This window comes from Rhodopirellula halodulae (assembly GCF_020966775.1).
Taxonomy (GTDB): Bacteria; Planctomycetota; Planctomycetia; order Pirellulales; family Pirellulaceae; genus Rhodopirellula; species Rhodopirellula halodulae.
On sequence record NZ_JAJKFV010000012.1, the window covers coordinates 1 to 115,343 of the forward strand.

Sequence of the window (115,343 nt, forward strand, 5' to 3'; positions counted from 1 at the left end):
ATTCTACGACATACTTCCTTGATGTACCTGGCATCTCTGATCCTCCTGTACGAGATGCCGAGAGCATACAAAAGCATGACAATTAGAGATAGAGCAACTACTACTGGCCTCTCACCCAACCTCGTCGGTCATATCTCACCTGACGATTCGGTATTGGTAGGTCAGGTCTCACCTGACGCCCCCGTCGATGCTTCGACAGAAGCGAGGCGTGGTCCCTCGCACCATCGCGTCGGCCAACCGAATCGACGTTGCTCGACCAGGTCACCAACGTCAGGCGAGGCCTGACCTACTGCTCGCTCACCCAACGCGTTCAACTTCTTCGGTCACGCCTCACCTGATGGGTCGGTATTTGTAGGTCAGGTCTCACCTGACGCACCGGCCGATGCTTCGACAGAAGCGAGGCGTCGCCCCTCGCACCATCGCGTCGACCAACCGAATCGACGTTGCTCGACCAAGTCACCAACGTCAGGCGGGGCCTGACCTACTGGTCGTTGACCAAACCTCGTCGGTCCGGTTTCACCAAATGAATGTTCTTTTAGCCCCAATCCCGCACCTTCGTTTGCGATTGGGGTCATGATAAAACTGGCTGTTGGGACGCAGCTTGCACCACTGACGACGATGGTAAATTTTGACGCGACTGAAGGAGAGACGATTGAGATACTTCGTTCACCGAATGTATAGGCTGGCAAATTTGACCGCTCGATGCCTGCGTGGTCTCGTCGTCGTTTGGGTCATGTTTTCCGTTTGCGTCGGAGCCGATTTGGCTGCCGTTCAGTGGCACGTAACCGAGACCGGTGTCACCGCCAGCCTGCGTGGGCTGTCCGCCGTGGACGATCGAGTCATCTGGGCCAGCGGTTCGGACGCCACCGTCATTCGCTCGACAGACGGGGGACAAACCTGGACGTCTTGCGGTCCAACCAATCACGGCGATCTGGAACTTCGATGCGTACATGCGTTTGATGACCAACATGCTTGCATTGCAAGTGCGGGAACTCCCGCAGTGTTGCTGCGAACCGTCGATGGCGGAATGACCTGGACCGAAACTTATCGGGCGTCTTCACCTGCCGCTTTCCTTGACGCCATGTCCTTTTGGGATTCCAAACACGGCATTGCGTTCAGCGATCCGGTCGAAGGAAAGCTGCTCGTCGTCAAAACCGATGACGGCGGCCGAAGCTGGACCTCCGTGTCCGATCAATTGCCCGAAGCACGCGAAGGCGAAGCCGCGTTTGCCGCCAGCAACTCATCACTCTGTGTTGGCGATTCAGGACGACTTTGGTTTGGCACCGGAGGAGCGAAATCCGACTCGAGCCGGCTGTACTTTCGATCCGAGTGGAACGGCCAATGGTCCACCGCATCGCCCCCCATCCCAAGCTCTTCCACCTCGGGTATTTTTTCGATCACCACGCTGAAGCCTCAGAAAAAGCATCCCCAATCGTCGATCGTCATCTGCGTCGGTGGCGACTACCGCGTCAGCGAGCCCTCACCCGTCACTGGTTGCATCAGTCACGACGGAGGCGTCAGTTGGCGAGTCATGCAAACTCAACCCGGCGGCTTTCGCAGTGCATTGATCGTGACGCCGCCGAACAGTGTCCTTTCCGGGAACCTAATTGCCGTTGGACCAGAAGGCACCGACATTTCGAACGACGGCGATCTCTGGCGTGCAATCGCCTCCACCGGTTTTCATGCACTCGCGATCGGTGACACCGAAGTTTTTGCATGTGGCTCGGAAGGACGCTTTGGCCGATTGACGCTTGCAAATCCTTGATCGAGCAGAGCGTAGACGTTTCCCCGTCAGCCTTTGCAGCTCAGATAGAAATCAGTTCGGCATCTCGCCGATTGCTTGCACCAGCGATGTTCGAATTTGCTCTTGTTGCTCCGAGTCGGTAATCGGAGTCTCGTCCAAATTGGTCACATAGAACACGTCGGCGATCTGGTCCAAGTGCGTGTCAATCTTTGCGAACTGGATCACAACATTCATGTCCGACAACGTCTTGGAAATGCTCGACAGCAACGCTGGACGGTCGTAAGCAAAGATGGACAGAATCGTTTGATGGTCGAATGTGTCGTTGTCAAACACGATCTTCGTCGGCAACAACAGCACGCTGGATGGCTCGCGAGCGCCTTGCGTTTGCCACACTCGACGAGGCGTCGGCATCACCGATTCGGGTTCATCAATCGCCCGCGAAACCACTTGGCACACTTCGTCAATCCGTAAGTTGGCTTCGCGTTGCTTCAACTCAGGATCGTTGACCCAAAACTGGTCCCACAGCAAATCTTGCCCGACCGTTTCCACGTTGGCTCGCATGATCGACAAACCACATGCGCTGAACGCGGCCGTGATTCGAGCAAAGATCCCAATTCTTTGCTCCCCCAAACGCAAGACGATCGTGTAACGCACCGCCGACGCAGCAGGATCGACCGCGCCCGTGCAATAGCAGCCCGGATTCTGCGACAACCATTCTCCGACTTGATGCAATTCGTGAATCAAGTCTTCGGTGGAATGCTGACGCAACAATGACAGCGGCATTTCACGAGCGAACTGGATCAACGACGGATCGGCGTCTTTCTCACCCAAAGCCACGCCAACTTGTTCGATCTTGGAATCCAAGTCCAATTCGTTCTCACCGGGCAGGTTCCCAGTTTCGAAATAGCGTCGTGCCCGTAGGTAGAGGTCTTCGATCAGCCCCATCTTCCAATCGTTCAGCACGTCTGGACCGACCGCCTGCAAATCCGCGACCGTGTGAATCAGCAGCAATTCCAATCGTGCGATGGAGCCGACTTCGACAGCAAATTTGTGGACGACTTCCGGATCGTTTAGGTCGTGACGAAACGCGACCTCATTGATCAACAAATGACGATGGATCAACCACTGCAACGTGTCCTTGTCTTCCGCACTCATGCCAAACGCATCGGCGACTTCCAACGCGATGCGGCGCCCCACTTCGCTGTGATCTTCTTCGTAGCCTTTGCCTAGATCGTGAATCAGCAATGCCAGGTGCAGCAGCGTCTTGTCTTTCAGACGACGATACCGCCGCCCCATCGACGTTTCGGCTTCTTCGAAATCCGTGGCGGCTTCCACCGCGCGGATGCAGTGCGCGTCGACGGTGTATTTGTGATAAGCGTTGAACTGCAACAACCCGCGACAACGTTCCATCGCGGGAATCAGTTGTTCGATGATTCGCAGTTCGTGCAACCGACGCAGCAACGATGCCAATCGTCCAGATTCACCAAGAAGTTCCAAGAACGCTCGCACGCTTTCCGGGTCGGGCGATCCCGTTTCGCGTTCCTGCATCGACTTGCGGATCGCCTGCCATGTGGGGTGCGCGATTCGGCGAGAATAGCGATTGGCAAGCTGGATCAATCGCAACACATCCGGTAACGACTGAGCAAACGCGTCCAATGCCACGGCTTTTACCCAGATGTGAGTCGGCCCCATTCGAATTCGGTCGTCGATGCGTTTGGAGACAACCGATTCGATCGCCCCCTTCGCTCGCGAACGGATCCGCGTGTCGTCGTGGAAATACGCGGCGACGTATCGAACACCTCGTGTGTGTTCGAAATAGTCTTGCATGAAGTCTTCCACCGGCAACACACCCAACCGGCCTTGGTAGCCCCAATCTTCGGCAATGTCCAATTGCGTGGGCCGGTCCAAGACGTCTTGTGCCCGTTTGGCTCGAAAGTGCAATTCATGTCGCAATCGCAGCATGAATGCATGAGCGCGACGAAGTGTGCCGAAGTCTTCTTCCGACAAAGCATTCAACTTGTGAAGCTGCTCCAAACTGGTCGCCCCATAGCTGGAAAAGCCCAACCAGCGAACCAATTGAATGTCACGCAAACCTCCCCGAGAGCGTTTGACATTGGGACGCAGCAAGTAGTTCGTCTCGCCCCATTTGTGCCGTTCCTCGCGCCGAGCCTCGAGGGCTTGATGATTCAAAAAATTCCGACGGCGTCGGGCAGCGGCTCGGAAGCGGTCAAAGTAACGATCGAAGGTCGCTTCGCTCCCAAAGCAATAACGCGATTCCGTCAGCGACGTGTAGATCTTTGGATCCGACCAAGCCAGCGTGCAGCATTCTCGTGGCGTGCGGACCGAAAACCCGCAATCGATGCCCGCATCCGTGATGTCTCGAACCAGAGTGCTGGCAACCTGAGCCGCAGCGGCGGCACTTCGGCGTGGCGTCAGCAACATCAAATCCGCGTCGCTGTACGGAGACAAATCGCGGCGTCCGTAACCCCCGTGTGCGACCAACGTCAATTGAGCAAGCTGAGAAGGCCGGACTTGGGACGCGGCACGCTCCAGCGATGCATCCCAAATCTTTCGAACGACCTCGTCGTAGAGATCTGTCAGCGCGGTCGCCGTCTGGACACTGGGCAAACCGGCTCGAAATCGAGACTCGATGCGACCGCGCCCATCTTTCAGTCGGTCACGGCATTGCCGCGCCAACGAGGGGAGTGAACCAGAGGACGCCATCAGGGAGAATTACAGGGCTTCTTCGCCGCGTTCTCCGGTGCGGATGCGAACCGCTTCTTCCAAGTTGGAAACAAAGATCTTTCCGTCACCGATTTGACCGGTTTGTGCCGTTTGCAGGATCGTGTCGATGACGGTCTGCAGATTGTCACCGGTGCAGATGACTTCGATTTTCACTTTGGGAACGAAGTCAATCGCGTATTCCGTGCCGCGGTAGATCTCCGTGTGTCCTTTTTGGCGGCCGAAGCCTCGGACTTCGCTCACGGTCATCCCGTGAATTCCCTGCTCGGTCAACGCATTCTTGACGTCTTCGAGTTTGAAGTGACGAACAATGGCTTCGACTTTTTTCACAGGAGGCGCTCCGACAAACATGCGAACAGAGAATTTCCGGTCATTGTACACCCGCGACGCCATTGAACCAGACGGGCACTGCCAACGCGAGAGATCTCACGGTTTTTCCCAGATTTGCTCGGGAACAGCCGCAATTTGGTTCACCCAACGCGACGCGACGAACAACCAATCGCTCAATCGATTCAGATAAATGATGACTGAATCACTGATCGGCGTCTCGGATTGCACGGCATCGGCCAGCGAGATCACCCGACGTTCCGCTCGCCGGCAAACCGCACGTGAGTAATGGATCTGGGACGCGACCATCGATCCGCCCGGCAAGATGAATTGCTTCAGTGGTGGCAAGTCTCGTTCGGCAGTATCGATCCACTCTTCCATCCGTTGAATGTGGGGCTGGCCGATCACGCGAAGATCGAACTGGTCTGGGTGGGGCGAGGCGAGTTCCGCACCGATCGAAAACAACTCGTGTTGAACTTGCACGATCTTCGCATCCAACGCCGACAAGCCGCATTGGACGGATTCATCACAAGGTTGTTGCGTTTGCAAATCGATCGCTGCACGAATGATCCCCAGCGACGCATTCAATTCGTCCACGGTGCCGTAGGCTTCGATCCGCGAGTCATCCTTTGCAACGCGAGGCCCACCAAACAACCCAGTGGTCCCCGAGTCTCCGGTGCGGGTGTAAATTTTCATGAACCATCCAAAGTCGACGACAAACGACGTACACATTCACGGTGAAACGACAACAAGAGCATTGCCCAACACCGACCGGCAACATCTTAGCCCTCCACAAACCCCACACCAGCACGTGCCGCAAACCACTGCCCACAAACCCCGTCGTCGAATTCGTCTAGAAAGCCCCGTGTAGCCGAATTCGTCAAGAATTCGGACACCAGAGTCGAACAGTTGTCCCCAACTGTTCCCGTACCAACGCCGCCAACCAAGAAACACTCCACCCGAAACCAATTCCAACAACCGGTGCTAACGCACGTCGGCTATTCGGTCGCTCGAGCACGTCGGGAACACAACCAACGCCACACCATTACAAGACAAAATTCGTCGCCGAATTCGTCAAGAAATCCCCCGTAGCTGAATTCGTCAAGAATTCGGACACCAGACTCAAACACTTGTCCCCAACTGTTCCGGTACCAACTCCGCTCAACCGCGAAACACTCCACCCGAAACCAATTCCGACAACCGGTGCTAACGCACGTCGGCTATTTGGTCGCTCGAGCCGTCGCAAGCCGATGCCCCAAACAACACCACACCTCAGATGACCAATTCAAAACCTCCATCCGTCTGCGCAGGCGGCGTCCTTCTCCTGACCGAAGAAACCACGCCCCACTTTCTCCTGATGCGTCACCCCGATCGCTGGGATTTGCCCAAGGGCCATTGCGACGAAGGCGAAGACTTTTTGACCGCAGCCAAACGGGAACTGGAAGAAGAAACCGGTTTGCGAGCCGACCAATGTCGGTTTGATCCGGATTTTCATTTTGACCTGCACTATCCGGTCACCTATCGCAAGCACCCAGGACAAACGTTCCAAAAACACGTGCGTTACTTTTTGGCCTTCGTTCCGCAAGTCGTTAAAATCAAACCGACGGAGCACGAACTGTCCCGTTGGTGGACTTGGTCTCCACCGCATCAAATCCAAACGCAAACCATCGACCCGCTGCTAGCCGCCGTCGCGACTCACCTTCAGACCTCGTAGCCGAATTTGTCAGGAAAGCCCCCGTAGCCCAATTCGTCGAGAAAGTCCCCCGGTAGCCGAATTCGTCAAGAATTCGGACTCCAGAGTGGCACAGTTGATCCAACTGTTCCGGTACCGACGCTACTCCACCGAGAAACACTCCACCCCAAACCAATCCAACAACCGGTGCTAACGCACATCGGCTATTTAGTCGCTCGAGCCGTCGCAAGCCAAACCATCGCCACACCAACACAAGACAGATCCCGTAGCCGAATTCGTCAAGAATTCGGACTACAGAGTAGAACAGTTGTCCCCAACTGTTCCGGTACCAACGCTACTCCACCGAGAAACACTTCACCCCGAACAAGTCCCAACAACCGACCAATCCTAACAACGGTTGCTAACGCACATCGGCTATTTAGTCGCTCGAGAAATCTTGATTAAACAGCAATCGCCTTACCAGCACGTGGAATAGGGCACTCACCGATCAACCGAACCTTGACTCGTTGGCTCGCGAATCGGGCTAGCACCAGACTCACAACAATCAGACTGACGTCCGGTGGAACCGGACCTACCGTCGGACCACCGCCATCACTTTTCACGGTCTCATGCCAACGCACGCCTCTCCAACCCAATTGCTCTTCCGGCACGTCGGCTCGCTTCGCAACGCGACCACGGGTTTCGCTTGTGCAATGCTGACTCTTTTGGTTGGCTCATCCGTCACCGTCGCCCAAGAACAACGAGCCCGACCGCCGCAATTCGACACCGACGAAGTCTCGCGTGTCTTCTTTGCCAACCCATCCGACGCCTTTCGTGGCGAGCGTCCGTCGTTGTCTTCGTTGCGTTCGGCTGGCGTCGAAAAAGCCATCGCGGAACAACAAACTGCATCGGAAGACAGCGGTGGCAGTGGAACGCAGTGGGCCAAATTGATCTCGGCACCTTCCTTGGAAGATGAAATCAAACGGGTCAAGCTCCGCTACGATTCCGTCATCACCACCCCCGGTGCATTCAACGGCGGCGGTTACCAGGACGCTCGTTTGAACCTCTCCGTCTTGGCCACTTTGTTCGCCGTCATCACGGAACACGCGGAAGACGTGCGATGGAAAACCGATGCACCGGTCGCGCGAGACGTCTTGGCTCGCACCGCCCGCAACAGCGCCGCTGGATCGACCCAGGTCTACAACGAAGCCAAGTTACGCAAGGCCGATCTGCAGGATCTGGTCAGCGGTTCCAGCATCACGTCCGCTCAGCCACCCGAAGAGACCAACGAGTGGTCGATGATTGCCGATCGCTCGCCGTTGATGGAATACGCGGAGCAATTGCTGGACACACTGGGTGATCACACACGGGACGCTGCGACCACGCAAGAGAACTTGGATGCCGTGAAACGTGAATCCGAACTGTTGGCCATGTTAGGCGAAGTGTTGGTGCAAGAAGGGATGGATGACTACGACGACCCGGACTACGCCGAACTCAGTCGCGGAATGACCAGCGCCGCCAGCGGAATCGTACGAGCCATCGAACGCCAAGATTGGGACGGCGTGCGATCATCGGTCGGAGAAGTCTCGCAAAGCTGTGCGAATTGCCACGAGCAATATCGATAGGCAAACCAGGCCCCCCACGCCCTACGGAGTGTCCGCCACTTCGGACGTGCGACGCCACCAATGTCCGCGTGGTTCAACAAACCCCGTCGCCGAATTCTTCAAGAAAACCCCCGTAGCCGAATTCGTCAAGAATTCGGACGCCAAAGTAGAACAGTTGTCCCCAACTGTTCCGGTACCAACGCCGCCCGACCAAGAAACACTCCACCCCAAACCAATCCCAACAACCGGTGCTAACGCACGGCGGCTACTTAGTCTCTCGAGCGGTCGTCATCCACGACCAACGCCACACCGACTCCTGCCGCCAACATCTTCTCGCGAAACCTTCATGACTCCCGCCAAGGGAATCAAACAACTCGTGGAATCGTGCCGAACTTCTCTTTTCGGTCCTGGAAATTCTCACGTCTTGGCCGTTTAATACCGCCTTGTTGACGGACGCGGCGTTTCCTCTCATGCGAAATTGTCCCGCGTGCTCTCCACCACTTCCTCGACGAGACCAACGCACACCAACGCTGCCTTGTGAACACGATCCGCAAGTATCTGGAAGCCTTCGGGCAATCCTCAGGACGGTGGATCGTGCTGGCAACCATTGTCGGAGTGATGGCGGGACTCGGTGCCATCGTCTTCGACCGCTTGGGACGTTTGGTGGTTCGCTACGTGATGGTTCCGCTTAGCGGCTACGCACCGATGGAGGCCGCTGGCGAAGAAGCCGTTACGCTTCCACCCGACAGTGTTTTCTCACCGTGGATGCTGGTCCTGGTGATGACGCTGGGCGGTTTGGTCAGCGGCATGATTGTGCACTTCTTTGCACCCGAAGCCGAAGGATCGGGGGCCGACGCGGTCATCGATGCCTTTCACAACAAACGCGGCAAAATCCGGGCTCGCATCCCCTGGGTCAAAACCATCGCCTCCGCAATCACGTTGGGCACTGGGGGATCCGGTGGTCGCGAAGGCCCGATTTCGCAAGTCAGCGCTGGATTGGGGGCATTGCTGGCCGATCGTTTGAATTTGTCCCCTCGTGATCGCAGGATTTTGATGGCCGCCGGCATGGGCGCTGGCGTCGGAGCGATCTTCAAAGCCCCTTTAGCGGGCGCCGTGTTCGCAGCCGAAATCCTTTACAGCGACGCGGACATGGAAGCCGACGTGATCGTGCCGTCCGCCACCGCATCGATCGTTGCGTACAGTCTGTTCACTCAGTCATTGCCGCCGGAAATTCGGTTCCTCCCGTTATTCGGTGACACGCTTCATCACACGTTGACGTCGCCGCTGGAGCTATTGCCCTACAGCTTGTTGGCGGTGGCCGTGACCCTAGTCGGCCTGGTCTACGTCAAACTGTTTTATCAAACCCGAGACGGGTTTCGGAAATTGCCGTTGTGGCCGCACGTCAAACCCGCCATCGGTGCCGCACTCGCGGGCCTGGTCGGGATCGGGCTGTTTCGATCGCTCGGCAACGACGCCAATGTTTTGGGTGTGCTTGGAACCGGCTATGGAACACTGCAAGTTGCATTGACGGAAGCGTCCCAGTTGGGCATCCCGATGTTGCTGTTGATTGTGTTCGTCAAGATCGCGACGACCGCATTGACCATCGGATCCGGAGGCTCGGGCGGTGTGTTCGGTCCCTCGATGGTCATCGGCGGATGCTTGGGTGCCGCGATCGGTCTCGGTTTTCAAAGCCTGTTTCCGAGTGTCGTCACACAACCCGAAGCCTACGCCGTCGTTGGCACCGCGGGCTTCTTCGCCGGCGTCGCGCGAGCTCCCATTTCGACGATCATCATGGTGCGTGCCTTGACCGGCGACTTCGGTCTGCTGGTACCGACGATGCTCGTGACCACGTTGACCTTTGTGATGTGCAGTCGATGGCGTCTGTATCACTCGCAAGTCCCCACGCGAATGGATTCGAAAGCTCACCGAGGTGACTTCATCATTGACGTTTTGGAAGGCCTCAAAGTCGGTGACGTTTTTGACCCCAAACGCAAAGTCATCCTGATCCCGGAAGCCACCACGCTGGATGAAATTGTGCACTGCTTGGCCGACAACCAACAGCACTACTTCCCCGTCATCGATCATCAAAAACGGATTGTCGGCATTTTCAGCGACGACGACGTTCGGACGTATCTGTTCAACGATTCCATCTGGCGACTCGCCGTCGCTGCCGACGTGATGACCACCAAACTGGTCAGCGTCACACCAGACGACGATCTCAACACCGCGCTCAAACGATTTACCTCGCTCAACCTGGAAGAGCTTCCCGTGATCGACGCGGACGAACCTGGCAAATTCTTAGGCATGCTGCGACGCAAAGAAACGATCTCCGCCTACAACCGCCGTTTGATGGAACACAAACAAACCGCCGCCGAGTCCTAACATCACACGCGTCCCCGCCGCTCCCCGGCGTACCTGCCGACCACTCCCCGTAGGTCAGGTCTCACCTGACGCCCCGACCGATGCTTTGGAACAAAGCGAGGTCTCCACAACCGCACCACCCAAATCGTGCGTTGCTTATCGCTCAACGAACCAACTTCCCGACACTCGTCTCGCCCACCGCACCGTTGCGACGCGCCCCTCACCCCTCGCCGAATGATCTAGCGTACGAACACAACCGTTCACGAAATTCGCGAAACAGACGGCTTTGAAACCGGTACGGGTTCGTGACGCAGATCAACGTTCGAGACGGTCGCGGCTTCGTGAACGAACGGTACACCCGTCGTTTGCTGCGATCCAGCCGACGCGCCATGGCGGGGATCATCGAAATGCCATGTGACAACGACACCAATTCTTGGACCGTGGCCAATTGGTTCGCTCGCTCCACCGCAACCGGCAAGATCGAACGTTGACGACAGAACGAATGAATGTTCTCCGATAAACAGTGTGCTTCGTCGAGCATCACAAACGACTCCTCTTCCACATCCTCCAACCGAATCTGCTTCTTTTCACAAAGAGCATGTTGAGGTGGCAGCAACAGATACAATTCCTCTTCCAACAACGGCTTCACCTCCACGTATTTCTCCGTGATGGGTTCCGCCAGAATCGCCAAGTCAATTTCGCCCTGTTTGATCCGTTTCAGCAGTTCATCGGTCGTGTTCTCGTGCACGATCAAATGAGAGCGGGGAAACTCATCCGAGAATTGTCGCAAGAGATCCGGTAAGAAATACGGAGCGATCGTCGGAATCGCACCCACGCGTATCTTGCCCGTTTCGCCGTCGTCTGAGATTTCCGCTTTGGCGTCTTCGACGATCCGCAAAATTTGTGTCGCGCTGCGTTGGAACAGCAACCCCGCATCGGTGAGCTCGACGCATCGCGGTTTGCGTTCAAAAAACGGTTGCCCAAATTCTTCTTCCAGCCGCTGGATCGATCGACTGAGCGCGGGTTGCGACAAGTTCATCCGCGCCGCTGCTTCCGTGAAGCTTTTCGTTTCCGCGACGCTCTGGAAATACTTCAGTTGATCAATGTCCATCGAAATGTCGCGAAAGAAACGAGAGAAAGTGACGATCGAATGCTCGCAAGATGACGCACGAGCAACCATCCCCGCAACGCCCCGCCCAAGAAACGGATCGAATCAACGTCACCCGTCGCCGAATTTGTCCAGAATTCGGAGTCCAGAGTCGAACAGTTGTCCCCACCGGTTCCGCGACAGACTCCGTTTCGCCGAACAGCACTCCACCGCAAATCCTTCCGGACAACCGGTGCTAACGCACATCGGCTCCTCGGTCGCTCGACCGTTCCTCATCGCTCGACGCACCATCCATTCCTCTTCATAGCCGAACGGCGTTAGCCGCGGTTGGCCGCTGCCTACTCGGCCTTCGCCGATCCATCGCACGACACAGCACTCCCAAGCAACACCCTGCCCCTTGCCGTAGCTCGCTTCGCTCGGTACGGCCTACGAAGGCCAATTAGACCTCGACAGAGAACAGCGCCAACAACCGATGCTAACGCACATCGGCTACGCGGTCGCTCGACCATTCCTCATCACTCGACGCACCGTGCCGATTGGTGGCGCACCTCAGTGCCCACCTACCGCCATCATCGACTACTTAGCAGGCACCACAGACCGACATTGAACGTTCGTCGAATGCGTTCTCCGAGCAAGGCGATTGAGATCCTCTTATATCCAACCTGCAAAACTTCGGTATGATCCGGCTGCGCAGCAGACGCAAATGGTTGCACCTCCCCTTCACGCAGAGTCTCAAACGTTCATGCCCCAATCTCCTCTCCCACCGAATCAGCAATTGGTACGAGGCGACCGGTGGCCGGTGGTCGGCGAACGGAGTCCCGGCGACACGACGACTCCTTGGACGCTGGAGATCACGGGATGTGTGACCCGCCCACTGAAGTTCACACTGGATCAACTCGGTTCAATGCCGCAAAGCACCCGGCAAATCGACGTGCACTGTGTCACACGTTGGTCCAAACCGGCGATGACGTTCACGGGCGTGCGTCTGCTTGATTTGCTGCACGTGTCCGACTGCCCCATTTGGACAAGCGACGCTCAATTCGTTTCGTTCGTTGCCCGAAGTGAACGCAACCATTCCACTTCGCTTCCGTTGGACGAGGTTCTGCAGCTCGATCCGCTGATCGCGTTCGAAGCGGAAGGCAAAGCATTGCCGACGGAAAATGGTGGTCCGATGCGGATGGTGGTGCCCGGCAAGTACTTTTACAAGAGCGTGAAATGGATCCAGCGCTTTGAGTTCTTGGCCGAAGAACGTCTGGGATACTGGGAATCCGAAGCGGGCTATCACAACGGTGCGGATCCCTGGCGTGAACAACGCTACATGGCCCCCACGTTGACCAAACAAGCCGCCGCCAGAGTCCTCGAATCCCGAGACTTTCGCAACCAAAACCTACGGGGCATCCACGCCGCCCACCGAGACCTCACTGGATTGATGGCGACGGAAGCGTTGCTGCGAGATGCCGACTTTGGATCCTGTACATTGCAACGCGCCGACTTCCGGGACGCAAATCTTTCCAACGCCAAGTTGAACGACGCAGATCTTCGCTCGTCGGATTTCAGCAACGCCGACTTGGAAGGTGCGGACTTTTCAGGTGCTGACTTGCGAGAATGTACCCTTCATGGAGCTTCACTTTTTGGGTGCACCTTCTTCCCACCGAGCGATTCCGCTTCCAACGAAGAACACCGCGACAGAACATCGCGGCCTGCCGTGATTGACATGACCACACGGATTGACATCGCTTCCCTCGATGCCTTGGTTGAAGAACAAAAGCAATTTGTCTTACGCTCACTCAAAAGCGAGTGAAATTTCGGCTTCAGTTGATCGGCCCAACGTTCGCTGGCAGTTTGCGGCATTGTGAATTCGCAAACCGATTCCATTCGGCGCGAGCTTTGCACTTGATACACCTGCAAACAGCAAGAAAGGAATGGCAGAAAGCCCCTCACAGAAAGGCCGAATCAATGGTTTCTCAACTCACCGAAGAAGAAGCAACGCTGACTTATCGATGCCCCATGTGCGAGGCCTCGGTACGCGTCGACGAACACCGTGTTGGCGAGACCATTGACTGCCCTTCTTGTGATCGTCCTTTCGAGTTGGTTCCCCCCAAGGCTCATCCGATTCCCGCTGAGCAGGTGGACGCAGAACATGTCATCGATGCTTCCGATGTGGCGGAAACCGAAGCCATCGAACACGTTGTTCACCCCGTGGTTCTTCGCCGCCACTTCTTCGGAACTCTTCTCTGCCTCGTCATTCTTAGCGTGTCCACGATCGCAATTGGATTTGCCTTGCTGGGCGAGGCCGTATTTGGCTTCGCTGCAACAACGGTGCTGATTGCCTGTGGCATTGCTGCGGTGATTGCGATGGGCTTCATCGGGAAATGGTTGATTGAAAGTCGGGCACAGTCTCTCTCTTTGACAAACGAGCGTCTGATCTATCGTTATGGGATTGTCCAACGCGAAACCAGTGAACTGAGGCATGATGACGTTCGCAACGTGAAGTTGGATCAAAACGTCGTGGAACGTCTGCTCAACTTCGGCGACATCGCAATCTCCAGTTCTGGTCAAGACGAAATGGAAATCGTGATCCACGACATCCCATCGCCCAAGAATGTCATTGAATTCATTCGCAAACGTCAGTGACGTCTGCCCTCTCGTGCCAGATCCGAACTTCGAATGATGTGGCACGGGTTCCTGAAAAGGCGTCAACCCTCGTTCATGGGCACCTTGCCAAACGCAGGAACAGGGACGTCCTTCGCCGGTGGCAAGTCGGCTATCATGTGCGCATGTGAATCAGACCTGGCGGACTTCATCACACCCCGCCCGCCGTTCCTCAAGTCATTCTGTCGTGGTTTTGCATGGACAAGCCATTTCGATTCGGACGTTCTGCCAACAGCTTGATCGCTATCTTGCTGGCGTGCGGAAGTATTCTTTGGCATTCCACGCTCGCTCAATCATCCGATTGGTATCGCTTTCGCGGGCCCTCCGGTGACGGGATCGCGGAACCTGGAAGCGACGTTCCAATTGAGTGGTCATCGGAGCACCACGTCGCATTCCGGACTTCCCTTGCCGGGCAAGGTTGGTCGTCCCCCGTGGTTTCGAAAGGACGGATCTATCTTTCCGCCGCCATTCCGATGGATGGCGAAGACAATGAGGAAGCAACGAACTTCCATCTTTCGCTGCTAATCCTGGATGCACAGAGCGGAACGCTGTTGAAGACGGTTGCGTTGATGCAACAAACAGCGGAGAAGAGCCCCAAAATTCACAAGAAAAATTCGCACGCCAGCCCAACACCGATTGTCGCCGGCGACCGTGTGTTTGTGCATTTTGGCTATCAGGGCACCGCTTGCGTCGATTTGGACGGAAAGCTGCTTTGGACCAACCGTGATTTGTATTTCAAACCGGTGCACGGAAATGGCGGCACGCCGGTCTTGGTGAACGACCGGCTGATCTTCACCTGCGATGGTTTAAAAGACCCCAAAGTCGTGGCATTGGACACGACGACGGGCAAGGTTGCTTGGGAGACCGCTCGTCCCGTTGATGCCGATCGGAAATTTTCGTTCTGCACCCCGTTGGTGATCAACGTCAACGGGCGGACCCAGGTCATTGCTCCGGGCAGCGATTGCGTCCTTGCGTTGGATCCGGTCGGTGGCGACGTGATTTGGCAGGTGCGATACACGGGATATTCCGTCATTCCCAAACCCATCTACCACGCTGGACTGGTCATTCTTTCCACCAGCTACGATTCGCCTAGCATGTTGGCAATTGATCCGACCGGCCAGGGTGACGTGACGGAAACGCATCTCAAATGGTCGTTGCGTCGCAACGTTCCCCACACGCCATCCATGTTGGCTCAAGACGGTTTGATCTACTCCATCAGCGATGATGGCATCGCGATGTGCGTGGAAGCGGCCGCGGGCGAGATGATCTACAAAAAGCGAGTTGGTGGTGGTTTTTCGGCGTCTCCGATTTTGGTCGACAACAGAATCTACTACACCGACGAAGCAGGCCTGACCACAGTGATCGCGACGGGCCGTGACTACGAAGTTCTGGCGGAGAACGATTTGGGTGAACGAACGCTCGCGTCGATGGCCGTTGATGGAAACGCGTTGCTGATACGAACCGCCAATGCGATTTACCGGATCGAAGAATGAGTTGTGCCGGTATCACGCGTACGCAGTGAGAACGTCATAGCCAAATTCGTCAAGAATTCGGACACCTACAGTCGAACAGTTGTCCCCAACTATTCCGCGACAGACTCCGTTTAACAACGAACGCACCACTTTCGTCACAAGCTCAACAACCGGTGCTAACGCACGTCGGCTACGTGGTCGCTCGATCCTGCGTCATTGCTTGACGCACCACTCATTCCTCTTCATAGCCGATCGGCGTTAGCCGCGGTTGGCCGCTGCATACTTGCCTTCGCCGATCCATCGAACGACAAAGCACTCCCAAGCAGCCCCCAGTCCCATGCCGTAGCTCGCTTCGCTCGGCACGGCCTACAAAAACCATTTCGATGTCGGCAGAAAACAGCGATAACAACCGGTGCTAACGCACTTCGGCTACGTGGTCGCTCGATCCTGCATCATCGCTCGACGCACCATTCCTCGTCATAGCCGATCGGCGTTAGCCGCGGTTGGCCGCTGCAGACTTGGCCTTCGCCGAACTATCAAACGACACAGCACTCCCAAGCAACACCCAGCCCCTTGCCGTAGCTCGCTTCGCTCGGTACGGCCTACGAAGGCCATTTAGACCTCGACAGAAAACAGCGCCAACAACCGGTGCTAACGCACATCGGCTACTTGGTCGCTCGATCATGCGTCATCGAGCGACGCACCATCCATTTCTCTTCATAGCCGATCGGCGTTAGCCGCGGTTGGCCGCTGCATACTCGGCCCTCGCCGATCAATCGAACGACAAAGCACTCCCAAGCAGCCCCCAGTCCCATGCCGTAGCTCGCTTCGCTCGGTACGGCCTACATAGGCCATTTCGATGTCCGCAGAAAACAACGCTAACAACCGGTGCTAACGCACGTCGGCTACGTGGTCGCTCGATCATGCGTCATCGCTCGACGCACTAATCATTCCTCCTCATAGCCGATCGGCGTTAGCCGCGGTTGGCCGCTACAGACTCGGCCTTCGCCGATCTATCGAACGACAAAGCACTCCCAAGCAGCCCCCAGTCCCATGCCGTAGCTCGCTTCGCTCGGTACGGCCTACAAAAACCATTTCGATGTCCGCAGAAAACAGCGATAACAACCGGTGCTAACGCACTTCGGCTACTTGGTCGATCGATCATGCGTCATCGAGCTACGCACCATCCATTCCTCGTCATAGCCGATCGGCGTTAGCCGCGGTTGGCCGCTGCATACTCGGCCTTCGCCGAACCATCGCACGACACAGCATTCCCAAGCAGCCCCCAAACCCGTGCCGTAGCTCGCTTCGCTCGGTACGGTCTACAAAGGCCATCTCGATGTCCGCAGAAAACAACGCCAACAACCGGTGCTAACGCACTTCGGCTACGTGGTCGCTCGATCATGCGCCATCGCTCGACGCACCATTCCCCGTCATAGCCGATCGGCGTTAGCCGCGGTTGGCCGCTATCTACTCGGCCTTCACCGATCCATCGCACGACAGAGCATTCCCAAGCAGCCCCCAGTCCCATGCCGTAGCTCGCTTCGCTCGGTACGGCCTACAAAGGCCAATTAAGAAGTCGGCAGAGAACAGCATCGATAACCGGTGCTAACGCACATCGGCTACGTGGTCGCTCGATCCATCGTCATCGCTCGACGCACCATTCCTCGTCATAGCCGATCGGCGTTAGCCGCGGTTGGCCGCTGCATACTCGGCCTTCGCCGAACTATCAAACGACACTGCACTCCCAAGCAACACCCAGCCCCTTGCCGTAGCTCGCTTCGCTCGGTACGGCCTACGAAGGCCAATTAGACCTCGACCGAGAACAGCGCCAACAACCGGTGCTAACGCACTTCGGCTACTTGGTCGATCGACCACTGGTTATCACTCGAACTTCCTATCCGGAACGTAGCGTCAGTTCGTAACACGGAAGCTTCCCATTTAGTTGTCTTCCTTCAGCGGACACCGGGGGCTTCGGTGATCGCACTTAATTCACCATGGTCCAACCACACGCTTTCGCAACGATCGCAAGAATCAATTGCCACACGACCAGGGCCAGCGTAAAAGAACGAATCCATCGCGACGCAACAAGTGGGACAGGTCAGACGAGAATGGTGATCACGCGGACCATCCAGCGCCGGGTCAAACTCGCCCACACGATCCGGCCCTGTGTAAGCTTGTCGCCGTTCTTGAACCAACATCGCAAAGACGGGGCGTTTCAACAAAACGCCGTGACACCGTCGGCAACCTTCTACCGCGAAACTCCCCAACGATCCAAACTCCAACATGGAGTTGGCACAGGTCACACATGGCGTCTCACTCGGGTTCCCCGTTAACTCGGGTTCCCCGTCAATACGAGTTGATCGAGGGAAGCTTCCGATGGGTTGATGTCGGAAGAACGTGAACAATACGTGCACTGATATCGCCCCGCACGTCCGAACTGGGTGACAGGGGCGCCGCAAGAGTTGCAATTCATGGATGGTGTCGCCGAGGATTTCTGCCGACAAAGGATCCGTCCGCGAAATTACCTTCCTGGCCAACGCGAAATCGTCAGGAGTCGAACGATGAGGCGTCTTCGAGAAATTTGGGTCACAATCCGGCGATGAGAACGCAAATCTTGAGTCAGCGGTACGGCCGCCGCCGGCTATCGTTCTCGAGGGTAGGATTTTTCCGAATGGAACGAGGATCCAGCTTCACCGGCCCAGCAAGTGTCGCTCGAAGAACGCATAAACGACCCCATTGGAATCCGCGTTCGGTGAGTGATTTGGCCGATTGGTCATCGCAACGCGGTCGTGATATCCAAGCAAGCGGTTCACCGCGATCGTGTGATTGAGTGCTCGCCAACGCCCGATCGGATCCGCCGATCCACCTGAAACGAGGAACGGACGAGGGGCCATCAAAGCATGCAGTTCGTGCAAATCACGCCCCTCCTGAATCAAATCGGGATACAAGCCACGAGCGGGGTTTTGCTCGGTGATTGGGCCTCGATCTCGCCACGGCCGCGGGTGATAACCCAAATACCACGGCTCCCAGTAGTTCACGTCCGAGATTGTCTCGTCAAAAACGATTCCCGGATCCGACCACGCGGCACAGGCAAAACGATCGAACAAACAAGCCGCAAACATCGCCCACTTTCCACCGAACGAATGCCCCACGATGCCGATCCGATCTCGATCGACTTCTGGACGATCCGCCAACACCTGCCAAGCATTCGCTGCGGCGTAGGCCAGCATCGATAGCGGTTGAACCGACGCCTCATCAATCGAGGGATGATACAACGCATACGTTTTGGCTTGGGTCGCTTCCGTCGTGCCGATCGACAAGGTGACGAAACCACGTTTCGCCAATTGCAACGCAAAGTCGCGGTGGGGTTTGCCCAAGCCAATCGCAGTCTCCGGTTCGTAGTAAACCGAAAGCACCGCGGGAAGTGGGACTTCACCGTCTCCGCTGGAATTTGGAATCAACAGATACCCGGTGGTTTTCTCGTTCGGCGTCCATTGGAACTCGATCGTGTGACGCACCAAGCCATCCAGCGTCTCACTTTGCACAATTCTCGGCTTGGGATCTTCGATCCTTTCCGGCCACTTGCCCATCAACGTTTCCCAGTCATCCAGGATTTCTCGCCGTCGTCTCGGCCATTGAGCCGCTCGCGAAACCGCTGAACCGTCTTCAAACATCAACGGGGACCGATGCTCCGCCGAAGGTTCCAGATAGGCTCGCGGTGGTTTGCAATAAGCTGTCGGTTCAATCGGCACACCGAGGTTCGATGTCATCGAAGCCAACTGGTTGGGACGATTCCATCTCAGCTTCGCAACGAAGATCCGATTGTTGCTGCCATGTTTCTCAACACCTTCCGGCTGCATCCACTCCGCCACGGTCACCCACGTTTCGTTGGGTGAAACCCGCGTCACGCCAAAGTTCCCCAGCCTCGCACCATGTTCGGGTACCAAGACACGCTCGGACTTTCGGATCAAACAAAGGCGTTCCGGATCGACACGGGCGATGAACAACGGGGCTCGATGCCGGAAAACGTGATCGTTGTTTTCGGCGCGTCGTGTGTAGACCAAGAACAATCCATCGCTGTGGGTCACCCAGTGTTGCTGGGTGTTGTAATTCCCCAGCTCGCTGCCATCATCGAACGTCCATTTCACGGGCGGGCTGAACTCCAAGCCATCGTCGCTGGTGGCGACATAACCATGTTGGTCATTTCGAAGCGTCAGGAAGTACTTTCCGCCGAAGTGTGTTAGTGACGGTTCGTACAGGCCTCGATCAACGGGAATGGTCAAGGCGTTACCGTGTTCCACATAATGCAAGATTTCTCCGTCAAAGCGACATCGCACCACGATGGAAGAAAATTCTTTGTCTTGCGGCTTCTTGCAGTAAATCGGCAACAGCACATCACCGCCCGGCAGATCCAATCGCTGCGCACTGCCCGCACCCGCATTGTCAAAGATCGGATCGTCGGGCAAATCAACCACTCGCCAGTCCGACCAATTTTCGTGCCGCCGGTCCATCACGCTGTAGGCAATCCCACGCGGACGCACTCGCATCACTCGATTGTCGCGGTACCACACCGTTTGCCCGATTCCGAGCAAACGTTGGCTCGCCGCGTGCCACTGCGGGACAAAGTCACAAACCGTGGTTTCATCCCCCTCTCGCAGCAACTCCGCATTGCGTAACCCACCCCGAGGGATTTTGCCGTCGCGAACCGTTTGACGCGAAAAGGAATCGATGGGCTTCAGATCCGACCACCCCAATTCGGCCGGCCGTTTTCGCGATTGATGAAGACGGTAGAAGACGTCAGAACCCGACAACAGGAGTTTCTGAGTCGTCATCACTGCGGCGGGTTCAGCATCCTCGCTCGGGACAACGCCGACGCGAGCGTGCACCCAACATTGTTTTCCGTCAAATCCTTCGTGAGCCACGTCCAGCGAAATCGTGTAGTCGATTGGTTCCTGTTGCGTGGAAGACTTTGAAACGTCTCCGGCATCGGCGTGTTCGGAATCATAAAACCACTTTAGTGGAACACGAGTGACTTGCAGCGAATTCAATCGTGGGTATTCGCAGTGAGCCAGCAAAACGTGATCGCCCACAAACTCGATGGCGGTGTAGCAATACCAACCGTCCGGATCGGTGCCGACGTTGCGGATGTTTTGCCAAGTCTTGCCGTCGTCCTTGGAGATCGCAGCCGTAAATGGCCGCCTTCCGATCGGCTTTTGCTTTGCCAGTTCATCGTCGCCGTTGTTCCACAGCATCAGCAGATCGCCGGTTTGCGGAATCCGTTTGATCGAGGCGGGCGAGACCGTGGGCTGATTGATCGTTGAACGGGTCAGCTCTGACCAAGTGTCACCTTGATCCTCCGAGAACGAGATCAACTGACAATCTTGGCTTCGGCAAAACATCACCAGCCGTCCGTCAGCGAGTTCGACGACACCGGGTTCCTGAGCGAGCAATTCCGACCGCAAAGCTGTTTTGCTAGATTTCCATGTTGACCCGTGGTCATCCGACAAATAGCAAACCATCTCAGCGGAAGACCGGTACCCTTCCCAACCAACGCGGTAGTGAACTGCCAGCGGAACCACCAAGCGACCGCTGGCCAGTTGAATGACACGATCGTTGTTGAGAACGCTGTAGGACGGCATGTCCTCCGGAACCACGCGAATCGGATCGGCCCAACTTGCGCCCTCGTCGGAACTCGTTCGCATCAGAATCTCATCGAGGAATAGATGCTTTGCTTCCGGAGGTGGAGCGTATTTGCGAATGTAAAACAATGCGATCCGGTCGTCTTGCAAACGCAGTAGCGACACCGACATCAAATTCGAGTCCTCGCTGCCACGCTCGATCACCGAAACATCATTGGCCGACCAAGTGACCCCGCCATCGGATGATATTCGCGAAACCAGAGCCGCCGGCGCATGGTCACCGGTACCAATGAACTTGGTGTAGATCAGCAGCAACCGTCCATCATTGAGCTGAACAAAGTCACCTTCGCTGTTGCGTCCGTTCAGTTCGCGTGGCTGGATTCGCAGGACTTTCTCGATTCCATTGGGAACACCCGCCGGAGGACGCTGTGCCGCGACGTCGTGACCCCAAGAAGCCAGAGTTATCAAACTACAAAACAGCAAAACGCTTCTTTGAAACCGACGCATGGACAGGCTCGGAAAATGAGGAAGTCGCCAACCTCTTCTGGTGTGCAATCACAAATCCACCACGCGAACGCGTTGGCATCAGTGCGGCGGTGAGGTTGTGAGCGGCAAGGCGGGATAATAGGCGGGAATCGCGGATGCGACTGTGGCTCGCATGATAGTGCATTCTGAGCATCGCGAGCGAATTCAAGCGAATGCCTGGTCACAACAGGCCAACCGGCAGCAGAACGCTCGCCCAAACCACCCATGCACAAAACGCATCCGCAAGATGCGATGAATGCATTGGACGTTCGTTCCCGGCGCCCGATAATACCTAGACAGTTTCCAGGACTGTTTTCCCTGCCCGTCTCCGGTCTCGGTCGATTGGCACCAGTTTGCAACTTATTTGAGGAAGCGGACGATGAATCCCCACACACCATTTCCCGGCACACAATCGATGTTTTCTGACGACCAAGTTTGCAATGAAACACACGCATCGCGTGCGGACGTCTGCCGTCGTTTCGCGAAGCGATTTTTTCGTCAACGCGTTACTTTGCGTCCCTTCGCACTGACTCTGGGTTGCTTGGCGGCATCGACCACCGCGAGTTTGTTCGCGCAAGACGCAACCGGTTCTTCTTCCGCATCCCAAGCCGACGCGATCAGCAAGTGTCCGGTGATGGGAAACCCAGTGGGCCCCAACCGGCACACGGTTTCGGGCGCGATGTCCAATGGTGATTGGTGGCCCAACCAATTGAACTTGGACATCCTTCATCAGAATTCGATGAAGAGCAATCCGATGGGCGAAGACTTCGACTACGCCGCGGAGTTCAATTCGTTGGACTTGGCCGCAGTCAAAAACGACATCAAAGAACTGATGACGACGTCACAGGATTGGTGGCCCGCGGATTACGGGCACTACGGTCCGCTGTTCATCCGAATGGCTTGGCACAGTGCCGGGACCTACCGCGTGACGGACGGCCGAGGTGGTGCATCCGATGGCACGCAGCGTTTCGCTCCCTTGAATAGCTGGCCCGACAACGCGAACTTGGACAAAGCTCGACGGTTGCTTTGGCCCATCAAACAGAAATACGGTCGCAAGATTTCTTGGGCGGACTTGATGGTGTTGACCGGCAACTGCGCCTTGGAAGACATGGGTTTCAAGACGCTCGGATTCGCGGGCGGTCGCGAAGACGTTTGGGAACCTCAGAAGGACGTCTACTGGGGACCGGAAACCAAATGGCTGGGCGACAAGCGATACACCGACGACCGTGAGTTGGACAATCCTTTGGCGGCCGTTCAAATGGGTTTGATCTACGTGAACCCGGAAGGCCCCAACGGCAAACCGGACCCAATCGCCGCAGCGAAGGACATTCGCGAAACGTTTGGTCGCATGGCGATGAACGATGAAGAAACCGTGGCGTTGATCGCCGGTGGTCACACGTTCGGAAAGGCTCACGGTGCGGCTACGCCCGAAGGCAACGTGGGACCGGAACCGGAAGGAGAAGCGTTGGAAGCTCAGGGTTTGGGTTGGATCAACTCTCGCGGAACGGGCAACGGATCAGACACGATCACCAGCGGTCTGGAAGGTGCTTGGACCTCGACACCGGCCGAATGGTCGCATGGCTACTTTGAAAACTTGTTCGGCTACGAATGGAAGCTGGTCAAGAGTCCCGCCGGTGCGTACCAGTGGACTCCCGTCGATGAAAATGCAAAGGGCACCGTGCCCGACGCCCACGATGAATCCAAATCGCATGCACCGATGATGTTCACGACGGACTTGGCTCTGCGAATGGATCCAGCCTACGGAAAGATTTCGCGTCGTTTCTACGAAAACCCAGAACAGTTCGAGGAAGCCTTTGCGAAGGCTTGGTACAAGCTGACTCACCGTGACATGGGGCCCGTTTCGCGTTTGTTGGGTTCGGAAGTTCCCGAGCCTCAACTGTGGCAAGACCCCGTGCCGGAGGTGTCGCACGACTTTGTGGGTGCCAATGAGATCGAGCAACTGAAGCAAAAGATCTTGGCCACCGGTTTGGACTCGTCCGATTTGGTCTCGACCGCATGGGCATCCGCCTCGACGTTCCGTGGCAGCGACATGCGTGGGGGAGCCAACGGAGCACGTCTTCGTTTGGCACCTCAAAAAGATTGGGCGGTCAATGAACCGGCTCAGTTGCAACAAGTCCTCAGCAAACTGGAAGCAGTGCGTTCGGAGTTCAACGCATCACGCAAGGACAACGTCCGGATTTCGATGGCGGACATGATTGTGTTGGCTGGAAACGCGGGGGTCGAAGCGGCTGCGATGAAAGCCGGGCATCCGGTCCAAGTTCCGTTCGCACCTGGACGCACCGATGCGACGCAGGAGATGACCGATGTGGAAAGTTTTGAAGTGATGGAGCCCATCGCCGATGGATTCCGAAACTACCAAGCTCACAACGCCGATCGTCCCGCAGAAGAACTGTTGGTCGACAAAGCCAACTTGCTGACGTTGACCGCACCGGAAATGGCGGTGTTGGTTGGTGGGATGCGAGTGCTGGACACCAACGCGGGTGCTGGCCCACTGGCGGACTTGGGGAAATTCACCAAGCGTCCTGGCTCTCTGACCAACGATTTCTTTGTGAACTTGTTGGACATGAACACGATTTGGAAGAAGTCGCCAATGTGCGAACACTTCTTCGAAGGTCGCGACCGTGATTCCGGCAACCTGAAGTGGACCGCCAGCCGCGTCGATTTGGTTTTCGGTTCGAACTCACAATTGCGTTCGATCGCCGAGGTGTACGCCAGCGAAGACGCCAAGGAGAAGTTTGTGGAAGACTTCGTTGCCGCTTGGACCAAAGTCATGAATCTAGACCGTTTCGACCTCGAAACCACCAGCGACACCGGCACCCAAGTCGCCGCGAACTGACCTGCGTCCATAGTAGGTCAGGTTTCACCTGACGCCCCGGCCGATGCTTCGCAGAAGCGAGGCGTCGCGCCGGCAAAGGGCAATAACTCGACGAAATGAATTGGCCAATGACAATCGCCAGACAAGTCCTCGCCAGACAAGCCCTCGCCGACAAGTCTCAGTCTGCCTCACTGCAACGGGCTGTATTGGCGACGGTATTCGGTGGGTGTCACACCGGTCGACATTTTGAATTGCCGCGTCAGGTGACTCTGATCATAGAACCCCGTGTTCGCGGCAATCGCTCCGATGGGTTCCTCGGTGGTCTCCAACAGATACCGCGCCACACCGACTCGCACTTCGCGAATGTACTGGTTTGGCGTGATTTGAAACCGTCGCATGAACTCACGATGAAGCTGACTGGCGGACAGGTTGGCTTGTTCCGCCAAGTCAGCCACTGAGATTGGATCGCCGTAGAAGTTGCTGACAAACTGCACGACCTTCACCAATCGCAAATGCCCACTCTCGGGCGCATCCGCGTCTTGATAGCGTCGTTTGACACCCGCCAATGCCACCACGTCGCCGCGAGCATCCATCAACGGAACTTTGTGGCATGAATAGATCTGCGGCACGCCGCGACTGTCGGGAACCAACCAAATTTGATCTGTCAACGCTTCGCGCGAAGCGATGACCCGGCGGTCTTCTTCGACATATTGAGTGGCGATCGCGGGCGGGAAAAAGTCGAAGTCTGACCGCCCGATGATGCAAGATTCATCCTCCACGCCGATCACGCGACACATGACACGATTGCCGCGCAGATAGCGTCCGTCGGCCGATTTCACGTACATGTAGATTTGCGGCAAAAAATCGAACAAATCGAAACATGCCATCGGATTCACAATGCTTCCGAAGACCTGTTGTCGCCACTCGCTCAAAGCAGCGTCCGCGAGAGGGGTTACAGGAGAATTCATGCGAGGATTTTACAAATCGATGCAATGATTCGGCAAGACGCATGCGGAACCATGAACCATAATTGTTAGCTGGCGACATGGTGGCCCCATTGCCGCGTACGCTTGGTTGAGCCGATGCCCTTCGGATGCACAACCATGCCAACGTCGCCCCCCGCCCTCGGTGAACGTCCGTTCGAGGAACGTCACCCCACTCCCGCCACATTGATTGTATGAGCCGTCGCGAATTCAACGCACGATCCCGTGCCCTTGATCACGCCTTTCCAATTCGACGGCCAGTGATCAGCACGCGTTTAACCGCTTACTCGTTCCAACACATCGGCGAAGCATCGCGTGCGGGCCAATTGTTGATCGCTCTGACCTTGTTCGGCATAGCCTTCTCGATGGCGTGCGTTGGCAATGCGGAGGAGGTCTCGTTTTCTCGCGATGTCTTGCCGGTGCTGTCGGACCGATGCTTTCATTGTCATGGTCCAGACGAAGAAAACCGTGAAGCCGGTTTGCGTTTGGACGTCGAATCGGCGGCCAAGGAAGACTTGGGCGGGTATGCCGCGATCACTCCCAATGATTTGGAAGCCAGCGAGATTTGGAACCGCATCACGTCCGATGACGAATACGAAGTCATGCCGCCTCCGGATTCGCATCGCAAACCGTTGACGGAACGCGAACGCGAGGCAGTCCGCCAATGGATTGAACAGGGAGCTCCCTGGGGAAAGCATTGGTCGTTCGAACCGATTCAACGTCCCAGTCTCCCAGAGCTGAACGTAACGAAATCGAGTTCATCAGAGGCCGTGACTGCGGACGAATCAACTCACCCGATCGACTCGTTTGTCATTGCTCGACTCGCGGACGAAGACCGAACGCTGAGCCCTCCGGCCGATTCAATCACGCAGCTTCGACGATTGGCATTTGATCTGACGGGAATGTCACCCACTCCCGAGCAAATCAAACGCTATCAAACGCGATTGCGGGATGGTGACCCAACCGCTTGGACGCAGGCCATCGAAGAAATGCTGGAATCGCCCCACCACGCCGAACGAATGGCGATGTGGTGGTTGGACGCGGCCCGATACTCCGATTCCGACGGGTTCCAACAAGACGCAACCCGAGAAAACTGGCCATGGCGCGACTGGGTGATCGAACAATTCGCTCAGAATCGACCGTTTGACGAGTTCACGATCGAACAATTTGCCGGCGATTTGCTGCCAGGCGCGACTCCTGAGCAGAAGTTGGCAACCTGCTTTCATCGCAATCACATGACCAACGGCGAAGGCGGTCGCGACCCCGAAGAATCTCGCATCGATTACGTGATTGATCGAGTCAACACGACCGGCACGGTCTGGCTGGGACTGACGCTTGGCTGCGTGCAGTGTCACACGCACAAGTTCGATCCCATCACGCATCACGATTACTACTCGCTGTCCGCCTTCTTCAACAGCATTGATGAGGACGGGCGGGCGGGGATGAATGCCAAACCGTACCTCGAATACGAATCCCCCAAAGCGAAACAACAATCCGAAGCATTCGCGGCTTTTGTTAAAGAATGCGAACAGTTCGAGTCTGCTGAAAAAGAGCGGGCGATCCAGCGCTTCGACGCGTGGTTGAACGACTTTCAAACGAATCTGCCAAACGAACATGTTGTCTGGCACACACCGCAACCAACGGTCAGCGGCGTGGAAGGAACGCAGTTCCAAGTCGAAGACAATCAGATCGTCCAGACCACAGGCCCCAAAACGATGCATGATGATTATCGCATCGTTCTGTCGCTGCCAGACGACCTACCTCGCGTGACGGGCATCCGCCTCGAAGTCTTTCCGCACGAATCGCACGTGGACGGTCGCTTCTCACGGGATGGCAACGGTGAGTTCACACTCACCAATGTTCTGACCATGGGACGCCGTGACGGCAGCCCGTCGGAAACCCAGATCGACTTAGTACGAGCCACCGCGGACGTGGAGGCCGACAAAAAACGTGAAACCAAGTGGGACACACGGTACAGCCACATCAAAGAGACGCTGAATGATGACGCGCGTGACGGATGGACCACCGAAGGAGTCAAAAAGATCGAACCTCACGTCGGCGTGTACGAGCTTGATTCGCCTTGGGAAACCCAACCCGGCGACCAATTCATCGTGCTTCTGCGTCACCGTTCGACTCACGGGCACGCGAACATTGGCCGATTCCGAATTTCACTGACCTCGGAGTACGGCGAAACAGTCCACCGAGTTGACGGCGGATCACCGCTGAAAGAATTAGTCGAATTTCTGCGGCGGCAGAACGTGCAAAGCGAAGCCGACAACTCGGATGCTTCGGACGCGGAACCAAATTCGCTTGTTCAATTGGATGACCAACTACGCAAACGTTTGTTGGACCAGTATTTGGTGTCCGACGAAGCCTATCAACAGGCGAGCCAACGTTTGTCGCGGGCTCGCAAGCAACAGAAAGACCTCCAACGACAATCAAAGCCACGTCGCGTGATGGTCTTGAGCGAGCGTGAAAAAGCTCGTGACACGCACGTCTTGGTTCGCGGCGTTTGGGATGCGAAAGGCGACGTTGTTCAACGAGCTGTCCTGCCGAGCGTGTTGCCACGACCGGCCGAAGAAACCCAGACACGTTTGGATTTGGCCAACTGGATCGTTGATCGTGAAAATCCGCTGACCGCACGGGTCATTGTCAATCATCTTTGGCAATTGATGTTCGGCAACGGGTTGGTGCGAACGCCGGGTGACTTTGGCTTGCAAGGCGAGTTGCCAACCCATCCCAAATTGCTCGATTGGTTGGCCGTTGAGTTGCTGGACAACGACTGGGATTTGAATCACGTGCTTCGATTGATCGCGACCAGTCAAACGTACCGGCAAAGCAGCGTCGCAACGCCGGAGATGCTGCAGTGGGATCCAGAAAATCGAATGCTGGCCCGCGCCCCGCGATTCCGATTGCCGGCCTGGATGATTCGTGACAATGCATTGCGAGTGTCCGGTTTGCTCACGCCCACCATCGGCGGCCCTCCCGTGTTGCCGTACCAACCCGACGGGGTTTGGGCGGAAATCACGATGGGACGGTTCGACTATCAACCCAGTGTCGGACCGCCTCAATACCGCCGCACTTTGTACGCATTCTGGCGTCGCAGCAGTGCTCCCACGTTTTTGTTCGACAGTGCACAGCGTCGGGTTTGCGAAGTCGGGGTGCGGCGCACCAACACTCCGCTGCATGCACTGACACTGATGAACGACACGACCATGTTGGAAGCATCGCGAGCATTGGCCGACGAAGCGGTTGCCGAGGCCAACGAATCCATATCGAATTCGGATGCGAGCAAGACCGCTTGGATGGATCAAGCCAACACGATTGCCATGCGAGTCCTCTCGCGTGAATTATCGCAGGACGAACTGATGTCACTGCAATCGGTTTGGGACCGAGCCTTGGCTTACTACGACAAGCATCCCGAATCGGCAGTGAGCTACTGCACCGTGGGCCAGCGTCCTCCGCCGACGCTCGAGCACGCACCGCCGACCGCGGCTTGGCAAACCACCGCCAGCCTGTTGCTGAACTTGGACGAAGCCATGACCCGCGAATAGTCGGTCCGTCGTTTTGTCTTTCAATCCAATCATCCATTTGAAACCGAATCAATGCTTCCCTCAAAGCTTCCTTCGAACGCAATGCAACTTGGCCGCCGAAGTTTTCTCGGCCAAGCCGGATTGAATTTCGGTGCGTTGGCCGCTGGCGTCATGCTCGGCGACGAATTGGCAGCCAAAAGCCTTGAAAAGGAACTGCCGCACTTCGCTCCGAAAGCCAAGCGAGTCATTTTCCTGACTCAGTCAGGCGGGCCGTCACAGATCGAATTGTTCGATCACAAACCGGAGCTGCCGAAACTTGCCGGGACCGAATTGCCCGATAGCGTCCGACAAGGACAACGACTGACGGGGATGACGAAGAACCAGAAGCAGTTGATCTTGCCGGCGATCACCAAGTTTCACCGCCACGGTGAATGCGGTCGCTTGATCGGTGAATGGCTGCCGCACATCGGTTCAATCTCCGACGAGTTGTGCTTCGTCAAATCCATGGTGACCGACGAGATCAATCACGCACCCGCGATGACGAAGTTTTTGACCGGCCATCAACTGCCCGGACGTCCCAGCTTCGGTGCTTGGGCGAGTTACGGCTTGGGAACCATGAATCGCAACTTGCCCGATTACGTGGTGCTGATCTCCAAAATGAAACGAGGCAGCGATCAACCGCTCTACGATCATTATTGGGGCAGTGGTTTCCTTCCATCCAAACATCAAGGCGTCAAGCTGCGTAGTGCAAAGGATCCGGTCCTCTATTTGAACGATCCGGACGGTTTTCCTCGCGAACTTCGGCGTGAAATGCTGGACGGTTTGGCGAGCCTCAACCGTTCGCATCATGAACAAACACTCGACCCTGAAATTGAAACGCGAATATCGCAGTACGAAATGGCGTTTCGGATGCAAACCAGCATCCCCGAATTGACCGACCTCAGCGACGAATCAGACGAAACGTTTGAATTGTACGGCCCCGATTCCCGACGTCCGGGAAGCTATGCCGCGAACTGCATCTTGGCGCGTCGCTTGGCCGAGCGAGACGTTCGGTTCATTCAGTTGTTTCATCCGGATTGGGATCACCATTCGCGTTTGAGTTCTTGGTGCGTGTCGCGTTGCGTGGACACGGACCAACCCAGTGCCGCGTTGGTGATGGATTTGAAACGCCGGGGGTTGTTGGACGACACGCTGGTGATCTGGGGTGGTGAGTTCGGTCGTGGCGTTGCCGGCCAAGGCAAATGGGATTCGCCGGAAGCCGGTCGCGATCATCATCCGCGATGCTTCACAATTTGGATGGCGGGTGCCGGAATCAAGCCTGGATTCAGCTACGGCGAAACGGACGACTTCAGTTACAACGTGGCCGAAAACCCGGTTCACGTGAGGGATCTGCACGCAACCGCCCTTCATGTTCTTGGAATCGATCACGAACGATTCACCCACCGCTATCAAGGACTGGATTTCAAACTGACCGGCGTAGAACCTTCGCAGGTGGTTCACGATTTGCTGTCTTGAAACCTCACCGACTGCCCAAGTTTTTCGCGAAACAACGATCACGATCGAACGTCGAAACGCACGCCTCCCAACATTGAATTTCCGTAGCGTTTCGATCGGTCATCTCAAACAACTTCGACATCTCTTGATTTCACAATTTTCACTTGAGTTTTCACCCATGCATCATTGGTCTCAACGGATTTGCCTGACGTTTGTCATCGCAACAACGTCGATGATCGCCACGGCCGAGGACGATCAGTCGCAGACCTTGCCGGAGACGATTCGTTTCAACGATCACATCCGACCGATTTTCAACGCGCAGTGCACGGCCTGTCATGGCGGCGTCAAACAAGCCGGCGATGTATCGTTCGTCTATCGCGACAAGGTGCTGCCTCCGGATGGCTGGGTCATTGAACCAGGCGATCCCGAAGCGTCCATCATTATGGAACGCATCACGTCGGAGGACGAATACGAAGTCATGCCTCCGCCGGAGCATGGACCACCGTTGAGCGATTACGAAGTCGCTTTGGTCCGACGATGGATCGAGCAAGGAGCCAAGTGGGGTGAGCACTGGGCCTACGAAAAGCCGAATGCTCCTGAGATGCCGGTGGTCAGCGACGTCGATTGGTGCCGCCAATCCATTGACCGATTCGTCTTGGCCAAGTTGGACGAGAAGGGATATGCCCCGTCGCAGGACGAGATCCCATCGCGTTGGTTGCGGCGGGCCACATTGGACCTGACCGGTTTGCCACCGACGCCGGAAGACGTCAACGATTTCGAGCAAACCATCCAAGACAAAGGCGAAATTGCCTATGAAGAAGCCGTCGACCGACTGCTGCAACGTCCCGAGTTTGGGGAACGCTGGGCAAGTGTTTGGTTGGACCAAATCCGCTACGCCGATTCCAAGGGACTGGGGCTGGACGGTCCACGAACGACGTGGAAGTACCGTGACTATGTCATCGACGCGTTCAACCGTGACATGCCGTATGACGAGTTCACGATTCAGCAGATCGCGGGCGATTTGAAAAAGAACCCGAGCATCGAAGACTACATCGCCACGGCGGCCCATCGTTTGACTCAGTCGAACGAAGAAGGCGGCACCGATGACGAAGAGTTTCGCGTCGAAGCGATCTTGGACCGGGTCAACACGACTTGGCAAGTTTGGCAAGGCGTGACGTTTGGGTGCGTTCAGTGTCACAGCCATCCGTACGACCCGTTTGAACACGATGAGTACTACGAGTTCGCAGCGTTCTTCAACAACACGGCCGACAGTGATCTGAACGAAGATTGGCCGGTGCTGCGAGTCCCAGTCGATCCGGCTCACTATGACCAAGCCGCCGAGTTGGACGCTCAGATCCGTCCATTGGAACGAACCATTTGGGAACAGGAATACGCGACGCTCGCCAATGCGGAATTGTGGAATCCGATCAAAACCTTGTCGGCGTCCACCAACAAAGCCACCCAAGTCGCGGTGGAAGACAAAACGGACCACGCCGAATTTCACACCGTTGGCACCGTCGCCAGAAACACGGACATCACGTTGGAATCGGAATTCCCGGAAGGAATGGATCAACTGACCGCGGTCCGCTTCACGGGCATGCCGCTGGATCCTGAAAAGGCCGTTTCGGACTCCGAATGGGGATTCGTGTTGTCACACGTGGAAGCCAAATTGGTTCTGCCCGGTGAGGAAGAGCCGAAGATCATCGAGTTCGCCGATGTGATCTCGGACGAGCCGACACCGTTCTACGATCCGAGAAAGAGTTTGGATGGAAAATCGAATCAAGGGTTCTCCGCCTACACCCGAATCCACTACCCACGTTCCGCTGCATTTGTGCTGAAGGAGTCCATGCCGATTCCGGACGGTGCGAAGTTGCAGTTCACGATCAAGCACCGCGTCTATTTGTTGGCCGCGTTCTCACTGGTCACGCGGCGTGGTCACTTGGCGGTATCCGACAGCGAAGCGTTCCAAGAGCTTCTTGCCAATGCCGACTTGAAAGAGCAACGTGACCAACTCGCGGACCTGAAATCGCGACGTGGCAAGATCAACACGACGACCGTTCCGGTGTTGGCTGAACGAGAAGCTCACTTGGCTCGCCCGAGCCACGTTTTCATTCGCGGGTTGTTTTTGACCAAAGACAAAGAGGTGACCCCCGGCACGCCCGCTTCGATGCCGGAGCTGGAAACGGAAGGTTCCGCCGACCGCATGGCACTCGCGCGATGGTTGGTCAGTGATGAGAATCCTCTCACAGCTCGCGTCGCGGTGAACCGCGTTTGGTCCCAGATCTTTGGAATTGGATTGGTTGCCACCGAAGAAGATTTCGGCTCCTCCGGTGAGGCTCCTTCGCACCCGCAATTGCTAGATCACTTGGCGGTTCGGTTTCAGAACACTCATCAATGGAAGTTCAAACCGTTGATTCGCGAAATTCTGCTTTCACGGACTTACCGACAATCCAGCGTTGTCACCGAAGAACTGAAGACCGAGGATCCGGCCAACCGTTGGCTAGCCCGTGGTCCTCGCCACCGCTTGGATGCGGAAACCGTTCGCGATCAGGCGTTGGCGATTTCAGGGTTGCTCAGCGACACCATGCACGGTCCGCCGGTGCACCCACCGATTCCCGATGGCGTGTGGACGCCGTTTGCCGGATGGGACAAATGGAACACGCCCAAGACCGACGATGGCAATCGTTATCGCCGTTCGATCTACACCTACACCAAACGCAGCATTCCATTCCCGATGTTTGCCGCGTTCGATGCTCCTTCGCGTGAGTTCTGCACGCCTCGTCGTTTGCGATCCAACACACCCATCCAAGCGTTGATGACGTTGAACGATCAAACGTTCGCGGAATGTGCTGCGGCGTTTGCCGAAAGAATGCGTGACGAGTCCGAGGCTGTTTCCGACCAGATCCGATCGGGTTTTGAACGAGCCACCTGTCGTGAGCCTTCGGCAGAGGAGCTGACAGAACTGGTCCAGCTCCACCAACAAATTGAAGAACTGAAAACCGGCGATCCGCTGGCGATGGTTGCCAACGTGCTTTTGAATCTCGATGAGGTTTTGACCAAATGAATCTGAACTCTATCCAACCAACCGCCGCTCAAGGTCGCCGTCGTTCGCTCGGTCAAGAATTGGCCGCCCAAACGCTGAATCACCATACCCGCCGACACTTCCTTCGTGACTCCACCGTCGGTTTGGGTGCGTTGTGGATGGCCATGCAAAATCAGGCCAACGCGAGAAACGCCGTTGTGCCTGAGCATTCCGCCAACAATCCACTCAGTCCGCTGGCACCGCCGATGCCGGCGAAGGTTAAACGAGTGATCTTCCTGCATATGATCGGTGCACCGAGTCAGCTGGAACTGTTTGACTACAAGCCGACGTTGAAAGAACTGGACGGCAAGGACTGCCCGCAATCGTTCTTGGAAGGCAAACGATTCGCCTTCATTCAAGGCACGCCAAAGATGCTTGGCCCGCAATACCCGTTCCAGCAACACGGTGATTCGGGGGCCTGGGTGTCCGACCGCATGCCGCACTTGGCGAAGCAAGTCGATGACATCTGCTTCATCAAATCCATGCAGACCGATCAGTTCAATCACGGCCCGGCTCAGTTGATGGTGCACACCGGCCAATCGCGAATGGGCTACCCATCGATTGGGTCTTGGGTGACGTGGGGATTGGGTAGCGAGAACGAAGACCTTCCCGGCTACATGGTTTTGTTGTCAGGCGGTCGTCTGCCTCGTGTTGGCAAGGCACTTTGGAGTTCAGGCTTCTTGCCTTCGGTTTACCAAGGCGTCCAGTGCCGATCCAAAGGCGATCCGGTTTTGAACATTTCCGATCCCGAAGGCACAACCCGTCAAGCTCGACGTGCCATGCTGGATTCGCTGAATCGTCTCAACCAAACTTCGCACGAAACGTTTGGTGATCCGGAAACGATCACTCGCATCGCGCAGTACGAAATGGCTTTCCGAATGCAAACGGCGGTTCCGGATGCAATGGACATTAGCAAAGAGCCTCAGCATGTTCTGGACATGTACGGTGCGGAACCTGGCAAGGAATCCTTTGCGAACAACTGTTTGCTGGCTCGTCGATTGGCACAGCAAGGCGTGCGTTTCATCCAGCTTTACGACTGGGGTTGGGACTCGCACGGTGCCGGCAAGAACGAAGCGTTGAATGAAGGCTTCAAAGACAAATGCAAACAAGTCGACCAACCCACATCGGCATTGCTGGCAGATTTGAAAGCCAATGGCATGCTGGATGACACGTTGGTGATCTGGAGTGGCGAGTTTGGACGGACACCGATGCGGGAAAACCGTGGCGGAACGGAGATGACCTATATCGGTCGCGATCACAACCCTTCCGCGTTCACGCTCTGGATGGCGGGTGCGGGAGTCAAAGGCGGTTTCTCCTACGGCGAATCAGACGAAGTCGGCTACAACGCCGCGGTGAATCCCGTTCACCTGCGTGACTTCCATGCCACGCTGCTTCACCTGTTGGGATTCGAACACGAGAGCCTCTACTATCCGTTCCAAGGTTTGAATCAAAAACTCACGGGAGTTAAACCGGCGCGAGTGATTGACGACATCCTTGCCTAGCGAATGACCGTCGGCGAAAAGTCTGCTTTCACCGACAATACCGCGTTTGCACGCAGGCCGTTGGTGACCTGATCGCATTGCGTTTCGGTACCGGCCTGTGGGCGACTGGCAACCGAACAGATAAGCGAATGGCAGCCGGGCAAACGTCAATGCGGACCAGCGGCGAGCTTCGCGTCCAATTGGTCAATGGCTTTTCGAATCGCGGGGTCTTGGCTCGCAATCAAATTGTTGCTCTCCCCCGGATCCGATCGCAGGTCATAGAACTCATCGCGTCCCGCGTTGAGCGTGTCTCGAATGAGCTTGTACTGCGGAGTGCGATAGCCCCGCAAAGTCGCTTGAGCATAGTGAACCATTTTGTATTCACTGTAGAAGCCTTGTTCCCATCCGCTTGGCGTTTGACCTCGCATCACCGAAGTGAGGCTGCGACCGGGAAGCGATGACAACACGTTGGAACCGCCGGCGATGTCGGCAAACGTTGGGAACCAATCCAGATGCGTTGCGGTGTCGATGATCACCGTCTCAGGTTCGATCACGCCGGGCCAGCGAATGATCGTGGGGACGCGAAGTGACAAATCGTACAAGTTGGGACGGTATTTGTCCGAGATGACTCGCGTCCCATGATGGGTCTCGCCCGGCGGCTTCTGCTTCGTCGCCCATATCCCGTTGCCTTTGTGCCAGATCCCGTTGTGGCCCATGTTGAAACCGTGATCGGACGTGAAGACAACGACCGTGTTCTCACGCAATTGCAACTCATCGATCGTCGCGAGCAGTTTTCCTAGATTGCGGTCCACGCCTGTCGTGCTTGCCAGGTATTCCTTAATCTTCTTTCGTATGGACTTCTCATCCAAACCTGGATAGCTCGGAATGGCAACGTCCGTCGATTGATAGGGTTCCAAATCCTCCGGGGCCACCGGCAACCACGGCCCATGCGGGGCTCGCGTCGACAGGCATAAAAAGAACGGCCGGTCCGAGTTTCGCTTCACGAACTCGATGCCTTCGTGGGTCAACAAATCGATCGTCAGGCCGTCCATTCGCTGGACCTTGCCGTCTTTTTCCAATTCAGGATCTTTCGGCGACGTCCCGCCGCCGGTCAGTCCCATGAAGTAGTCAAAGCCATGACTGGTTGGGTGCCGACTCGCGTCGTTGCTGTCCGTCCAATCACCCAGGTGCCACTTGCCGATCAATCCCGTTCGATACCCACGGTGCTGCAACATCTCCGCGATGGTGACGGTTTCGTCGCCGTTCAAGAAAACGTCCTCGCCAGGAACGAACAGCTTGTGTCCCGGTTGCGGAATGAAGTCGGTGATGCCCAATTGGCTGGCGTAACGCCCGGTCATCAAAGCGGCGCGAGCGGGACTGCAAACCGGCGTCGTGCAAAAGAAATTGCGAAAGACGGCACCTTCTTTTGCCAAGCGGTCCATGTTGGGGGTCGATGGAACGGGCACGCCGTCAAACTGCCCCGCGCGGACCGCTTCGCCAAAAGCCCAGGGTGCCTGATCGTCCGTGAGCACCATGACGATGTTCGGTCGTTCCGCGCACGCACGAGGCAACACAGCGCCACAGACGATCGCCGCGAAGCACACGAACCCGAGCACGTGACTCGATGCACCGATGAGCACCGCTTGGTTAACTTTCGTTGCTGTTGCCATCTCGTTCGATCGTGCCTCGTTTGCCGGTGCCGGATAGGAAACGCAGCATGATACCCCGACCGAACCAGGGCTGCTCAAGCCGATGCGATCTTACAAATCGTCTTCTTCGCCGAAGGCACCCAACGACGAAAGCAGTTCGCTCATCTCCGCCGCCGCATGAGCGTCGTTTTGCGATCGCGCCTGGTCGATTCCATCGCGAAGAATCGAACGTGCTTCATCGATCCGTCCCAAGTCCACCAATTGCTGGGCCGCCATGAAGAACGCGGGAACGTACGGCGGATCATCCGTGAACAGCTCTCGCAGTTTCACCAAGCTCGTTTCATGGTCGCCCTCCGAGCGATATTCCATGGCCAGCGAATAACGCAAAAATGTGTCCGTTGGGTCGTCCACCAACATCGCTTCGATCTTTTCTCGTCGTGACATATTTCAAAAGCAAAAGGAATTGCGAGAGTCTGTGAAACTCGACGGGTATCGTTTCGAACCCGGCCATTGCTGGGGGGTGAACGCCGCCTGTCGTCACTGTTTGCACAGACCAAATTTTCGTCCAAACCGTCATCGTCCTCCAATTTGATTCAGCACGGAATACCCGGACAGCCGATACCACGATCGAATCACCCTTTCGTGTCACGAGACGAGTACAAAAATGTCACGCGGTCTTTGTCAACTCATTACCCAATTGGCGTCGCCAAGCCGCCGTTTGTCGGTCTTCTTGGCCGCGACAATGTTGGCGACGTCGGTCTCGGTTGGCCCAGCCACCGATTCGTTGTTTGGGATCCCAACGGTTTCTGCACAAGAAACGTCCAACCAAGAAATCCAGCAGGTTGTTGGCAAACAACTGAGCGGACGCCGATCGTCACGAGGTTTGCTCGGCAATCTGTTCGGTTCCTCTTCGTCCTCGTCCTCCAAACGGGATGACGACGGCCGAACCGCGACGGCTGTTCCAAGTAACCGCGAAGTGGACTGGAGTGGCATTCCAACGCACGGAAGCCGCACTCAATCGACGACCACCCGACGTTCCACCGCCAGTTCCACGCCGCTGCGTGATCCGAACGAGGCACGTCGCGTCGCATCGCAACCGCGTACCACGACCAACAGCTCTGTACCGCAACCACCGAAGTTGGAATCCACGGCCTCGCGCCCATCGACTCCTATTCGTGTCGAAAGCAAAACGGCTCCCGCACCGATCGTACGCCGTGGAACCGTGCGAACTCCCGTGGCGATCTCACCCGTGCAAACCGAGCCTGTGGAAATCGTCCCCAAGGTTTCGCGTCGCATCTTGAAAGTCGAAACGTCACCGACCACGGAACCTCTTTCCGAGACCGAATCTTCGCGTCGTCGCAAGCCAACCACCGTCGCCAAGACGGAGCCAACCAAGGAAACTCAACCGGCTCCCGTTGCCAAGCCAGCTCCAAAGAAAACACCTTCGGCCGAGATCGCCAAGGCGGAACCTGCTCCGGCACCAGCACCCGTGAAGAAACCTGAGCCCGTGGCAGTTGCCAAGAGCGAGCCTCAACCGGTGGCGAAACCAGCCCCGTCTGTGCAGCAAACGCCACCTGCCCAACCTGCACCGGCACAACCACAGCCAAAAATCGCGGCCAGTGGTCAGCCCAAAACAGTGGCGCCATCGCAACCGGCACCAACCGTTGCCGCACCCGCACCGACTCAGCGTCGCATCAGCCAACTGGTGCCACCAACCAGCGTCGCGACCAAGCCTGCTCCTTCGCAACCAGCCGTTGCACCGGAGACCGCTTTCGCACCATCGCCGGCCAAGACCGCTTCCTCGCCAACGATGACGTTGGGTGAAGCTCGTCAAGCTCCTTCGGCACCCGCCGACTCGTTCAGCACCGCCAATCGTCAACTGGCTGCACCTCAGCAGGCACCGTTCCAAGCCGCCACGGCACCAACGGAAACGCCGACCAAGATGCAGACCTTCGGCGGAACCCGTGCTGATTCTCGCTCTTCGGGATCACTCGCAGTCAGCGAACCCAACGGCATCGCCTTGCACCCGATCAGCGATCGACTTCCAGTGGTCAACGGCGACCAAGCCGCCGCATCGACGCTGGGCGAACCACAGTCACCATGGCATCAGTCCGGTGGCGTTTCCCACGATCAATTCCAGCCTCGTGCGACCTATGACACTCGTTCGCAAGTCGCCACCCGACCGTCGGGTCCGGCCTACCCGCAAGGCACCGCATCGGAAACCACGTTCCCCAACCAGATGCGTGGCACAACCACCATCCAAAATGAAGCCAACCTCACCGGTGCGACTCCCGCGATCACGTCCGCCAGCGAACTGCCAGGCATTCGCGTGACCACGGCCGGACCGAAGAAGGTCATGATCCGCCAAACGCATCCTTACGAAATTCGCGTTGAAAACCGTGGCTCCGTGACGGCCGAAGGCTTGGTTGTCCGAGCCTACATCCCCGACTGGGCGGATGTGGTCGGCCAACAGTCGACTCGGGGTGACGTTTCCGGATCGACCGAAAACAACGTTCGCCAACTGAATTGGCGGATTGAGGAATTGGCTGCTGGCGAATCCGAGCGAATGCTGGTTCGTTTGAAAGCGGCTCGTAGCGGAACCCACGACCTGAACGTCGATTGGACCATCGCACCGCAAAAAGAACGCATGCAGGTTCAGGTTCAAGAACCCGAATTGGCATTGACCATCGATGGTCCAGACGAAGTGATCTACGGCCAATCGAAGACCTACACCATTCGTGTCCTGAACCCAGGCGACGGCATCGCACCCAACGTGGTGTTCACCTTGTCACCTGAATCCAGCACGCCACAGAGCCAACGCATCGGTGACATTCCATCGGGCAAAGAAGCTCAATTCGAAGTCGAGCTGACCGCGCAAGACTTGGGCGATTTGAAGATCCACGGTCTTGCCGTTGGCGACTTGGAACTGAAAGCCGAAGCTGACAAGAACGTTCGCGTTTTGGCTGCTGACTTGGAAGCCGTCTTGAGCGGTCCCGAAGTCAAATACCAAAACACCGAAGCACTCTATCAGCTCGAGCTGACCAACCACGGCACCACCGCATCGGACGATGTTGTTGCCACGTTGACGTTGCCCATGGGCGTGACTTACGTCGGCGGGATGGAAGGAGCCTCGTTGATCGACAACCAACTGCGTTGGAAGATCGCTTCGTTGACTCCTGGTGCTCGTCGCAACTATCAATTCCGTTGCCGTCTGGATTCGACCGGACAGCATGAATTCACGTTCGATTGCAAAGGCAGCGCAGCGGGTCAAACCGGTGTGGCTTTGACGACCAACGTGGAAGCCATCGCTGACTTGGTGTTGTCCATCGACGACCCTTCGGCACCGGCACCTGTCGGCCAAGACGTGTCGTATGAGATCGTGATTCGCAACCGAGGCAGCAAGCCAGCCACCGACGTGCGAGCCATCGCTCAGTTCAGTCACGGCATCGAGCCGCAACAAATTCGTGGCCACGAAGGCGAAGTCATCACCGGCCAGGTGTTGATCAGTCCCATCGCACGGATCGATGCGGGTGCCGAAGTGCGGATGCAAATCGTTGCCAAAGCCGCCGAGGGTGGTCACCACCGATTCCGCACCGAAGTGCGAAGCGGTGACACGATCTTGGTCGCCGAGGAAGCAACGCACTACATGAACGCTCGCAACGAACGGATCAGCCGCCGCAGCGGCCCCGGCGGCAACGAGTTCTCCTTGCCACTGCGTTAGGAAACGGCGCGACTTCAACACCGATTTCATGGCTCGCTGGGGTGATGGCGAGCCGCGACCAATCGGCGTCTGAGTCGCACAGGCGGTTCTCTTGACCGATAAAATCAACGTAAACGGCGTCGAGGATTCTTCCTCGACGTCGTTTTTTTATGATTTCATCCTTTCCCGAGCAGGGGGGATCAGCGAAAATGGCGGCATGTTCTCCCCCGCCCCCACCCCACCCGCTGTCCCCCGACGGTTGTCTGTCGGTGCACACCTGCCACGTTTGAAATCGTCGTCAGGGTTCACCTTGGTGGAGCTGCTCGTGGTGATTGCGATCATCGCAATCTTGGTTGGGCTGTTGCTACCGGCGGTTCAAGCCGCTCGCGAGGCCGCTCGCAAAGTACAGTGCAGCAACAACTTAAAGAACATCGGGCTAGCGATTCACAATTACGAATCGGTTTACCGCACGATGCCGTGGGGAGCCAAAGGTGGCTGGGGTCCAAGCTGGACAACCGACATTTTGGCTTTTCTGGAACAAACCCAATTGGCGGACATTGTTCCTTACGGTGAACGCGGAGGCCCCACGGGCAATTTGCCCGAAAGTGTCCGCTTCAGACAACTCGCGACGGCGCCGGTGATGGTCTTTCGATGCCCGTCTCAGATCGGTCCCATCGCCCAAAGCATGCCCAGCGATCGGATTCAGGGTCGTGTTCGCAATTCCTACCTTGGAAACGCCGGCAGCAATATCAACTGGAACGAGTATTCCATTCCGGATTTTGACTTGCTGGGATTTGATGAAGGCAACGGCGTCTTTCTGGCGACCAACTTCTGCCACATTCAGTCAGGCGGTGACGTGTGTGACAACCGTCCGGATCGCAAACCGATTAAGTTCGCTGGCATCCTGGATGGCCTCAGCAACACGGTGATGATCGGCGAAACCCGATACATCGACGGCGACGAATGCGGGGTTTGCGATCACTTCATGTTGTATCACGAAGACTTCGACACACAGAACGGTCAAGACTTCTCCGAAGCGCTGTGCTCGCTTCGCCAAGGATTTAACTTGCAGAACGTTTCCAAGGACGACCTGCAGATGTCACTGGGAAGCTTTCATCCGGGCGGCGTGCATCTGCTGATGTGTGACGGTTCCGTCCGCTTCACCACCGATTCTCTCGACGACAAAATCCGTCACGCAATCGGCAGCCGCGACAACCGAGAAGTCTTCGACGCCAGTGAGTTCTAGTCGACGCAACGCCCAGCCGACCTCTCCTAGCGGAACGGGCGCAAGCCCTCCGATACCACACGGCAACAAAACCCCAAAGCTCCCAGCGCACGTCGCCGGCTAGCCCCACGTGCTAACTTAGCCTCCCGGTAGGCCGGACCGCAGCGAAGCGAAGCTCCGGCAATTGCATCCCTCCTCGCAAACCCTCACCGCGTTCCCGTCCACCCCGCATCTCTTAGCGGAACGGGCGCGAGCACTCCGGTGTCACACAGCATCACAAAACCCCAAAGCTCCCAGCGCACATCACTGGCTAGCCCCACGTGCAAACTTAGCCTCCCGGTAGGTCGGACCGCAGCGAAGCGAAGCTCCGGCAATTACCTCCCTCCTCGCAAACCCTCACCACGTTCCCGTCCACCCCACATCTCTTAGCGGAACGGGCGCAAGCCCTCCGGTGTCACCCAGCACCACAAACCCCAAAAGCTCCCAGCGCACATCACTGGCTAGCCCCACGTACTAACTTAGCCTCCCGGTAGGCCGGACCGCAGCGAAGCGAAGCTCCGGCAATCACCTGCGTCCCAATGCTATCCGACTGAAGAAGGTGATGAACGCAAATCTGAACCCCTACGAACCATCCGAGATTGACAAAGATCTCGATGCGATCGAACCGGACCACACGCGATTGCGGCACCTAATCGCCGGTTTGTCCACAATGCACGCCGGCTGGCTGGCCATCGTGGTGTTCAGCGTTGGTCCCCGACTCGTTGAGCGGAATGCAATGATGCTCATATGGGAGTTGGTTGCGATTCTATTCGGCATCTTGCTCGCGTTTCGGCTTCGTCCGAATCGCGCATGGCGACTTGCACTTCCTGTCTGGATCGTTGCTGCCATGGTCTTGCCTGTTGGCGTTGTTCCATCCTTCTCAAATGGAGTTTGGCAACCGTACATGATGCTTGCGGTCTTGGTGGCGATCAGTACTGCACTGCTACCACTGTTAGAAAGACTACATTGGACTCTGTCGTATCGTAGAGACCTCTCGCTGGGTGACGACATATCTCGGACAAGATCCGACTGAGACTGATGGAATGGCTTCGGAGCGACCAGTCGTGTTGTCGGGAAGTCAGGGACCGGACTGCAGTCGCAGGTTTAGCTCGTCTCTCTCACCAAGCTCCAACCCCACATCTCTTAGCGGAACGGGCGCAAGCCCTCCGGTGTCACACAGCACCACAAAACCCCAAAGCTCCCAGCGCACATCACTGGCTAGCCTACGTACTAACTTAGCCTGCCGGTAGGCCGGACCGCAGCGAAGCGAAGCTCCGGCAATCACCTCCCTCCTCGCAAACCCTCACCACGTTCCCGTCCACCCCACATCTCTTAGCGGAACGGGCGCGAGCCCGCCGGTGTCACACAGCACCACAAAACCCCAAAGCTCCCAGCGCACATCACTGGCTAGCCCCATGTACTAACTTAGCCTCCCGGTAGGCCGGACCGCAGCGAAGCGAAGCTCCGGCAATTGCATCCCTCCTCGCAAACCCTCGCCGCGTTCCCGTCCAACCCCACCTCTCTTAGCGGAACGGGCGCGAGCCCGCCGGTGTCACACAGCATCACAAAACCCCAAAGCTCCCAGCGTACATCACTGGCTAGCATCACGTGCTAACTTAGCCTCCCGGTAGGCCGGACCGCAGCGAAGCGAAGCTCCGGCAATTGCATCCCTCCTCGCAAACCCTCACCAAGTTCCCGTCCAACCCCGCATCTCATAGCGGAACGGGCGCGAGCCCGCCGGTGTCACACGCACTCCGCCGCAAAACGGCCGGGACTTATCGGAACCACTGTGCGAGCGCCGTCGCGTGCACTTGCTCATACACATTGACGGACGATGCCGCTTCGATATCTGGCCGAAGAAACTCTTCGATCATCTGGTCGGTCTGTTCGACCTTGTTTTCAATGCGGTGCATCCACAACGACTTCAGCACGCCCACGCTGTCGAACAAATCCGCTCGCATCATCAAGATCACGCTGTCCGAGACGCCTTGATTCGCGGCCGGCAAAGACGCCTTCTTCGCCATGTGTTTTTGGAATCCCTCGGTCATCGCGGCTCGCGTGAGCCATGTGATCGTCTCGTGCGATGGCGTGCTCACGCATTCACGCGCGGCGGCCGCATGGGAACGTGTTCGCGTCAGATCCATTCCGAACCGAGCAAGTTCTGAATCGTGAGCGGCGAGGCTTCCCACCAACACATCGATCCAACGCTCCGTCACCCGCCGAAGCCGGTTCAATCGAACCGCGTCCGTGACGCTGCATCCTCGTCGATCCAGAATCGCCCATTGGACTCGGTTGCGAGCCTCCAAGTGCGCCAGATGGATCGCTTGGGTGATCGGCGAACACTCATCGGCTGAATTGCGACGATCCATTCCATCGCCGATCGCGGCAACGACTCGCGTCAGGACTTCGCTGGCCAGAATCTCCTCCAAGACACCCATGTGTTCCGTCCACCAGCACCGCATTCGGTAGTAGTCGCCGGTGGCTTTCACTCGGTTGAACCGGGCCATGACCTGATGCCACAAATCCAATCGATTGCGGGACGCTCGCCAATATTCAGCGATCGCCTCGGGCGAAATCGAATGACGTTGCATCATCATGGCTGGACCGTGGTAGGCCAAGACAGACGCGAGTTCGGTAAGTTGGACGACGTGCATGCAGCAAATCTGGATTACTAGTCAGAAGACCTCCGCGGTCGAACCGGAACCAGAAAGCAGACGCCGCGCCACTGGCCGCTGCCAAGCATGGTTTTCTCACTAAGTCCAACGATTCACTTGCCTTACAAGTCATCCCCCCTGAACGAGCGCCATCACCGCGCGGCCGTCGCGTTGTAAGAACGCAACACGGTGTGGAATTATTGCAACGCACGATGGTGATCCGAATCGATCACATGGACTCGATCGGTGGTGACGATCATCGCGTTGTCGCATCGCGAGAAACACCTTCACGATGGACGAACGGATCACTCCACTTTTCCTCGCTCAGAATCGAACGGTCCGTCAGCGTTTTCAAAAACGCCACCAAAGCGACTTTCGGGACCTCGGGCAATCCCATGCCATTGGCTGCGAAGTTTTGCAGTCGTCCGTCCAAATTGGGATGCGGCTTGATGCTCCAGTTGTAATGCTCAACGACTTGGTCCAACGTGTGAAACCGTCCGTCGTGCATGAACGGCCCGGTCAGCTCAATGTTCCGCAGCGACGGCGACTTGAATCGCCCGCGATCATCTTTCGATCCGCTGATCACGCCCACACCCAAATCGACTTCGTCCGAATCCGCATCCACGCCGTTCACGGCCGGAGTCGTCATGGTGAAGAAAGCGACTTGTCGAGCGGGACGCCGGCGCGAATCGTAGGGTTCATCGGGTCGGTGCGGATTGAACGGCAAAGCGTTGCTCATGTGGCACGAGGCACAATTCGCGCGGCGAAGGAATACGTCTTTGCCAAGGTTCTCTTGCTCGGTGAAGTTTGGGAAATCGCGTCGATACGATCCCGCCGCCGCCAATCCTTCGTCGTAGCGAGATCCAAACGACACGATCGAGCGAACGAACTGAGCCAACGCTTTCGCGATCCGGTCCTGGGTGACTTCGCCAGAACCAAATGCGTTGTCGAACAAAGGTGGATAGATTGGATCCGCTTGCAACTGATTCACCAACGCGTTCAGCTCGTGCCCCATCTCGATCGGATTTTCAATCGGCATCAGGACTTGTTGCTCCAACGTCCGTGCGCGTTCATCCCAAAAGAACCGACCACGTTGATAGAACCGGACATTGACCAGGCTCATGGAATTGCGAGCTACCTTTTCGCCGTCGAATCCGGTGCTGAGCGGTTCATCGTCCGTGAACGCGAGCGACTGTTTGTGACACGAGGCACACGAGGTCGTTCCGTTGGCGGATAGCGTCGTGTCGTAGAACAACACCCGTCCCAATGTCGCACCGTGATCCGTCAGCGGATTGTCCTCGGGCGTGTTGTCGAAACGTTCCATTGCCGAAGCGAAATGCGGAGGCCAATCCACGTCGGTGTAGTTGAACGGCGTCGCAGGCAAATTCAACTCGCGCCGCGTCGCCGAATCCTCCGAGTGAGCAACCGCGGAACACGCGAGCGCCCCCAACCCGAACAGCAGCGACAAACCAACGCGAGCGAAACGTTTCCAAACGAGATGCAACTTCATCATGACCGGCATCAAAACAGGAATCTCATGCAACAAGACCAGCCCACAGTCTAACACTTCGCCTCGCCCCCGCCCCGTGCACACCGCCACCCGTAGGTCACGGTCCCACCTGACGTCGACGTTCGCGTAGGTCGCGGTCCCACCTGACGCCCTCCACCTCACTTTCCCGCACGTCACGGTCCCACCCGACGTTCCACCCCCAACACACGTCCCCGTAGGTCATGGTCTCACCTGACGCTCACCCCAACTCACCTTCCCGCACGTCACGGTCCCACCCGACGTTCCACCCCCAACACACGTCCCCGTAGGTCACGGTCTCACCTGACGCCCTCCACCTCTCCGTACGTCACGACCCCACCTGACGCTCACCCCAACTCACCTCCCCGTAGGTCACGGTCCCACCTGACATCCCACCCCCACCCCTGCTTTCGCACCCCGAAACGCGACTTCCTGACACCAAACCTCGTGATTCGCGGGCCGAAACCGGCCGCGGAAAATGCGAGTTTCTCTCGGGCGGCGAAGCGGTTACAAACGTGGGCTGACGCGCCCCCTCGAAAAGGATTTTGCTGAATGTCGGATACGATCATCGCCCCGGAAATGAGCATCGAAGCCGCGACGGAAGTCCCGGAAGTCAAACCGTTTGTTCACCTGCACTGCCACAGCCACTACAGCTTGCTGGACGGTGCCGGCGATGTCGGCAAATTGGTCAATCGCGCCGTCGACCACGGCATGAATGCGCTCGCGTTGACCGACCACGGCAATTTGCACGGGGCGCTCGAGTTCTATCGCAAAGCAAAAGACGCGGGGATCAACCCGATCATTGGGTACGAAGCCTACATCGCGCCCGGCAGTCGATTCGACAAGGGTGGAGCCAGCAGCAGCAAAGCCGCCAGCTATCACCTGACGTTGTTGGCCCAAAATCGTCAGGGATTCAAAAACCTGATCAAACTCGCCTCGGCCGCGTCACTGGAAGGCTTCTACTTCAAACCGCGAATCGACAAAGAGATTTTGGAGAAGTACAGCGAGGGCATCGTGTGCTTGTCCGGCTGCGTCAGCAGCGAATTCAGCCGAGCGATTTTGAAGGGCATCGAAACCAAAGAGCACGAAGAAGAAGCCAAGAAGGTCGCGGGTTGGTTCCACAAGGTGTTCGGTGATCGATACTTCATCGAGATCATGAACAACGACGTCGATATCCAACGCATCCAGCTCGAAGGTGCGGTGGAAATCGCGAAACGAATGGGACTGCCGTTGGTCGCGACCAGTGATTGCCACTACGTCAATCAAGAAGACGCGGAAGCCCAAGACATCATGTTGTGCATCAACACCGGGCGTTTCCGCACGGACAACACGCGGATGAAGATGGAGAACGATCAGTTCTTCCTTCGCAGCCCGCAACAGATGTACGAGAAGTTCCCTGGTTTGGAAGACGCCGTTGCGCGCAGCCAGGAAATTGCCAACACGGTCGACATTGAACTCGAGTTCAACAAGTACTTCTTCCCAAGCTTCCCCTGCCCGGATGAACTGACGCCGCTGCAGTATCTACGGAAGCTGTGCGAGCAAGGCTTGATGGAACGCTACGAGGGCGATCCCGAACGCATCGTGGACGGAAAATTGTCCGATGAAGTCATGGCTCGTTTGGATCGCGAACTAGGGGTCATCGAGAAACTCAACTACCCGACGTACTTCTTGATTGTTTGGGACTTTGTCAATCACGCCCGCGACATCGGCATCAGCGCGACCGCTCGGGGTTCGGGGGTCGGTGCAATCGTGTGCTACGCGCTTTATATGTCGCACGTTTGTCCGCTGCGTTATGACTTGCTGTTCGAACGATTCCTCGACGAATCACGGACCGAGCCACCTGATATCGATATCGACTTCGAAAAGGAACGTCGCCTCGAAGTCATCGACTATGTGAAAGAACGTTATGGCAGCGAGATGGTTTGCCAAATCGGTACGTTCGGAACGTTGGCTGCCAAAGCGGCGATCAAGGACACCGGTCGGGCTCTCGGCATCCCGCTTTCACGAGTCAACCAGATCACCGAACTGGTGCCGGACGAGCTGAAGATCACGATTTCGAAGGCGCTCGATAAGAGTGCCGACCTGAAGATGATCTACGAAGGCGATCCCGAAATTCGCGAGTTGCTCGATCTGGCGATGAAGATCGAAGGCCTCGCGCGAAACGTTGGAACGCACGCCGCGGCGGTGGTGATCGCCGACAAACCGCTGACGGAATACGTCCCGCTGGGCCGCGTGCCTGGCAAACAAGACGTGATCACCCAGTGGGCCATGGCCGACGTGGAAGCGTCCGGTTTGCTGAAGATGGACTTCCTCGGTCTTCGCAACCTGACAATCCTTTCGCGAACGGTGAAGTTGGTCGAACAAACCACCGGCAAGCAGATCGACCCGCTGAAGTTTCCTTTGGACGACAAGGAAAGCTACGCGCTACTGCAACGCGGTGAAACCAAGGGGGTGTTCCAACTGGAATCCGGCGGGATTCGTGACTTGTTGCAACGCATGAAGCCTGACTGTTTCAGCGACATCATTGCAACCGCGGCGTTGTACCGACCGGGTCCGCTGGAGGGCGGAATGGTCGACGACTACGTGAATATCAAACACGGTCGTCAGGAACCCGAGTACAAGCACCCGGTGCTCAAAGAAATCTTGGAAGAGACCAACTCGATCATGGTCTACCAAGAACAGGTGATGCGGATTCTAAACCGCCTCGGGAACGTGCCGCTCGCCAAAGCGTACACCTGTATTAAAGCGATTTCGAAGAAGAAACAGGCGTTGATCGACGCCAATCATGATGTCTTCATCAAAGGAAGTGTTGAAAACGGACTGGCCGAAAAAGACGCCGAAGACATTTGGAACCTGATCGTCAAATTCGCCGGTTACGGCTTCAACAAATCGCACTCCACCGCCTACGCGTTGGTGGCTTATCAAACCGCGTACTTGAAGGCTCACTATCCCGTCGAGTTCATGGCCGCGTTGTTGTCCAGTGACATCTCAGGTCGAAACTTCAAACGCAAGGACGCCTTGGTCGAGCACATGGAAGATTGCGACCGGATGGGCATCGAGGTGTTGCCACCCGACGTCAATCGTTCGGACGCTGACTTCGGCGTGTTGGATGGCAAGATCCCATTTGCTTTATCGGCGATCAAAGCATGCGGTGGTTCGACCGCGACCAGCATTGAAGCGGAACGCAAAAAAAATGGGCCGTTCAAAGACATCTTCGATTTCTGCGAGCGAGTCGATCCCCACGACTGTAACCGTAGCTCGATCGAAACGCTGATCAAAGCCGGAGCATTTGACTCCTTCGGTGCCAAACGCAGCCAGCTCGCGGCTGTGATTGAACGCGCCATGCAGGCCGGTGCGAAGGTTCAGGCAGACAAGAAAACCGGCCAAGCGAGCTTCTTTGATGTCTTCGACGATGAAGAAGGTGACGGAGGCGAGGAACAAGCGAGCGCCGCGGTGCCATTGCCCGACATGGAAGAATGGCCCGATCGAGAGAAACTGCTCGCTGAGAAAGAGGTCCTGGGCTTTTATCTGGACAGCCATCCGCTGGCCGAATTCGAACCCAAGCTGGCGACATTCCGCACGCACACGACCGAAACCATGGCGGACTGCAAAGACCGCGACGAAGTCATCGTGGGTGGGATGATCAGCAGCATCAAAATCGCGCACACCAAAAACCCTAAACCCGGTGCACCCAGCAAGTACGCCAACTTCGATTTGGAAGACATGGCGGGCAACGTGCGTTGTATCTGCTGGCCCAAAGGTTTCGCGGTTTGCGGAGAACGCATTCAACCGGACGCGGTGGTGTTGGCGAAAGCCAAGGTCGACCGTCGAGGTGGTGGCGACGAAATCAACTTGATCATCGACGAGCTGACGCCGATCGACGAACTCGACAGCCGCTACACCCACGGCATTCGCATCCGTTTGGACGAAGCCGAACACGATGAGAAGACCGTGTCGAACGTCCGCGAAATTGTTCGCGGCTATCCCGGTACGAAAGATTTCTTGCTGGCACTACAGATGTGCGAAGGCGAGACCGTGCATTTCAAAGCCGACAAATTCCGCGTCGACATCACGCCGGAGCTCCGAGAACGCTTGGACGACCTGCTCGGAACCGGGCACTACAAATTGCTGATGAGCAAACCGAAGCGGTGAGGACGATTCGGTTGCCGGGCATTTTTTTGGGGCAGCAGGATGCCCTTTGGAGAGACACCGGTTGGCTTGCGCCATGCCGCTAGGCTGCTCGCAGAGTCATGACACGTGCTGGATTGGCTACCAATCCAAACACGTGTCATCGATCAACGTTCGGTCAAACCGAATTGAAGTTGAGCACGAAACCAAGGGGTCAGACGAAACAAAGGGGCAGGCCTCTGTTTTGCAAATCGCTCTTCACAGAGACCTGCACCCATTGTTGTTCAGGACGCTTTTGGATGTCTGCTAAACAACTCGACCACCACGTCGATCGGCGCAGCGATGCATCCTGTCGGCCATTCCGACAGGATGCTCGGCTTGTGAACCTAGCGGATGCCCGTTCAATCACAGCTTCTTAAATTCGCGTTTTTCCGTGCTAGTTTCGCCTTTCGCTGCCGAATCCTTCCTTTTCTCATCGTCTGACGCTTCGTCTTTGGACTCCTCCCAAATCACATCGCCTTTGACTGGCTTGCGGGGTGGGAATTTGTCGACAACGGCCTTCTCGATTTTGGGTACGGAATTGCCCGTCACGCCGGAGTCGTTCGTGAGGAAAGCAAAAGCGGCCGATTCCATCGCGATGTCGATGTTCCAAATCACACTGGACATCCCATTGGACGCATCGATCGGAAAATCAAACTCAGGGCTGGCGTAGATTTCCAATAGGAATTCAGCCGTGGCCTGAGCGTTGATCAATCGCTCGACGAGCGTATCCCACAATCCGTTGGCGTCGAGTTCCAACGCATCGCCGGCGACATCCAAAGCACCGCTGAGTTGCGACTGCAATAATTCCAGCCACACCAGTTCGGTTTCCAAACGCTCAAGCTCGCGGATCATGGCAATCGCTTCGTCGGGCTCGGCGTCGAAGAGCCCCAGGCTCAATTCATCCACACGATCTGAAATGTAATTGAGCCGGGTGGTGACCGGTGCGTACGCGGAATACGTGTGGGCGTAGGCGGCAAACTCGTGATAGTTGTCCGCGTGATCGGTCGGCGACGCTTTCGCTGGCGTGGTCGCAACCCCAGAAGCGACCACCACGAGCCCAGCAGCCAAGAACATCCGAACCAATTTTGAAATCTTCATCTGGCTTCTCCCGTGAAATGGCGGGAAAGTTCGATGACCGGCCGACGGGGCTGGTCCAAGGCACTCGACTTCCTCCGCTACAGGACTCAGCGGGAAAACACCTGGGATGTAACCGAGCGACTCAAAAGTTCTTGAAAGGTTGCGTTGCACGTACGCTTGAAGCAAACGTGAAAGCATCCGGCGAGTTGCCGCTTCGGCTTTGTAAATGGAGTGCCGCCATTTTCTGTTAGGTGTTCCGTGTCCGACATAGAAAGCGCAGCGACCGAAGTCGATGCGGAACACCGAGTTTTAAAGGCGGCTGGCGAAAGAACTCAGCGATCATCACCAAGCGAAATCAAAGAGACCAAACCCCTTTGTTGGACTCTGAGAATGCCGACGACGTGGGTAAGCTTGCCGACGGGATCTGCTGCGTAGGCAACGGCAAAGTTAATAAACGCGGCAAGCGGCCTTGGCCGGATCTCCACCGGCTGGCTCAATGGGTCGTCAATGGTTTGGACACTGACGACTGTTTCGACGCTTCGGGAGCCGCTATTGTTGCGTGCGGTGGGCAACCTCGAAGCAGTACATGAGATTGATAATTGAAAAAGATGACAAGTTTCGACAGATTTAACCGGACGGTCACTGATCGCTATTCCACGTTTAAAAATCGGCTCGATGCCGCGATAGCGGCGTTTTCTGGTGATGATAAAGACCGGATCAAGCTTTGCGCTGAGAAAGCGAGTAGAGTTGAAAAAGCCGGGAACGACCTACTTGACATATTGTCAGAGATCGATCGACCAAAGTGGTTGAAACCAATTACAGAAGCATCGAAAAACTTCGCCGCTAATCCAAATAGGGTGCAAGCGAAATCCTACCTAGAAGATGTCGTTAGACGGTATCATCAGGTCGGCCCCATCAATGTAGTCGATTCTTCTGGTGTCTACGATTTTGACTCGCTTTACGAACGGCTGCGAAGTGAAGGGCAATTGCCAAGCCTCTTTGACAAGATGATGGAAGCCGTGTCAAACATGCTTGAACATGGCGAGCTTGAAAGCGTGACCGTCATCAAGGCGCTTCAGCGATTGCTTGACGCTCTGAAAGCCAACCGTGAAGGTTCCTATCTGGCGATGTCAAACACCATTGACTTCGCCGTGTTCATCCGCAATTTCTGCGGGGAGTTTCTCAAGCGAATCCCCGGCGTGAAGGAATACGCGGTCGCGATGGAAAAGACGGTCAAGGCTGCGGAAGCGGAACGGGCCAAGCTAGATAGCGATCTGCAGCGTGAAAGTTTGGCACTGATCGTTGACGCTGTTGAGATTGCAAAGCTGAAACAACTACCCAGTCGTGAGCCACTTGTCTTGTTTGCTGTAGCCGACGCAGATGTAGCAGATGCCGAAACGGTCAAGCGACTGGAAAACAAGTCGACCGGTGACGAATAATCGTCTGGACAAATCACTCGAACGCGCTCCGCACTTGCTCCCCCGATTTGGTCACCGGCGACAAGTTTGGGGACTGTTGGCGTGAAAACCATAAGCAATATCTGACGGTGAAGATGTCTTGGCGAAATCTAAGCGGTCAGGCCTCTTTTTCGCAAATCGCTCATCAAAGAGACTTGCCCCCTTTGTTGCTGCAATAGCGCGATCGAGATCGTAGAAACTTACGCGGATGCAATGATTACTTGAGCACTTGCCATTGATAAATGTACCACTTGCTATCTATTTCGATCGCGATCAACCTAAGCAGCTCTGCCTGATCTTCAGGAGACAAAAGAAGCATTGCCTGAATTTGCGTCACTTCTAACGCGACCAGCTTTGCCGATAATTCGCTGGACAAAGCCTCCGTAGTCTTCTTGTCGACGACAATGTTGTTTTCTTCGATAGCCAACTCGAATTCGTTCGGTATTGAACCCGACAAAGCAGACTTAAACTCCTTGATCGCACCTTCGCGATCTTCGTCTCTCCGAAAGTAGATTGTCTTGTCAATCGTGTAGTTATCGCGGTGATTCATCAATCGAAGACCTGCACACAATCGCTCGAAATCGTGGACCGGCCTCAGTGCCATCATTAGGTTCGCATGTGGTGAAGCAGGAGTCTGCGAATGCAATGGAGTCCAGGTATTGGTGTCTTCCACGAAATCATCAAAATCGACGGACTCGTACGTCTGAACGATAGGCAATAGAAGCATTGCCTCGTCGACATTGTGAGCGACGACCTGTTTAAGGAAGAACTGCGAAGCCTCTTCGGCAGATGAGAATTGGCCGTGAGACTGTTGAGGAACTGCACTCAGTGTCGTAGCGATGAACGAGTCGCCTAGAGCGGGCGTTTCGGTACGGCCACAACCAGGTGTGGTCATAAGGCAATACAGGAGGGCGGTTGGCAAACGCAAACAGTGTGAAAATCTTTGCATCTGTTTGGGGGCGTAATCGCGATGTGATGAAACGAAACCTGCAGACAGAACGCTACGGATCACGTGGTCGCCGCGAACGATCAACCACTTCAACAACCACGACTCCGCAGCTGTTCGTGCATCCGATGGTTGAACAGAGGACTTGAGCTTCGGCTAGGCGACGCGTTCTGAACCGCGACGAACGAAGCAACCTGGAAGCGAAAGTGACTCAACCGCCGCATCCACGCGAAGTCAAATCCTTGTTGGTTATGCGGTCTTCGTCGGCAGAAATTATTATTCTCGGTCGACTTTACTCAGCTGCATTTCGAAAAAAGGCACCCATCCCTTACCGTCTTCCGAGATCTCTCCAATCTCATGCCATTTCCCATCGTTGACGTTGATTGTGTAACGCATTTTCCCTACGGGCGAATCGGAGAGCGTCCATTGCAAGGTATTCTCATCCGTCAGCATTGCTTTGTAGGTACCTGACCGGCCATTTGATAGGTGAGCAATGAACTGGAAATCCTTTGACTCAGGGTTGTACGTAATGAGGCCTAAAGCGTTGTGAATAACGCGTTCTTCCCCGTTGGGAAGATTCATCTTATGAACGCCTTCAATAAGCAGAGCCAACCCGCCAATCTTCAATTCAACGGTTTCTCGCCCATGAAATTTTGATCTGCGTCCACCGAATTCGATTGAGCCTTCGCCTTCCCAAACGCCCGTGAGAAACTTGAGTTTCTTCATCGCTTCGGATTTCGAGCCGAGATCTGGAGACTGCTGCTGAGCGGAAACTATGGCGGGAGTACAAAAAACCATGATGGCAAATAGCAGTTTACCTAGCATCGCTTTTCCTTATTGAGATTGCTTGAAGCATAACGTCACCAATCACCCGGCGGCGACGAGAGACTGTCCATTGGAAAACGCCCGACTTCGCCGCTCGGTTGCATCGGATGGTTCGCCGCCCGTCACGTTCGACCTGCTAACCACTTTCGCGATTCTTGCGACGTATGCATGACGCCAAGGACAAGTATCTCCGAATCCGTAAGGTCGTAGAACACAACGCAGGGAAAGCGTTCTACCGGCCAGTAGCGAACGCCGTAGTCAATCGAGGTTCGTCGCTCGGGATCTGCGATCAAACTGTCCACTGCGATCCGGACGCGGGAAACAAAATCTGTGCCCAGCTTTGTCTGTCGGTTGTCATACCATTCAGCGGCGTTGAGTACATCTGAATCAAAGAGCGGGTGATAGCGTAACGACCTAGCCATGCCGTGATTCGTTGATCCGTTTCCAAACCTCGTCGTGGGTCGAGCCAAGCTCCGGATCAGCGAGCATCTCATCGCGTCGGCGAGCGGCCTCCGTTACCGCCCAGTCTGGCAGCGGAATGGGCGCGTCTTCGGCAGCTAGATCGTCCCAGATTTGTTCAACGAGACGAAGCTTCTCTGCGGGGGCGAGGTCGCGTATTGAATCTGTGTAAATGTCCATGTCGTCTCCTGTCGTTGCATTGTAGCAACAAGCAATACTTCAGGCAAAACACGATTAAGGCCACTTTGTCGGCGAACGGCACGCGTCACCCGGTACGCGCGAAAGATTTTCCATTTCGAAACCGGCCAGCTCGCGTACTCGGGTGCACGCGATGGTTACCCGCCTTTGGGGCAAGGTTTTGATCTTCGGACAGTGTACTGGTGATTCCAATGCCCGTCGTCGCCGTGAAGCAAAATATGTGTATCGTCGGTGTCTGGGTGAAAGTCGGGAAGATCGAAAGAAAAACCGCCGTCTTAGATGCGAGGGCGGGTTACAAGAAGCGGTTGACCGGAGGAATCGAAAGCATCGACGTAGACACGAAGGTCGACCAGTTTTGCATTGACCGTTACACGTTGCCCTTGGATGCTCAGTTGTAGATCGTGCACATTGAAGATGCCGGCGTAGTGACTCTCGGGTTCTGGGTAGCACATCTAGTAGACGCGAAAGCCTTCGAATCGCTGCTCCAGTGGTTTTGGGCAATCTCCGATCTCGTCGAGTGGCACGTAAACGTGGAGGAGGTATTCACCGCCGCGCCATGTGCCGACGGCACCGTCAATAACGGTTTGATCTGTAGATGCGAGTAACCGCGCCAGTGCAGTAAACGGAACGTCAATTCTGTCGCGAGAGTACGCGTCCCACAAGTCGGCTTTGATGCGTTCCTGTTCCTCATCGTTCATCGCCAACTAGGCGTCGTAGGATTCAGGAGGAAGTGCATTCATGTCTGTCGGGTAACGGTAGCGATCACGCGGTCGCCGCGAGCGATCATCTACTTCAATAACCACGACTCGGCGACTCGTCGTGCATCGCATGGTTCTGCGCTTTTCAGCCGGCATTCGGGCCGACGTTTCGTTTACTCTTCTTCGCTTCTTTCCAGCGTTCGCTCCAATCCTTGGCCTCTTCGGGTCGTTCGAGTCTTCGACATATGTCATTGAGACGTCGGTAGGCGGTCTCATCGCGTGGCGCGTGATTTTGAGCCTTGCAATATAACTCGTAAGCACGTTGGTAGTCTTTGCGGTGCGTGCGATAGAAATCACCGAGATCGATCAAAACAAGCGTACCAGGCTGAAGCTCTACTGCCGACTCGAGAAGTGCAAGTCGCTCTTCCGACTTTTCGGGTAGTATGTCGACCAACCCACGGATCGATTTGATGTTCGATGGATCATGCTTCAACGCAAGACGGTAGTAGCTCTCGGCGGACTTCAAATCACCCTTGGATACAAGCGTAAAACCGTTCAGCAGTTCCTCGGGCTCGGTAAGTGAATTGCAGCGGCGGTAACATTCGGCAACAGATGCGTAAGCGTCTGCGGCATCAGATGGTCGAGATTTCGCGTGGCGAAGAAAATGCACGACTGCCGTCTCATAATCCTTTGTGACGAAGCAGCGGTTTCCGATTTGAAATTCATTCATCAGGCATCTTTGCTGCAGAACGCCCAGCATCACCGGGCAGGGGTGGCGGAGCGGAGGTGGTAAAATGCCGAAGGCAACCGCCGTAGCGGAGGCACACCTGCTCCGGTGCATGCAATCGTTATCCGCCTGCTTGGTTGCCAGTGAAGACGGCCACCAGCTCAGACGGGGTTTCGATGCGAGTCATGCATGATGCAAATGTCGGTGTTGCGTCGGCGTCGAAATTCGGTGAGTGTTGCGGTGTGTCAGGGTGTGAATAGTAGATTCCGCGAGCGGTAGGGGCGAGTAGGGCAACGAAGTCATCGACCAAAAGGCAGTAAACACAGAACCAGAATCCAGGAGCATGAACCGGCAATCGGATATCAAGCGTCAGCAGCACTCGGCGTTCTACGGCGTCGGCACCGAGTCGCAGTTCATAGGTGTCGGTGTACCCAGGGAAACGCAACGGAACCGTTCCGTCCTCGTCAACGATCCCCGAATGAAACGGCTCAAATACGGGCAGCAGCTTATCGACGTCAAACGACGCGAATCGCCCGTTGTGGTAGCGTTGCAAAATCGCATGTTCGTATCGAGGTATCAGTGGTTCCCAAGATTGCGGTGAAGGCTCCATGCAATTTCAGATCGGATAACGTTACCGATCAGCCGGCGGCGACGGTTAATTCTCCACTTCAAAACGCCCGGCTTCGCCGCTAGGTTGCATCGGATGGTTATCCGTCGACGTGATTGCAATACTGAGATAAGTAGCACTAGCCAACGAACGCGCGAATGGTCTTGTGAACCATCTCTTCAACCTCGGCGGGATTGTCCACTAAGCTACGCAATTCGGGATCATTCATGATCTTCCGAACCACTTCGACATCAAGTTCTGCGATTGCAACCGCATTGTCCTTAGGATGATGGGCTGAAAGAGCTTCCATGACGCGGTTCTCGATCAATGCCGAGAGCTTCCGCTTGCGTGATGAGTTAGCACCCGCTAACGACTTGCGTTCTAGCATGTCACGCTCCATCATTCGCTGATACTCTCTTTCCGCAATCGAGTCTCTTCTGCCAATTGCCCTTCTAAGCTCGCGAAGTTCTTCGATAATAAAATCTTCTTTTGACACTTCTGTTGTTTCTAGGTTTGCGACCGCAAATTTCCCAAAATGCTTGAGGAATGTTATGTAATTTGGGTCTGTTTCCGATTGCTTAACGGTTGCAGCAATCTTTGCACCGAGATTTTTCTTGAATTCAACGATTTTTGCGAACCTGAGGTCACGTGGGTACTCGAGATGCTCAATCGGCGAAGTGTCAAAGGAGTACGTCGTTTCATCGTCCTTGACGATGATCGTAGGTTTGTCAAATGCTAGACGCATTCCAAGTTCAAACATTACATTTGGATTCTTTGCGCTTACGTCGCAAACAACGATCGGATTGTCGTAGAGGTTTTGGATGATCCGTTTCTGGATGATGCCTACATCGTCGGCATCGCTAACAAGGTTTGCGGTGAAGCCCACTGATTCAACAGCATCAGAGATAATTGCCTTCACTTCGCTCCAGTGCTGTTCCGTGCAAGAGTCGCAAGCAGAAATTGGCATAACGATGCCACACTTGCGTGGTGCCTTGGGCGTTGACTCACCGTTCTGCTCAGTTGACTTGGAGTTTCTAGCCAATTTTATGTTTCATCCTATACGTGAACTTCAGTCGGATAACGTCCGCAATCACCCGGTCGCGACGAGCAATCTTCCATTGTCAAAACGCCCGACTTCGCGACTCGGGTGCATTGATTTGTTACCCACCTACATCACGGCATTCAGGTCAACGTCCAGCCCAGCCTCTTTCAGTTCCTTGGCGAGCAGCAGCTTCCAACCGTCATTCAGGTCATAGCCAATATAGACCACGCCATCGTAGTCCGATGGCCGTTCAATGTCGCCGCGAAGAATAGCCGCCACATTCTTGCGTCCAAGTTTGCCCATAAAGTATCCGAGCTCAAGAACGACGTTCTGTCGTGCACGTGCGTTGAGAGTCTTGGCATCCGCCTTTGCGGCACCAACATCGTCTGGCGTCATCAACACGACCGCGTATGCGACGTCTGAATTCTGCTCGAATTTTTCGATCAGCGTCAGACCTTTGTTGCTTCGCTCGTGGAGAATGACCGCCTCCAATCCGAGTTTTTCGAGGAACCGGGCGACGGTTTGTTTGGTTTCGTTGTCATGTCCATGAACAACAAATACCTTGCGGCTGGATTTTGCCTTACCCTTCTTCTCCGGCTTTGGTTTCGACTCGGGACGCAGTTCACCTGCTTGGATTACGCCAACAGTCTCGTCGATCATGTCGGAGATCACGGACGTCATGCTCATTCCGTACGGACCCTCAAAGACACAGCTAAAAGGATCAACGTTGCGCATAATCAATCCGCCGACTGCGGCGGGCGGGCTGACCGTCATTGTCTTTCCACATCCGGCTCGCCAAACGAGTTTGCGAACGGCGGGAGTGTTGCGGTTGATGTACGTCCGAATTGATGTTCCGTCTGTAAGCGAGTCATGGCCCTGTGAATAGGCAATCAACGCAGTCTGGTAGTCCTCAAGTTGCTGGACGTATTTCGCATGGTCTTCAGACGGCTTGGTCAATGTGAGTCAATCCTTTGGTGGGTAACTTGTTTTTCACCTGACTCTTCGGGTGGGAACAGTCGGCGGGACGGGATTGCCACCCGGTGGGTGGGTGAGAACAAGTGCCTTGGGTGTTCACCCCCGTTTTGAGGGTGAGAATAGGTTCAAGAAGCTTTTCTTGCTGGAACGAGATGGGAAGCCTGGGGCGGCGGGTTCTGCGAAGTTCCGAGCGAAATCAAAAGGTGAGGACGATTCGGTTGCCGGGCGTTCTTTGAGGCAGCAGGATGCCCTTTGGAGAAATACCGGTTGGCTTGCGCCATGCCGCTAGGCTGCTCGCAGAATCATGACACGTGTTGGATTGGCACCCAATCCAAACACGTGTCATCGATCAACGTTCGGTCAAACCGAATCGAAGTTGCGAGAGACGGATCAGGCTTCCTGTTTCTTCTTCTTGCCTTTTCCGTTCTTCTTGCCTTTCCCCTCACCACGCTGCTTCGCGGCGGTGAACTGTTTGCGAGCTTGTTCGGGCAGTTTTTCCATTTGCTCGGGGGTGAGCATCCCCGCCACGGACTTCCGCATGGCAGCGACGGCTTTCTGTTGCTTGGCGAACAGGGCTTGCTCGTCCTCGCTGAATTCCTCTTTCAATTTGGCGGCCAGGTCTTTGCGCTTCAGTCCCGATTCGCGGGCGGCTTTCTGAGCTTCCATGCGTTTCTTCATCAGTTCTTGAGTCAGCCCGGCTTCCCGCAACTCCTTCAGCTCCGAAGTGAATTGCTTCTTCGCGTCCGCCAGCTTCTCCTTTTGCTCGTCGGTCAACTCAACCGCTTCCAGCGACTTCTCCACATTGCGGGCCATCCAGCCACCCGCCTGACGGTTGCCGGCTCGCTTCTTTTTGGTCGCAGCCTCGTCATCGGCCAAAACGGGGCAAGCGAAACAGACAACCAACGCCAACGAAAACAGGGGTTTCATTTGAGTATCTCCAAATGAATACGAGAGGGGAGGTTCATGACGGCGTCGATTCTACCGCCACCACTCCACTGAGGCATCTCATGCCCCGCAAAATTGTCAAAGAATCGTAGCCGCCTTCCGATTCCTACTCCGCCGAGGCGGCTCGCCGCACGCATTTGTCGGCCTCAGCAATGTCCCGATGCGGCAGCCGCTACAAGCGTCAAAACCCGTCGGGAACTTTTCACCCTCATTTTGCATCCAACGCGGGGTGAACGGCATCAAATCCGGATGACCGTCATGACCGTCACGCAGCGACTTAAACCCTGCCACAACAGCGTTTTTCGTTGCTTTGCGAGGCACCCCAACTACACTCGAGCCCCGCGGCCACGCCCACTTTGCGCAGCCGCTGCACCTTATCCAAACAGCCAAAAACAGCATTTTTGCTCTGACTTTGGCATCCATTTTCGCAACTTCCCCCGCATCCTGCTCCGCCGCCAACCGAGTCCTTTTGGTTCGCAACGAGCGGCACGACGAGGCCAACACTGATGACGATCGGTAACCCGGGCAACTCTTCCAACATGCACAACGTCAACGATTCAGCCGGAAAACGGCGTGACGATCGTCGCCGCCGAAGCGGATCCTCTCTGCTGGGAGGCCAATCCCGACGAGGGAAAACGCAACGTGCGAAGTTGGAGCGTCGCCTTCAATCGCAAGCTCTCGAGTCACGTCAGTTGCTGGCGGGTCCGGAGCTGGTTGCGATCCAGCCCAACGCGTCGGAGCTGATCGACAACAGCAGCACCATTCGTAACGTCAATGGCGTCGAACTGCTCAATGTTTCGCCAAACGAGCTGACCTTCCGATTTGACGACGATTCGTCGATCGACCCAACCACGTTGGGTACCGCCGCGAATCCATTGGCGATCAGTGTCACCCGAGCCGGTGCCGATGGCGGGTTCGAAGCAGCGACGGCTGTGACGGATTTCAACACCAGCGGCAACGTGTTGGTCGAGTTCCAAGCATCCGCAGCGGGCGTGGGCGGCAACGGGACGACGGTCTCGCTGACGGGCACGGTTCGCTCGCTGACCACCGCGCCGGTGATCATCACGCAGGATCCGGAAAACAACCAACTCAACATCGATCTGAACGCGAACCCAAGCCGTCAGGCAACCGTTCGCGATTTGACGTTGGCTTTGCAGAACTACAACGCGACCCAGCGAAATCTCGGTCGTGACACCGTCGCTGACGCTTTCCAAGTCAGTGGCCCTTCCTCGACCCCCATCGGCCAAGCCGTCGCCGGTCAAGCCATCACATTGACGCTGTCCGGTGCCAATGCCGCGCAGACCTCAACCGACCTCGGATTGGGCAACGCGTTCAGCACCAAGATCGTTGCCAAACAGTCGGGTGTTGGTGGACAAGGGATCTCAATCATCGTCCAGCCTCGAGACTTCGGTGGTCCCACACCACCGTTGGTATCGGTCTCTGGCAAAACCATCACGGTTCAAATCAACCGCAACGCGTCCAGCCCCACGACCGTGGGCGAATTCATCGACGCGATCAACAACACTCCGACCGCTGCGGACCTGGTCACCGCGACCCAGGAACGAGGCAGCCTGTCACAGAGCATCGGCAACTTCGGCGCATCGCTGGCGTTGACCGGGGCCACGGACACTCCCGTGAACGCGGGCTTCATCGGCATCGGCAGCAACCCGAACGAGGTCGTTTTCCGATTCGCCGAACCGCTTCCCGACGACGCGTATCAGATCGAAATCTTCGGATCGGGCGATCGAGCTCTACGCAACTTGGCCGGCGAAGCTTTCAACGACGGTGTCGACTTCGCCGTCCCATTCATCCTGAACAAGCCACCTCAGGTGTTGGCGGTTGTTCCGGAGCCAATTGACGTCGACAACCAAGGCCAGCGCACACCGCGGCTCAACATGGTCGATGTGTATTTCACGGAAGACGTGAACGTAGCCAACCTGTCGGCACAGTTGGATCTGTTCCAACTGATCTACACCCGTGACACCGTCACCGGCGAAGACGACACGGTCTTCACCCCCAACGACATCGACGCGATCCCGGGCAAACCCAACGCGGTTCGTCTGACCTTCGACGACTTTTTGAACGACGGAAACAGTAACTTCAGTTTCTCCGAAGTTCCTGACCTGACCCAACAAACCAATCCTCCGACACCGATCGATCAATTGCCGAAGATCCCAGGTGCGATTCGGTTGAAAATTGGCAACGACAGTGCTCTGCCGATGACGCCCGGCAACGTTTCCGTCGCGGGTGACGCCGGTGACAGCTTTGACACCGCCACCATCATCAACAACCTCAACGGCATCGGAGCCGGCCAAACCGCCAGCGTTCGATTGACCGGCGGCGAGATCGACAACCCGAATCCAAATGACCCGCTCTACACCTTGGATTTCCCAGGTGGAACGGACTATCAGGGCGTTCGCAACATTCGTCCGGACGACCCCAGCCGTTTGGAACGCACCGTTCCATTGGACGTGTGGCGTCGCGGCGCGGACACCGTCGATGGCATCACCACGGCGTACTACAACTTCCCGACGAGCTGGTTGGGCGATGAACCCAGCAGCAGCGGATTGGATCTGGACAAAACCTACATCAACCAGATCACCGAGGAACAAAAGCAACGCGTCCGCGAAGTCATGTCGCTGTTCAGCGAGTACTTGGGCGTTCAGTTCATCGAAGTCGGTGACACCGCATCGGGTGCCGTCACCAGCATTCCATCCGGCGCACCTTTGCTCAGCATCACGTTGGGTGAGCTATACGGCAGCGTTGATGACAACCTGACCGTCAACAGTGCGGTCGGCGGAGTCACCTTGGACACGCGACCGCTGGACATCAACGGTTTGACATTCCTTGGAACCGACCCCAACGCGGACTCGATTGGCGATCGCCAACTGCTGGTGATGGATTCACAGGATTTTGATTCCAGCGTCGATGACCAGACCGGCGGCGAGTTCTTCCGCGGTGCATTCCTCGGGATTGGTCAATTGCTCGGTTATGGCTACGCCGATCACTTGCCACAACCTGTGACGCAGTCCACCGGTTCGGTCTTGGAAGGACTGAATCCGGAATCTCCCGATGTGGTCGATTTGGCATCGCAATTGGGCGATGACAACGAAGCGTTGTTCCCGAGTCCATCGGATATCGTCAACGGTCAATACTTGTTCCGTCCTGAAGCAAACGATATTGACCTGTATCGTTTTGAATTGAGCGAACCAGGCAAGCTTTCGATCTCCACCGTCGCTCAACGCTTGAGCCTGTCCAGCACGCTCGACACCGCGCTTCGCTTGTACAAACAAGTCGGCACGGATGAGTACATCGAGATCGCACAAAACGACGATTACTTCAGCGATGACTCGTTGATCGAAATCGACATCTTGGAAGCTGGCGACTACGTGATCGGCGTCAGCGCGTCTGGCAACACGTCTTACAACCCCGTGATCGCCGGAACCGGCATCGGCGGTGTCACCGAAGGCACCTACGAATTGGTTGTCTCGTACGAGACCGCTGCCGCCAGCAGCATCATGGACAATCCCGTCAACGGCACCGCGGCTCAACCGCTGGATGGCGACGCGGATGGCAAACCGGGCGGCGAATTCAATTTCTGGTTCAACCCAACGGATCCCGATGCGGTCGTTTATGTCGACAGCCTGACCGGAACCAACCTGCCCGACCGCAATTTCACCGCGGCAGACGTGACCAACTTCGACCTGTTCGTCACGATGGGAACACCCACCAAACCAGTCGCTGAAATTGACGATGCGATTCGCTTGGCCGAGTTCCGTTCGGCAAACGGTGGAACGCCCGTCACCAAAATTCGTGTGATTGGTGGCGGCACCTACGAAATCGGTCGTTCGAGCTTCGGCAGCGAACTGAAAGACGGATCCACGCTGAATGTTCCCAAGGACATCGCACTGGTCATCGACGGCGGATCGACCTTCCGCATGTCACGCAGCCGCATCGGTGTCGGCAGCACTTCCGAATCGGTCGATCGCAGCAATTCCTCGCTGCAGATCTTGGGAACGCCCGATCAAATGGTCTCGTTCGTTGGTCTGAATGGCCAAACCGGATCTTGGGGCGGCATCGATCTGCGTGGCGACATCGACTTTGCCGACGACAGCAAGACCAACATGGAAGACAACGCGGTCTTCTTGAACCACATCCAATACGCCGACATTCAACACGGCGGTGGGCAAGTTTCGGTCGACGGCCAAACCCTGACGATCTCGCCAATCGAGTTGGCGGACGTCCGTGCAACCATTCTGAACAACCAGATTCGCAATTCGGCACAAGCCGCCATCGCGGCCACACCGAACACGTTTGAAGAAACTCGCTTCGACGAATCGCAATACCAGAACCAAGTTGCTCCTGGTGCGGCGGCTCCGTCGTACTTCACCAGCGATGTGACGCGCATCGGACCGCACATTCGCGGCAACACGCTGACCAACAACTCGATCAACGGGCTGCAAATCCGTTTGTCGACTCCGACCGGCGGCGACCTGCAATCGTTGGACGTCAACGCTCGCTTCGATGACACCGACATCGTGCACGTGTTGACCGAAAACTTGCTGATCGAAGGCAACCCCGGTGGCGTGAACGCGGCCAACGCGGCCCCGAGTGTTCTGTTGGTTCGATCCAACAGCACCACCGCTCCTGCGGGTGAAACCGGATTGGACGCGGGTGCTTACGTTTACCGCATGACGTTCATCGACGAGAACGGTTTTGAATCCACTCCAAGCGACGCAACCTCGTCGGTCACCGTGGGTGCTGGTGCGGCGGTTCAGTTGTCTGGCCTGCCGACCGTGACAGCGAACTCGGGCTTCAGCGGCCGTCGTCTGTATCGAGCCACGGTGGACGCCAACGGCAACCCGGGCGAGTTCCGCTTGGTCGCTCGTTTGAATACGTCCGACACATCGTACCGCGACGCCACCAACGAAGGCAGCAACCTGCTGAACCCGAGCATCATCGCGGGCACGCTGTTGGCCGGTGCCAGTGGCTCCATCCAAACCAGCTCGATTCCGAACCCAGCCGGTGGTGGCACCGGATTGGTCGAGCCCGGTCGTTACGTTTATCGCTTCACTTTCGCGACGGCTGATGGAACGGAAGTTGGACCGAGCAGCGAAACCCAAATCATCGAAACGATCGACGAAGGCTCCATCCTGGTCAGCGGCATCCCAGCCGCTCCCGCGGGAAGTGGTTTCGCCTCGCGAATCGTCTACCGTGCGGAAGTCGCCAGCAACGGCACCGTTGGCGAGTATCGTCAAGTCGCCGTTTTGAACGCTTCGCAGTCTTCGTTCACCGACGGAGCTTCCATCGGCACCGATCGATTGGATTTGCTGACGGTCACCGCGCCGTTGCAAGCTCGCGCGGGTCGTTTGGATCCGAGCTTGGTCATCGATCCGGGCATGATCGTCAAGTTGGACGGCGCTCGCATCGACGTGACTTTCGACGCTCACCTGTACGCCGAAGGCACGGCCAAAGAGCCGATCATCCTGACCAGCCTGAACGACGACCGCTACGGAACCGGCGGTGCGTTCAACACGAACAACATCTCGCAAGGCACCAACGACGGACAGAACGAACTGCAACCCGGCGATTGGTCGGGTGTCTACCTGGCCTTCGGTGCTGACGCTTCGTTCGACCACGCGGTCCTGGCCGGTGGTGGCGGGTCCTCGCGTATCGAAGGTGGTTTTGCCAGCTTCAACGTGTTGGAAGTTCATCAAAGCGATCTGCGAGTCGCCAATTCGCGATTCGAAGACAACGCCGATGGCCGAGGCTTCTTGAACGACAGCGGCAACAACACCAACAACCCGAACGACCCTCGCGAAGAACGTGTGGGCCGAGTGAACAACGCCAGCGGCACCGTGTTCGTGCGTGGTGCTCAACCAGTCATGGTCGACAACGAATTTGTCGATGGCAGTGGCCCCGCAATGTCGTTCGACGTCAACAGTTTCTCGTGGCAAGAAGTCACGGACCCAGGCCGCTCCACCGCGTCGCGTGACTTCGGCTTGACCGGCAATGTGGCTGACAGCCTGGATCGCTACGAAATTTCTGGCAACAGCGGCCCGTTGATCGCCGGCAACGCGATTGATTCGGCCACCGTCTCGGACGAAGACGTTGCCGCCGGAGTGGTCACCGCCGGACTGAACGGTTTGGAAGTTCGCGGCGGAACCGTGGCGACCGAAGTGGTCTGGGACGATACCGACATCGTTCACATCGTTCGTGGCATGATCGAAATCCCGAACCAACACATCTACGGTGGCTTGCGTCTGGAAAGTGACGCACGTGGTTCGTTGGTCGTTAAGTTCCAGAACCAAGACCTGGACGTCGAAGACGTGTTGCTGCGTCGCCAAGCCGGCATCGTCGCCGGTGGTACGTTGCTGACCGCGGAAGACGAGATGCTCGACATTGCCAACCGCATCGGTGGCAGCTTGCAAGTCGTTGGCCAACCGGACTTCCCCGTGGTCTTGACCAGCTTGCTGGACGACACCGTCGGTGCCGGCTTCACACCAGACGGCCAAGCCAACATCGACACCGACAACAACGGAGTTCGCGTCGACGAAGACGGCAACCCGATTGCTGTGTTGACCAGCGATTCCGGTAACAGCGAAGCCACACCGCCGTTGTTGCCACTGGGGCAAGAGTACGATCGCACCAACCGTGCGGAAGTCGACAACGGAACGACCATCGACAACGACATCGATCCAAACGCACCTGGTTACCTCAACACCACGGTGCTGGGCGGTGGTGAATTGCAGAACGTCGTCGTCACGGGCATCGACCAGAACGCCGGTGGTGCATTGCTGGCTCAACAGAACTACGCGTTCCTGTACACGACGTACATCGAAGTCACCAGCGACACGGGTGGGCGTCAACGCATCCCGTTGATCAACGCATTCGGTCCCAACGACAACCCGAACCCGATCTTGGTCGGTCCCGACCGTGTCCGCAGCAGTGGTGTCTTCACCGTCTTCGGTCGCGAAATTCGTTTCACGGCGGAATCGTTCATCGTCGACAACCGCGCGGTGGCCTACACCAAGTTGGACTTCGAAACCGTTGATGGAGCCGACTTCTCCGCCGGCAACATCAACACCATCCGAGTGTTCAGCTACTTGGATCAGGGCGTCACCGCTGACGACAACGACGTGCTCTATCAAATCGGCACGCCTGGCCAAAGCGATTTCCGCTTGATGACGTTGAACCAAACCGCACGAGTCGGTTTCTCGCACGGTGGTGTTTACGAGAACGATTCGGTGAACCAATTCAACGCGTCGTACACCGGCTGGTTGACCGACGATGCGGGTGATTTGCTCAACCGCTTGAATAACGTGCAAAACGGATTCAACTTCGACATCGCCGCGAATATCAATGGTGATATCCCTGGTGCGTTCGGTCCTGTCGCCGGTGCGGCCAACTTCGATGGAGTTTCCGATGGCACCGTCGCGATCAGCCAGAACGGACAACCTGCGGACATCGAGACCGCTTTGATCTGGCAGTTGGATGGTGGTTCCGATGCCGCTCGCGTGACCTCGTTCGTCGAATGGATTCCATTCGACCCCGCCAACCCCGCCAGCATCACGTTGCCACAGAGCATCGACGGTGCAGGATCGTGGGACGGCATCACGATTCGCGAAGCCGCTTCGGATTCGAACGTTTCGATCGCCAGCGAAAACGAACCTGGCAACGTTGGCAACAGCGACACCAACGCAACGCCAGCCACCTCGCAGTACCTTGGTGAGTTGGCACCTTCGATCGAAGCCGGCGATGAATCACGTCGCATCGGTTTGATTGTCGAAGGCGAGATCAGCAGCCGTGGTGACGAAGACGTGTTCGCTTTCGTTGCAGAAGCTGGCACGCAAGTTTGGTTGGACATCGACCGTACCAATTCGAACTTGGACACGATCGTCGAACTGATCGACGCCAACGGCAACACGCTGATCCTGTCGGATGATTCACTGGCAGAAGCTCGTCAAATCGAAGAACTGCTGTCGATCGATCCAACCGACCCGAACGCGGCGGCACGTCGAGCTGCTTTGACGGCCGAGATCGCTCGCCGCAGCGGTGGCGGACTGAACGGATTCGATTTGGATCAAGTCTTGGGGCTTGGAACGACGTTGGTCGACGCCACCGCAGCGGACTCGATGTTCCAAGACAACTACTCGACCAACGCTCGCGACGCCGGCATGCGAATCGTCCTGCCGGGTACCGTTGGTCAGCGTTTGCTGTATCACATCCGCGTGCGTAGCGGTTTGACCGACACCGCCGAAGCCACCACGCTGCCAAACGGCGGCGGCTTCCTCACCAGTGCTGATTCGCTGGGCAAAGGCCGCACGACCGGTAGCTACCAATTGCAAATCCGTTTGGGTGAAGACGACGTCTTCGCCGGAACGCAAGTTCGTTACAGCGACGTTCGATTCGCGACCAACGGCGTGCAAGTCATCGGCGGACCGATGCACAGCCCGCTGGCCGGAGACGATTTCGAAACCGACTCCGCCAACAACACGCTCAGCAACGCTCAGCGTTTGGGACTGTACGACAATCAATTCACCTCCGACGGAACCATCACCACCTTGGCCGATGGCAGCATCGTGCTGAACCGTGACTCGGGTGGCATTGACCGCGTCGATATCGACTTGGAAAACCCAGCCGGTCCTCTCAGCAGCGATTCGTTGTCGAAGAACATCTCGGGCTTCTTGACCGACGGCGGCGACGTCGACTGGTACGAGTTCGATGTCGACTATCGCCAACTGACCCGCGACGATGCGGCGCTCTACCTGGCGACCATTTTCGACGTCGATTACTCCGACGGATTGGCTCGTGCCGACACCGCGTTGTACGTCTTCAACTCGCTGGGTGAACTCGTCTTGATCGGTGGCGACAGCAACGTCGCGGACGATCAAACGTCGGCCGGTGCCGGTTACGACCCATCGGATCTTTCGCGAGGCTCCTTCGGCACGGCTGACCCGTACATCGGATCCGCCGAACTTCCCGAAGGCACCTACTACGTTGCGATTTCGAATCAATCGCGTCAGCCCGCTGTGCTGGATCAATTTACCAACCGCGACACAGCCAACCCGTTGCTGCGTTTGGAACCGGTCGATTCGATTCGTCGCATCGCAGAAGAAAACTTCAGCGGCTCGTCGTTCTTCTACCCGGGAACGGCCAGTGCACCGGTTCAACCTGTTCTGTTCGACCAGAACTCCATTCTGGACTACTCGCTGGATGACGTTGTCCTGTACGTCAACACGCAATCGTCGTTGTTCGTCGTCAACCCATTCACCGGCGAAACCTACGGAGTCATTGGTAACTTCGGCGACGAAGTTCGCGACATTGCCTTCACGGCCAACGGGGAACTGTTTGCCTACACGGGCTACGACGATCGTCCCGCCGGTGATACGACTTGGACGTACAACCGCATCGACACCGCAACGGCTCAGCTCAGTGCTCCGCTCAGCGTGGGTGCCGGGATTGAAACGTTCCACAACCTGGACGCGGAAGCTCCGCCAGCCCAACAAATTTTGGACGAAGCCAGCGACGATGGAATCGAAGTCGAAGCGATCACGATCCGTTCTCGCTTCGGTGCTGAAACCGGCTTCTTCGTCGGCAACCGCCCAACGTTCCAAGCCGGTTTGGAGTACATCAACAACATCCTGTATGCCTTCAACGAGGAAACAGGTGAAGCAACCGGTCCAGTCTTTGACTTGGCATTGGCAGCCGCCGGTGCGGGTACTGATCGACGTGAAATTGGTGCCATCGACACCGCGGTTCCCGCTGGCAACCAAGACACTCAACTCGGCATCGCAGATGCAACCGCCAACGATGCAACGGGACTTCCTGTTGCACGATTGTTCGACGGCGACACGTTCAGCCTGACCAACGGTACCGAAACCGTCACGTTCGAATTGAACCAAGGCTTCACGATCCTGGCAGCATCGCCTGCGGATTCGTTGACCGGTGCATCGTTGCCAAACGCGGCGATTCCGATCGCGGCCGGCACGACCTTGGATCCGGCCAGCATCGTCAACGACACGTTGCTAACGATCGAAGTCCCCGGCAGCTCGCCAGTGACCTTCCAAATCACTGATTCCACGGCAGCGATCAACCCGAACAACGTTCGTGTTCCGTTGGATCGTTCGTCCGATGCGGTCGTCTTCATCGACACGTTGGAATCGATCATCCGTCAACAAGGCATTCCTGTTTCCGCCAAGGGAACTCAGTTGGCATTGCCAACGGCGACCAACGTTCAACTGACCGGTCCAGGTGCCACCGCGGCCGATGGCATCGCCCTGGTTGGCGACAACAACGTCGCGGCGGGCAACACTTCCGTCACGTTGTTGCCAACCGACACGGCCGAAACCATCGCCTTCCGGATTTCGCAAGCGGTTCAAGCCGCCAACACCGGAGGTTCGCTGCCGACGGTCACGGCGACCGCGCAAGGCAACTCGCTGGCGATCACGGGTGCCATCGCCAATGTCAGTAGTGTTACCGGAGCGATCCGAGCCGGCGGTTCCGCCAACGGTGGTTTGATCACGGGTGTCGAATTGGTTGGCAACAACCTGTACGGCGTCAGCAGCAATGGTGGCTTGTACATCGTGCCAAGTGCACAGCTCAACGGCACGGGCAACCGCTTCGTCGGCAACTATGTCTCCACCGCGACCGACCTGATCGGATTGAACTTCACCGGTTTGCGTGCTGGTCCCAACAGCGTGGAAGACGGGGCTTACAGCGACATTCTGTTCGGAACGACCAGCAACGGCCGCATCTACGCGTTCAACACGCGAGGTGAATTGCAGCCGATCTTTGCCGGTGGACGCACCTTCATCGAAACCGGCATCTTTGGTGCTCTTGGTTTGGACTTCAGCACGCTGGATTACAACCTGTGGCACGTCGCCGGGGCTCGCGCCGACGATCCGGGTCACGGTTACAACCAGAACGACAGCGACACCCGCTTCGGTTTCACCGGTGGCAACTCGTTGCAGTTCAACTACACCGCGGGTGCATTCAACGGAAACTACAACTTCGGCGAAGCACCGGTCCAGAACTTCAACACCGCCAACGAAAACGTGCGTCAGGACGGACAAGACGTCCAAAGCACGTACAACTTCCCCGGCGGTGCCAAGGGGATCGTTCAGTCCAACACGTTCAGCTTGGAAGGCTACTCCTCCGCCGACCTGCCAACGATGTACTTCAACTACTTCCTCGAAACCGATGGAGTGGATGACGACACCGCCACCGACAACGACGACGACTTGTTCTCGGAAGACCGTGACACCTTGCGTGTTTACGTCATCGACGACAACGGCGTGGAACACTTGGTCGCGACCAACAACGAATCGCGTGGCAACCTGAACTTCGACGATGAGTTCGATGATCCAGCTCAAGTTGGCATCTATGACGATGACATCGATGTCGACGTCCAACAACTGTTCGACAACACGGGCAACTGGCGTCAAGCTCGCGTGCCGCTGAATGAGTTCGCCGGCCAAAGCAACTTGGCACTGCGAATCGAATTCTCGACCGCGGGGACAACCGCGACGAACACCGCGGAGATTCGCACGGTGGCCGCCAGCGGCTTGGCCGACGGCGAAACCTTCACCATCGGCGGGCAACTGTTCTCCATCGATCTGTCGCCAACCATCGCGTTCCCGTCCGGAGCTCAATTGGCTCAACTGTTTGGCACCGGTGCGACGGCGGAAGCCACCTTCGTCGTGGACGGCCAAGAGTACATCTTGACCGACGGCACACGAGCCGTTGCGGCGGACCAAATCGCAATCGATGTGACCAACGGCGACCCATCGCTGCTGTCATCGCTGACCGCGGCCGACGTCGCTTCGTCGGTGGCCTCGGTGTTCGACACCAGCGTCAGCGTGGATCGATTGGTTCCGTCCGGAGCCGAACTGGCGTTGTTCTATCAGAACAATCCAGACGAATTCAAAACCATCTTCATCAACGGCAACGAGTACTTGCTGGATGACGGATTCCGCGACACCACCGACGCCGAGCCACAATTCGCCAACACGAATTTGATTCCGTTGGACTTGTTGGCGATCTACGAAACCTTCGACGATGCCGATCCAAACGTCGAAACGATTGTGGACCTCAGCCAAGAAGACGTGGCACGTGTTCTGTCCGCTGTGATTGGCGAGACCGACGGTTCCGTCGACTACGATCAATTGGTTCCCACCGGAACTCAATTGGCAACGCTGTACCAAGATCCCACGGAACGCTTCGTGGTTGAAATCGACGGCGTCGAATACGTGCTGAATGACGGCACCCGCTCGATCGCGGCCGGTCAAGTTTCCGTTTTGATCGCCGACCTTTCACAATCGGACATCGGCGGCGAACTGCAAGCCGTGGTGGAACAGAACACCGGTGTACAATCGCCTCAATTCGCGACCGTCGATAACTTCGACTTCAGCGATGCATCCGACCCAGTCGATCCGTTTGGCAACCCAAACCCAGTGGGTGCGACCGGTCGCAACGATTTGATTTTCCAAGCGACCCCGCTGCCTTATGTTGACGGCAACCTGCAAGTCACCGGTCGCGGAACCTTGGGAACCGTCACCGGTGGCGGCGTCACCAACCTGGGCGATGTCGATTTGTCCAGCGTCGAAGTCGCCGCGGGGACGACGATCACTGTCGACGCCACCTCGGACAACCCGGGCGTGCTATTGAACGTTCGTTTCTTCGATTCCAACGGTGTCGAACTTCGCAGCCCAACCGGCGGTTTGCTGGCAGTCGAGAACAATGCTAATGGCACGGTGTCGCTCACCGCACCTTCGGACGGTGTGATTTACATCGGCATCAGCGGCCCAGAAAACGGCGACTACGATCCTCGCGTTTCCGGAACCACCAGTGCCGCACAGGTTGGTGGTTACGACCTAACGATTTCGATCAACCCGCAGTTGGACGTCCAAGCCAACGCGTCGGTCGTCGAGTTCAACGGTGCCGGAACGGTATCGGTTGCCACCGGCAGCGGTCTGCGTGTCGGTTCACAGAACGCACTTCCCGGCATTCCGATCCGCATCAGCCAGTCGGCCACCGCCGTGGAAGTTGCCGCCGCCCTGCGTCAAGCCTTGGCGAACCGCTTCACCGACGGCGACACCACGTTGATCCCTCAAGTCGGGTCCGCTGTTCGTTTGCCAAACTTGACGATCAACGACTCCGGCCCATTCGCCTCGACGGCTCAACGTTACGGCGACCGATTCGGAGCCAACGGTGCGGGAGCTGCTGCGGACAACGCATCCAACGGTGCGTTCATCGACGACATCATCATCGGTTTTGCAGAGCGTGGCGAAATGGTCACCGCGGCGAACCCGATTGGTGTCAACGAAGAATTCGTGTTGGATCAGTCGGTCAACCTGACCAACCCACCGCAACCGACCCAACCAACGGTCTCGGGTGCTTACCAACTCGAAATTCGCGACGCATCGGAATACGTCAGCAGTGGCGAGGTTCCTGTCACCACGCCTCAAGTCCAACGCAACCAGAACGGCACGACCGTCCTCGTCGCGGTGGCAGCCGACGGAACTCGCGTCACCGCCAACGCCAACGGCCAATTCTTGGACATCAATGGCAACGACCTCGACTTGACTGGCTTCACCGGACCATTCGGCGTCAGCATTGATGACGGATCGTTGGTCGCCTTGGATGTGGCCAATGAGCCGATCCAACTACGTGGTGTTGGCGAGGCTCGCTTCCGCACGTTCGACACCAACGAACGACTGAGCAGCGGCATCACGCTAACAACGTTGCCAGCCGCCGAGATCGAAGACGGTGCCACGTTCACCCTCGCCGATGCGAACACTCGCCTGACGTTCGAATTCGACATCAGCAACGACCTTGGCAGCTTCGACGGAATCGTTCCGGAAGACAACCGCGTCGCCGTTCGGTTGCCACGCACCGCATCCGCTGCGGAAGTGGCCAACGAGATCATTCGCTTGATCAATTCGACGCAGGTCCAAGCGGTCATCGACGGCAGTGCCTCGCGTGCCAATGGAACCGTGCCACCGGCCAGCGCCAGCTCGCCCAACGCATTGGTCAACGCCGACACGCGAATCAACCTGTATGGCGACCTGAGCGTTCGACCTGACACAGCCGGTCGTCCCGCGTTCGCGAATATTGAAATCGCTGATCTGCGAGGCGATACGAATCGCGTCGATGAGGCACAGGGCGTGATCATGATCGAGAACAACCGGTTCTTGTTCAGCTCCAACGCCGGCGTCGACATCAACCGCGACGCAACCGCACGTGTCACGTCGGACGATTTACGGGACGCCACTCCATCGATCCTGACTTACGCCCGCAACCTGATTGAACTGAACACTGAGAATTTGATTCCTGGTGTTGTGGTTCAAAACAACGTGATTGCGTTCAACGCTGATGCCGGTATTCGCATCACTGGTTTGGATGGTGACGGTTCGGCCACGCAAGACCCGGTTGGCTTCGACCGAATCGTGAACAACACGTTGGTTGGCGGCCCGATCGAAAGCGGTGCTGAACTGGGACCACAAGTGTTCGAGTCGATCTTGTTCGATCAAGGCGGCATCTCGTTCGCCGACGCGGTGGTTCAAGACACGCTGTCGCTCGGCCCAGACGTCAGCTCGGAATTCACCGATCCGGAAGCCGCACTCGGCTCGCCTGATTGCCACGGCGTTGGACCAGAACCCACCAGCGGACAATTCACGTTCTCGTTGGGATCGGGCGGACAAGCAACGTTCCTCTTCCAAGACAACTTGTTGACCGGTGACGGAACCTCGGCTCCGGATTTGGTCATCTTCGAATCGGGTGAGCCCGAACGCATCGCGGTTGAAATCAGCCGTGACGGCGTGACGTTCTTCTCCGTGGGACAAGTCTTCGGAGCAGACAACACCATCGATTTGGATTCGTTCGGCTTCGGTCCCAACGATCAATTCGGTTTCGTGCGACTGACCGACCTGTCGCCCGCTGGCACGTTCGAATTCGGTGCGGCTGGTGCGGACATCGACGGCATCGGAGCGATCTCGACCATCGCTCGCGAAATCTACACGCCGGGCAGCCAAGGCATCGTGGTCCAGCAGAACTCGGCACCCACGATCCTGAACAACATCGTTGCCAACTTCCAAACCGGTATCGCTGTTTCGGCTCCGCAGAACAACGTCGCTGGCGACGTCGACGTTTCTCGCGACTTGACGGTCATCGGTGGCAACACGTTCTTCCGCAATGCGAACAACTCGACCGCGGGTGGAACCGGATTGTTCGCTCAGTTCATCAGCCCGTTCCAACAGATCTTCGTTGATCCGGTCAACTTGGTGTTCACACCTCAAGCCGGCACGGCGACGATCGACAGCGGCATCAACTCGCTGGAAGATCGAGCGTCCCTGCAAACCGTTCGCGGTGCGATTGGACTTCCTCCAAGTCCCATCGTGGCTCCCGTCTACGACCTCAACGGACAACTCCGCGTCGACGACCCGAACGTTGCCACGCCAAACGGCCTGGGCTTCAACGTCTTCGTCGATCGTGGTGCCGAAGAGCGTGGCGACAGCGATGGACCTCGCTTCGTGGTGACCTCGCCTCGCGGTGATGACCTGTTCGACTTGGCCGGTCAGGCGTTTAGCGTGGGCACGATCCACGACGCATTCGAGATCCAACTCGTCGACGGAATCGCTCCCGCCGATGCGGCTCCAGGTGTTGGCATTGATGACTCGACCGTTCGATCGGAACTGGTTCGCGTCACCCGATTCTTTGCCGACAGCGACGAAGTCGAACTGCTCTCCGAAGGCGTCGACTATCGCTTCAGCTACGAGCCTGGCGACAACAAAATTCGCCTGACTCCGATCGGAGGCGTGTGGCCAGACAACGCGACCTATACCGTCGAGCTTCTGGGCAGCACGCAATCCGGCAACGGCACCGGCGTGTTGAACGCACAACCCGGACGTCTGTATGCCGACGGAGCGACCACGCAAATCGGCGACAAGATTTTCGAAGCCGACACCGGCATCGGATTGTCGATCCTGCCGAGCGAGTTGACTCGTGTGAATCCGCTCACCAACTTGATCGAATCCAACATCGACGGCCAACTGGTCACGATCTTCGACGGTGTTAACGAATACACCTTCGAGTTCGATACCGAAGCCATTGCGAACGTTGCCGAAGGAAACATCCCTGTTCGTTTGCCAGCCGCTGCGACCGCGGAGCAAATCAGCGACATCTTCGCTCGTGCGATCAACGAGTCTGGTGTGCAACTGGTCGCGGTCCACATGCAAATCGAAGACGGTGCAACGATCGAAACCGGTCGACTGCAACTGTTGGGTGCAACCGCCGCCAGCGAGAACGCTTATGTCTCGTTCGAATCCGACAGCTTCCTGCGTCACACCAACCAAGTGTTGGACGTGACGTTGCTGATCACCACCACCGACGGTATCAACGACTTCGACGGTCAACAAATTTCGATCTTCGACGGTCAACAAGAACTGACGTTCGAGTTCGATTCCAACGGTGCCGTGACCGGCAACGCCGACGTGGTCGTTGCCATTCGCGACGACAGCACGCCTCGCCAAATCGTGGCGGAACTGCTGGCCGCAATCACGACCGCTGGGTTGAACGTCGAAGCATCCGGTGCCTCGGGTAACTTCCGAATCTCCGGTACCAACGGCCCGATCTCGGTCACCTCGCTGACCGGTGGCGTTCAAGTCGAAGGCAACAGCGAAATCGGAACCTCGTTCGGCTTCGGCATCATTGTGCCAACCGAAGAAGGCGTCGTGTCGCCTTTGATCACCGACGGCCAAACCTTCACGATCTCGCGTGGCACGGCTCAATCGGTCACGTTCGAGCTGGACTTCGACGGATTCGTCAACACGCCGGGCGCCATCGCGGTGAATATTCCTGGCGGAGGATTCGGCGGCTCGACCGCGGATCAAGTGGCCGATGCACTGGTCACCGCGATTTCCGCCAACGTCGTGGGGTTGACTCCGGTCAACCTCGGCGGCGGACGAATCTCGCTGGGTGGCGACGACCAATTCAGCTTGAACTTGGCTGGAACCGCGTTGTCGCAATCCGGATTCGCCGGTCAGCCCGCATCGATCCCGGTCATCGTGCCACTGGACGATGTGCGTCGCAGCAGCCTGGAAGACTTGGTCGAAGATCTGCAGGCCACCAACCCAACCAAGTTGGCTGCGATTCAACCGATCGTCGACATCCTGTCGCTGTCCGAAACGGGTGTGCGTCGAATCGCTCACCTGTACGGCGAAGCCATCTCCGACGCATTCGCTGCCGAGATCGCCGCGGGAACGCTGGTCGTCCAGCAGCCTGACACTCGCATCTTGATCGAAGGTGCCAGCATCGTTCGCGGCCAATCGGTCGTCAGCGAACGCATCACCGATGAAGTCGGCAACCCATTGCTCGCAGGCGAAGCCATCATCTTCGTCGGTGACCTTCTCGACTTCGGCGATGCGGCTGATCCACGGACTCCAGTCACGGTGGAGGACAATGGCCCACGCCACGTCATCACCGAAGGCTTCCAACTCGGTTCGCAAATCACCGCCGACGCCGATGGTGTCGACAATGGTTCGACAACGACGGACACCAACGCCGATGGTGACGACGGTGTCGCAATCCTGGGTGCCATGCGTCCTGGTTTCTCGACTCAATTTGTCATCGACATCCAATCGCCAACGGTTGGCGGCGTGACCCCAGCGTTCTACCTGGACGCTTGGTTCGACTGGAACGGCGATGGTGTCTTCCAAGACGGCGAAGTCGAACGCTTTGGAAGCATCGGATCCGGAGCCTCGCGTGTCATCGGCACGGGCGGATCGACGGTCAACATCAACGTTCCATCGGATGCGACGACGGGCTCCATCCAAACTCGCTTCCGTTTGTCCAATGAGGCAAACCTGGGAGCGACCGGGTTGGCTCAATCGGGTGAAGTCGAGGATTACACCTTCGTCATCAACAACAACCCGTTCCAGAACCCATCGTTGATCTACGACGTCAACGCCAGCGGTGCGACGACGCCTCTGGATGCCTTGTTGATCATCAATGCTCTGAACGCTGCCAACGGCGACATCGACCTGGACAACATTCCGGCGGGCATCACTCTGCCTCAGTACCCGGATGTCAACGGCAACGGTGTGGTCTCCGCTTTGGACGCTTTGAATGTCATCAACCGCCTGAACGAAATCGCGGGTCCTGGTGACGATCCAACGGGTGCCAGCGGCGAACCACTGGTTGCCTCGTCGACCAGCTACAGCCAAGTCTCCGACGGTGTGTTGGCCTCGGGAGCGACCATCGCGTTCGATCCAACGGTCACCGAAACCAGCTCCGGATCGGTGGCGGCAGGAGAGCCGATCGTCGAAACCGAGTCCAAAGTGGTTGGCGATTCGACCAGCGTCTTTGATTCGGCTGCCGTGATCAGCCTAGACGATGTGGTGGAAACCCTGGCAAATGATCAGGATCAGGCCGACCCATCCGAGGAATCGGAAATTTCGGCACTGGACTCATTCTTCGCGTCGATGAACTAATCGTCGCAGAGAAAAGCTTCGGTCTGAAACCAATTTTCGCGAGCGTGACGTAGAGTTCGATTGGAAGGTCCCCTTTCAATGGAATTCCGTGTCACGCTCGTTTTGCATGTTTCTGAAGCGAGTTGGGAACCAAATGGACGTTCGTCGGCTCAAAACACTGTGAAATAGGCGGCGGATACTAGTTTTTACGCAACTCATGCAGTCGGCCGACATGCGCAAACGGGCTTCTCAATCCTCTTCGAAACGCCGCGAAGCACGCTCCCGCCGAGCCAATTCGCGACGCCCGCTGACGCTGCAATTGTTGGAAACCCGCCGCGTGATGGCCGCCGGAATTCCTGTGGGAGCAACGACTTCGGACACGGCGGAGTTCTTCCTTGGAAGCATCACCGTCACGCCGATCTTCCTCGATTCGACCGGCCAAACGGATCCCAAGACGCAAAATTGGACCGAGGGCGAGATCGATGCGGTGATGTCCGAGATCACCACCGGATTGAACTGGTGGGTGGACATGTTGGACCAAATGAACACGGTCCACACGTTGGAATTCGTGATCGACGACACCTACGCGCAGAATCCACTGCAGATTCCCACCGAGCCGATTGATCGCACCAGCAATCACTACAGCAGTTACGTCGGGCAATTTTTGGACGACGCCGGCATCCCTTCCAACATGACGTTGGACGAAGGCATGTTCGCCTTCAACTCGTCCCAGCGAGAAGCGTTCGGCACCGATTGGGCGTTCTCGCTGTTCATCAGCGATTCCTCCGATGACCAAGATGGTTTCTTTGCCAGCGGCGGATCGTTCCGAGGCGCTTTTGCCTTCCCCGGCGGTTTGTACATCATCGCTCCGTCGACTCGTCCAGCCCGAACCTTCGCCCACGAAGTCTCACACATGTTTTGGGGATTGGACGAATACGCGGGAGGCGGAACGTACTCGCAGAGCCGCGGCTACTACAACACTCCCAACGACAACGCGGAAGACAACCCCGCACCGGGATTCGTTCAGCAACCCAGCATCATGGCCGGCGGCAACAACCTGGTGAACGGATATCAGAATTACGAATCACCTGCGACCACGTTGGCGATGCTCGGCTGGCAAGACACCGACGGCGACGGGATCTTCGACGTGCTGGACGTGCCACTGAATTTCAGCGGTTCAGGCCACTTCGATTCGCAAGCCAACCGGTTCCATTTCGAAGGCTCGGCATCCTCCGCCACACTGATCAACCAGAATCCATCCGGGCCGCAAAGCGACATCACGCTGAACCGGGTTTCGGAATTGCAGGTGTCGATCAACGGTGGCGAATGGACCACGTTGGAATCACCAGACACCGCGACCGCCGAGTTCGATCTGCAGTTTGATGTCACGCCATCGATGACCAGCGTCTCGCTTCGCGTCATTGACAATACAACCGGCGTGACCAGCGAAACGTTGACCGCCACGCGTTCTCGCCCTTTAATCGCCGACGCGCCCGTGGCCGGCTATGTCTTCCTGGACGACAACGGCGACTCCTCTCGCAGTGAATTCGAAACGCTGCTTGAAGGAGTCCAATTCGAAGTGCTCGCGTCCGATGGCGGCGCACTACCCAGCGGAACCTTTGACATCGACGACGTCGCACTCAACACGGATGTCCCGCCGGTCGACGGCATGACGTTCCGGGCGATGGGCAGCAACGTCAACACGAACGTCCAAATTCGCGACGAAAACGGATTGAATGGCGAACCGATGATCCACGTGCTGGATCGCAACCTGAATCGCTGGTGGCCGGGGCTCGATTCCCGTTTGGGTTTGGAAGTCGAATTTGATGAGCCCGTCGGGCACTTGGAAGTCGACATCATCGGTTTGCACGACGACAGCTACGGCCGCGTCCAAGCGTTCGACAGCCAAGGCAATTTGCTGACGCGAGTCACCACGGACATTCGAAACACACCTAGCGGTTCGCTCGCCGAGGGCGAAACTTCCACGTTGGTCTTGGAGGATCCCGAAGCTCGCATTCACCGCATCGAGATCGCCGGACACGCATCAACGTCGATCGCGGTGCTCGGTGTGCGACACGGCATGGAAGCAGAAATCGTGACCGATGCCTCGGGTGCATTCACACAAACGAATTTGGCGGACGGGCAGTACCAACTTCAGTGGCAACCGACTCAGGTGATCCACTCCATCACGAACACGACCATCACCGTTTCGGGTGGCGAAATCGTTTCGGGAGTGAACCTGAATGGCGGCTTGGCTGAGATCGCTGCGACGCGGGTCGACAGCCCACGCTACAACACGGACCTGGGCGAAGACGTCAACGGCGACGGTTCGATCACCGCACTGGACGCACTGCAAGTCATCAACGATCTGAATTTGAACGGCGACCGTTCGCTCACTTTCAATGAGACCTCAGGCCCGAAAATTGACGTGTCCAACGATGGCGTCATCTCGGCCTTGGATGCTTTGCGAGTCATCAACAAGCTGAACGAACTGGATGGCAACTCCGAACCAGCCGGCGAATGGGTTGCCGACAACGGTGACAGCATCGGTGGCGGCGACGAAGGTGGCTCATTCCAATCCACCACTCAATTGGTATCCGCCTCGTCCGACGTGCTTGCGCCGCAGTCCGAGTCCGCTTTTGGGCCGGCACGAGACGCCATCTTCCGCGACGACGAAACGCTCGGCGAAATTCTCGGCGTCGAACAAAAGCTCATCGCAGCGAACGCCTAGCGGACACCGCTTTTGCGGAACGAAAGGCGATCGCGTTCCCACCCTGCCGCATTCCGTTCCCTCGCCACTCGATTCCCGCCAACACACCGACCCACCCGAAGACTCACGCGGCGATTCTCTAACCAACCCGTGAATTTTCACCACCATAAGTTTGCGACAGACAGTGCGAATGTATAGGCTATGGCGTTTCACCCGCCCACAATCTCGCCTTAAAGCACGCCATGAACGACCGTCGTGACTTCCTAAAATCGTCCACCGTTGCCGCCACGCTGGCAACCACCGCTCTCTCCAGCCAACCCGCATCGGCAGCGCCCGCGGGTAGCAACGAACGCATGCGGATCGGCTTCATCGGCCCCGGCGGTCGCGGTTTTGGCGCCCACGTCAAATCGCTCTGCAAACATCACGAACAAGGCCGCAAGATTGACTTGGTAGGCGTCGCGGAAGTCTTCGAATCGCAACGAGACAAAGTCGCGGACCACATCGAAAAAGCGACCGGTACCAAACCGGCCAAGTACGTCGACTACCGCGAAATGATCGAGAAAGAAAACCTCGACGCGGTCTGCATCGGAACCCCTGACCACTGGCACCATCGCCAAACCATCGACGCTCTCGAAGCCGGTCTGAATGTCTACTGCGAAAAGCCCATGACCAAGACGGTCCAAGAGGCTTTCGATGTGGAAGACAAATGGCGGGCGAGCGGTAAAGTCATGCAGGTCGGCGTTCAGTCAACCAGCTTGCCCGTATGGGATGAAGTCAACGCGTTGCTGCGGGAAGGCAAACTCGGCAAGGTCCTCGGGTTCCAAACCGAATACTTCCGGAACTCCGATGTCGGCCAATGGCGTTACTACAAACTCACGCCTGACATGACTCCCAAAACCATCGATTGGAAACGTTGGTTGGGAACCGAGCACGACTTGGCCGAGGACATGCCATTTGACCGCGAAGTCTACAAGCAATGGCGTCGCTTCTGGCCCTTCGGCAGCGGCATGTTCACGGACTTGTTCGTCCACCGCACCACTTCCATGTTGAAGGCAACCGGATTGCGAGTTCCCGGCCGAGTCACCGGTGCCGGCGGCGTGTACTTGGAATACGACGGTCGTGATGTGCCCGACGTGGCCACCGTTGTCGCCGACTTCAACGAAGGCGTGCAGGGCCTGATCACCGCCACCATGTGTAACCAGGAATCTCGCGTCAATCAGCTGATTCGTGGTCACTATGGAACCTTCACCTTCGGCAATGGCGAATCCTTCGACGGCTTCGACTTCATCCCTGAACGTGGTCCCGTGACTCACGTTCGCCAAGACGCCGAACGGATCAAAACCAATCCCGTCGACAACACGACCATGGCTCACTTTGCCAACTGGTTGGATGCCTGCGAAGCCGGCGACCCATCGTTGTGCAACAACCAACCCGACCTCGGTGCGGCCGCGATGTCCGTGGTGAACCTCGGTGCTCAAAGCTACCGCAAAGGCAAAGTGTTCTTTGTCGATGAGGATCACAACATCTCGGATCAAGACCCAGGCTGGGCCGCGAAATGGGAAAAGCGTTCTGCCGAAGGCGGACCGGTAGCTCACATTCCAGGTTGGAACGCGGGCGATTACGGAAGCAAACAACGCGATCCTGACTACATGGAATACGGCGGGCCTTGGATCGACGGTAAAGATCCAGCGCAAGGCTGATCAGCCACGCGGTTGGCAAAAGACCGCTTCTCACCAACGTCAGAACGGGCAACAAAAAAACGGGTCGCAAACGCGGCCCGTTTTTCGTAGGTCAATTCGTAGAATGCCGTCGCGTTGACGCGAACCGATCAGGCAACGCCCAAACCAGCTCGTAGCTTTGCCAAATGTTCGGGCACCGCTTCGAAGGCGTCATCGTCTTCGTACTCCAGCACGACGTAACCTTGGTAACCCGCGTCGCGAAGGATCTTCCCCACACGACCGTAATCCGCTGGCGAACGCTCGCCACTGGGCGATTTCGTGAACGGCTTGACTTGCACGTTCACCGCATAAGGAACGCAAGCCTGCAAATCCTCGTACGGATGATCGGACTCAAAGTTGCCGGTGTCCAAATTGATTCCCACCCACGGGGAATTGATCCGATCCATGATTTCCAACATCTGATCCGCAGTCAGGCGACCGTGGTTTTCCACCCCCAAAAAGACGCCACGTTTGGCCGCGTGATCAGCACACCGCTGAACAGCCTCGATCGCTTCATCCATTCGCGCTGGTGACTTGGCCAATTGAGCCGCCGTGCCGGCAAAGAACCGAATGTGCGGAGCCCCTAACGTGGATGCCAAATCGATCCATCGCATCGCGTCGGCGATTTCTTGGTCGTAATGTTCCCCTTTGCCAACCGTGAAGTTGTTACCGATGGCGGTGCCGCTGATTTCGATGCCTCGCAGGAACGCTTGGCGACGAAGCTCCAACATCGACGCTTCGGAGGGAAATCCGTCTGCCTCGGGCGTCATGAAGTACGCCGTCAGCTCAGCAGCCTCAACGCCCATTGCGACGCAGTAATCCAAAAAGTCGATCTGCGTCAGACCCTCGCTGACGTCGCGTCGGAAACTGACGCCATCCGGGACGCTGCGATGCTTTTGCTGCTTTCCCTTCATGTAGCGATAGAAAGGACGCAGCGAATAACCTGCGATGCCGATCCGGAAGCGAGGCGGTCCAGACCGTGGAATGGGTGGACGACCCAACGCGGGCAAACTCGCTGCTCCCAGACTTACCGCCGATGCACCAGCAGCGAATTTCAGCCATTCGCGTCGCGACGCGGATGAACTCAGGCCTTGCGTTCGGCCAGCAACACTCGGAACAGAGACAGCGGATTGGATTTGTGGCATCGAGTGACCTGGATGGGCAATTCGTTGAGCAAGTCGTCCATGTTCAGATCCGTTCGCCAACCCAAGTGCCGAGTCAGGCTTCCGGCGGAATCGACGACTCGAGCGATCAACGGATTGGGGCTGCGGAAATGATTGATGACCAGGATTTTACCACCTGGACGACACACCCGCACAAGCTCACGCATCATTCGGTCGGGCCGAGAGACAACACTGATCGTGTGAAACGACGTCACGAAATCAAAGCTCGCATCTTCGAATGTCAATTCTTCCGCGTTCATCGGCTGAACCGAAATGTGGTTCCACTCGCGCTGCTCGATCAGATCCTCCGCTTCGGCCAGCATCGATTCGCTCAAATCCACCCCCGTCACATTCGCGTGATGCGGGTAGGAATCCAACGACAAACCGGTACCGACGCCCACTTCCAAAACTTTGGCCTGAGCCGGAATGTTCAGAGCAGCGACATTACGAAGAATGCGGCGACGTGCGACTGCTGGCCACAACGCTTGGTAGGCCGGAACGAGATTGTCATAGAGCTTGCTCTCGTGAGGCTTGGGCTCTTTTCCGCGTTTCTTATTCGCCGCAACGTCGCTCACTGGCTCACCTCGTTTCCGCCCGCCCTTGTCTGCCGAAGACTGCTCCGCAGAAGCCTCACCGACCGAACCGGCGTGAATCACGTCCTCCCCGATCTGGGAATTCGCATTCGGCGTTTCATTTCGATGTGACTCGGGATCCAACTTCAACATTTCAACTTCGTCCTCAGCTAGTCGACTGCCTGCCTGACCCCGAACATTCCTGATCGAGAAACGGTCAACGCAACCGAAAATGAACTTTGAATCACCAAAGAACCGGTTTCGGCAGCCAACAGCAGCGTGTTGACCCAACTTCCGTCTGGTTCTCTGCAGTTTCGCAGATTTCAGGCCAGTGTCATGCCTGATCTGATACCTGGAGCCCAAAACCAAGCGAATTTTGCGCCGCAATTACATGAGTTCTTCTTCTAGCAAATGACAGTACGCGTCGTAGCGTCGGGCATCAATCCGAGCGTCCGCAACTGCGTTTTTTACGGCACAGTCGTCTTCGGCCAGGTGCAAACAGTCCGGATAACGACAACCGCTCACGTAAGGCCGCAAATCCGGCATCAATCCCGCCACTTCGCTGGCCGAAATATCCCAAAGCTGGAATTGCCGTATCCCAGGCGTGTCAAAAACCGCCCCGCCGCTCTGCAGGGGGATCAACTGAGACGCCGTGGTCGTGTGTCTACCTTTGTTGTTGTCCGTGCTGACCGCACCGATCGCCAATCCGAGCCCTGGCTGAACCGCATTGAGCAAACTGCTTTTGCCCACGCCGCTTTGGCCCGCCAGAGCCGTTTGGCGGTTTTGCAGCAAGGCTCGGAGGTACTCGATGTTTTGCCCCGTTTCGGCTGAAGTCGGCAAAACGCGGTAGCCCATTGACGAATAAACGCCAATCAGTGGTTGCAAATCAGCCAAATCGACCAAGTCAATTTTGTTGATCACAACAATCGGTTCGATCTGACACTGGTGGGCTGTCAAAATCATTCGGTCGATCAACGTCGGTTTGATCCCAGGTTGCTCGGCGCTGGCGATGATCAGCATCGCATCGATGTTTGCAACCAGAACATGTTGCCGGCCGCGACTGGTACGGCTGATCATCCCCGTCCGTGGTTCGACCCGTTCGATCATCCCATCCGCTTCGGACTTCAGCGACACGCCGTCGCGAGATTCGGCTCGAAACCATACCCGATCGCCCGCAACGATCACGTTGCGTTGGCTGGTGCTCAACGATTTCAAAACCTGTCGCACGGCGCAGGCATACAGCACGCCGTCGTCGCCCAACACTTTGCTTTGCAATCCGTGCACACTCAGCACGCGACCATGCAGCAGCTTTTCTTCATCCACATCCAAGTGAACATGCATGCCCGCCGCGGAATCCGGTGATGCGTCGGCACCGTGAATGGTGCGTTTGCGGGTCAGTTCGCCTTTGCCGCTGAGCCGTTCGGATTGAACGGCGTCATCCACCTGCGAAGCATCTTCGCGAAAGTCGCGGGTGAAATCCCCGCGACGGACGCGTCCTTGGTGCTTCTTGCGAAAGTTCGCTCGAAATTTACCGCTTCGCTTTTTCGCCAAGGGTCACTCTTCGCGTCGAGCGGAGGTGTTGGCGGCGCGTTCGGCGGCACCCTCAGGAGCCATGATCTGTTCGACCTTGCCTTCTTCGTCTCCCAATCGCTTGTGAATCGAAGGTCCGATCAGCTCGGTCAATTCCATCTCGCTGAGTTCTTCCCGATCCAACAACGCGCGAGTGATCGTTTCCAACTGCCCACGATGTTCGCGCAGCAACTGCTCGGCTTTTTGGTCGGCTTCCAACAAAATCCGAGCGACCTCCTCATCAATCAGTTCTTGCGTGTGTTCACTGAACTGACGTTGCTGATGAATTTCGCGACCCAAGAACGGATCCTCGTCCGTGGTCTTGTAACTCACCGGGCCAATCTTCGGACTCATACCCCAGTGGGTCACCATCCGACGAGCGATGCTGGTGGCACGCTCCAGATCGTTTTCCGCACCGACACAGGTCTCGGTGTAGATGATTTTCTCCGCTGCACGACCACCCAGCAGAACAATCAACTGGTGCTCGAGTTCCTTCTTGCTCATGCTCAACCGATCTTCGTTCGGCACGTACTGAGTCACCCCCAACGCGCGGCCTCGCGGAATGATCGTGACCTTGTGAACGATGTGCGAACCTTCCAAATGCCACGCGGTCAACGTGTGGCCGGCTTCGTGATACGCGGTCTTTTCTTTCTCGCTATCGAGCAAGACCTCTTCACGTTTGGCGCCCATCAGAATCTTGTCGCGAGCGTAATCAAAATCGCTCATCTCGACGATCTTCTTGTCATTGCGAGCCGCCCAAAGAGCCGCCTCGTTGACCATGTTGCGAATGTCGGCTCCGGTCAATCCAACCGTTCCCGCTGCCAATCGATGCAGGTCAACGTCGTCGCCCAGTGGCACATCGCGAACGTGAACCTTGAAGATCTCTTCGCGACCTTTCATCGTCGGCCGTCCAACGGTCACGTGACGATCAAAGCGTCCGGGACGAAGCAACGCTGGATCCAAAACGTCCGGCCGGTTGGTCGCCGCAATCACGATCACCGCGTGAGCGCCGCCGAAACCATCCATCTCACCGAGAATTTGGTTCAGCGTCTGTTCGCGTTCATCGTGTCCGCCACCCAACCCAGCACCACGTTGACGCCCCACCGCATCGATCTCATCGATGAAGATGATCGATGGTGATTGGTCCTTGGCGGTCTTGAACAAGTCGCGAACTCGGCTGGCACCGACACCAACGAACATCTGAATGAATTCACTGCCGTTGACGCTGAAGAATGGCACCTCAGCCTCACCCGCGACGGCGCGAGCCAGCAACGTTTTCCCAGTTCCCGGAGGTCCATTGAGCAACACGCCCTTGGGAACCTGACCACCGAGCTTCTGAAATTTCTCGGGCGTCTTCAGGAAGTCCACGATCTCCTGCAAGTCCGCTTTGACGCCTTCCAAACCCGCCACGTCGTTGAACGTGATGATTTTGTCCGTGGCCTCAAACTTTTTCGCGGGGCTCTTGCTGAATCCCGATAGGAATCCGCCGCCCATCATGTCGTTCCGCGTTCGGCGGATCATCATGAAGATGAAAAAGAAGATCGCCAGCGGCAAACCAACCAACACCAGCAAGTTCAGCAGTGCCGCCGTGTTGTCCGGCGGAGCAAACTCCCAATCTTCGATGTTTCGCTTCTCAAGATCAGCCGCCAATTGAACGGCGTAATCCGAACCGGCCGGGCGAGTGAACTTGAACCGCTTCAGCAATTTCTCTGCTTTGGCGTCCCCGTCCGCTGTTTCGCTTGTGGGTGCATCGGGTCGCGTTTTGAACGTCCCGTAGACTTCGATTTCGCCGATCCGCACCGACTCGATGTTGTTCTTCTCGAGTTCGCTTCGGAAGAAGCTCGCGGAGATCGTCGAGGATGGCTCCGGTTGATTGAAAAACAGCATCGCGGCCAACACCGTGATCACCAACGCGATGATCAGCGGATTGCCCCCGCGGCGTCCCGTCGAGACCTCTTCGTTCTTGGACTTATCCGAAGAGTTCGATTCGGAATCCTTTTTCATACCGTTTTATCCTCAAATTTCGCTTTTCGTTGGCACTGGCGAATGCTCGCAATCGCCCGCCTGTGCAAGGAGTGTACCGCGAGGGCGGAAAGTTGACTAACCGGACCGAAACGCGAATTTTGGTTGGGAAAACGCTCAGGCACTGATCGGATGATCCGAGGTCGGCGAGTCATCGCATCCAACCCAAAATTCGCTTCCAAACGATTCCCCCGCCGCAGCCACGTGTCCGCAACCGTTTCCCGTTTCCCGGCGGGAAGCTTCGTGACACGGTTGAGTCAGTCCTTTGATACCGAATATCCGGTCCGGCGGTTCACCGGACCCGCCCCGTCGAAATGGCAGTCTGCTAGCTGCAAGATCTGCCATCGACGGCCAGACGCTGCCCGTTTTCGCCCTCAACAAAGCCCATCAAACCAGCGTGGACAACGCCGCGAAGGTGAAATCAACCTTCGACCTTGTACAGGTGATTCTTCGTTCGCAGCAACAGCCCGTCTTCGAACGGTACCGGACTGGCAACTGTGAACTGTTCGTCGTCTTCGACTTCGTTCGTTTGCAACAACTTGGGCTCCGCATCGCCGGCGATGTTTTCAACCACCGAGGTGACCCCCGCCTCGTCCGTGATGTACAAGCGGTCGCCGACAATCAAAGGCGAACTGCTATAGCTGGCTCGGGTTCGCTCCAACTTAGTTTGCCACAACGTTTCGCCAGTTTCCGCCGACAAAGCGTAGAGCGTGCCTCGGTCCTGTTTGCCGTCTGACATGACATAAACCACACCGTCTTTCGCTGCCGGTGTCGGAACGTCCGATCCCACGTCATCGCGTTCCCAAAGAATCGCCGCCTTGGCCGCCGCAGCATCTTCGCCTGCCGCGATCAACGCTTCCATGTCGACGCCCGTCAACGTTCCGCCTCGCGAATAGGGACAGGCAATCACATTGCCCGTGATGACCGGTGAAGCGATCGAGCGGTAATACTTTTCCTGATTCGGATTGAAACCGCCCAGCGTTCCCAGACGCTGACCGGTTTTCGCATCGGTCAGCGTGAGGTGGTCCGCTCCCATCACGGCGACGACTTTTTTACCGTCAATTTCCGTCGCCAAAGGTGTTGAATAGCTCTGAGCGGCCTCCTCCGGAGCCGGCACCATGCGGTCGTCCTTCCACGCCATCTCGCCTGATTCAATGTCAAAGGCAACGATGTAGCTCGGCCCGGTTTGCATCACGGCCACCACGACCAAACCATCGACGATCATGGGGGACGATCCCAAGTCCCACCACAAGGTGTCTTCGCCAAATCGTTCCTGCAGGTTGGTTTTCCAAACAACCTTTCCGTTCAAATCACAACACGCCAAATCACCACTTCGGAAATAAGACACCACGTGCGATCCATCAGTCACCGGTGATGGGTTGCTGCCGCTACCTTTGCGATGCTTGTTGCCGCGGTCTTCGCCGAGCGACGTTTGAAAGGTGATTTCCAACGAATCGAGATCGATTCCGAGCAGATGGTTCTTGCCGTCCACACCGCTGGTCAAGAAAGCCCGGTTGCCAACGACGATCGGCGTGCTCGCGCCGCTGCCGGGGATCGTGCATTTCGTGGTGTCCGCTTCGGACCACTTCACGGGATAGTCGCCACTGGGAGCAACCCCCTGTTGCGTTCCGCCTCGCCACTGCGGCCACACGACCTGGGCGTTTTTATCGGACGCAACCGATTCAGCGGCTTGGATTGCATTGGATGCAAACGCAGCAATTCCAAAACAACTGGTCAGCAAGGTCCAACGAACAAACGAAAGCGATGTCGGAAGGTGGGCGTCGGACATCAAGTGTTCTCCACAGAGAGGGCGGAAGGAGATGGGGTGGGAAACCGCCATTGTGAAGCACCCGGCGAGCAAATGAAAGCACGCCTGCCCTCGCCCTTTGCGAATCGCGTGTTCACACGTCGTGAATCACAAACTCGGACTGCTGATTCACGTCTCGCTCGTTGCACGCGATTTCGTGCAAACAGTTCACTGAGCGAGTTCACTGCGGTCGATTCAATTCGCCCAATCAGCTCAGTTCATGCCTGGTCCGACTCAACGCCGGAAAAGGAAGAACGATCCGTTGTCTGCGACTTGGAACAATGGGTTGCGATAACGTTGCTTCGGTCGCGTCACGCCGGGACGGAAAGCGAATCCCAGCGAGATGTTCCACCCTTCGGACTCGTTGGCATCCAGTGGCGTGTCGTCTCCCGGAGAGAAATACGCCGAACCGAGCAACAACGACCAATTGGTCTGTAGCGGGATCTCCATCTCGCTGCCCCAGATGAAATGTTCTTCGCTGGTGCCACCTAAGAACGCGGTCATGTGACCAGTCGTTCCCATGGTGCGGCGATAAAACGCTCGGTATTGATCGACTGGTTCGATGACTTCGGTGCTGGTGAAACCGCCGGCTTCCGTCGTGACGGTTTGATCCGTTACGCCAGCCATGAACTGGAATCCAAACTCGTGACAAGCCGAGGCTTTCCAGCTCAGCTCTCCTCGCAGTTGAACCAAATCACTTTGGTAGTACCAATCTTGGTTCATGTAATCGACCACCAAACCGTACTGCAATCCGTAGTCGACTCGACGGAACAAACCGCCGGTGACGAAGACTTGGTGCATCCGGCCGCTGGTGAATTCTTCTCCTTCTAAATTGGTCTGGGTTGCGCGAACACCAAGTTGAGCCGACAGGTCCAGCCCCAACCAATTGCGAAGATCACGACCTTCGTTGAATCCTTGATAAAAACCAAAACTGCCACTGCCGCGCCGAGGCTGTCCGTTGGCGTCCAAAGCGGGGTAGTTCATCGGCGATTTGAACGCTTGCGAACCCGCGAAGAAAGAAAAACGACTCCAGTCGACTCGCAAGATCGGCAAGAACAATGGAAAGCAATCGATCTCGGCACCGCCGCACATTCCATCGCAACCGCCATCACAAAAGCCACTGTCGCAGAAACCGCTGTCACAACCGGACATCAACTGGCCACTGCAAGCATCGCAACTGCAAACACCATATTCTTCCAAACCACAACCAACCTCAAATCCGCAGCTGGCTTCCATTCCGCACCCAGGACCGCCAAGGACGCCGCCCGAAGCACATGCCGCACAATCACATCCGCCGTCGACGAAGCTGACCGGCTGAACCGAACCGTTCATCGGTTTCGCAACAGGCTGTTTCACAGGCCTCTGTTTCGCGATTTGCCTTTTGGCGACAGGCTGTTTGGCCGTGCGAGAATCCGGTTGCCACGCATTGGTGGCACGCGAATTTTGCGCGTGCGATGTGGGAGCAGGACGACTCAGGTAAATTTTGTCGGCGGCCGCCAGTGGCGATTGTGTCACGGTCTGTGAAACGGTCGCTGCAGCCAGAATCGCCAATGGCAGATGGCCAGCAATCAGGCACAACAATCGACGGGGAATGGTTATCATGAGACGTCACTGCCGGAATAGGAACATGGAACCTTCTTCTTATCGGACGTCACAACCCTCCTCATGAATAAATCTTGCGCAACCGGAACCATCGCCATTTCTTACCTATACCCACAGCGTCCTGCCCGAAGAAGTTTCACGGCCTTCCAATCGATCACCTACGTCGCATTGGCGGTTGCTTTGGCTGGCTTTTCACCGTCGGTGCGGGCTCAGGAAACTGAAGCGGCGACCTCAAACGAACTGCCAGACGATTTCTGGACGGAGGTCGAATCGCCTGTCTACCCACGCGGCGCGGTAATGTCCGCGGACTCATTGTTCGTCGTGGATTCGGATGCTCCCGGCGTATGGAAAGTCGAGTGGCCAGCAACCGAGGCCAGCAAACCCGTTTTGCAGGTCACCGGTTCGCGATATCTTCGGAAAACCATGAATCGCCCGTTCTGCGCCACGCCTCATCCCGAGTCGGGTGTCTTGGTCGGTGACGCGGCGACTCGCGAAATTTATCATGTGACACCGGATGAAGATGGTCCGGCAGGTCAAAACGCAAAGCCTCTGAACAATGGCTTTCTCGGCATCCCAATGGCTCTTACCGTTTCACCGGAAGGAAAAACGATTTACGTGGGCGATGCCGAACGTCGCGCCGTGTTTTCACTTCCCATCGACGGCGGCCAGCCTGAATTGGTCGTGCGAGTGAACGCTCGCGGTTTAGTCTTTGATGAAGACGGAGGCTTGTGGGCGGTCACCCCCGATGCGGAGGCGGTGGTCAAAATCGATGTCGAAAACAAATCCAGCGAAGCCGTGGTCACCGAGCGGCCTTACGGATTTCCCGGCGGCATCGCTTGGCACGACGGGACGGGCTTTGTCTCGGACGTTTACGGCAAATGCGTTTGGACCTTCACGGCCGACGGCAAAACGGAAAAGTGGTTCGAAGGCGATCTGCTGAAAGGCCCCGTCGGAATGAGTGCAACCGCGGACGCCGTGATCGTTTCCGATCCGAAATCCAAGCAGGTCTTCCGCATCGATCGCGAAAGCAAAGAAGCCACGCCGCTGTTTGAAGATTGAACAATCAACGCTGCGTAAGAAGCTTCGCGGATCGAAGTTCAATTCGTTTGGAAAGGCTTCGGCTCGATCGTTTCCAAGGGACTGTCATCCCGAGCGAAGAACATCAGGTGCTGCCAAGGCAACTCGTTGTACTCACGCACCAACTTCAAACCTGACGCTTCGTACTCTTTCATGATTTGAGCCTTCGACATTTTGTGCAAAGGCTTGATCGGCACTTGGGGGTCTTCCGCGCGGTATTCCAACAACGCGATGACGCCATCCGATTTTAGCGATCGCCGGATGTTCCATAGCATCGACTCAGGATGCGAAAACTCGTGGTACACATCCACCAACAAAACCAAGTCGACTTGGTCGGCAGGCAAATTCGGATCGTCCACGGATCCGAGAATCGGCTGAATATTCTCAACCTTGTTGCGAATCATGTTTTGCCGGAGCTTTTGCAACATCTCTCGCTGAATGTCCACCGCCAAGACGGTTCCGTCGAGCGATTCATCACTGGCCGGATCAGTTGAAGCTGCTTCTTCGGATTCGTCCTCTTCCGATGCGTCCTCGCTCGCGGGCTTCACCGCCACCGCGCGAGCCATCGGAATGGTCCAGTAACCATTTCCGCAGCCCAAATCCACGATGGTCATGCCGGGTTTCAAACCCAAACGCTCGAACGATTCTTCCGCGTTTTCCTCATCGTTGCGTTCGGGTCGCACCAGCCACCCCGCCCCGAGGTGAGACATCGGCTGGGCCACGATTCGGCCCATGTAAGTTCGACGAGCCTTCTCCACCGGACGCGGTCGATCGCCGTCGTTGGCCTTGGCCGGATTTGATCGCTCTTCACCAGAAACCTCGGCCGATTCGGAATCCGTGACCGCGGTTTCCTGCCCAATCGCCGCGCCCGGGGCAAACGAAAACTGCAACGCCAAGACCGCAATAAGAATCGCCGTCCAAACGGCAAAAGAAGTTTGCGTCCGCATGTTTGTTCCAATCAAAAAGTTTGTCGCCGCGGAAGAGAGTGGCTGGCCTGTTTACTCCATCATAGCCGAGAAGCGTTTCGCGACCGCGATTTCGTGATCCAACACAGAATCAATTTGCGGTGGCTGAACGTGGCAAACCACGATTCGCGGACGACTGCATGATTGAGCGGCGTAGCGTCGCTTTTCGAGTCAGTCGTCTTCGCTGATTGCCAACTCGAACTTTGGCTCAAACGCGTTTTCGAAGTCATAGACGTCGTCGAAGTCTTCTCGCCGATCGCTTTCGCTTTTTCGCATCTGCTCAATGCGGATCAAGTTGTATACCAATTCGCCAAAGTCGCTGGTGCTTCGCAGGCCCCAGTTTTCCAGCACCATCTTGGCCAAGTATCCAAATTGGTCGATTGCATACAGCCGGCAGGCTTCGCAAAGCTGCTGGCCCGTCAGGTGTCGCGGCGTATCACTGTTGGGATCATCCGTCGGGCCAAATCCTAACGGCCCGATTTGCTCCAAATTCTCGTGAGCGAATTGCAGAGCTTCGCGGATGAACTGGTACGCCTCGAGCTTGTATCGGGTGTCGTCTCGCAGGAGGTCCTGCATGGCTTTGACGGGAGAAGGCATGGCGGAGAATCGATGAATGAAAGGGTGTGATTCCGACGGGTCAGCGTTTGCGTTGTTTGGGGGGATCCCCGCTTCCGCGTTTTGTCACGCTGACCACATCAGCCGCCGGAATCATAACGCGTCGATGGTCTTCGGTCTTGACCACTAATTGCTGGGCTAAGATGTCTTGGGCCAAGACCTTCGCCGCACCGTCTCGCGTCAAAATCTCGCTTCCGACGGGCGGCAATTCCTCAGCCATGCTCTCGTACGTATCAAATTCGTAACGCAAGCAACACTTCAGCCGGCCGCAGCGGCCCGAGATTTTTGCCGGATCCAACGAGGCTCGTTGCAACTTGGCCATTTTCATGGAAACCGGCGGCATCTTGCTCAGAAAACGACTGCAGCAAACTTCCTGACCACAATCACCGTAATCCGCCAGCAACTTTGCCTCGTCTCGGATCCCGATTTGCCGCATTTCGATCCGAGTTTGGAATTCTCGGCCGATCAATTTCACCAATTCGCGAAAGTCGATCCGACCGTCGGCAACGAAATAAACGACGACTCGTTCGCCGCCCAGAAGCCGCTCGACATCCACCAATTGCATGGGGAGCTTCAGCTTCTTGACGCACTCGTTGGCAGTGTTCAGGTCCTTCCGCGTCATGTCCGACATCTGGGACCAATCACCTCGGTCCGTGGCATCCAACCGGCGAATGATCTTTCCCTGAACCGGTTCCGACTTGCCTTTCCGCGGGACCTGATTAACCGCTTCGTCGGTCGCTTCGCAGAGAACCGTCGCGATTTCAGTCCCTCGGTCCGTGCGAACCACGACTTCATCGCCGTAACGAAACGGCTCGCAAGCCGACATCACGCCCAGCAGACGCATGGAACCGTAACGGCAAACATACCCGTCCGAAGGAACGCGTCGTTGACCAGATGCGGTCTCTTTCGGCGAACTAGCATCCACAGATGGTTCGCAGTCAACAGGATCGTTGGTGGACGCGGGGGAAGTATCGATGGGACCGTTGAACGTCGAGGTTCGGGAAAACCGTTCGACATCGCTGCCGAAAACACGAGCGTGCAAACCATGATTGAGAATGCACGCCTCGTGATTTTAACCTGCAAACCGTCCGTTTGACCACGAGTGCTTGATCATGTCCGCTTAACCAAGCGTGCTCGGGTCGCGGATAGGGCGTTCGAAGGCCGGCTGTTCTTTGCTTCTTCCGTCGAAGCATTGATGGAGGCCGGAAGGACGTGGTTCACTTGCGAACGTGCTTCAGTGCCAACAAGCAATACGCGGTGACCAGTTGGCGATCGCCCTCCATCCAACGTTCTGCGTCCCGGTTGACCCACGATCCGTCTTCTTGCTGAACCGACTCCAGCTTGTCGACCAAGTCGGCTCGCCAATCACGCGAGCCCGAATCGGTGGTTTCAACAACTTCCAATTCCGCCACATCCAGTGCTTTCGCAAAGGTGTGGTAATAGTAGTACTGACCTTGTGCTCCCATGCCGGGGTTGTTGTCCAGCGTGTAGTGCTTGCGAATGAAATCCAGCGCCGCGTTGACCCGCGGATCATCCTGAGTCAGTCCCGCATAGATCATGCTTTTCAATCCGGCGTAAGTCATCGAACCGTAGCTTCGCAGTCCACCATTGGCCGATTCGCCCGCCTTGCTTTGGCCGCCAGCCGCCGGCGTGTAGTAAAAGCCGCCGTCGCCGATCTTGTCCGCATGATCCGTGTCGTTGCCTTCTTGCGGCAGGTTTTGCGTCCGGCTGACGAACATCAACGCCTTTTGAATCGACTCATCTTGTGCGTCCGTTCCGAGATCGCGGAGAGCTTCGATCAGGAAAGCCGTGTTGGAAAGATCGGGTCGGGAATGGCTGCCGTAGCCGGCGCCGCCATAGGCCGTGTCGCTCGGTTTGGCACCTTCTTCTTCGTCCCACTGGATGTCTTTGAGGAACGCTTTGGCACGATCCAGTTGGCTATCGTAGCGTCCGTCTTCGTTGGCTCGGTTCAACGCCATCGCTGCCGTGGTAGTTTCGTAATTGCGATGTTTGGAACCCGTCGCATAGATGCCGCCATCGGGTTGGACCTTGCTTTCCAAATACTTCAACGCTTTCGCGATCACCGGATCTGCCTTAGCGGCCTCGGGACGATGTTCCAAGATTGCTCGAACGCAGAGCCCTGTCACCGCCGCACCGGTTTCGCCGCTGAAGGCACCTTCGTCGCTTTGGCCGCGAGTCCGCAAAAATTCGATCCCGCGATCCACCATTCGATCGATTCGTTGATCCATCGAAGCGGAAGCAACCGAGGACGACGCGTCTTCCGCCCAGACGCTCGTTGGCGTGAGGCCAGCCAGACAAGTGGTTGCCGCGAGCAAAACACCAAGACCAGCGGGACGGAGCGATCGAGCGGTTGTGAGAACGATGCGTTCGAGAGGCATCTCGGGTTCCTATTGAATTGGGAATGGAAGAGCTTGCGATGGAAGCAACTTGATTCGAAGAGCAGATCGCGGTGGTTCATCAGAGAAATCGCGAAATCTGCTTCGAAAGAGGCGTGCGAAAACCAGACCAATGATCCAAGGCACGCCAACTTCAATTGTCACCACTCCCCTGCCCTCAATCAATCATCCGCCCCATCCAACAACCGATCAAAAAAGCACCGCCTTAGAACAAATCCCCACCACCCTCTTTCCATTTGGTGCCACCCACCATTCATTGACACGTCCAACGCTCTCGTTACCATCTCACTGCTTCTTTTTCTCTCGCGGTGATGCATCCATGCCACGACCTCAACGATCCGAACAATTTGACTCGGCCGAAGTTTGCATCGTGCACGTCGTCCAACGCTGCGTCCGTCGGGCTTTCCTTGCCGGAGTCGATTCCGAAACAGGCGCGGACTATTCGTTCCGCAAAGAATGGATTCGTCGCCGTATGGAGGCATTGGCGTCGGTTTTTGCAATCGATGTGCTGTCCTACGCGGTGATGAGCAATCACATGCACCAAATTCTCCGCAACCGTCCTGATATTTGTCGAACGTGGTCGGATGAGGAAGTCGCTATCCGCTGGCTGAAAGTTTTCCCGGGACGCCGGATGGATGACCACCTAGCCGAACCGACGGACAACGACGTGAAAATGCTGGTCAACAACCAGGAACGATTGGCGGAAATCCGTGGTCGCCTATCGGATATTTCGTGGTTCATGCGAGCCTTGGCAGAACCCATCGCTCGCATGGCCAACAAGCAAGACAAATGCACAGGTCGTTTCTGGGAAGGTCGATTTAAAGCTCAACGGATTGTCGATGAAGCAGGGTTGCTGGCGTGCAGCATGTACGTGGACCTGAATCCGGTCCGTGCCGCGATGGCATCGACTCCTAGCGACTGCATCCATACAAGTGCCTACGACCGCATGGAAGCGAGAAAGGGCCATCGAATTGAATCAGCAGCGTTCGAACTTCAACCCAACTCTGCAGAAGAAGCCGGCAGAGAAATCCGCGAAACTTCAGTGGATCAACTCGCCGCGAAACAAAGACGCAAGAAACGCAATCCGACAGGAAGACGCATTCCACGTGATGGTTGGCTGAGTCCTCTGACGCTTGCCGAAGACCAACTGTCCAACAGCCCACTTGCTAATTCGGAAGGAATCCGAAGCAGTGACCGAGGCTTCCTGAATCTTGCGTGGTCCGAATACCGGCGTTTGCTCGAATGGACGGCAAATCAAAAGGGTGGTTCAACATCCTATGATGTACCGAAGCCGCTTTCTCGCGTTCTCACTCGAATTGGTTTGGAGCCCAGTATGTGGAGAGAACTCGTATGGAACTGGCAAAGATACTTTGGCAAAACGGGACGCATCGGGCGGCCAGATTCACTTCGTAACGACGCCGAGCGGTCCGGTCGCCATCACCATCGCGGTCAGTCCGCTGCCGCCACGTGCTTTACATAGCCGGAAAGCACTTCTGCTTCTTCAGGGCTTCTTCGATTCTCGAGTGAGTTGTGCAAGCCGCTAGGACTTCTGCACGCCGATCCAGCAGTCACTACGAAGAGCGTTTGTTGTGTGCGGCACCGGAAGCTGCAACTTGTGCAATCTTCGCACTCCCTAACAATTTCACCAGCACTTTTCGCGCAGTCAAAGTCGAACTTTGATGTCGATTTGGGGAAAATCGTCGGCGGTCCAAAAAACAGATGGTGGGTGGCACCATTTGAAGAGAGTAGACGTCTGTGTAGCAGCATAGAGCTACGACTTGGTGCAGCGGTAGATAAATGCGGGAGGCATGTTCTTCCAGACCGTTGGGCTGCGATGGACGGACGGAAACGCTTGATGCAACTTCTTTGAAAACCGCTGGCCAGCAGGCAACACGACTCCCTGCCAGTAAGCAAACGTTGCGAATTGGCCGCCGGGAGCCAACACGTCCAGCGTGGCGTTCAGAATGCCATCTTGCAGACTGTCAGGAAACGACGCCCATGGCAAACCACAGATCACCGCGTCAACCTGTTCGATTTGCTGGTCCCGGCACAAATCCGCCACACGCTCCGCGGATTCCTCCAGCACCGTCGCCGAAGGACAACGCCGACGCGTGATCGATGCCAACTCAGCGGAACGTTCGATCGCGAAAAATTTGGCGTCCTGATGCAGGGAAGCCAAAATTGCCTCGGTGAAGACGCCCGTCCCAGGACCAAACTCGACAACCCCCCGAGCCGACTCCCAGTCGAACCATTCGACCATCCGCCGGACCAATCCGGGACTGCTGGGCCAGATCGCTCCCACCTGCGTCGGACTACGGGCGAAGTTTCTCAGAAAAGTCCAAGCTCCCCCCGAAGAACCAGGTGTGTGGTCGTGCGGCGCGGTGGTGTGATTCGATTCCGCTGACATGCAAACGTTGCTTCCAATACGAACAGAAGTTTGCAGTACGATAGTGATAGCTCTCTACTTTGACCATCACGTACCACGCCACGACATGCGTCCTCCGAACGATAACTCGACCGATCGTCAAACTTCGGACGAATTCAACATGACGCCGATGATCGATGTGGTGTTCCTACTCATCATTTTCTTCCTCGTCTCCAGCCATCTTGCTCGCCAGGAACATCGACACGCAGTCACGCTTTCGAAATCAAACTCCGCACTTCAAACCAGCATCGGCGAATCCATCGCAATCGCAATCGACCATCAAAACAAAGTCTGGATCCGAGGACAGCAAATCGACATTCCAGATCTCAAAAACTACCTGAATGGTCTTCACAACCCGTCTTCGCCCGCCATTCGGTTGAGAGTCGATCGCCAGGTCGGCTACGCAGTCGTAGAAACGGTTCTGCAATCGCTGCACGATCTTGGAATACGAAACGTTTCGATCGCGACTTTGCCTCAGCAACCCAATACCTAAACGAAATCGTTCGCATTCAACCGCCATTGTCGAAAGAGCCCCATCGCGGCGCTGGCATCCATCACCGGCATCAAATGGAAATCGATGAAGCGTCCTCCCACTTCAGTCAGATCGAACCGCAACATTGGCATGACTTCGATGATCGATGTCGTGTTCTTGCTGCTGGTGTTCTTTGTTTGGACCAGCAGCTTCGATGCTCCTGAGAAAGACCTTCCCGGCAACATTGCGATTGCGACGGATGCCTCGGTCAGCACTTCAGAATCACCCGATCAAGTCACTCAATCGATTGAGTCCCCCGTCTCAGAGCTCTTGCTACGGATCCAAACGACGAGCTCGTCGAACATACAATACATGCTTGGGACGACTTCGCTTGCAACCTTGAACGAACTTCAGAACCGGCTGTTTGCAATCGCAGAACTGGACCTTGCCCCCACGATCATCGTCGATCCTGATGATACAGTCACGATGGCACAAACTATCGAAGTGCTGGACCTGCTGCGCACCAACGGATTCACAGACTCCTTCCTGGCCGTTGAGCCATCCGCACCAACACCCTCGATGTGACCTGTGAAGTCGCATCCGACGCGAATCTTAGACAGGCAGTGACGCGATTAAGGCAACGAATTGAAACTGCTCAAGGATCGAAACGAAATCGCCGCCCGCACGGTCGCTGCACTGTGTGTGTGTTGCTGCCTATGCCCGCGGGCCGCGACCGCAGATCCCCCGCCTATTCCACAGCGAATGTTGACGGATGGCTCCACGAGCGACAGTCTCGTCACCGCCACCCGCGAAAATTTACTGGAGGCGATCATTCGACCGCTTCCGGATAGCAAACTTTCCATTCTTTTGAACGATCTGTCCCGCGCCGACTCGGTCCTCCGGAACGAACTGCAAAAGGCTCCGACCTACAAGACTTCGCGACAACAAAGCCTTCGCTGGTTGCAGCGAGTCGAGCTTGCGACGTTGCGATCAGAACTTTTCCCTGAGAAGAGTCCCGATGGAATTGCCGCGGCGAACGAGGCAGCACGAATCGCTGAAGCATCCCTGCTCGCTTTGCCCGCAAGCGGCTCGGCACGGTCGGAAGTGCTACGTCTTCTCGCCGAAGCCCACCTCCGTCGCGGCGATCTTCAATCGGCGGAGGTCGTGTTGGAGGACATGAATGCCTCCGCTGCAAAGACTGCCGGTCCAGACGGATCGAATCAAGAAAGCCATGACATTGCCATGCAAGTCCGCATCGCGATTGCGGCAGGCAATCAGACCACCGCCAAGAATCTGCTGGAGGACTACTACTCCCAGCACACCTCGCGTCGGCTCAACATGGATTTGGTGCGATTACGATACCTGCTTAGGTTCGGCAGCGAGACACAAGTTGCGAACTGGCTCGATTCTATTTCGCAGACGCATGGGGAAGATGCCGGAGACCGAGCCTCCACCATTGTTTCGCAAACCCGACTTACCGATGGCGAGGGCGTGTCTTCTGCTTCCTCCGCCAATCCCGAACGCGACCCAAGACTTTGGATCGCCGACGCGATGTACTACCTGAGAAAAGAAGAGTCACAACAAGCCGCACTGCACTTCGCGAGAGCGGCGATCTCCGACCAGGATGCCAGAAGAAGTATCCAGTCCGCGTTGAAAGCTGCCGCGATCTTGGTTCAATCCGGAAACTCAAAAGCCTCGGTGGAATTGTTGCAACGAATCAGTGACTCACATACACAATCCAGTGATGCTGCGGGTGCGTTGCTGCAAGCTGCCACCATCGCTCACGATCACGCCAGCGAATTCACTGCGGAAGAGATACGCACCATGCTCCAGCATGTGGCGGATCGTTGGCCAAACACCGAAGCAGCCCTCGCCGCGAATCGCTGGCTAATCGCGTGGAATCGCAACGAAGCCAACTGGCTTGCCGCCGCCATCCAAACCACCAAGATTGCGGTGAGACATTGGCGGGAAAACTCGTCAACCGCACCCTCCGGCACTGAAACGCACGCTTCACAGTCTGTTCGTTCACTCTGCCTACTTTGCTGGTCCGATGCTTGGATGCACGAACCTGATGCAAAGACCGTTGATCAGCTACACCAATCCTTCGCTGATGCGGCCCCGGCCAGTCTTCCTGCCCGCACCCACACGGACCTGACGGTCTTGCTCGATGATCCAATTTCGCGAGCGTCCCAGGCAACCGAAGGCTTCTTTCGCGAACTGGCCAAATTTCGTTTGGGCCAGTCAGTCTCCATCACGTCGCAACCTCCTCACGCCGTCACAACGGCGTTGATTCAGAGGCTCGAGATGGATGCCCGGCAGCAACCAGAGCGACGTGTGGCAATCGGCCGGTGTTTAATTGATCTCGACCGGAAACACTCGCTGTTTGCTTCCGAAATCGAGCCCGGAGGTTCATCCGCATGGCGGGCAACAGTGCATCGAGTCGGATGGCACATTTGGGCGGGCGAACGATCGGCGGCGGAAACGATCGTCAAGGAAGCAATTGAGCGAAACGCCGATGCGGCCAACGAACTTTTCCGAAAGTCCGCTCAAGCTTATTCGATCTCACCATCCAAAGCCGACCAGGCCCGAGCGGCGAAGTGGTGGAAGCGGTTGGCCGACAACCAAACACGAGGAAGTCATGAGTGGTATGCATCGACGTTGGGTTGGCTGGATGCGCTCAAACGTTCTGGCAAAACAAAAGAGGCCAGTGCTTCCGCTCGCATGATTCTGCTGACGATGCCCCCTCAATCGGCCGAGCAAGCAGCAGCCTTCGAAAACGCTGCAAAATGAGCGGTTGGGACAGATCGCAAGATGCCGATGATAAGTTTGTTTGTCACTTATCACTCCCGCTTTTGTCGGCAACCGGATGCAGGCTCTTCGAGATTACCTACAGTCAAACGGCGAGATGTTTTTCGATGTCCTTGAACTCGCGACCACCGGGTTCTATCTGCGTCCCATCGCGACATCCGGCGAACAAGCATCTCATCCGCCGCTGTTCAGCCAACTTTGCTTCACATCGCTTGGCCACACCGCGCCTGATTCCGAGGACACGCTCAACGCGTGGATCGAATTGATTCACCCGGATGATCGCGAGGAATTTCGTCGTCATTCGCTCAAATGCTCGGATGCCGACGGATCTTCCACCCCTCGTGTTTATCGCTTGCGAACGAGCGATGGCCAGTACCGGTATACGGAAGAAAAGTGCCGAATCATTCGGAATGAGGAACGCGACGAATCATTTCGATTGGCGGTTCTGCACGACATCCATGATCGTCGGTTAGCGGAACAGGAAAATGAGACACGCCACCGAGAAATGCAAACCATCCTAGATACCATCCCAACGCTCGTTTGGTTCAAGGACCGCGATCATCGCATTCTGCGAGTGAACCGAGCCGCCGCCGAGTCGAGTGGGCTCACCGCCGAAGAGATCGAAGGCAAGCTGACCAAAGATGTCTACCCCAGCCAAGGTGCGCGTTATCAGGCCAGCGATCTGACGCTGTTGCAAGGGGAACAACCGGTCAAACGGGTTTATGAAGTCCTTGAAAACCGCGACGGCGATGAGCTGAAAATGCTGATCGACAAATACATCATTCCCGCCCACAACGAAGAAGACGAACGCATCTTGGTGGTGGGAACCGACGTCACCGAAATCGAAGAAGCACAAGAAGCTCTCGCGAAACAAGAGGCTCAGTTTCGCAACCTGTTCGAAGGCAGTCCGCTTGGTAGCCTGTTGATCGATTCCAATCGGAAGATTCGTCTGCTGAATTCGCAGCTCATGAAAATTTACCGAATCACTCCGTCGCCAAACAATCCGATTCGAATCAACGAACTGATTCCTGAATACTTGCTGGGACAAATCACACCACCCACCGATTCCCTCCAACTGAAACCAATCGCGAACACGCAGATTGAGTTTGAAACCACGCGTGGCGATGGAACGCGAATGCGGGTCAGCTTGGTCGCCGCGGCCATCGAAATCGACGGTACGTGGATGACGTTGGCAACGTTCAGCGATATCACTGAACGACACCAAGTTTCACTGGACTTGCAGACCAAGCAGGCCGAACTCGAACGCAGCAACGAAGACCTGGATCGGTTTGCGTACATTGCCTCGCACGATTTGAAGGCACCGCTTCGCGGGATCATGCATCTCGTCGAATGGATCGAAGAGGACATGCCACCGAACGTTGGCCAAGACGTCCGCGAACATCTTGAGAAACTTCAGTCTCAAGCCAAACGGATGGACACGTTGCTGAACGATTTGCTGGCCTACGCGCGTGTGACTCGACAAAACGATGGCGTGGAATGGGTGGATTTGAATCAATTGCTACCGCAACTGTTTCAGTTCATGTCGCCCCCGCCGTCGATGAGTCTCGAGCTTCCACAGTCGCTTCCCAACTTCACGACGGCGCGTGGGCCATTGGAGCAGATTTTTCGCAATCTGTTCGGCAATGCAATCAAACACGCAACGGGCGGAAGCCGAGTTCGCGTCACGGCAAAGGTGGTCGAAGGTGTGTATCAGTTTTCCATTCAAGATGACGGACCAGGCATCCCCGATGGAACCCACGAACGAATCTTTGGGATGTTTCAAACGCTCGAAAGCGGCAGCAATCGTCGCGGCACAGGCATGGGGTTGCACCTCGTCAAACGATTGGTGCAGGTCCAGGGCGGCGACGCTTGGGCAGACGCCAACGAGAGCAACGGCGCAACGATACATTTCACCTGGCCAATGGAAGCCAAATCACACGCCAAAGCGAGCTGAGTTGATCCGGCGAGTTCGGATCCGATCGAGCTCGTTCAACTAAGCTTCGCGAGCGAGCTTGAGAATCATTTGCTCCAGCAAAAATCGGTCCCTGCCTTCGGTGCTGTGCGTCCCTTTCAATCGCAGGTCAGCGTCCAACAACCAAGGCAACAAGTTCTTCGCTCGTTCGCGACCGATTGACTGCAACTGTTTTTTTGCCGATTGGATTTCAAAGCCGCGTCGGATGCCGCCCGCTGCCAACGCGTCTTCAAACTGCCAAGGCCGGCCGCTTCGTTCACGATGTTCAATCGCGGCGGTTGTCATTCCTAACCTTCGCAGCGACCATGCGATCTGCGGCAACAAGGCGATCGCACGTTGGCCGCCGCTGAACAGCTTGTCCAATTGCCGCAAAGCTTCTGCGGCATCCCCAGCGGCAATGGCATCGGTAATCTGCCAAACAGTTTTGCCTTGCCAGCCCGCGACCACATCCCGAACCAAAGGCTCCTCGATCTTGCCACCGACATCGACGTAGAGAGCCAGCTTGGCAATCTCTGTGTCCAACATTCCAATCTCTTCGCCAAGCATTTCGACCAGCGCATCCGCTGCGGCGGCGGCAAGTTGGCATTGATGGCGTCCCGCAACGAACGAGGTCAGAAACTTCCGACGCGAAGCCGCGGTGATTCCCAGCTTCGCGTCCGTGGCACTGGTACAAGCCACCAAGAGATGTTCTTTGTCCACCGCCTTGTAGACGCGGGTGTTGCTGGCCAGCGATTCGAGTTCAAGTACCAAACGCGTCGCGTCGCCCGGCTTCGCCAAATACTTTTCGATTTCGGGACGGTGATTGGACAGGAACTTATCCGCTGATCGGACCACAATCGTACGTTTGTCGCCCGCGTCAAAATCGAACAGGGAGGCGGTCGCCAGGTCGTCTCTCAAATCCGACCACTTGCAAACCTCGCCATCCATCTGGGTCCATTCGCTGTCACCAACGATGGCATCGATGCACCACTTTCGCAGGGTGCTGTCCACTCCATAAACCACGCCAACCACCTTGCCAGCTTGAGTGGACTCGGGAGCGGCAAGGTATTCAAAGGCGTTGAATCTTGGCATTCGTGATCACGAACGCGAATTAGAGGCCGCGTTCTTTTGCGAAGGAGTAGATACGGTAATTCTCTTGGTCTTCGACTTCGCCAGTCACTCGTAATTGACCGTTCTCGTCGAACAGCAACATCATTCCAGGCTCTGTCAGTTCAGCGTCCCCCGTCATTGGCAACACCTTTCCACCACCCAAATCGACGACCGTCGTTTGCGAAGTCACCTTGGCATCTTCCAGCTTTTTGACCACGAGATCAATCGGATCAATCAGCTCCGCAGGGCCTTCGTAAGAGAAATTCGATCCTGGCGTTACATTTTGCATCCAAATCGGCATCGTTGTCCGGTATTGGATGTTGTAGCTGTAGTTGACTGCTTTCGCGGTTGGCGGGTCCGCGGTGTACTCGACGGTCTTGTCTCCAAGTTGCAATGTTTTCACCCTTGGGAGCTCGACGGGTCCCGCAAAGTACTGATTGAAATCAGGCAGCGAGATCGCTTCGCTCGGCTCGCTCCATTCTGACCAGCGTTCGAACAACCCTCGACGGCTTTCTTCTTCCTCGGCTTGTTGCATCAACTTTGACACACGCTGATAGACATCGCCTGACAACGTCGAAACCTTCGGTTGCTGCAAGGCATTGGCGGGGAAGTTCGGATCCACCACGGCAACACGGATGCGATACACGTACTTGCGACCTGGACGTGGTGTGTTTTTGTCGTTGCTGGAGGCGAAATCGAAGAACCGCATGATTTTGTAGTCGACGGGATCTTCCTCCACCATCGCCATACCACCGTAAGCTCCCATGCCGCTCATGCCCATTTCCATTCCCATGTCCATGCCCATCCCCATGTCCATGCCCATATCCATTCCCATGTCACCGCCCATTCCCGCCATGCCCGAGGCGCCGGGGCCGGCCAATTCGAGATCGTTGACATCGACCTCTTCTTCCTTCAACAACTCTTCGCGTTCTTTCATCTCTTTTTCGCGACGAGAAACCATGGGAATCAGCGGGTGCGTGACGAAATCGGTGTAGTCCGCCAGCAAAATCGGTGGGATGTAGGCCGTCACGTTCAAGTCACGGTAATCCTCGGGGACCACTTCTTGTGCGTACCCACCCCAACTTCTGTGAGCTTCTTTCAGGTTCTGCTCTCGTGTGTATCTCAGCACCCAATCATTTTCATTCAGCTCATCGACGGACTTCGTTGTGACATCCGCTCGTTGGACTTCGTAGTTGAAGTACAGCGGTTGATCCCGCGAAGGCAGGTAACCATCCGCATCTTGGAAAGCTGCTTTGAACGCTTCCGCCATCTCTTTATGAGGAATGACTGCGGTACCGGAGATGAACCAGGCGTAATCGGGAACTGGTTTCATGCTGTTCTTTGGAACCGCCGTGAATCCAAAATTGTTGGCTGAGTCGAAGCGCCGCCCGGATGCGGAGGCCGACATGGTAGCTCCCATGCCCATATCCATCCCCATTCCCATGCCCATCCCCATGTCTTCGCCGTACATGTCCATGCCGCCGCCCATGCCCATTTCCATGCCCATCATCTCATCCATCCCCATCATCTCGTCCATGCCGCCGCGACGACGCGAACGGGAACGCGGGCGAGGTTTTTCTTGCTCGACGACTTCCAACGCTTCTGCACCCTCGAGGTCTTTCAGCGGATACTCACCGGTTCGCGAAAGTTTCGCAATGGAAGCGATGTGACTGTCCACTTGCAGGGCCCGTGGTGCGAAGATCTCGGGGTCTTTGCGCCGGATGGACGTATCAATGGACTTTCGTTCCAGGAGGTTCGCTGTCTTGTATGGCGACGCATCCACTGGAGTTCGCTTGCGGGCAGTTTCGGCGAGAATGTCAAACTTGGGAGCCACCACCGGTTCGCGTTCTTGGAAGATCGCCTCGTTGTGGTCTTCGTCGATGCTGTTTCGCACCGTATTTGCATCCGCCGTCAACTTCTCAGGTTGGACCTCATCGAGCATGTTTGGCATTTGCAGCCCGGAATAGACCATCCAGCCCGCCGCCAAAACGACAACTCCGACGACAAATTTTTCACCATGAAGGATGAAGAACTGTTTGATTTTGTCGGCATCCATGATTTGTTTACTCGTGCAAACGAAAAGGAAAAGTGTTGGTTCGGCGACAGTTGTGAAAAGTCGCAATGTGATCGATGGTCACCTCATCGAATTGCATTGCCGTTTTGGGATCACCCCGTTGCGGCGGTGGCCGGTGTTGCGGCGGAAGCTTCACCAGCGGGTGCTGGCGTCGGCTCGGAAGAACCGTCATCGGCCGCAGCGTCACCACCGTCTGCCGAGGGATCAGCCGGTGCAGGCAGTGCCGAATCAGGCGATGCTGCTGGTGCGGCAGGTGTAGCGGCGGCGCCGTTCGTTGCCTCCCCATCCGTGCCTTCGTTGAGATCCTCTTCGGCACTTTGTGCCATTGTCTCACCATCCAACATGGTGTCCTCGGTGACCTGTTCGACCCCCAAATCTTCTTTGTGCGGTGGGTTGTAGACGTGAATCAGGCCATACACCTCAGCCGTCACGTCCAAGGGGAATTTTTCCTTGGGACCTTGAGAAGCACCGCCCATCATGCCTCCACCCATTCCCATCCCCATGTCCATACCCATCCCCATGCCGCTTTCCATGCCCATGTCCATTCCGCTCATCATGTCGTCCATGCCGCCGCCCATGCCCATGCCACCGCCTCCCATTGAACCGACCGCGTTTGAACCGGCCGATTTTGGCAAAATTCGGACCTGCTTGACTTCGACCATCAGCGGAGCGCTACCGCACGCGGCCAGCAATTCGGGGATGTAACGTTGGTCGATCTGAAGGGACATCATCACAGGAACACGCTTGGCCACCTTCAACGGTGCATCCTCAGGTGAGGTGCTGTCAAAAGCGCTACGGAGAGTGGCACCATCAATCGGTTCGTAGGTTGTGTCAACGTAGCGGTTGTCGCCTGGGTCGAGAGCTTCCATCGTTCCTCCCATTCCCATTCCCATGCCACCCATCCCCATGTCGCCGTACAGGTCGTCCCCCATTCCCATGCCCATATCCATTCCCATGTCCATGCCCATATCCATCCCCATTCCCATGCCACCGGCGGCCGCCCCCATTCCCGGTTTTTGAATGGCACCCGCGGTGAACTTCACCTTCTTTCCGAGAGAGAGGTGATTGATGACGTGGATCTTGGCTTCGAAAGGTTGCTGAGCATCACCGTTGACGTCCGCGACGATGGCCAATAGCTGACGCAAAATCCAGAGATTTTCTTGGCTATAGTAAACTTCCAGCGTCGATGGACGACGCCCTTGCCAAGGGAACAGTTCCGAGATGATCGCGGACTGCGAAGACACGGGCCAATCGACCAAGGGAACATCCTCCACGCCGGCGAAATTCACCGGTCCGCGGCCCATTCCCATGCCCATCCCCATATCCATCCCGCTCATCATCGAATCCATTCCCATTCCCATCTCCATACCAGCACCCGCGGACTTGAATTCCGCCTGCCATTCCGCCTTCGCGATTTCCGCAATACTGGGCAGCACGTTCTTGATGTAAAAGGCGTACTGGTTCCGGAACGATGTTGGGACTTCCTGATCTGGCTCTGGTGGGAAGTCAATGAATTTCTCAATCGGCATCTTGTCTCGGAACCAATCGATCAGATCTGAACTCAGCTCTTCTTCGGGCCAAACCAAGATTCCTCGCTGTGCGTCATACACTTCTTGCCAAGCCTGCAGGACCTCATCCTGGCGGCCATCGATCAGTCCCTCCATGGCTTCTTGCGAAGTCGGGTTGGGGTGCGTGGTCAACTCCGATCGCAAGGACGAAACAGCACTGACGTCGCCTTTGATCTTTTGAGTTCGGCTTTCGTTTTCTTCCCGCAGACTGCTGGTTACCAAAAACCAAATCACCAACGCACCCAAGGTGATGGTGCCAGTGCCGATCCAAAAGCCATGCTTGGCCGCGACAGCGAATGATTGCTTGAGTTGATCCATCGGAACGACCGAGTCGGTGGAGAAGAGAAAAGGTTGTGTGGGTGACGAATGAAGTCGTCAAAATCATGGATTGGGACGGTCAATGGACGACCATCCGCTTTCGTGTTAGTTGGCCATTGCCATGCTATCCGCGTCGGGGTCCGTCGCATCTGGATCCGTGTTGAATCCGTCCGCCTCAGCGGCTTCGGCTGCTTCCAGTTCCGCCTGGATCTTCGCTTCGATGCGTTCGCTCAAGATGCTTTCTTTCCAAACCACCTGGAACACAAAATCGAGCCGCAGAACTTCCAACGTCTGAGTTTCCACCTCGACATCGTCGTCGCCTTCCGCTCGCAGTTGCATCGCCGCCATGGCAGAGACGGGGTCGTAGTCAGGATTTGGAATCTGCACCAATTTTGGATCTTCTTCGTTCAACAAAAGTGGATACGCAAATCCGAACTCTTTGGGTGTGAAAGTGATTGGATTGCCCTGGCTGTCAGTCAGCGTGATCGGCTTTTCCAGGAAGTTGGTGGTCAAATATTTCCGGACGTGCTGGCTGCCTTCTTCGCCCTGGTGTTTCGGGCTGTTGTAGTAGTGATAACCCTTGAGCTGAATGACCCAACCTTCCTCTTCGGGGCCGGTGTCATCGGCGAAATCTTCCGGCAGCGGCGAATCCTTCATCAGGTCGTACCAGTTCGTCATTTCTTCTTCGTAACGAACCGCCAACCGCTCGCTGAACCAATCCTCCGCCAAGTCTTCATAGAACTTGGTGTCGATTTCGGAGATGTGAAAATCGATTCGATCTTCGAGCGGCAACTCTTTGATGGAAGGGATTTTGCCATCCGGATAATCCGCTCGCGGAATCATCGAGTTGACCGCGTTGATGACTTCCATCCACATCAAACGACGTTCCGCGTTACCGGACACTTCTTCGCCCAGCCGGTTCAGGAACGTCAACTTGCTGACCAAGGTCGAATCCTCTGTCTTCTGATTCGAGCTGTACGAAGACATCTGCGAGACGGCCGATTCGGCACTCTTCCACAAATCCTCGTGTGTTGTTTGCCAGGAACGCTGAGTCAACGCGTACTGGGTGGTCGCCCCAAGCAGCAAAGCAGCCATGCCGGCCAAAGCCCAGGGCTTCTTGGCCCGAATCATTCGCTCCGTCTTGATCTCGGCTGGGATCAGCGACGTGTGAATCTGACTCAGCCCCAAGCCCTGCAAGCAGAGCCCGTAACAGACCGCAAACGTCGGTGCGTTGTCGCGGAAGGTTGGGATGCTGAGAACGTCGTCTCCACCGAGTCGATTGAATCGATCCAACGTGTGGACTTCGTATCCCAAATTTTTGCCGAGGTAAGCCGCCAGCCCCGGCATCTTGACCGTGTTCCCGGTCACCAGCAATTCCGTGATCTCGGCTTTCTTGTCGATACTGCGGAAGAAGCCGATCGAACGTTGAACCTCGGTCACCAAGTCATTGAAGACCGGACGCATGGTTTGGAAAACCAACTTCGGATCCACCGCTTCTCGAGCGTTCCGTTTGAGATGCTCGGCTTTCGCGAACGTCAGCTTCAAGTCTTTGGTCAACTGACGCGTGAAGTGGTTACCACCGATCGGCATGCTGCGTTGCCAGATTCGGAAACCGTTGGTGACAATCAGGTCACTGCTGTCGGTACCAATCGACAACAACACGCTCGACGTCGGCGGTTCGTCGGGATCAAACGACTCGTTCTCAATTCGCTCGTGGAAGCGATCAAACGCGACCATGTTGTAAAGAGCGATCGGTGTCAGTTGCACCATGTCGACTTCGATGTCGGCGTCCGTGAACGGCTGCAACTGGCGATAGGCCTGCTCGCGTTTCATCGCGAACAAACCGACTTCGCTTTCCAACGCGTAGCCTTCTTGGACCGTTGCCCCGGGCATGGTTTGGTAATCCCAAACCACGTCGGACAGTTCAAATGGAATCTGCGTCTTTGCTTCGTAGCGAACGATGTCGTGAATCTTCTTCAGTTCCACCGGTGGCGGTTTGAAGAACTTTGCCAGACCGCTTTGTCCAGGAACGCTGATGCACACCCGATCACGAATCGCATCGTTGCGTTGAAGCAACTGATCCAGAGCATCGGCGATCAATTGGTCTGGGTCGGCGTCGGCCTGCCCCAAGATCTTGGGATACTCGATCAGTTCAAACGCATCCGCGACGATTTCGTCACCTTGTTTGACACAGTGCAACGCCTTCAGCGCGCTCTGACCAATTTCGATTCCCCAAACGCCGCCAGATCCGGCCATGGTTTACTTTCAACACGAAGAGACAAGATTTTTCATATCGATGAGAGGCATCAGCTAAAGTTGACACCGGGGGCGAGACCGGGAGGTGCCAGTGGTCTCGCCAAACCGCTAGTATCCCCTTTTCGCCCCTTCCCGTCAAATTTTAGTCGCTCATGCCGTCCTTTGCCGAATGTTGCGTCCTAATTCCCTGCAGCACGATCGAAGATTTCCCCTCTCGGTTGGATCATGACGCCGCGAAAAGTCTGCTTGGCACCCTGACCGCGGTCTGGCACCCGCAATTGCTGGCACTGACCGGCAAGATTCCAGCCTGGTACCGAGCCGACGATGCTCCGGCTGCCCCCACCCCCATCGGAGGCCTAGGTTCATCCGCGTCACCGGCTTCATCCGCAGGATCGTCGCAAACCACGAGTGACGAAAATTCGCCGAGCGATCACGCAACTTCGCCGAGTCTGCCTCTGCGTTGGACACTGGTCCCCGAAGCCAGCCTGGCGAAATTGCCAAGCTCTCTTCGCGAACGTTTGCCGTCCGCCGAAGCCGATCAACGCTGGGCCAGTCACGAGGAGGCTTCCCACAAGGAGATCTTCGTTCGCAGCCAAAGCCGAGACGATGCGATGGCTCTCATTGATTCGTCGCTCGATCCGAGTTGGTTCGGCCACTTCCAACCCGGTTCGCTACTTCAAGACACACGGCTGACCACGTCCAAGGGCCGAGAGATCTCGGCGGATGACTTCTTTGCGCTCGCCTACACCTGGTGGCAGGTGCAAGTCTTGACCAGACGCCTGCGGTACACCAGCAACCTCGATCAGATCTATGTCGAAACCCGAGTCGTCGACGCCGCGATCGCATGGTGCGGCGGCGATGCCGACTCGGCCGCGGACGCTCTGCACGATTGCTTCGATGCCTTGGCGGAGGAACGCGACCACTACTTCGCGTCGGACCCATCGTTGGTGGACCTGACGCTGCTGACGCCGTCGACATTGCCAAAATTTTTGGCTGACAACCAAGACCGCGATCCATCGGGCTCAGACGCCGAAGAATCCATCTTGGCCACCCCGCGAAATGTGTTGGTGGACGAAACGCTTGCCCAATCGCTTCTTGGTGACGATGCCCCAACACGCGAAGCATTTCAAACGGCACTGGCGGGCGATGACCTAGCCTGGTGCGGTGGCGGTCCTGCGGCAAACCTATGTTATGACGAATTGAGCTGTGATCAGCTTGAAGAAGCGTTGCGGCATTCGATCGCTGCGGCCGAAGAAGCCACGGGGCAACCGATGATCGTGCACGCGCGTCTGGGCGGCAGCACTCCCGGTGAAGTGGTCGCGGCTCTGGCTTGCCACAAACACGATGGCCAATCCACCAGCCAATGCCGAGGCTTGATCCCCATCGACTTCCTCAACGGCACCGGGTTCGGCGACGAAGCCAAAGTGATCTTGGGCGAAAGCGGGCACGAGATCGAAGCATTGACCGCCAAGCCGATCGATACAACCGACGAAGCATCGTTTCTGACGCTTGGCACGCGACTCGGCGAAGCCATCGATTCGGGTGAGATCGCGACAGCTTTACTGGTCCATTGGCCCGGCGGCCGTTGTGACAGTTTCGACGATTTGAAACGGGCCGCGACCTGGACGCTGGCACTTGGAAAGTTTTGGAAGATCGACGACTACTTCGTGGACGGCGAGCATCCCTATCACCACGGATCGTCCAGCGTTTCCAAACCCTCGCCGACGGAAAGATTGCGGGCGGGGGCAATCGCCATGCGGGAAGCCACTGCCAAACTTCGTCAATCCGTGAAGACGCAATCAACACGAGACCTGCATGGGCTTTCGTTGCTTGCGAACCCGAAAGCATCGAGTGATCCATCGTCAGCCAATTTTGCCGCATCGTTGGGACTCGCCGATGGCAAGCCCGCCACGTCACCGAATGCAAATTCCGACGACGCGACGAAGTCAAAACCGACGGAGCAGGCATTGATCATCAACGCCCACCCGGTCGCGTCGCGTGATTCGGTTGTCGTGAAGGGCAAACTGTCATCGCGTGACAAGTCGATTTTTCACGCCCAGCTTTCCAAAGGCAACACCCACGCGATCGTGGACGTTCCGGCCTGGGGCTATCGATGGGTCAGCACTCTCGCCAAGCCAAACGAACCCTCGACCCATTCCGACAACAACGAAGGAGATGATCCACGTTTGGTCCGTTGGGCAAAACAACTTGGTCACTCGATGGGTCGTGGCCCCAGTCCCATCGTTGACGGACACCGGTTGGTCAACGAATTCATGGAGCTGAATCTGTCGCCGGATCACGGCGGCATCCAAGGAGTCTACAGCGGCAAAGTTCGTGGCAACCGATTGTCGACACGAGTCGAATTTTCATCGAAAAAGAAGGATCACACGCCTCTCGTCTGCAAGTGTGACAGCATTCGCACGTTGGAAAACGGCACCCTGCGAGGCGTGATTGCGATGCGAGGCACGGTCGAGCGACCTGACTCGGGCCAAACGCTCGCGTGGCAATCAGAGGTCGAACTGTCTCGCGGAAGCCGGTTGGTTCGCTACCGAATTCGTTTCGAAGTGGCCAGCGATGACGCGACACCCTCTGAACTGGACTGGATCAACCATCCCGTGTTGAAGATGGCTTTCCCCGGCACAGCTCCAGTCATCCGGACGATCGTGCGAGAGAAACTCCATCGCACGAGTGCTCGCCGCTTCATCGCTCCGCTCGGTTTCGTGCACGAAGAAGACGATTGCCGCACCTTAATCGCGACTCATGGAAACGCCTTGCATCGTCGCAGCGAAGATCGTTTCTGCGAGACGCTTTTGCCTCTGGCCGCGGCCTCCGCCACGACCGAAGGCTTCACCCCGTGGTATGAGCTCTCGTTTGGTTTCGATGTGCCTCATCCAATCGATTCCGCGATGGAAGCGTGGCGAGAGACGCATGCGATGCATTTTTCAGCAGGGCAAAACTTGCGAAAAGGCGTTCCGTTTGGTTCCTGGTTGATGCATTCGTCACCCTCATCGCTTCGCGTGCAAGTGGTCGACACTTGCAAGTTAGACGACGGCCGATTGGCAATGCATTTGCGAGCCATCCAGACAACCAGCAAATCTGTTCGCGGGGTTTTGCGTTTCTGCCAAAAGGTGGCGCTGGCTCATCCAATTTCCCCTTTGACTAGACCTCTCAGCCAATCCGATTCGCCCGGCACGAATGACGATCAGAAGCCGTCCATTCAAAGCATTGATTCGGCAGCGATCGATGGTGAAGTCAAATGCGACGACGACCGAATCGAGTTTGGTTCCTCCGGTCATGGAGTGACCCATCTCTGCGTTGTCTTTGACAATCAATAAGGGAGCCGATGTCCGAATCATTGTCTCCCGTCGCACTTTTTCGCGAAGCCGCTTTGCGTTCCGATTTGGTCCAAGCGGAACAGTGGGAACGCGCGGCCAAAGAGGTCAAACAAAGCCTGGCGAAAAAAGAACGCCTGAAT

The 115,343-nt window shown here is 56.5% G+C and carries 64 protein-coding genes (1 of these 64 running past the window's edge); 28 read left to right on the top strand and 36 right to left on the bottom strand.

Annotation, left to right across the window (positions count from 1 at the left end; genetic code table 11):
* Positions 1-733 precede the first annotated feature (733 nt).
* Entirely contained in the window at positions 734-1,765 is a 1,032-nt protein-coding gene (locus LOC70_RS11185) for a WD40/YVTN/BNR-like repeat-containing protein (RefSeq protein WP_230253661.1), read from the top strand.
* Positions 1,766-1,816: 51 nt separating this feature from the next.
* On the opposite strand, the gene glnD is transcribed toward LOC70_RS11185, so the two are convergent.
* The 3 genes from glnD to LOC70_RS11200 form a co-directional block, all read right to left on the bottom strand.
* Positions 1,817-4,468 (bottom strand): [protein-PII] uridylyltransferase, encoded by a 2,652-nt coding sequence (glnD, locus tag LOC70_RS11190; protein ID WP_230253662.1) that lies wholly within the window; start codon positions 4,466-4,468, stop codon positions 1,817-1,819.
* A 9-nt stretch (positions 4,469-4,477) separates the two neighbouring features.
* Positions 4,478-4,837: a P-II family nitrogen regulator gene (locus LOC70_RS11195; protein WP_255712439.1), complete on the bottom strand. Its 360-nt coding sequence runs from the start codon at positions 4,835-4,837 to the stop codon at positions 4,478-4,480.
* A 75-nt stretch (positions 4,838-4,912) separates the two neighbouring features.
* Positions 4,913-5,509: a cob(I)yrinic acid a,c-diamide adenosyltransferase gene (locus LOC70_RS11200; protein WP_230253664.1), complete on the bottom strand. Its 597-nt coding sequence runs from the start codon at positions 5,507-5,509 to the stop codon at positions 4,913-4,915.
* 580 nt (positions 5,510-6,089) lie between these two features.
* On the opposite strand from LOC70_RS11200, the gene LOC70_RS11205 reads away from it, so the two are divergent.
* From LOC70_RS11205 to LOC70_RS11215, 3 genes are all read left to right on the top strand, one after another.
* Positions 6,090-6,527: a bis(5'-nucleosyl)-tetraphosphatase gene (locus LOC70_RS11205; protein WP_230253665.1), complete on the top strand. Its 438-nt coding sequence runs from the start codon at positions 6,090-6,092 to the stop codon at positions 6,525-6,527.
* A gap of 671 nt (positions 6,528-7,198) precedes the next feature.
* Positions 7,199-8,110, top strand: a complete 912-nt coding sequence (locus tag LOC70_RS11210) for a cytochrome c (RefSeq protein WP_230253666.1) — start codon at positions 7,199-7,201, stop codon at positions 8,108-8,110.
* A 516-nt stretch (positions 8,111-8,626) separates the two neighbouring features.
* Entirely contained in the window at positions 8,627-10,471 is a 1,845-nt protein-coding gene (locus LOC70_RS11215) for a chloride channel protein (RefSeq protein WP_230253667.1), read from the top strand.
* A 199-nt stretch (positions 10,472-10,670) separates the two neighbouring features.
* Here LOC70_RS11215 and LOC70_RS11220 read toward each other — a convergent pair whose 3' ends face one another.
* Positions 10,671-11,561 (bottom strand): LysR family transcriptional regulator, encoded by an 891-nt coding sequence (locus LOC70_RS11220; RefSeq protein ID WP_230253668.1) that lies wholly within the window; start codon positions 11,559-11,561, stop codon positions 10,671-10,673.
* Positions 11,562-12,300: 739 nt separating this feature from the next.
* Here LOC70_RS11220 and LOC70_RS11225 point away from each other — a divergent pair.
* The 3 genes from LOC70_RS11225 (at position 12,301) to LOC70_RS11235 (ending at position 15,703) form a co-directional block, all read left to right on the top strand.
* Positions 12,301-13,359, top strand: a complete 1,059-nt coding sequence (locus LOC70_RS11225) for a molybdopterin-dependent oxidoreductase (RefSeq protein ID WP_230253669.1) — start codon at positions 12,301-12,303, stop codon at positions 13,357-13,359.
* A gap of 155 nt (positions 13,360-13,514) precedes the next feature.
* Positions 13,515-14,192 (top strand): PH domain-containing protein, encoded by a 678-nt coding sequence (locus LOC70_RS11230; RefSeq protein WP_230253670.1) that lies wholly within the window; start codon positions 13,515-13,517, stop codon positions 14,190-14,192.
* A gap of 215 nt (positions 14,193-14,407) precedes the next feature.
* Complete coding sequence (locus LOC70_RS11235) at positions 14,408-15,703, top strand: outer membrane protein assembly factor BamB family protein (protein ID WP_230253671.1); 1,296 nt, start codon at positions 14,408-14,410, stop codon at positions 15,701-15,703.
* A 1,934-nt stretch (positions 15,704-17,637) separates the two neighbouring features.
* On the opposite strand, the gene LOC70_RS24485 is transcribed toward LOC70_RS11235, so the two are convergent.
* The gene (locus tag LOC70_RS24485) at positions 17,638-17,988 is read right to left on the bottom strand and encodes a TFIIB-type zinc ribbon-containing protein (protein ID WP_230253672.1); all 351 of its coding nucleotides are present in this window, start codon (positions 17,986-17,988) and stop codon (positions 17,638-17,640) included.
* Between the two features lie 387 nt (positions 17,989-18,375).
* Positions 18,376-21,831 carry an exo-alpha-sialidase gene (locus tag LOC70_RS11245; RefSeq protein WP_230253673.1) on the bottom strand — a complete coding sequence of 1,152 codons (3,456 nt, stop codon included), beginning with the start codon at positions 21,829-21,831 and terminating at the stop codon, positions 18,376-18,378.
* A 397-nt stretch (positions 21,832-22,228) separates the two neighbouring features.
* Between LOC70_RS11245 and katG the strand changes: the two genes are divergently transcribed.
* Complete coding sequence (gene katG, locus LOC70_RS11250; protein ID WP_315857246.1) at positions 22,229-24,706, top strand: catalase/peroxidase HPI; 2,478 nt, start codon at positions 22,229-22,231, stop codon at positions 24,704-24,706.
* 167 nt (positions 24,707-24,873) lie between these two features.
* Here katG and LOC70_RS11255 read toward each other — a convergent pair whose 3' ends face one another.
* Complete coding sequence (locus tag LOC70_RS11255; RefSeq protein WP_230253674.1) at positions 24,874-25,653, bottom strand: AraC family transcriptional regulator; 780 nt, start codon at positions 25,651-25,653, stop codon at positions 24,874-24,876.
* 209 nt (positions 25,654-25,862) lie between these two features.
* On the opposite strand from LOC70_RS11255, the gene LOC70_RS11260 reads away from it, so the two are divergent.
* The 4 genes from LOC70_RS11260 to LOC70_RS11275 all read left to right on the top strand — a co-directional run bounded on the left by LOC70_RS11260 (position 25,863) and on the right by LOC70_RS11275 (position 35,279).
* Positions 25,863-29,222, top strand: coding sequence for a PSD1 and planctomycete cytochrome C domain-containing protein (locus LOC70_RS11260; protein ID WP_230253675.1), 3,360 nt, complete (start codon positions 25,863-25,865; stop codon positions 29,220-29,222).
* A gap of 51 nt (positions 29,223-29,273) precedes the next feature.
* A complete protein-coding gene (locus LOC70_RS11265) occupies positions 29,274-30,716 on the top strand; it encodes a DUF1501 domain-containing protein (protein ID WP_230253676.1) in 1,443 nt (480 codons plus the stop codon).
* A gap of 211 nt (positions 30,717-30,927) precedes the next feature.
* Positions 30,928-33,759 carry a PSD1 and planctomycete cytochrome C domain-containing protein gene (locus tag LOC70_RS11270; RefSeq protein ID WP_230253798.1) on the top strand — a complete coding sequence of 944 codons (2,832 nt, stop codon included), beginning with the start codon at positions 30,928-30,930 and terminating at the stop codon, positions 33,757-33,759.
* The gene (locus LOC70_RS11275) at positions 33,756-35,279 is read left to right on the top strand and encodes a DUF1501 domain-containing protein (protein ID WP_230253677.1); all 1,524 of its coding nucleotides are present in this window, start codon (positions 33,756-33,758) and stop codon (positions 35,277-35,279) included. Before LOC70_RS11270 ends, LOC70_RS11275 begins: the two co-directional genes overlap by 4 nt.
* A gap of 146 nt (positions 35,280-35,425) precedes the next feature.
* On the opposite strand, the gene LOC70_RS11280 is transcribed toward LOC70_RS11275, so the two are convergent.
* Positions 35,426-36,928, bottom strand: a complete 1,503-nt coding sequence (locus tag LOC70_RS11280; RefSeq protein ID WP_230253678.1) for a sulfatase family protein — start codon at positions 36,926-36,928, stop codon at positions 35,426-35,428.
* A 90-nt stretch (positions 36,929-37,018) separates the two neighbouring features.
* A complete protein-coding gene (locus LOC70_RS11285) occupies positions 37,019-37,351 on the bottom strand; it encodes a tetratricopeptide repeat protein (protein ID WP_230253679.1) in 333 nt (110 codons plus the stop codon).
* Positions 37,352-37,571: 220 nt separating this feature from the next.
* Between LOC70_RS11285 and LOC70_RS11290 the strand changes: the two genes are divergently transcribed.
* Positions 37,572-40,628 (top strand): DUF11 domain-containing protein, encoded by a 3,057-nt coding sequence (locus LOC70_RS11290; RefSeq protein ID WP_230253680.1) that lies wholly within the window; start codon positions 37,572-37,574, stop codon positions 40,626-40,628.
* A 196-nt stretch (positions 40,629-40,824) separates the two neighbouring features.
* Positions 40,825-41,853: a DUF1559 domain-containing protein gene (locus tag LOC70_RS11300; protein ID WP_315857247.1), complete on the top strand. Its 1,029-nt coding sequence runs from the start codon at positions 40,825-40,827 to the stop codon at positions 41,851-41,853.
* A 1,793-nt stretch (positions 41,854-43,646) separates the two neighbouring features.
* Here LOC70_RS11300 and LOC70_RS11305 read toward each other — a convergent pair.
* Complete coding sequence (locus tag LOC70_RS11305) at positions 43,647-44,525, bottom strand: hypothetical protein (RefSeq protein ID WP_230253681.1); 879 nt, start codon at positions 44,523-44,525, stop codon at positions 43,647-43,649.
* A gap of 256 nt (positions 44,526-44,781) precedes the next feature.
* Positions 44,782-46,038: a cytochrome-c peroxidase gene (locus LOC70_RS11310; protein ID WP_230253682.1), complete on the bottom strand. Its 1,257-nt coding sequence runs from the start codon at positions 46,036-46,038 to the stop codon at positions 44,782-44,784.
* Positions 46,039-46,605: 567 nt separating this feature from the next.
* Between LOC70_RS11310 and dnaE the strand changes: the two genes are divergently transcribed.
* Positions 46,606-50,205 carry a DNA polymerase III subunit alpha gene (gene dnaE / locus LOC70_RS11315; protein ID WP_230253683.1) on the top strand — a complete coding sequence of 1,200 codons (3,600 nt, stop codon included), beginning with the start codon at positions 46,606-46,608 and terminating at the stop codon, positions 50,203-50,205.
* Positions 50,206-50,586: 381 nt separating this feature from the next.
* On the opposite strand, the gene LOC70_RS11320 is transcribed toward dnaE, so the two are convergent.
* Positions 50,587-51,321, bottom strand: coding sequence for a hypothetical protein (locus tag LOC70_RS11320; RefSeq protein ID WP_230253684.1), 735 nt, complete (start codon positions 51,319-51,321; stop codon positions 50,587-50,589).
* Between the two features lie 578 nt (positions 51,322-51,899).
* Here LOC70_RS11320 and LOC70_RS11325 point away from each other — a divergent pair.
* Positions 51,900-52,739 carry a hypothetical protein gene (locus tag LOC70_RS11325; RefSeq protein WP_230253685.1) on the top strand — a complete coding sequence of 280 codons (840 nt, stop codon included), beginning with the start codon at positions 51,900-51,902 and terminating at the stop codon, positions 52,737-52,739.
* 235 nt (positions 52,740-52,974) lie between these two features.
* Here the strand turns inward: LOC70_RS11325 and LOC70_RS11330 are convergent, their stop codons facing one another.
* The 4 genes from LOC70_RS11330 to LOC70_RS11340 all read right to left on the bottom strand — a co-directional run bounded on the left by LOC70_RS11330 (position 52,975) and on the right by LOC70_RS11340 (position 55,167).
* A complete protein-coding gene (locus tag LOC70_RS11330) occupies positions 52,975-53,799 on the bottom strand; it encodes a hypothetical protein (protein WP_230253686.1) in 825 nt (274 codons plus the stop codon).
* A gap of 180 nt (positions 53,800-53,979) precedes the next feature.
* On the bottom strand, positions 53,980-54,528 hold the full coding sequence (locus tag LOC70_RS11335) for a hypothetical protein (protein WP_230253687.1): 549 nt from the start codon (positions 54,526-54,528) through the stop codon (positions 53,980-53,982).
* A 122-nt stretch (positions 54,529-54,650) separates the two neighbouring features.
* Positions 54,651-55,022: a type II toxin-antitoxin system RelE/ParE family toxin gene (locus LOC70_RS24620; RefSeq protein WP_390889031.1), complete on the bottom strand. Its 372-nt coding sequence runs from the start codon at positions 55,020-55,022 to the stop codon at positions 54,651-54,653.
* Positions 54,943-55,167 carry an addiction module protein gene (locus LOC70_RS11340; protein WP_230253688.1) on the bottom strand — a complete coding sequence of 75 codons (225 nt, stop codon included), beginning with the start codon at positions 55,165-55,167 and terminating at the stop codon, positions 54,943-54,945. The genes LOC70_RS24620 and LOC70_RS11340 overlap by 80 nt, the downstream gene beginning before the upstream one ends.
* Before the next feature lie 236 nt (positions 55,168-55,403).
* Here LOC70_RS11340 and LOC70_RS11345 point away from each other — a divergent pair, with 236 nt between their 5' ends.
* The gene (locus LOC70_RS11345) at positions 55,404-55,583 is read left to right on the top strand and encodes a hypothetical protein (protein ID WP_230253689.1); all 180 of its coding nucleotides are present in this window, start codon (positions 55,404-55,406) and stop codon (positions 55,581-55,583) included.
* A gap of 445 nt (positions 55,584-56,028) precedes the next feature.
* Here LOC70_RS11345 and LOC70_RS11350 read toward each other — a convergent pair whose 3' ends face one another.
* The 5 genes from LOC70_RS11350 to LOC70_RS11370 all read right to left on the bottom strand — a co-directional run bounded on the left by LOC70_RS11350 (position 56,029) and on the right by LOC70_RS11370 (position 60,161).
* Positions 56,029-56,613, bottom strand: a complete 585-nt coding sequence (locus tag LOC70_RS11350) for a tetratricopeptide repeat protein (protein ID WP_230253690.1) — start codon at positions 56,611-56,613, stop codon at positions 56,029-56,031.
* Positions 56,614-56,731: 118 nt separating this feature from the next.
* Positions 56,732-57,220 (bottom strand): hypothetical protein, encoded by a 489-nt coding sequence (locus LOC70_RS11355; protein ID WP_230253691.1) that lies wholly within the window; start codon positions 57,218-57,220, stop codon positions 56,732-56,734.
* A 136-nt stretch (positions 57,221-57,356) separates the two neighbouring features.
* The gene (locus tag LOC70_RS11360) at positions 57,357-58,259 is read right to left on the bottom strand and encodes a hypothetical protein (protein WP_230253692.1); all 903 of its coding nucleotides are present in this window, start codon (positions 58,257-58,259) and stop codon (positions 57,357-57,359) included.
* A 126-nt stretch (positions 58,260-58,385) separates the two neighbouring features.
* Positions 58,386-59,033, bottom strand: a complete 648-nt coding sequence (locus LOC70_RS11365) for a TIR domain-containing protein (RefSeq protein ID WP_230253693.1) — start codon at positions 59,031-59,033, stop codon at positions 58,386-58,388.
* Positions 59,034-59,624: 591 nt separating this feature from the next.
* Positions 59,625-60,161, bottom strand: coding sequence for a hypothetical protein (locus LOC70_RS11370; RefSeq protein ID WP_230253694.1), 537 nt, complete (start codon positions 60,159-60,161; stop codon positions 59,625-59,627).
* 524 nt (positions 60,162-60,685) lie between these two features.
* Between LOC70_RS11370 and LOC70_RS11375 the strand changes: the two genes are divergently transcribed.
* The 3 genes from LOC70_RS11375 to LOC70_RS11385 all read left to right on the top strand — a co-directional run bounded on the left by LOC70_RS11375 (position 60,686) and on the right by LOC70_RS11385 (position 83,059).
* Complete coding sequence (locus tag LOC70_RS11375) at positions 60,686-78,670, top strand: GEVED domain-containing protein (protein WP_230253695.1); 17,985 nt, start codon at positions 60,686-60,688, stop codon at positions 78,668-78,670.
* Positions 78,671-78,881: 211 nt separating this feature from the next.
* Complete coding sequence (locus LOC70_RS11380) at positions 78,882-81,380, top strand: dockerin type I domain-containing protein (RefSeq protein ID WP_230253696.1); 2,499 nt, start codon at positions 78,882-78,884, stop codon at positions 81,378-81,380.
* A 221-nt stretch (positions 81,381-81,601) separates the two neighbouring features.
* Positions 81,602-83,059 carry a Gfo/Idh/MocA family protein gene (locus LOC70_RS11385; protein WP_230253697.1) on the top strand — a complete coding sequence of 486 codons (1,458 nt, stop codon included), beginning with the start codon at positions 81,602-81,604 and terminating at the stop codon, positions 83,057-83,059.
* Between the two features lie 128 nt (positions 83,060-83,187).
* On the opposite strand, the gene LOC70_RS11390 is transcribed toward LOC70_RS11385, so the two are convergent.
* The 6 genes from LOC70_RS11390 to LOC70_RS11415 all read right to left on the bottom strand — a co-directional run bounded on the left by LOC70_RS11390 (position 83,188) and on the right by LOC70_RS11415 (position 91,812).
* Complete coding sequence (locus LOC70_RS11390) at positions 83,188-84,222, bottom strand: sugar phosphate isomerase/epimerase family protein (RefSeq protein WP_230253698.1); 1,035 nt, start codon at positions 84,220-84,222, stop codon at positions 83,188-83,190.
* Positions 84,162-84,965 carry a class I SAM-dependent methyltransferase gene (locus tag LOC70_RS11395; RefSeq protein ID WP_230253699.1) on the bottom strand — a complete coding sequence of 268 codons (804 nt, stop codon included), beginning with the start codon at positions 84,963-84,965 and terminating at the stop codon, positions 84,162-84,164. Before LOC70_RS11395 ends, LOC70_RS11390 begins: the two co-directional genes overlap by 61 nt.
* Before the next feature lie 234 nt (positions 84,966-85,199).
* Positions 85,200-86,363, bottom strand: a complete 1,164-nt coding sequence (gene rsgA / locus LOC70_RS11400; RefSeq protein ID WP_230253700.1) for a ribosome small subunit-dependent GTPase A — start codon at positions 86,361-86,363, stop codon at positions 85,200-85,202.
* Positions 86,364-86,366: 3 nt separating this feature from the next.
* Positions 86,367-88,385, bottom strand: coding sequence for an ATP-dependent zinc metalloprotease FtsH (gene ftsH / locus LOC70_RS11405; RefSeq protein ID WP_230253701.1), 2,019 nt, complete (start codon positions 88,383-88,385; stop codon positions 86,367-86,369).
* A 439-nt stretch (positions 88,386-88,824) separates the two neighbouring features.
* Positions 88,825-90,192 (bottom strand): outer membrane protein assembly factor BamB family protein, encoded by a 1,368-nt coding sequence (locus tag LOC70_RS11410; RefSeq protein WP_230253702.1) that lies wholly within the window; start codon positions 90,190-90,192, stop codon positions 88,825-88,827.
* A 252-nt stretch (positions 90,193-90,444) separates the two neighbouring features.
* Complete coding sequence (locus tag LOC70_RS11415) at positions 90,445-91,812, bottom strand: DUF6666 family protein (RefSeq protein WP_230253703.1); 1,368 nt, start codon at positions 91,810-91,812, stop codon at positions 90,445-90,447.
* A 63-nt stretch (positions 91,813-91,875) separates the two neighbouring features.
* Between LOC70_RS11415 and LOC70_RS11420 the strand changes: the two genes are divergently transcribed.
* The gene (locus LOC70_RS11420) at positions 91,876-92,871 is read left to right on the top strand and encodes a hypothetical protein (RefSeq protein WP_230253704.1); all 996 of its coding nucleotides are present in this window, start codon (positions 91,876-91,878) and stop codon (positions 92,869-92,871) included.
* A gap of 38 nt (positions 92,872-92,909) precedes the next feature.
* Here LOC70_RS11420 and LOC70_RS11425 read toward each other — a convergent pair whose 3' ends face one another.
* The 4 genes from LOC70_RS11425 to LOC70_RS11440 all read right to left on the bottom strand — a co-directional run bounded on the left by LOC70_RS11425 (position 92,910) and on the right by LOC70_RS11440 (position 96,868).
* On the bottom strand, positions 92,910-93,836 hold the full coding sequence (locus LOC70_RS11425; RefSeq protein ID WP_230253705.1) for a class I SAM-dependent methyltransferase: 927 nt from the start codon (positions 93,834-93,836) through the stop codon (positions 92,910-92,912).
* Positions 93,837-94,025: 189 nt separating this feature from the next.
* On the bottom strand, positions 94,026-94,451 hold the full coding sequence (locus LOC70_RS11430; protein ID WP_230253706.1) for a Minf_1886 family protein: 426 nt from the start codon (positions 94,449-94,451) through the stop codon (positions 94,026-94,028).
* Between the two features lie 40 nt (positions 94,452-94,491).
* Complete coding sequence (locus LOC70_RS11435) at positions 94,492-95,511, bottom strand: PSP1 domain-containing protein (protein ID WP_230253707.1); 1,020 nt, start codon at positions 95,509-95,511, stop codon at positions 94,492-94,494.
* Between the two features lie 175 nt (positions 95,512-95,686).
* On the bottom strand, positions 95,687-96,868 hold the full coding sequence (locus LOC70_RS11440; RefSeq protein WP_230253708.1) for a prenyltransferase/squalene oxidase repeat-containing protein: 1,182 nt from the start codon (positions 96,866-96,868) through the stop codon (positions 95,687-95,689).
* Between the two features lie 337 nt (positions 96,869-97,205).
* On the opposite strand from LOC70_RS11440, the gene LOC70_RS11445 reads away from it, so the two are divergent.
* Positions 97,206-98,366, top strand: a complete 1,161-nt coding sequence (locus LOC70_RS11445; RefSeq protein WP_230253709.1) for a transposase — start codon at positions 97,206-97,208, stop codon at positions 98,364-98,366.
* A gap of 291 nt (positions 98,367-98,657) precedes the next feature.
* Here LOC70_RS11445 and LOC70_RS11450 read toward each other — a convergent pair whose 3' ends face one another.
* On the bottom strand, positions 98,658-99,293 hold the full coding sequence (locus LOC70_RS11450) for a class I SAM-dependent methyltransferase (RefSeq protein ID WP_230253710.1): 636 nt from the start codon (positions 99,291-99,293) through the stop codon (positions 98,658-98,660).
* An 85-nt stretch (positions 99,294-99,378) separates the two neighbouring features.
* Here LOC70_RS11450 and LOC70_RS11455 point away from each other — a divergent pair, with 85 nt between their 5' ends.
* From LOC70_RS11455 to LOC70_RS11470, 4 genes are all read left to right on the top strand, one after another.
* The gene (locus LOC70_RS11455) at positions 99,379-99,804 is read left to right on the top strand and encodes an ExbD/TolR family protein (protein ID WP_230253711.1); all 426 of its coding nucleotides are present in this window, start codon (positions 99,379-99,381) and stop codon (positions 99,802-99,804) included.
* Between the two features lie 84 nt (positions 99,805-99,888).
* Positions 99,889-100,368, top strand: coding sequence for a biopolymer transporter ExbD (locus LOC70_RS11460; protein ID WP_255715981.1), 480 nt, complete (start codon positions 99,889-99,891; stop codon positions 100,366-100,368).
* A gap of 60 nt (positions 100,369-100,428) precedes the next feature.
* Positions 100,429-102,573: a tetratricopeptide repeat protein gene (locus LOC70_RS11465; protein WP_230253713.1), complete on the top strand. Its 2,145-nt coding sequence runs from the start codon at positions 100,429-100,431 to the stop codon at positions 102,571-102,573.
* 115 nt (positions 102,574-102,688) lie between these two features.
* Complete coding sequence (locus tag LOC70_RS11470) at positions 102,689-104,545, top strand: PAS domain-containing sensor histidine kinase (RefSeq protein WP_230253714.1); 1,857 nt, start codon at positions 102,689-102,691, stop codon at positions 104,543-104,545.
* Positions 104,546-104,584: 39 nt separating this feature from the next.
* Here LOC70_RS11470 and holA read toward each other — a convergent pair whose 3' ends face one another.
* The 4 genes from holA to pilM all read right to left on the bottom strand — a co-directional run bounded on the left by holA (position 104,585) and on the right by pilM (position 111,868).
* Positions 104,585-105,634: a DNA polymerase III subunit delta gene (holA, locus tag LOC70_RS11475; RefSeq protein WP_230253715.1), complete on the bottom strand. Its 1,050-nt coding sequence runs from the start codon at positions 105,632-105,634 to the stop codon at positions 104,585-104,587.
* 19 nt (positions 105,635-105,653) lie between these two features.
* Complete coding sequence (locus LOC70_RS11480; RefSeq protein ID WP_230253716.1) at positions 105,654-107,708, bottom strand: hypothetical protein; 2,055 nt, start codon at positions 107,706-107,708, stop codon at positions 105,654-105,656.
* 110 nt (positions 107,709-107,818) lie between these two features.
* Entirely contained in the window at positions 107,819-109,612 is a 1,794-nt protein-coding gene (locus LOC70_RS11485; protein WP_230253717.1) for a hypothetical protein, read from the bottom strand.
* A 105-nt stretch (positions 109,613-109,717) separates the two neighbouring features.
* Complete coding sequence (gene pilM, locus LOC70_RS11490; RefSeq protein ID WP_230253718.1) at positions 109,718-111,868, bottom strand: type IV pilus assembly protein PilM; 2,151 nt, start codon at positions 111,866-111,868, stop codon at positions 109,718-109,720.
* Between the two features lie 152 nt (positions 111,869-112,020).
* Between pilM and LOC70_RS11495 the strand changes: the two genes are divergently transcribed.
* Both LOC70_RS11495 and LOC70_RS11500 read left to right on the top strand, forming a co-directional pair.
* Positions 112,021-115,203 (top strand): hypothetical protein, encoded by a 3,183-nt coding sequence (locus LOC70_RS11495; protein ID WP_230253719.1) that lies wholly within the window; start codon positions 112,021-112,023, stop codon positions 115,201-115,203.
* 8 nt (positions 115,204-115,211) lie between these two features.
* Positions 115,212-115,343 carry the 5' end (the start) of a serine/threonine protein kinase gene (locus tag LOC70_RS11500; protein WP_230253720.1) on the top strand. The gene runs 1,293 nt beyond the window's last position, so only the first 132 of its 1,425 coding nucleotides appear in the window; the start codon lies at positions 115,212-115,214; its stop codon lies beyond the right edge, outside the window.

What these genes read in the sequence shown, in the direction of transcription:
- LOC70_RS11185 (WP_230253661.1), top strand. Translation starts at nt 734, where the DNA reads ATGTTTTCCGTTTGCGTCGGAGCCGATTTGGCTGCCGTTCAGTGGCAC.
- glnD (WP_230253662.1), bottom strand. Translation starts at nt 4,468, where the DNA reads ATGGCGTCCTCTGGTTCACTCCCCTCGTTGGCGCGGCAATGCCGTGAC.
- LOC70_RS11195 (WP_255712439.1), bottom strand. Translation starts at nt 4,837, where the DNA reads ATGTTTGTCGGAGCGCCTCCTGTGAAAAAAGTCGAAGCCATTGTTCGT.
- LOC70_RS11200 (WP_230253664.1), bottom strand. Translation starts at nt 5,509, where the DNA reads ATGAAAATTTACACCCGCACCGGAGACTCGGGGACCACTGGGTTGTTT.
- LOC70_RS11205 (WP_230253665.1), top strand. Translation starts at nt 6,090, where the DNA reads ATGACCAATTCAAAACCTCCATCCGTCTGCGCAGGCGGCGTCCTTCTC.
- LOC70_RS11210 (WP_230253666.1), top strand. Translation starts at nt 7,199, where the DNA reads ATGCTGACTCTTTTGGTTGGCTCATCCGTCACCGTCGCCCAAGAACAA.
- LOC70_RS11220 (WP_230253668.1), bottom strand. Translation starts at nt 11,561, where the DNA reads ATGGACATTGATCAACTGAAGTATTTCCAGAGCGTCGCGGAAACGAAA.
- LOC70_RS11225 (WP_230253669.1), top strand. Translation starts at nt 12,301, where the DNA reads ATGCCCCAATCTCCTCTCCCACCGAATCAGCAATTGGTACGAGGCGAC.
- LOC70_RS11230 (WP_230253670.1), top strand. Translation starts at nt 13,515, where the DNA reads ATGGTTTCTCAACTCACCGAAGAAGAAGCAACGCTGACTTATCGATGC.
- LOC70_RS11235 (WP_230253671.1), top strand. Translation starts at nt 14,408, where the DNA reads ATGGACAAGCCATTTCGATTCGGACGTTCTGCCAACAGCTTGATCGCT.
- LOC70_RS11245 (WP_230253673.1), bottom strand. Translation starts at nt 21,831, where the DNA reads ATGCGTCGGTTTCAAAGAAGCGTTTTGCTGTTTTGTAGTTTGATAACT.
- katG (WP_315857246.1), top strand. Translation starts at nt 22,229, where the DNA reads ATGAATCCCCACACACCATTTCCCGGCACACAATCGATGTTTTCTGAC.
- LOC70_RS11255 (WP_230253674.1), bottom strand. Translation starts at nt 25,653, where the DNA reads ATGAATTCTCCTGTAACCCCTCTCGCGGACGCTGCTTTGAGCGAGTGG.
- LOC70_RS11260 (WP_230253675.1), top strand. Translation starts at nt 25,863, where the DNA reads ATGAGCCGTCGCGAATTCAACGCACGATCCCGTGCCCTTGATCACGCC.
- LOC70_RS11265 (WP_230253676.1), top strand. Translation starts at nt 29,274, where the DNA reads ATGCTTCCCTCAAAGCTTCCTTCGAACGCAATGCAACTTGGCCGCCGA.
- LOC70_RS11270 (WP_230253798.1), top strand. Translation starts at nt 30,928, where the DNA reads ATGATCGCCACGGCCGAGGACGATCAGTCGCAGACCTTGCCGGAGACG.
- LOC70_RS11275 (WP_230253677.1), top strand. Translation starts at nt 33,756, where the DNA reads ATGAATCTGAACTCTATCCAACCAACCGCCGCTCAAGGTCGCCGTCGT.
- LOC70_RS11280 (WP_230253678.1), bottom strand. Translation starts at nt 36,928, where the DNA reads ATGGCAACAGCAACGAAAGTTAACCAAGCGGTGCTCATCGGTGCATCG.
- LOC70_RS11285 (WP_230253679.1), bottom strand. Translation starts at nt 37,351, where the DNA reads ATGTCACGACGAGAAAAGATCGAAGCGATGTTGGTGGACGACCCAACG.
- LOC70_RS11290 (WP_230253680.1), top strand. Translation starts at nt 37,572, where the DNA reads ATGTCACGCGGTCTTTGTCAACTCATTACCCAATTGGCGTCGCCAAGC.
- LOC70_RS11300 (WP_315857247.1), top strand. Translation starts at nt 40,825, where the DNA reads ATGTTCTCCCCCGCCCCCACCCCACCCGCTGTCCCCCGACGGTTGTCT.
- LOC70_RS11305 (WP_230253681.1), bottom strand. Translation starts at nt 44,525, where the DNA reads ATGCACGTCGTCCAACTTACCGAACTCGCGTCTGTCTTGGCCTACCAC.
- LOC70_RS11310 (WP_230253682.1), bottom strand. Translation starts at nt 46,038, where the DNA reads ATGATGAAGTTGCATCTCGTTTGGAAACGTTTCGCTCGCGTTGGTTTG.
- dnaE (WP_230253683.1), top strand. Translation starts at nt 46,606, where the DNA reads ATGTCGGATACGATCATCGCCCCGGAAATGAGCATCGAAGCCGCGACG.
- LOC70_RS11320 (WP_230253684.1), bottom strand. Translation starts at nt 51,321, where the DNA reads ATGAAGATTTCAAAATTGGTTCGGATGTTCTTGGCTGCTGGGCTCGTG.
- LOC70_RS11335 (WP_230253687.1), bottom strand. Translation starts at nt 54,528, where the DNA reads ATGCTAGGTAAACTGCTATTTGCCATCATGGTTTTTTGTACTCCCGCC.
- LOC70_RS24620 (WP_390889031.1), bottom strand. Translation starts at nt 55,022, where the DNA reads ATGAGATGCTCGCTGATCCGGAGCTTGGCTCGACCCACGACGAGGTTT.
- LOC70_RS11340 (WP_230253688.1), bottom strand. Translation starts at nt 55,167, where the DNA reads ATGGACATTTACACAGATTCAATACGCGACCTCGCCCCCGCAGAGAAG.
- LOC70_RS11345 (WP_230253689.1), top strand. Translation starts at nt 55,404, where the DNA reads ATGTGTATCGTCGGTGTCTGGGTGAAAGTCGGGAAGATCGAAAGAAAA.
- LOC70_RS11350 (WP_230253690.1), bottom strand. Translation starts at nt 56,613, where the DNA reads ATGAATGAATTTCAAATCGGAAACCGCTGCTTCGTCACAAAGGATTAT.
- LOC70_RS11355 (WP_230253691.1), bottom strand. Translation starts at nt 57,220, where the DNA reads ATGGAGCCTTCACCGCAATCTTGGGAACCACTGATACCTCGATACGAA.
- LOC70_RS11365 (WP_230253693.1), bottom strand. Translation starts at nt 59,033, where the DNA reads ATGACGGTCAGCCCGCCCGCCGCAGTCGGCGGATTGATTATGCGCAAC.
- LOC70_RS11370 (WP_230253694.1), bottom strand. Translation starts at nt 60,161, where the DNA reads ATGAAACCCCTGTTTTCGTTGGCGTTGGTTGTCTGTTTCGCTTGCCCC.
- LOC70_RS11375 (WP_230253695.1), top strand. Translation starts at nt 60,686, where the DNA reads ATGACGATCGGTAACCCGGGCAACTCTTCCAACATGCACAACGTCAAC.
- LOC70_RS11380 (WP_230253696.1), top strand. Translation starts at nt 78,882, where the DNA reads ATGCGCAAACGGGCTTCTCAATCCTCTTCGAAACGCCGCGAAGCACGC.
- LOC70_RS11385 (WP_230253697.1), top strand. Translation starts at nt 81,602, where the DNA reads ATGAACGACCGTCGTGACTTCCTAAAATCGTCCACCGTTGCCGCCACG.
- LOC70_RS11390 (WP_230253698.1), bottom strand. Translation starts at nt 84,222, where the DNA reads ATGCCACAAATCCAATCCGCTGTCTCTGTTCCGAGTGTTGCTGGCCGA.
- LOC70_RS11395 (WP_230253699.1), bottom strand. Translation starts at nt 84,965, where the DNA reads ATGTTGAAGTTGGATCCCGAGTCACATCGAAATGAAACGCCGAATGCG.
- ftsH (WP_230253701.1), bottom strand. Translation starts at nt 88,385, where the DNA reads ATGAAAAAGGATTCCGAATCGAACTCTTCGGATAAGTCCAAGAACGAA.
- LOC70_RS11410 (WP_230253702.1), bottom strand. Translation starts at nt 90,192, where the DNA reads ATGTCCGACGCCCACCTTCCGACATCGCTTTCGTTTGTTCGTTGGACC.
- LOC70_RS11415 (WP_230253703.1), bottom strand. Translation starts at nt 91,812, where the DNA reads ATGATAACCATTCCCCGTCGATTGTTGTGCCTGATTGCTGGCCATCTG.
- LOC70_RS11420 (WP_230253704.1), top strand. Translation starts at nt 91,876, where the DNA reads ATGAATAAATCTTGCGCAACCGGAACCATCGCCATTTCTTACCTATAC.
- LOC70_RS11425 (WP_230253705.1), bottom strand. Translation starts at nt 93,836, where the DNA reads ATGCGGACGCAAACTTCTTTTGCCGTTTGGACGGCGATTCTTATTGCG.
- LOC70_RS11430 (WP_230253706.1), bottom strand. Translation starts at nt 94,451, where the DNA reads ATGCCTTCTCCCGTCAAAGCCATGCAGGACCTCCTGCGAGACGACACC.
- LOC70_RS11440 (WP_230253708.1), bottom strand. Translation starts at nt 96,868, where the DNA reads ATGCCTCTCGAACGCATCGTTCTCACAACCGCTCGATCGCTCCGTCCC.
- LOC70_RS11445 (WP_230253709.1), top strand. Translation starts at nt 97,206, where the DNA reads ATGCCACGACCTCAACGATCCGAACAATTTGACTCGGCCGAAGTTTGC.
- LOC70_RS11450 (WP_230253710.1), bottom strand. Translation starts at nt 99,293, where the DNA reads ATGTCAGCGGAATCGAATCACACCACCGCGCCGCACGACCACACACCT.
- LOC70_RS11455 (WP_230253711.1), top strand. Translation starts at nt 99,379, where the DNA reads ATGCGTCCTCCGAACGATAACTCGACCGATCGTCAAACTTCGGACGAA.
- LOC70_RS11460 (WP_255715981.1), top strand. Translation starts at nt 99,889, where the DNA reads ATGAAGCGTCCTCCCACTTCAGTCAGATCGAACCGCAACATTGGCATG.
- LOC70_RS11470 (WP_230253714.1), top strand. Translation starts at nt 102,689, where the DNA reads ATGTTTTTCGATGTCCTTGAACTCGCGACCACCGGGTTCTATCTGCGT.
- holA (WP_230253715.1), bottom strand. Translation starts at nt 105,634, where the DNA reads ATGCCAAGATTCAACGCCTTTGAATACCTTGCCGCTCCCGAGTCCACT.
- LOC70_RS11480 (WP_230253716.1), bottom strand. Translation starts at nt 107,708, where the DNA reads ATGGATGCCGACAAAATCAAACAGTTCTTCATCCTTCATGGTGAAAAA.
- LOC70_RS11485 (WP_230253717.1), bottom strand. Translation starts at nt 109,612, where the DNA reads ATGGATCAACTCAAGCAATCATTCGCTGTCGCGGCCAAGCATGGCTTT.
- pilM (WP_230253718.1), bottom strand. Translation starts at nt 111,868, where the DNA reads ATGGCCGGATCTGGCGGCGTTTGGGGAATCGAAATTGGTCAGAGCGCG.
- LOC70_RS11495 (WP_230253719.1), top strand. Translation starts at nt 112,021, where the DNA reads ATGCCGTCCTTTGCCGAATGTTGCGTCCTAATTCCCTGCAGCACGATC.